Below are 112,076 nucleotides of genomic sequence, written 5' to 3'. Positions count from 1 at the left end.
CCGGGGGGGCCCCGGGGGGGGGGGGGGGGGGGGTGGGGGGGCCCCCCCCCCCCCCCCGGCCACGATGGTGCGCTGCAGCGTTCCCCCGCGGGAGCGCACCATCGGCAACGGCCCGCCCGCGACGTTCCGCGGGCGGGCCGTTGCGCTTTTCCGCCGCTGCCGGCCCCGTGGTCGGGCGGGTAAAGGGTCGGGCGGGCAACGGGTCGGGCGGGCAACGGGTCGGCCGGGCACGGGTGCACCGTGGCCGGCGAACTGGCAGTACGTGGACAAACGATGGATGGATGAACGATGGGTGGACTGGCCATGGGTGAACAATCAACGGGTGAAACATCGACCGGCGACGAGTACGGCACCGCGGGCGCCTACGTGGGCGGCGGCGAATTCACGCGCGACACCAACTACATCCAGGACCGCATCGTGGCGGATCCGGAGGCGGTGCGCGCCGCGGGCGGAGAGACCGGCGGGACCATCGGCACCATCCACGCGGGTGTGGCTCAAGGGGCGGAGCTCTGGCCCGTGGAGGCCGGGCGCTACCGACTGGTGGCGGCGCGCGCCTGCCCGTGGGCGAACCGCGCCATCATCGTCCGCCGGCTGCTGGGCCTGGAGGACGCCATCTCGCTGGGCACCCCGGGTCCGGTGCACGACGTGCGCTCGTGGACCTTCGACCTGGATCCCGGCGGCGTGGACCCGGTGCTGGGCACGGCGCGCATCCAGGAGAACTACTTCAGGCGCTTCGCCGGCTACCCGCGCGGCATCACCGTTCCGGCCATCGTGGATGTGCCAAGCGGCGCCGTCGTCACCAACGACTACCCGCAGATCACCCTGGACTTCTCCACGCAGTGGAAACCATTCCACCGCGCCGGCGCCCCCGACCTGCTGCCGGCGGAAACGGCCGGGGAGATGATGCAGGTCATCAAGCGCATCTTCACCGAGGTCAACAACGGGGTCTACCGCTGCGGCTTCGCCGGCGACCAGGAAGCGTACGACGAGGCCTACGACCGCCTCTGGACCGCCATGGACTGGCTGGAGGAACGCCTTGCTGCCCGGCGTTTCCTGATGGGGGAGTCGATCACGGAGGCCGACGTGCGGCTGTTCACCACGCTGGTGCGTTTCGACGCCGTCTACCACGGCCACTTCAAGGCCAACCGGAACAAGCTGATCGAGATGCCGAACCTCTGGGCCTACGCCCGCGACCTGTTCGCGCTGCCGGGCTTCGGGGACACCGTCGACTTCGAGCAGATCAAGGAGCACTACTACGTGGTGCACACCGACGTGAACCCGACGCGGATCGTGCCCAAGGGGCCGGAGTTGGAGAACTGGCTGGAGCCGCACGGGCGCGAGGCGCTCGGAGGGAACCCCTGGGGGACAGGCACGGCGCCGGGGCCGGTGCGCGATTCCGAGCGCATGGCCGCCGGGCACAACCCGCTCTACCCGATCATCTAGCCGGGCATCTAGCCGCGCATCTGGCCTGTGCCGGGTGCCCGGGGCTAGCGTTGTCCCATGGACAAGCCGCTTCAGGGGAAGACCGCATTGGTTGCCGGGGCCACGCGCGGGGCGGGCCGCGGGATCGCCGTCGGGCTCGGCGAAGCCGGTGCCACGGTGTATTGCACGGGCCGCAGCACCCGGGGCAGGCGCAGCGAGTACGACAGGCCCGAAACCATTGAGGAGACCGCCGAACTTGTCACCGCGGCCGGCGGGCTCGGCATCGCCGTGGCGGTGGACCACCTGGATCCCGACGCCGTCGCGGCGCTGGTGGCCCGCATCGGGGCCGAGTCCGGCCGGCTCGACGTACTGGTCAACGACGTGTGGGGCGGGGAAAAGCTGATCGACTGGGACACGCCGATCTGGCGCCACGACCTGGGGGACGGGCTGCGCATGCTGGAGCTCGGCGTGAAGACGCACCTCATCACGGCGCACCACGCGCTGGGGCTGCTGAGCCGGAACCCCGGCGGGCTGGTGGTGGAGGTGACCGATGGAACCGCCGCCTACAACCGGGGGAACTACCGGGTGTCCACCTTCTACGACCTGGCCAAGAACGCGCCCCTGCGCCTGGCCTTCGACCTGGCCCGCGAGCTGGAACCCCACGGGTGCACGGCGCTGGCGCTGAGCCCGGGCTGGCTGCGCTCGGAGATGACGCTGGAGGCCTTCGGGGTCGACGAGTCGAACTGGCGCACCGCCACCGCGGAGCACGGCCACTTTGCGGCAATCAGCGAATCCCCGCGCTTCGTGGGGCGCGCCGTGGCGGCGCTGGCCGCTGACCCGCACGTGCACTCACGCAACGGCGGTTCGTTCTCCAGCGGCGAACTGGCCCGCGACTACGGGTTCACCGACGTCGACGGATCGGCCCCGGACTGCTGGCGCTACCTGGCGGAGGTGCAGGACGCCGGGCTGCCGGCGGATCCCACGGGCTACCGCTGAGTGCGCAGGGCGGGAGTGCCGGCTAGACGCGTGCGATGACGATCAGTTCGCCGTCGCCCTCGCCCACGGGTTGCCCGGCCCAGCCGCCGAGCACCCGTTCCACGGTGAACCCGGCAGAGGCAAGTTCCCGGCGCAGGGCGGACTCGCTGCGGAATGCCAGCAGTGCGTCCTCGAATTCGCGGTTGCCGTCGGCCAGGAAGCGGTGTTCGGTGATCCCGACCAGGCCCTTCTCGCGTTCGGCGGCGTCGATCCAGAGCTGGAGCGCCGTGCCGTCGGGCAGCGTGTGGTGGCTGCGGGTGTTGGCCGGGGTCCAGCGTTCCCAGGCGCGGGCCTGCGGGTCCCTCGAGTCGAAGACCAGCCGTCCGCCGGGTACCAGGGCGGCCCGGACATCGCGCAGGGTCCGTGCCCAGTCGCGTTCGTCGGCTATCGCCTGGGCCACGTGCGAGCTCATGATGGCGGTGTCGAAGGACGCATCCGGCGGCAGCGCCGCGGAGGTCCCGTCGATCCAGTGCACCGCGTCGGCCCCGGGCTTGGCCCGGGCCGCGGCGAGCGAACCGGGGTGGGGGTCGACGCCCGTCACGGTGTGCCCCGCCCCGGCCAGTGCGACGGTCAACCTGCCGGTGCCGCAGCCCAGGTCCAGCACGCGGCTGGCGGGTTGCTCGTTGGCGAACGCGAGGAAGAAGTCCTCCGCCGCCGTCCAGGCGTTCTCCGCATCGTAGAGGTCTGCGTGCTGCGCGGGGCTCAGGAATGACTGCATGGACAGAGCCTAGACCATGGGCTCCACGCGATCCCCGATCCGACGGCACTGCGAGTCGGGACATGGTGTGCCTCGGCAAATGGGCGGCAACGAAAAGGAGGGGCGCGGGCCAGCCGGGGAGCAGTTCATGCTTCCCGGCTGGCCCGCACCCCTCCCGGGTGCGTGTGTCAGGCCTGCTTGCGGCGGCGCAGCGCCAAGGCGCCGACACCCAGCAACAGCATCCCGGCGCCGGCGCCGGCCAGCAGGATGGTGCCCTCGGCGCCGGTCTCGGCCAGCTGGCCGGAGGGAACCTTGACCGGGGTGAAGACCTCGACAGGTTTGGTCGTCGGGGTCTTCGGCTTGGTGATGTTGGCGACCGGCTCGATGTCGGTTTCCCCGTCGGTTTCCTCGGAGGGTTCATCGGTGCCGCCGTCGGTCTCCTCGGCGGGGTCTTCGTCGCCGGGAACGAGTTCGCCGATGAAGTTGCCGTCCTCGTCGAGCACGCCCTCCTCGATCAGCTGGGCCAGGGCAACCCCGACCATGAACTGTGCCAGGTAAAGGTCATCCGGGTAGGTGGCCTCCAGGTAGGCGAGCAGCTCCTCGGGGGTGCCGTCGATGAGGAACGGGATGATCGAGTCGACGAAGCCCGCGAAGTCTTCGGATTCCATCGCCTCCACGAGCGGCTCGGCCTGTTCTTCCAGCCACTGGCCGCCCTCGTTGCTGAGCATCCACTCGTTCCACTGCTTCTCGGTCCACTCGCTGGAGCCTTCGGGGAACGTGATCGTGCCGGCGCCGGGGAGAGGTGGCGCGGGGGCCTTCTCCTTGGCGGCGCTCTTCTCCGCTGCGGCAGGCTTGGCGGCCGGAGGGGCAACCTGTCCTGCGGGAGCCTCCGTACCGGTCAATGGAGCGGGCTGTCCGGCGGGGAGGACCTCCGAGGCCGGGGCCTCGGCCGGCACCTCGGCGGGTACCTCCGCCGGAATTTCTGCCGGGACCGGGGTGGAGGCATCGGCCGGGGTCTCGTCTCCCGTGCTTCCTTCCGCGGCGGGCAGTTCCTCGGTCGCCGGGGACGTGGCGTCGGCTTCCGCTCCGGCCGGGTCCGTTGCCGGTTCGCCGGCCGGCGCGTCGGTGCCCGGAGTTTCGTCTGCGGGTGCTGCGGGGACCGCCGGGATCGACGGTGCATCGGCCGGAGCCGGAGCCGGGACGCTCTGGTCGGCTTCCGGGGCGGCCTGCTCGATCTGTGCCGTGGCCGCCGAATCGTCGGCCGGCACGGGCTGGGCGTTGGCGGCGGTGCCCGAGAACACCAGGGCGCCGGCCAGCACTGCTGCACCGACGGTGGACCTCATGGGGTGTGGCATCAAATCATCCTGTCTCGCGGTGATGTTGCCCGGGCAGGGATCGATGGTGGTTCGTTGGTTCACGAACGGCCGACCCCCGGCGGGCGAACGGGTGGTAACCCACTGCCATCGAATCTAGGCGACTGGCACCCTGCGGAGCCAGCCGGGACGCGGCGGGGCGGGGGATCGTTACAGGGTCGTTGCCTTCCGCCGTGCGGTTTTTATGGGCGACGCCGGAGCGGGGGACGTGACCCGAAACCCGGGAAAATGCATCCCACATGCCACGATGGATGAATGCACATCAGCACGGAGCGCCTTGTCCTGCGCGAGTACACCTCGGCCGACCACGACGCGGTGCATGCGTTCGCCTCGGACCCCCGTGTGTGCGTCTTCGTCGAGTGGGGCCCGAACACCCCGGATGACACCCGGGACTTCCTGCGCAGCTGCCTCGCGGAACAACGCGCCGTCCCGCGGCGGACCTACACGCTGGCGATCTGCGTGGAAGGACGGGTGCTGGGTTCGATCGCGCTGATGCCCGGAGCCCCCGACACGGCGCCCGGGGAAACGACGGCGGAGATCGGCTACGTGCTGGCCGCCGGTGCGTGGGGAAACGGCTACGCCACCGAGGCCGCCGCGGCAATGCTCGATGCCGCACGCGACCTCGGGGTGCGCCGCGTGGTCGCGACATGCCGGCCGGAGAACGCCGCCTCCATCCGCGTGCTGGAGAAGTGCGGCATGCGCCGGGTTGCATTGCTGCCCGGGCACAAGGTGATCGACGGCGCCGCACGGGATTCGCTGCTTTTCTCCATCGACCTCTGATCCAATGCACTCCTGCCGACGGTCGGCGGGGCCCGGACCTGTGCCGAAGTGAATCCGTCGGCGGGGCCGTGGCAGGATTGAAACCATGACGATCACCGCAGCCGCAGACGGATCAGCCCTCGGAAACCCAGGACCGGCAGGGTGGGCCTGGTACATCGACGACGACCACTGGCGCGCCGGCGGCTGGGCCCACGGCACCAACAACATGGGCGAGCTCATGGCGGTGCTTGACCTCTTCCGCGCCACGGCACACCGCCCGGAGGAGGAACTGCACATCCTCTGCGACTCCCAGTACGTGATCAACTCCGTGACCAAGTGGATGCCGGGCTGGAAGAGGAAGGGCTGGAAGAAGTCCGACGGCAAGCCGGTGCTGAACCTGGAACTGCTCAAGGACCTCGACGCCGCCATCAAGGGCCGGAACTACCGCTTCGAGTGGGTCAAGGGCCATGCCGGGCACGAGCTCAACGAGGCCGCCGACGACCGCGCCCGCGCCGCCGCCACCGCGTACCAGGCCGGCCGGGAACCCGACGCCGGCCCGGGTCTCGAGGGCACCGGAACGGCAGCGGCCGCCGCGCCGCAAGCAGTAACCCCGCACGCGGAGGTCCCCGCGGACCCCGTGCCTGCCGCGCCAGCCCCGGTGGCTCCGGCACCCGCCGCCGCGCCGGCTCCGGCAAGCGCTGATCAGGCCGCGGACCTGCACATGGTCTTCGAGTTGGAAAGCGAACTGCTCTCACCCACCGTGCGCACCGACCTGGGCGAGATGTTGGCCTTCCTGCACCCCGAGTTCCAGGAGATCAGCCGCGACGGCTCGCTGACCGACCGCTCCACGATCATTGCCGCGCTCGGGGCCGGCCAGCAGCTGCCGGCCGGCGGCTCGCTGCAGGTGCTTGCCGCGAACCCGCTGGGGGCGGACCTGGTGCAGCTGGCCTACCGCCTGCTGGCCGGGAACGACATGGTCCTGTGCTCCTCGTTCTGGCACCGCGTCGACGGCCGCTGGCTGCTGCGCTACAGGCAGGAAACACCCTCCGCCTGAGCGGCGTGCCGCACACCAGGCATCGGCCGGGGCAGCGGGTGTGGGTAATGTGGTGCGGGTGAGCACGCAGAACAACACGCATGTCATGGACCAGCGCTTCGCCCCCGTGGCGGAGCTGATGGCCTCCTTCGCCGCCGAGGACCCGGGGTATTCCGGGCAGCTGGCCGTCTACCAGGAGGGCAGGCTGGTGCTGGACATGGCCGTGGGCCCCGACGCCACGCCCGAGTCGCTGACCGGGGTGTTCTCCTGTTCCAAGGGAGCCGGCGCGATCGTGATGGCCCTGCTGGTGCAGCGAGGCCTGCTGGACCTGGAGGCACCGGTGGCCGTGTATTGGCCCGAGTTCGCCGCAGCCGGCAAGGAGCACCTCACCGTGGCCCAGCTGCTGAGCCACCAGGCAGGGCTGCCCGGGGTTCCCGGCGGCTTCACCCAGGAGGAGCTGCACGATTCCCGGCTGGCCGCTGCCATCATCGCCGCCACACCCCCGCTGTGGAGCGCACCGGGCATCCACTGCTACCACGCGCTGACCATGGGCGTGTTCATGGAGGAGCTGGCCCGCCGCTGTGCCGGGGAAACCCTGCAGCACATCTACGACTGGCGCATCCGCGCCCCGCACGGCATCGACTTCCACCTGGGGCTGCCCGAGGAACTTGAACCGCGCTTCCGCCCGGTGCTTGGTTCGGGCCAGGAACGCCCGGCGGTGTTCATCGACCCCTTCTCCCCGCTGGGCCTGGCGGTGAATTCCACCGGCGGCTTCGACGGGCCCAAGGGACGCAGCTTCGAGATCATGGAGGTCCCGAACGCGCGCTCCATCCGCGAAGCCGGGTCCGCCTCGATCGGCGGGGTGGCCAACGCCCGCGGCCTGGCCCGGCTCTATGCGGCGGTGAGCACCGGGTTCGTCGACGAATCCGGCGACGAGCACGCGCCGCTGCTGAGTGCGGAGACCATCGAGCTGGTGGGCCGGGACCGGGTGTTCGGCCTGGACCGCTCGCACAACAACCCCGGGGCCTTCGCCATCGGCTTCATGAAGCCGCACGCCGCAAACGACTTCGGATCGGCCCGGGCCTTCGGCCACGACGGCGCCAACGGGGCGATCGGTTATGCGGACCCCGCCTACGGACTGGCGGTGGGCTACGTCCCGGCACGTGCGGAGGCCAACGGAACCGGCTCGCGCGGCGGGCAGTTGAGCGTACTGGCCCGCCAGGTCCTGCTCGCCGGGTAACCGGCGGCCGGGCCGCGGCAGGTGGCGTGCCGGGTCGTTAGATGACCTCGGAGTGCAGGTCGGAGAGGTACTGGTCGGCACGGATTTCCTCGAGCCAGGGGATCTGCCCGGGCAGGCCCGCCGAACCATGCGTGACGACGAAGTGCACGGGGACGGTGTACCGGCCGGATGCCGGGCCGGGGTCGCCGATGTTTAGCGGGCGGGCGGCGTCGGGGTCGCGGGTCGCGTCGTGTCCGAAAGCCGGGGCGTCGGTGGCTGCGGGAGTGCGGTGCAGGTTGGGTCTCATGGTTCGAGAGTGCGCCGGAATCCTTGGTGGCGGCTGTGCCGGGGACGCATGGATGCCGTGAATTCCGTCGTGTCGCACGCGGCCGTCGCCTCCGCAGCGCGGGGGGCCGCGAGGGATAGTCTGGTGCCGTGGAATTCCCGAAACGATACCTGGCACTTGGCGACTCCTTCACCGAGGGGATGGGCGATGCGGAACCGGCGCGCCCCAACGGGGTGCGCGGGTGGGCGGACCGCGTCGCCGAGCAGCTCTGCGCCGACCCCGAGTGGGGGTACGCGAACCTGGCGATCCGCGGCAAGAAGGTCCGGCAGGTGGTGGCCGAGCAGCTTCCCGCCGCCCTGGCCCTGAAGCCGACGCTGGTCAGCCTGTACATGGGCGGCAACGACATCCTGCGCCCGAGCGTGGACATCGATGCGTTGATGCAGCGCTACGAGGACACCGTGGCAAAGCTCGCCGGCACCGGGGCGCAGCTGCTGCTGTTCACCGGCTTCGACTCCAACGGCTCGGCAATCTTCGAAAAGACCCGCGGGCGCACCGCCATCTTCAACGAGGGCGTACGCGAGATCGCCGACCGGCACGGGGCCGTGATTGCCGACTACTGGCGCTGGCGCGAGTTCCAGGATTGGCGCTACTGGGCCACCGACCGCCTGCACATGGGCACCGCGGGGCACACGCTGATGGCCCGGAAGGTCCTCGGCGTGCTGGGCCGCGAGACGGGGATCGAGGTGCCGGAGCTGCCGCCGATGGTCGTGCGGACCCGCGCCGAAAGAATGCGCTCCGATGCCGCCTGGGCCAAGGAATTCCTGGCCCCGTGGGTCAAGCGCCGGCTGACCGGAACCTCCTCGGGCGACAACCTCGCCGCCCGGTACCCCGGTTTCGTTTCCCTGGGCCCGGATGGCGCCCGGGGCACCGCGCTTCCCGCATAGGGGGAGCCGGGCGGCATCCCGCCGCTGGCCAAGGACCGCGGCGGCGTGGTTGGCTGGGGGCATGACTCAAGAGGCAGTGCAGCATGACCAGGAACCGCACGATGCAGGGGTTGCGGCACGGCTGAACTGGTTGCGCGCCGGGGTGCTCGGGGCCAACGACGGCATCGTGTCCGTGGCGGCCGTGGTCGTCGGCGTGGCCGGGGCCTCCACGGCCACCGGGCCGATCGTCGCTGCCGGTGCGGCCGCGGCTATCGGCGGTGCCATCTCCATGGCACTGGGGGAGTACGTCTCGGTCTCCAGCTCGGCGGATTCCCAGCGGGCGCTGATCGAGAAGGAACGCCGGGAACTCGAGGAGATGCCCGAGGCCGAGCTGGAGGAACTCACCGCGATCTACCGCTCCAAGGGCCTGAGCGAGCACACCGCGGCACAGGTTGCCAAGGAGCTGACGGCCCACGATGCACTATCCGCGCACCTGGAGGCGGAACTTCACCTCGACGAGGACGAAGTGGCCAGCCCGTGGCATGCGGCGTTCGCCTCGGCGATCGCCTTCTCCATCGGGGCGGCGCTGCCCTTCGCGACGGCCGTGTTCCTGCCCGGACCGCTGAAGATCCCCGTCACCTTCATCGCGGTGCTGCTGGCGCTCGCCGTCACCGGGGCGCTGGGCGCCAGGCTCGGCGGCGCGCCGATGCTGCGCCCGACCTTGCGGGTTCTGGTCGGCGGTGCCGCAGCGCTGGGTGTCACGTTCGCGATTGGTTCCTGGCTGGGCGTCTCCGGGGTCGTTTAGCTGGGGCACGCACGAAAAGGTCCGCGGGGCGGATGCCTGGTGGCATCGTTCCCGCGGACCTTTTGTGTTTGGTGCCCTGCTTGGTGCCGGGGCTAGACGGCAACCTTCAGTGAGGTGTTCCAGTTGAAATCGGCCAGCGCCGGGTTGACCTGCATGGCCATCATCAGGAGCTGGAAGCCCTCGAGCTCGCGGGCATGGTGGATGCCGCCGACCTCAAGGGGGCGCATGCCTGCGGCAGTGGCGAACTCGGCTACTGCGGTGCGGGCCGCGTCGTCGCCCGCGATGAACACGTCCTGGGTCGAGGCGTCGGCGTTGCCGGCCGTCAAGGGTCCGGCGAAGTTGGTGTTGAATGCCTTGACGACGCTGGCGGAGGTGAGAGCCGCGATTTCCTCGGCGGCGGAGCTGCCGTCGGCGGTGGTCAGGGTGTCGAAGGTGGAGAAATCGACGGGGTTGGAGATGTCGACGAGGACCTTCCCCTCCAGTGCGGCGCCCTGTGCCACGACGTATTCCTTCGAGGCGTCGAAGGGCAGCGCCAGGATGACGATGCCGCCGGCCGGCGCCTCGGTGGTGTTTCCGGGCACGGTGTCCGCCCCGAGCTCCGCGGCCAGTGCCTCGGCGGCCGCGGTGTTGCGGGCCAGGACCTGAAGGTTCTTGCCTGCGGCGAGTACGCGGGTGGAGAGCGCGCGGGCCATGTTGCCGGTTCCGATGATGGTGATGTCGATTGACATGGTGTCCTTCTTTCCGAAGATCCTGGAGAGGAATTTCTTCACGGTGTCCTCAAATTTGTTTTGCTTGAACTTTCAAGTAAAACACTAGACCCAATTGGTTGAAGCGTCAAGTGTTTGGGGTGAAATATCTGTGTTGCATGTGCGTGTCCATGGAAAACCGCATTCTGACAAGGGTTTGGATGCTCCGTGTTGTTTAGCTCACGCATCGCCGGTAGGATGGATATCGTGCCTCGCAGGGGGCATAGCCACTGACATGCGGCGGGAGAGTCCCGCACAACGTACGTTGGTCGGGCGCCGTAGGAGCAATTCCTCCCCGGGAAACTCTCAGGCCCCCGTACCGCCGCGAAGAGGCAACTCTGGAAAGCAGCAACACCGCCACGGCGGTGCGGCTCACCGAAGGTGCAAGCATTTGTTTCGCCGACAAGCGAAGCGGTGCGGAAACTCTCAGGTCACAGCAACAGGGTCGGGGAGGAACTTGCAGCTCGTTCGGCGTGCGCGCACGCCGATGACCCAATGGAGTTCCCCATGACCGTGACCCCGTCCGCAGAGTTCGTCGCCCGCCACATCGGCCCCCAGGGCAGCGACATCGACACCATGCTTGCCCAGCTTGGTTATTCCTCCCTCGACGAACTCGTCGATACGGCCGTTCCGGCCGACATCCGCCAGAGCGAGCCCCTGAACCTGCCCGACCCGCGCACCGAAGCCGAGGTCCTCGCCGACCTCCGCGTGCTCGCCGGCAAGAACGTCATGAAGACCCAGATGATCGGACAGGGCTTCTCTGACACCTACACCCCGCCGGTGATCCTGCGCAACATCCTGGAGAACCCGGCCTGGTACACGGCCTACACCCCGTACCAGCCGGAGATCTCCCAGGGCCGCCTCGAGGCACTGCTGAACTTCCAGACCATGGTCATGGACCTGACCGGACTGCCGATCGCCAACGCGTCGATGCTCGACGAGGCATCCGCCGTCGCCGAGGCAGTGCTGCTGATGCGCCGCGCCAACAAGGCCAAGGCCACCGCCAAGACCGTGCTCGATGCAAACCTCTTCCCGCAGACCGTTTCCGTGGTCCAGGGCCGCGCGGACGCACTCGGCTTCGAGGTCGAGATCGCCGACCTGACCGCGGGCCTGCCCGAGGGTGAGATTTCCGGCATCGTCCTGCAGCAGCCGGGCAACGACGGCGCCGTCGTCGACCACACCGCCATCATCGCCGCCGCCAAGGAACGCGGCGCCATGGTCACCGTCGCCGCCGACATCCTGGCGCTGACCCTTATTACTTCCCCGGGCGAGCAGGGCGCCGACATCGCCGTCGGCAACACCCAGCGCTTCGGCGTACCGCTGTTCTTCGGCGGCCCGCACGCAGCCTACATGGCAGTGCGCAACGGCCTGGAGCGCGCCCTTCCGGGCCGCCTCGTCGGCGTCTCCAAGGACGATGCGGGAACCCCCGCGTACCGCCTGGCCCTGCAGACCCGCGAGCAGCACATCCGCCGCGAAAAGGCCACCTCCAACATCTGCACCGCCCAGGCGCTGCTGGCGATCACCGCCTCGATGTACGCCGTGTACCACGGCCCGGCAGGCCTCAAGCGCATCGCCCAGCGCACCCACAACCACGCGCGCACCATCGCCACCGTGCTCGCCGGCGCCGGCCTGGAACTCGCCGCGGGCCAGTTCTTCGACACCGTCCAGGTGAAGGTCGCCGACGTCGAGACCATCATCGCCAAGGCCGAGGATGCGGGCATCAACCTGCGCCGCGTCGACGCTGGCACCGTGGGCATCTCCACCGACGAGACCACGACGACCGCACACGTCGCCGCCATCGCCGCCGTCTTCGGCATTGCCGGCGAGGGCTTCAAGGCCGAGGGCTTCGAGCTGGAAACCGGGCTGCTGCGCACCAGCGACTACCTGACCCACCCGATCTTCAACACCATCAAGTCCGAAACCCAGATGCTGCGCTACCTGCGCCGCCTCTCGGACCGCGACCTGGCGCTTGACCGCACCATGATCCCGCTGGGCTCGTGCACCATGAAGCTGAACTCCACCGCCGAGATGGAATCCATCTCCTGGCCGGAATTCGCCTCCATCCACCCGTTCGCCCCGGAGCACCAGACGGAGGGTTGGCGTGAGCTGATCACCGACCTGGAGGGCCGCCTGTCCACCATCACCGGCTACGCCGGCGTCTCCCTGCAGCCGAACGCCGGCTCGCAGGGCGAGTACGCGGGTCTGCTGGCCATCAGCGGCTACCACCGCGCCAACGGCGACGACCAGCGCAACGTCTGCCTGATCCCGGCCTCGGCCCACGGCACCAACGCCGCCTCGGCCGTCCTGGCCGGCATGAAGGTCGTCGTCGTGAAGACCGCGGCCGACGGCTCCATCGACGCCAACGACCTCGACGCGAAGATCGCGGCAAACCAGGACGTCCTGGCAGCCATCATGATCACCTACCCGTCCACCCACGGCGTCTACGACCCGGACGTGCGCGAGGTCTGCGACAAGATCCACGCAGCCGGCGGACAGGTGTACATCGACGGTGCCAACATGAACGCGCTCGTCGGCCTGGCGCAGCCGGGCAAGTTCGGCGGCGACGTCAGCCACCTGAACCTGCACAAGACCTTCTGCATCCCGCACGGCGGCGGCGGACCGGGCGTTGGCCCGGTTGCCGTGGCCGAGCACCTGGTGCCGTTCCTCCCGGGCGATGCCACCGGCACCTACACCGTGCGCGACGGCGTCCCGGTCGTGGCAACGCTCTTCGGTTCGGCCGGCGTGCTGCCGATCTCCTGGGCCTACATTGCGATGATGGGCGGCGAAGGCCTGACCGACGCCACCAAGACCGCGATCCTCTCGGCGAACTACATCGCCAGCCGCCTGAACCAGCACTTCCCGATCCTGTTCACCGGCAACAAGGGCCTCGTCGCACACGAGTGCATCCTTGACCTGCGCGAGCTGACGAACAAGACCGGCGTCACCGCCGAGGACGTTGCCAAGCGCCTGATCGACTTCGGCTTCCACGCCCCGACCCTGTCCTTCCCGGTGGCCGGCACCCTGATGGTGGAGCCGACCGAGTCCGAGGACCTGGGCGAGATCGAGCGCTTCATCGAGGCAATGATCGCGATCCGCGGCGAGATGGAGCAGGTCCTGGCCGGCGACTTCGCCATCGAGGAATCCCCGCTGCGCAACGCACCGCACACCGTGGCTGCCGTCGTGAACACCGCCTGGGACCGCAAGTACACCGTCGAGCAGGCCGCCTTCCCGGTGCACGCCCTGCGCGTGGACAAGTACTTCCCGGCCGTGGGCCGCATCGACGGCGCAGGCGGGGACCGCAACCTGATCTGCTCCTGCCCTGCCCCCGAAGCCTTCGAAAACTAATTCCGCCACTCATTTGTGAGCCCCACGAAAGGTAGCTTGATGAGCGACCCGAAGAAAACCTCCCTGCATGCCCAGCATGCGGAACTAGGCGCATCCTTCACCGACTTCGGCGGCTGGGACATGCCGCTGAAGTACGGTTCGGAATTGGCCGAACACAAGGCAGTGCGCTCCACCGCCGGCCTCTTCGACCTCTCCCACATGGGCGAGGTCTGGGTCGAGGGACCGGACGCGGCAACCTTCCTGAACACCGCACTGGCCGGCAACATGGCCGTGATGAAGGTCGGCAAGGCCAAGTACTCGGTGATCTGCAACGCCGAAGGCGGCATCATCGACGACCTGATCACCTATCGCCGCGGGGACGAAAAGTTCCTGGTCGTGCCGAACGCCGGCAACGCCCCGGTGGTTGCCGCGGCACTGGCCGAGCGCGCAGCGGGCTTCGACGTCACGGTCACCGACGCGTCGGCAGAGACCTCGCTGATCGCCGTGCAGGGCCCGGCCGCCGTGGCCATCCTGCACGAGGTCGTCGAGGAATCCGCCAAGGCCCTTGTCTCCGACATGAGCTACTACGCGGCCGACGAGACAACCGTCGCCGGCATCGACATCCTCCTGGCACGCACCGGCTACACCGGTGAGGACGGCTTCGAGCTGTACGTGCCCAACGCACAGGCCCCGGAACTCTGGGCCGCGTTGATGGCTGCCGGCGAGGGCCACGGGCTGATCCCCGCGGGCCTTGCCTGCCGCGATTCGCTGCGCCTCGAGGCCGGCATGCCGCTGTACGGCAACGAGCTCTCCCTGGAGGGGAACCCGTTCGAGGCCAACCTCGGCCCGATCGTCTCCTTCAAGAAGGAAGAGAACTTCGTGGGCCGCGAGGCACTGGAGGCCATCAAGGCCGAAGGCGCCAAGCGCGTGCTCGTCGGCCTCAAGGGCCTGGGCCGCCGCGCCGGCCGCGGCGGCTACCCGGTGGTGAAGGACGGCGTGCAGGTTGGCACCGTCACCTCCGGCCAGCCGTCCCCGACGCTCGGCTACCCGGTCGCCATGGCCTACGTCGATCCGGCATTCACCGAAATCGGCACCGCGCTGGACATCGACCTGCGCGGCAAGGCCGAGCCGTTCGAAGTCATCGCACTGCCGTTCTACACCCGAGCCAAGTAACGTTGTCGGTGGCGGGGCACGGCACCCGCGCCGGACCCCGCCACCGATCAACCGGCTACCAGCCTTACCCACATTCTTTGAGAGGAAACATCACTATGAGCAAGGTTCTTGCCTCCCTGCGCTACTCGGCCGAGCACGAATGGGTCGACGCCTCGACCCCGACCAAGGTGGGCATCACCCAGGTTGCAGCCGACGCCCTGGGCGACGTGGTCTACGTCGACCTTCCCGAGGTCGGCTCCGAGGTCACCGCCGGTGAAACCTGCGGCGAAGTGGAATCCACCAAGTCGGTTTCGGACCTTTACGCACCGGTTTCCGGCACCATCGTCGAGGTCAACCAGGACGCCATCGACAACCCGGCGATCCTGAACGAGGACCCGTACGGCGCCGGCTGGCTGTTCACCGTCGAGGTCTCCGAAGAGGGCCCGCTGCTCTCGGCGGCTGACTACGCCTCGGCAAACGGCGGCGACGTAGCGTGACCGCAACGTTCGAATCCCTGGCCCCGGCGTCCCTGACCCAGGACATCGGCAGCCTCGATCCGGAGATCGCGGAGCGCATCGACGCCGAGCTGGCCCGCCAGCAGCGCGGCCTGGAAATGATCGCCTCGGAGAACCACACCGCGTTGGCAGTCATGCAGGCGCAGGGCTCGGTGCTCACCAACAAGTACGCCGAGGGCTACCCGGGACGCCGCTACTACGGTGGCTGCGAAGAGGTCGACGTCATCGAGACGCTCGCCCTGGAGCGCGTGAAGGCGCTCTTCGGAGCCGAGTTCGCGAACGTGCAGCCGCACTCCGGCGCACAGGCCAACGCGTCGGTGATGCACGCGCTGATCCGCCCGGGCGACACCATCATGGGCCTGAACCTGGCCCACGGCGGACACCTGACCCACGGCATGAAGATCAACTTCTCCGGCCGCCTCTACAACATCGTCCCGTACGGCGTTGAGGAGGACACCCTGGTGGTGGACATGGACAAGGTCGAGGCCCTGGCCATCGAGCACCAGCCGAAGATGATCGTCGCCGGCTGGTCCGCCTACCCGCGCCAGCTCGACTTCGCCCGCTTCCGCGAGATCGCCGACAAGGTCGGCGCGTACCTGTTCGTCGACATGGCGCACTTCGCCGGCCTGGTGGCCGCCGGGCTGCACCCCTCGCCGGTCCCGCACGCGCACGTCGTCTCCTCCACCACGCACAAGACCCTTGCCGGTCCGCGTGGCGGCATCATCCTGACCAACGACGCGGACATCGCCAAGAAGATCAACTCGGCGGTGTTCCCGGGACAGCAGGGCGGCCCGCTCGAGCACGTCATCGCCGGCAAGGCCGTGGCGTTCAAGATCGCCGGGACCCCGGAGTTCAAGGAGCGCCAGGAGCGCACCCTGGCCGGTGCCCGCATCCTGGCCGAGCGCCTGAACGCCGCGGACGTCGCGGCCAAGGGCATCAGCGTGCTCACCGGCGGCACCGACGTGCACCTGGTCCTGGTGGACCTGCGCAACTCGGAGCTGGACGGACAGCAGGGCGAGGACCTGTTGGCGAAGGTGGAGATCACGGTGAACCGCAACGCGGTGCCGTTCGACCCCCGCCCGCCGATGGTCACCTCCGGCCTGCGCATCGGCACCCCGGCACTGGCAACGCGCGGCTTCTCCGAGGCCGCCTTCGTGGAGGTCGCGGACATCATCGCCGAGACCCTCATCGCCGGTTCCGAAGAGAACAACGAGGCGACGCTTGCGGCCCTGAAGGACCGCGTGCACGCCCTGGCCAATGCACACCCGCTCTACCCGGAGCTGGAAAACCTGGCCTAGCCCCCGGCCGCCAGTTGCATCGCTGCGAGTCCGGGATTCACAAGATCCCGGGCTCGCAGTGTTTGTGCACAGGGTCGTGGCGCGCGTCACATGCGTGCCGATCCACCTCCCACCACACCGTCCCCGCGACGGTACCTCATGAAGGAAGTCATCTCGTGGCCATCAGCGTCTTCGATCTTTTCACCGTCGGCATCGGACCCTCGTCCTCGCACACGGTCGGCCCCATGCGCGCCGCACACGCCTTTTCCGCCAAGCTGGTGCGCGAACAGCTGCTCGCCGGCACCGCGTCGCTGCGCGTGGACGTCTACGGCTCGCTCGCCGCGACGGGCCGCGGCCACGGAACCTTTACGGCCATCATGCTCGGGCTCGAGGGCTTCGAACCCGAGAAGATCCTGCCCTCGGAGGTCGACGACCGCCTGGAGGAGATGGAATCCAGCGGCAAGCTGCAGCTGTGCCAGGCCCTGGGCGAGGGCAAGGAACTCCCCTTCACCGTCGCCGACATGATCCAGCACCCGCTCACGGTGCTGCCCCGCCACACCAACGGCATGAAGCTCGCCGCCCTTGACGCGGCGGGCAACACGCTCTGCGAGGAGACCTACTACTCGGTGGGCGGCGGGTTCATCGTGCGCGAGGGCGCCGAGGAGAAGCTCGCGGCGAACTTCGAGGAAGCCGTCAACAAGCAGCCCTACCCGTTCTCCACCGCCGCCCAGCTGCTCGAGCACTGCGCCACCACCGGCCTGTCCATCGCCGGGGTCATGGCCGCCAACGAGGAGGCCTACCGCTCCAAGGAGGAGATCCGCGCGGGCCTGCTGCACATCTGGCAGGTCATGGAGGACTGCAAGGACGCCTCGCTGACCCGCGAGGGTGTGCTGCCCGGCGGGCTGAAGGTCCGCCGCCGCGCCCCCGAATGGCACAGGCGCCTGGCCAAGGAGGACAAGGACCGCGACCCGGTGTTCTGGCAGGAATGGATCAACCTCGTCGCGCTGGCCGTCAACGAGGAGAACGCATCCGGCGGCCGCGTGGTCACCGCCCCCACCAACGGCGCCGCGGGCATCATCCCGGCCGTCATGTTCTACGCCACGCACTACGCCCCGGGCGCCAAGTACTGGAACCAGGAGGAGCGCGAGGACGTCATCGTCCGCTTCCTGCTCACCGCCGCGGCCATCGGCGTGCTCTACAAGGAGCAGGCCTCGATCTCGGGCGCCGAGGTCGGCTGCCAGGGCGAGGTCGGCTCGGCCTCCTCGATGGCCGCCGGCGGCCTTGCCGAAATCCTCGGCGGCACCGTGGACCAGGTGGAGAACGCCGCGGAGATCGCCATGGAACACAACCTTGGCCTCACCTGCGACCCGATCGGCGGCCTCGTGCAGATCCCGTGCATCGAACGCAACGCGATCGCCGCGTCCAAGGCCATCAACGCCGCGAAAATGGCCCTGATGGGCGACGGGCAGCACCACGTGACCCTCGACGAGGTCATCATCACCATGCGCGAGACCGGCAAGGACATGAGCTCGAAGTACAAGGAAACCGCGATGGGCGGCCTGGCCGTGAACGTCATCGAGTGCTGATGCTCCCGTGGGGATGCCGCCGGCGCCACCATGGCGCGGGCGGCATCGCCGTATCCCGGCCCATCCGCGTGCCGCAGCGCTGGTAGTCTTCAAGGCATGCTCACCCTCAGGCCATTCGAGATCGCGGACCGCGACGAAGCGTTGCTGGCACGCACCGAACTTGACGCCGACGACTTCGAATTCCTGCTGGGCTATTCCGCCCGCCGCGGGTTCGAGGCGTACCTCGACCAGCTCCACGCCCACGAACAAGGCCTCGGGCTCCCCGAGGGGTGGGTGCCCTCGGCGCTGTGGGGGGCCTTCGCCGACGGGGAACTTGTGGGGCGCACCTGCATCCGTTTCGAGCTCAACGAGCACCTGCTGCTGGTCGGCGGCCACATCGGCTACGGCGTTCGCCCGGGCTTCCGGCGCCGCGGCCACGCGACAGGCATCCTGCGGCTGTCCCTGGACCAGCTGGCCGCGCGCGGCATCGACAGGGCGCTGGTGACCTGCGACGAGAGGAACATCGCCTCGGCGCGGACCATCCAGGCGAACGGGGGAGTGCTGGAGGACATCGTGCAGGTCGGCGAGGGGCGCACCATGAGGTTCTGGGTCCCCGCCGGCTGAACGGGTACGGGGCGCCGCGGGTGCGGGCGGCGTGTTCCGCGGCACGTTTGTGGCCACCGGGCGGTTTTTGTGCCTAGGATGGCCCTGGGGATCGAATCCAGCGCGCCGCAGGCTGCCGTTCTTCGATCCGCCCCCGATGAGACCCGGAATGGATGGAGGTGACCCTCGCATGGACGACGGACATAGTCGATCTACCGCACCGCGCGAGCCTCGCCTAGGCCCGCGGGAACCATCGCTCCACCGGGCCTGAGTACGCCCCGGGCCATGCCCGGGCATCCTCCCTGCCGGTGCACGGCCCTCCGCCGCCACGGCGGCGACCCGGGAAGGATATTCCGGGGCCACGGTGTTCCCGCTTTCCCCGGCGACGGGTTCGTGCGGTTGCGGTATTGCATCCACAGCACACCCGTACTTTTGCGCACGCCGCGGCACCGCCGCGCCCTCCAGCGTGCGCCAGGCCGGAGGGAACCGGACCATGATCAAATCTCCCACCATCTCGTTCGACGAAAGCGCCGAACTGCTGGCGAAGGCCCTGGGGGCCAACAGCGTCGCGGACGTTTCGCGGGCGCTCAAGCCCCTTGACGTGACGGAGACGCTCGAGCAGCTCGAACGCCTCAACACCATAGAGCGCGCGCTGGCCTACCGCACGCTGCCCAAGGGCCGGGCCATCGAGGTCTTCGAGCGGCTCGATGCCGCGTTGCAGGCCGACCTCGTGGAGGGCCTGCAGGATTCGGAGGTCGCCGAGGTTTTCGCGGGCCTGAGCCCCGATGACCGTGTAGCCCTGATGGACGAACTGCCGGCCTCGGTGGCCAACCGCCTGATCCTCGGCCTGAGCGACAAGGACCGGGCCCTGACCTCCGCGGTCCTCGGCTACCCGCAGGGTGCCGTCGGGCGCTACATGAGCCCCGAGTTCGTGATCACCCACCCCGAACTCACGGTCGGCGAGACCCTGGCCCGCGTGCGCGCCCGGCTCGATGACGCCGAAAGCGTCTACACCATTCCGGTGACCGACTCCGGGCGCCACCTGGTGGGCGTGGTGTCGCTGCGCGACGTGCTGCGGGCCGATCCCGAGGTGCACGTCTCGGGGATCATGAAGAGCCCGCTGAGCGCCGCCGCGACACAGGACGCGGAGGAGGCCGCCCGCTACTGCGCCGACGCCAAGGTGCTGGTGCTGCCGATCGTCGACGCCGAGGAGCGCCTGGTCGGCATCCTCACCGTCGACGATGCCCTGGGGATCCTCGAGGATGCCGAGAGCGAGGACGCCGCCCGCGCCGGTGGCAGCGAACCGCTGCGCCGGCCCTACCTGGCCACGCCGGTGCGCAGCATCGTGCGGGCCCGGGTGGTCTGGCTGCTGGTGCTGGCCCTCGGTGCCACCCTTACCGTGCAGGTCATCGGGGCTTTCCAGACCACGCTCGAGGAGCAGGTCGTGCTCTCGCTGTTCATCCCGCTGCTGATCGGCACGGGCGGGAACACCGGAAACCAGGCAGCAACCACCATCACCCGCGCGCTGGCGCTGGGGGACGTACGGCCCCGGGACGTCTTAAAGGTCCTGACCCGCGAGGTGCGCGTCGGCGCGCTGATGGGCCTGTTGCTGGGATCCCTGGGCTTTGCCATCGCGGCGATTGCCTATTCGGTGCCGATCGGCCTGGTCATCGGGCTGACGCTGCTGGGGGTGTGCACCATGGCCGCAAGCATCGGCGGGCTGATGCCGCTGCTGGGCAAGGCCGTGAAGGCGGACCCCGCGGTGTTCTCCAACCCGTTCATCTCGACGTTCGTCGACGCGACGGGACTTGTCATCTACTTCCTGGTGGCCAGCTCGATCCTGGGCCTGTAGCGGCGTGCGTGCACGGGCCGGAAGGGTCCGCCCCGGGCCCGTGCGCGGCGCCATCCTACCCAGCGGAAAGCGATTCGAACAGCCCTATCGGCGGGGCGCGCTCCGGTGCTACGGTGGGGCACACGGATCGAATCGGCATGCGGCACAGGCCGCGTGGGAAGGAGTTCCCCCATGGCATCACGCGCAGGTTCCACAGGAATCGACGCTTCGCTTTACCGTCGAGAGGGCCCGTGGTGCACGGCGCTTTTCGATGCATCGCTAGGAACAACCGCCGCGCACGAGGCGGCGGACGAGCTTCCGGAAACCGTCGGCAAGATCCTCGCCTCGCAGCAGGCATCCGAGGCCGACATCGGTGCCATTCGCCAGGCGCTGGTGCCCGCCACCGGCTGCCCCGCACCGGTGGCGCGCTTTGTGGCGGTGAACGGCGGTGAGGTGGTTGTCGACGAACTGATCCACGGCCTCAAGGTCCACGATCCCGACGTCGACTGCGGTCCCTTCCCGAACCTCGTGGCGCTGGCCCGCGCACGCGGGGGCCAGTTCCCGTACCTTGTCGCTGAGGCCAGCCGCGACGGCGGCGAGGTCCGCCTCTACCACTCATCGATCCAGGAGGTCGGGGAGAGCCGCGGGGTAAGCGGCGATCCCGAGGAAGCGCACCATGCACGGAAGGTTCCGGGGCGCTACGACGAACCCAAGAACCAGTCGGCCACCGAGGAAATCTGGCGGCGCAACGCCGACGAGCTGGCGCGGCAGATCGACGAGCTGGCCCGCGAGAACTACGTGAAGCTGATTGTGTTGGCCGGCGACGTGAAGGCCCGCGAGCTGGTGGCCGGGCAGATGGCCACGGCGCACAAGGCCGTCACCACGACCCTTGACCAGCACACCCGGACCGGGGGCGCCGACCAGGCGGCCTTTGCCGCTGCCGTCGCCGAGCACGTGAACGGCGTGATCGACCGCGAGCTGAAGGAACTGTCCGAGAAGGTCGCCAACCGGACCGGCAACGGCCGCTCGGACCTGGCCCTCGGCTTCGACGAGGTTGTCGCGGCCCTGCAGCAGGCCCAGGCAAGCACCGTGCTGGTCAACCAGTTCCAGGACGACGAGTCCCTTGTCGCGCTTTCCTCCGAGCCGTGGCTCGTGGGGGAGGATTCGGCGGACCACGCGGAACTTGTCATCGGGTCGTGGCCGGCACCCGAGGTGCTGCTGCGGGCCACCGCCCTGACCGACGCGGCGATCCGCTACGTGCCCGAGGGCGTGCTGCCCGAGGGCGTGGGCATCGCCGCGCTGCTGCGCTGGCCCACGGGTGAGGCCGCCCCGGCCGGGTGACCCCCCCGAACGTACCGCCGGCGGCGGAGGTCCCAGTGAAGGGACCTCCGCCGCCGGCATGTTCGCGCTAGTTGAGCCCGGCCTCGATGGCACGCAGGTTCCCGGCCATCCAGTCGACGTAGCGGGTGTCTTGCGGAAGCGTCTCCGAGAAGTCGACAACCGGCACATGCTGCCGCACGGCGGCATCGCGGATGCGTTCCGTCTGCGGGCTGGCGGTCTGGGTGTTGTAGGCCAGCATGTCGATGCTTCCGGCCTCCAGCAGGTCGCCCATCTTCTTCAGGGCCTGCGGGGATACCTCGGACCCGCCCTCGATGGCCTCGCTGAACCCCTCGGGGGTCGAGTCCTGCATGCCGAGGTCCACCAGCAGGTGGTACGGCACGGGCTCGGTCATCGCGAAGTGCTTGCCCCGGGCCTCGTCGCGCAGGGCCTTGGCGCTGGATTCCAGCCCTGCCAGCTCGCCGAGGAGCCGGCCCGCGTTGGCTTCGAACACGGCCCGCCCCTCGGGCTTGATCGCCGTGAGGTTTCCGGCGATCTCCGGGACAAGCTGCTGCATCGACTCGAGGTCGTACCAGACGTGCTCGTTGTATCCCGCGTGCTCGTGGCCGGCATGCTCCTCGTCGGCGTGGTCGTGTCCCTCGTGTCCCTCGTGCGCCGCCGGTTCGTCGTCATGTCCGTGGTCATGGTCGTGGCCGTCTTCATGCTCCGCGGTCTCGGCGGGGATCGGGGAGTGGTCGACGGCGTGGAGCACCGACTGTCCCGGCCGGGCGGTCTCCCCGGCCAGGTTCTCGATGAACGGGTCGTAGCCGCCGCCGTTGCCGATGACGAGCTGGGCCTTGGAGACGGCGAGTTTGTCGCGCGCTGTGGCCTCGTAGGAATGCGGGTCCTGCGACGGGGAATCGATGATGGCCGTGCTGTCCACCAGGTCCCCGCCGACCTCGGCGGCGAGGTCGGCGTAGACGCTGGTGCTGCTGAGCACCTGGACGCGGGATGGTTCGGCCGCCGGCTGCGCCTGGGCGCCGTTGCCGCAGGCGGAGAGTGCGAGGATGCCGGCCAGTGCCGTGGTGGCCAGGCCAAGTGTTCGGGTCATGGGGGAGTGGGTCCTTCCGGGACGCGTGGTCGTGTCGAGGACACCACTCTAACTTAAATAAGAATCATTCGCATTAGTGTTGGTGTTGCAGGTCGACATCGTGCGCCCCGCTGTCCCGCGGCCGGTCCTCGGCCGGCGCCGGCGAACCGAGCGAGCGCCTGCCCCGCGGCTTGGCGGGGCCTCCCTGCCCGGTGGCCTTGACGACGAGGACCGCGATGGCCGTGGTGACGGGGATGGCCAGCACCAGGCCGATGGATCCGACGAGGATGCGGATGATTTCCTCGGCCATCTCCCCGGTGGTGAGCGAGTCGAGCAGCGGGCGGTCGTACAGGCTGACCAGGACCAGGATGGGCAGGGCGGCACCCGCGTAGGCGAAGGCTATGGTGTAGACGGTTGAGGCGATGTGGTCGCGGCCGATGCGCATGCCCGAGGTGAAGAGCTGGCGGGCCGTGGAGTGCGGGGCGATCTCGGCCAGCTCCCAGATGGCCGAGGACTGCGTGATGGTGACGTCGTTGAGCACGCCGAGCCCCGCGATGAGCAGGCCGCAGAGCAGGAGCCCGGAGAGGTTGAGGGTGGGGGCCACGGTGTTGAGCGTGAGTGCTGCGTCGTCGGTGGCGCCGGTGAGTGCTGCCGCGTCGGTGGCCCAGATCGCGATGGCGGCGGTGACGCCCAGTCCGAACAGCGTCCCCAGCAGGGCCGTCGAGGTCCGGGCCGAGAAGCCGTGGGCGAAGTACAGGGCGGCGAACATGACGACAGTTGACCCGACAAGCCCCACGAGCAGGGGGCTCTTGCCCTCGAGCAGCGCCGGGATCATGAACCCGACGATGAATACCAGCCCGCCGCCGAGCCCGAGCAGGGCGCGCAGTCCTCGCCAGCGGGCGACGAGGCACACGACCGCAGCGTAGGCCAGCGCCAGAGCAACCAAGGGGACGGTGCGGACGAAGTCGACGAAGACGTAGGGTGCCGAGGACCCGTCGGCGACGGCACTCAGGTCGAGGTATTTGATGCGGTCCCCGGCCTCCAGCGGCCGCGAGCGCGTGGTCTCCGGCGGCACCTCGAGGGCGAATTCCGCGCCGGCGCCGTCGGGTGCCACGTAGGAGATCTCGCATTGCAGTTCCTTGCCGCCCACGTCCGCGAGGCCCATGGAGGAGGGGCAGGTCTCCGTCAGCGTGCGGGTCACGGTTCCGGTGGACATGCTCACGCCGGGGCCGGCGTTGTAGGGGTCCTCGAGGGCGGTCGTGCGCTCGCCCGCGGGCCACAGCAGGATGGTGCCCAGCAGGGCGGCGATTCCCACCGGGGCCAGCAGGATCCAGAGGATCAGGTTGGCGCGCCGGCGCCGTCGTGGATCGACAAGTACGTCGCCGTGGTGGTGTCCGCCCATGGAAGTGAATCATCCCCGTTCGCTTAGCTGCCCGTGCCTACCCCGGGAAGTCTACCGAACGTGGGCTAATGATTCTCATTAAGAACGAAGCATGCCCCGGGCGGGAGGAACGGATCCTCCCGCCCGGGGCATGCCGCCCGGGTGCGGGCTAGCGCTTCCTGAAGACGGTGCTCTGCCAGCCCTTGTGCGCCTCGGTGTCGTGGGAGATGAGCACGTGCTTGATGTTGGTGTACTCCTCGAAGGAGTAGCTGCTCATGTCCTTGCCGAAGCCCGAGTCCTTGTAGCCGCCGTGCGGCATCTCCGAGACGATCGGGATGTGCTCGTTGATCCACACGCAGCCGGCCTGGATCTCCGCGGCGGCACGCATGGCGAGATTGACGTTGTTGGTCCATGCCGAGGCGGCCAGGCCGAACGGGGTGTCGTTGGCCAGGGCGATGGCCTCGTCGTCGGTTTCGAAGGGGAGGGCCACCAGCACGGGGCCGAAGACCTCGTCCTGGACGATCTCGCTGTCCTGTGCCGCGCCGGTGATCAGCGTCGGGCGGTAGAAGGCGCCGGGCAGCTCCGGTGCCACGCCGCCGGCACGCACCGTGGCACCTGCTTCCTTGGCGCGCTCGACCATCTCGGAGACCTTGCCGCGGTGGGCGAAGGAGATCAGCGAACCCATGTCGGTGTCCTCGTCGGTCGGGTCGCCCACGACCATGGCGTCCATGAGCTCGGCGACGCGGTCGGTGAACGCGTCGAAGAGCGAGGAGTGCACGTAGGCGCGGGTGGCCGCGGTGCAGTCCTGGCCGCCGTTGATGGTGGAGCCGGCAACGGCGCCGTGGGCCGCTGCCTCCACGTCGGCGTCCTTGAAGACCACCAGGGGTGCCTTGCCGCCGAGTTCGAGGTGCACGCGCTTGCCGCTCTCGGAGGCCATCTCCATGATCTTGCGGCCCACCGGCGTGGACCCGGTGAAGGAGGTCATGGCGATCTTCGGGTGGCGGACCAGGGCCTCGCCGATCTGGCGGCCCGCGCCGACCACGACGTTGATGACGCCGTCCGGGATGCCGGCGGCGGTGGCGGCCTCCGCGAAGACCAGCGAGGTGCCCGGGGTCATTTCGCTGGGCTTGAGCACGATGGTGTTGCCCGCGGCGATCGCCGGCAGGATCTTCCACGCGGCCATCTGCAGCGGGTAGTTCCACGGGGCGATGGAGCCGATGATGCCGATGGGCTCGCGGCGGATCATCGAGGTGGAGTTCCCCGCGTAGTCGCCGGCGGCCTGGCCCTGCAGGTGGCGCGCGGCACCGGCGAAGAAGTTCACGTTGTCGATGGTGCCGGGCACGTCGAACTCGTTGGACATGCGGGTGGACTTGCCGGTCTGCGCGGTTTCCAGCTCGGCAAGCTCCCTGGCGCGGGTCTTCAGCTCCGCGGCGAAGGCCAGCAGGTGGTCCGAGCGCTCGCCCGGGGTCAGCCGCGACCAGGCGGCGAAGGCGGCCTCCGCCGCGGCGATGGCGTCCTCGAGGTCGGCGATCGAGGCGATGTCCATCGTGGCGTCGACCTGGCCGGTGGCCGGGTTGACGCGCTCGACGGGGGTGCCCGAACCGACGCGGTAGGCGCCGTTGATGTACTGGTGGCCTTGGGTGTTGCTCATGAATTGCTCCCGTGTTCTTCGGTGGGGGTGAAATAGATCTTGCGCAGGGTTTCGGTGACGGTCCAGGTGGTTTCCATGCCGGCGTCCAGCCGCATGACGGTTCCGGGCCGGAGCTCGGCGGTGTGTGCGGGGCGGCCGTCGAACGGGGCGATGACCACGGTGCCGGCTCCCGCCAGCACGACGAAGACCTCCTCGGCCTCCACGTCGTACATCGACCCGACGGACATCTCCCAGATGCCGTACTCGGTGCCGCCCAGCGTGCCGAGGTCCAGTGCGGCGGTGGTGGCCGGGGCGCCCGTCGACTGCTCGGCGGTGACGGGCCCGTGCTCCAGCGGTACGAGCATGGCACGCAGGGCCTCGCCGCCGCGCAGGTGCGGCAACGGTGCGGCGCTCACGAGTCGAAGCCCATGCCGACGGCGTCCATGACCTTCAGGAACGGCCCGCGCTTGCCCTCGTTGCGGTCGGCCTTGACGAGCCCGTTGGTCATCAGCTTCACGCCCAGCCAGGCCACGGGTTCCGGGGGGAAGGGCAGCGGCTTCTTCTTGACCATCTCCAGCTCGGTGAGCTCGGTCTTGGCGCCCGAGAGCAGGTCGAGCATGACGCGGGCGCCGAAGCGGGTGGCGCCGACGCCGAGCCCGGTGAACCCGGCGCAGTAGGCGACGCGGCCGCCGTGCGAGGTGTCGAAGAAGGCGAAGAAGCGGCTGCAGGTGTCGATGGCGCCGCCCCAGGCGTGCGAGAACCTGATGCCCTCCAGCTGCGGGAAGGTGCCGACGAAGTGCGCGGCGAGCTTCCGGTAGGTGGCCTCGTTGTGGTCGTACTGCGGCTTGACCTCGCGGCCGTAGTGGTAGACGGCGTCGTATCCGCCGAAGAGGATGCGCCAGCCGCCGTTCTCGTCGACCGTGGGCCGGGAGTAGTGGAAGCGGTTGTTCATGTCCGCCAGGCCGGTGTTGTTCTGCCAGCCGATGGCCTCGCGCTGGGCCTCGGTGAGCGGTTCGGTCATCAGCGCGTAGTCGTAGACCGGGATGGTGTGCAGGCGGTGGCGCTTGAGCAGCGACGGGAACACGTTGGTGGCCAGCGCGACGCGCTGCGCGGTGATGGTTCCGGCGCCGGTGGTGACGGTGATTGCCGCATCGGTGGAGGTGAGTCCCGTGCCCCGGGTGTGCTCGAAGATCCTGACCCCGAGTTCCAGGCAGACTCGGCGCAGGCCCCAGGCCAGCTTGGCCGGGTGCACCAGCACCGCGGATTCCTTGTCCCAGTTCCCGCCCTCGAAAAGCGGGGAGTTGATGTGGGTCTTGACTTCGTCGGCGTCGAGGAACGGGACGCCGGAGCCGGCCTCGGCCTCCTCCTTGAGCCAGGAAACCTGGTGCTCCTCGGTGGCGACGTTCAGCACGCCGGTTTCCCAGAGGTCGCAGTCGATGCCGTACCTGCGGATGGTCTCGACGAGGCCGGCGAGGTTCTCGGCGCCGAGCTCGGTGAGCCGGGCGTTTTCCTTGGGCAGGTGGGCCTCGCCGTTGGACTCGCCGTGGACCAGCGAGGCCTCGCAGAAGCCGCCATTGCGCCCGGATGCGGCCCAGCCGATGGTCTCGGCATCGATCAGCACGACCTCGCGCGCCGGGTCCGCCTCCTTGGCCTGCAGGGCGGTCCACAACCCGGTGTAGCCGCCGCCGACCACGAGCAGGTCGGTGGCGATGGGGCCCTCGAGGGCCGGAAGGGCGTCGGGGCGGTCGGGATGCTGCAGCCAGTAGGGGGCATGCGCGGTATCGGCCAGCGCGGCGTCGATGACGGCGGCGGGGGTGTTGGCTTCGATCAGGTCGAAGGATACGGGGGTGCCGTTGGCGGCGGGGCTCATGGGATGTCCTTGCATGGATCGGGTGAACGTGGTGTTCGGGTTCAGTCTTGGGTGGGTGCGGATTCGGGGAACCGGTGGTCCTAGACGCCCTGGGGTGCGCGTTCGTAGACGGCGCGCCCGGCGGCGAGGGTGAGTTCCACCCCCACGGCATGCAGGTCGTCGGGCGGGAGGGCGAAGGGGTCCGAATCCAGCAGTACCAGGTCGGCACGGGCGCCGGGGCGGATCCGTCCGCCCTCGTGGTCCCGGTTGATCCAGGCGCTGCCCTGGGTGTAGCCGCGCAGCGCCTCCAACAGGGTGAGCGACTGTTCCGCAACGAGCGGTTCGGCCTCCGGGTAGTCGGGGTGGGTGCGGTTGACCGCCACATGGATGGCTTCCCACGGGTTGGGGGAGGACACCGGCCAGTCCGAGCCCATGACCAGGTTCGCCCCGGACGCGATGAGCGAGCGGTACGGATACTGCCAGCCGAGGCGCTCGGCGCCAAGGATCGGGTTTGTCAGCTCCACCATCTGGTCGTCGTTGCAGGCCCACAGCGCCTGCGCGTTGATGCTCAGCCCCAGGGCGCCGAAGCGCGGCACGTCGTCGGGGTGGATGACCTGCAGGTGCGCCAGGTGGTGGCGCCCGCCGGTGACGCCGTTGGCGGTGCGGGCCGCCTCGAGGGCGTCGAGGGCCATGCGGGCGGCGGCGTCGCCGATGACATGCAGGTGCAGGTCGAACCCTGCCGCATCCAGGGCCACGGCGACAGCGGAGAGCACCTCGCTGTCCAGGTAGCTCAGGCCGGTGTTTTCGGGGGCATCCGGGGCGCAGTCGCAGGAGCGCAGGTAGGGCTCGAGCATTGCGGCGGTCTGGTTCTCGGCGATGCCGTCCACCATGATCTTGGCCGTGGTGGTGCGGAACCCCGTGGCGGCGTTTTCGGCGCGGCGGGCGAGGAAGTCCTCGACAAGCGCAGGGACGCCTTCAATGGCTGTCGAGCGCGGAACCCACAGCGCACCCGCGGCCTGCCCGGTGCACTGCCCGTCGGCGATGAGTTCGCGGTAGGCGGGGGAAACGTCGGAATAGCCGGCGTAGTCGCCCAGGATTGCCTCCTGCCACCCGGTGACGCCGAAGGAGTGCAGGTGGGCCTGCCCCGCAAGCAACCCGGCACGGAGTGCCGCGGCATCGGGTTTCGGGATGAAGGTCGTGACAAGGTCCATGGCACCTTCGTGCAGGGTGCCGGTGGGGTTGCCCGACGCATCGCGTTCGAGGCGGCCATCGGCGGGATCCTTCGTCAGCGCAGTGATGCCGGCCAGTTCCAGGGCGGCGCTGTTGACCCAGGCGCCGTGGTGGTCGCGGTTGAGCAGGTAGGCGGGGCGGTCAGGCACCAGCGAGTCCAGGAGTTCCGCGGTGGGAGTGCCACCGGGGAAGTCGCTCATCGACCATCCGCCTCCGGTGATCCAGCCGTCGTCGGATCCGGCGGCGTACGCACGGATGCGTTCGCACACCTCCGCGAGGTCCTTGGCGCCGGTCAGGTCGCAGGCCAGGGACTCGATGCCGCCCATGATGTTGTGCACGTGGGCGTCCGTGAACCCGGGCGTCAGGCACCTGGTCCCGAGGGCCACGTCGTGGTCCGGATGCGGCAGGGCAGCCCGGACCGCGGACTCGGTGCCGACGGCAAGCACCCGGCCGTCACGCACTGCAACGGCGTTTCCCGCCTCCAGGACCGTGGCGCCATCGAAGATGGTTCCGGAGTGGAATAGCCAGGTGTCGTTCACGAGCGCCCTCTCAAAATGTGCCGCGAGGTAAAGTGTGTTCCAGTTCATAAAATCGCAGTAACGCACTAAAGTCAACACCGTTGACATTTCTGAGTGGCCAAGGAGTCATAACCAACCATGGGGAACAACACGGACGAGGGTTCGAATGCAAAGCCGCGACGCCGTGCACAGGGACTGAACCGCGAGAACATCATCGATGCCTGCCTGCACCTGGCGGCGGACGCAGCGACAGACACGCTTTCCTTCCGCAAGATCGGCAAGGAACTCGGGGCCGACCCCACCGCCCTGTACAGGCACTTCGCCGACAAGGACGAGTTGCTGCTGGCGCTCGCCGACAGGGTCCTGGCCATGGGCATGGAGGGCTACGAGCAGGGCCCCTACTGGCAGGTTTCGCTCGAGGAACTCCTGCTGCGGGCCCGTGCCAGCTTCCTTCGGTACCCGTCGGTGGCGACGCTGGCGGCCCTGCGCGTGACCCGCCAGGAGGGTGAGATGAAGTTTGTGGAGGCCATGCTCGCCGTCCTGAAGCTTGCGGGATTCGAGCATCGGGAAGCGGCGTTGATTCACCGCGCCTGCGCGGACTTCATGTTGGCCTGGACCGGGTTCAGCGCCGGGCTGCTGCTGCTTGGTGAGAAATCCTCTGAGGACGACAAGGCGTGGGTCGCAAGCTATGCGAAGGTTCCCCGCGCGGACTACCCGCTGGCTGTCGCATCAGTGGGGATCATGGCAGAGGTCCAGGACGACGAAAACTACAGGTTTGCACTGGACCTGTTGATCGATGGGATCGCTGCGCGTGTGGGGAATGCCCGGCAGTCCTGAGCTTGGAAGGTCCTTGGGCGGTCGAACGTGCAAGGGCTGACGCGCAACGACCCCGGGACAGGGCCCGAGGTCGTTTGATGTTGCCAGGGTGTGAGCACGCCGTGCGGGATGCGCCCCCGCACGGCGTGGAACTCAGCGCCGTGCCGAAGAAATCCGTCGCTTGATGCGTCCGAGGCCGCCCCGAAGCCGGCGCGCCAGGCGCGGACGGTTGTGCGTAGCCCAAGCCGCTGCGGCCCTGCCTCCGGGAACCGGAATGACAGACCGCAACGTGCACGCGATGTCGCCGGCGTTCTCTTTCACCGTCAGGCGCACTCCCAAGGCGTGCGATGAGGCAGTGCTGCCCGACACGGCGGTGATGTGAAGGTCGTAGGTGCCCGGAGCCGTTCCGGCAACGGAGAGACCCTTGCCAGAGGGGGTGTCGAATCCCGTGAATCCGTAGTCGCCCAGGGGGTCGCTCGCGATCCCTGTGCTGCTACCGCTCGGGGCCGTCGCGAGCGGATAAGAGTCGACGGGTGTGTGCGTGCCCGCCTTCGTGAGGACCAGGTGGTAGCTCATGGTTCCGCGTTGCGGGGTCCGGACACCCGGCAGGACATAGCGTCCCTCCACCTGCACCTTGTTCCCTGTGGCCTTTGCCTTGCCGGGCTTGAAGCGGCTTCCGGGTGCACGCCCGGGCAGGATCGGGCCCTTGTGGATCGCTACGGACTTTCCTGTCGAGTGCAGCCGCACAAGGTGCTTGCCCATTGCCAGAGAAGCCTCAAACGGCTCGGCGGGGACCGAATCGACGGAGACGGAAATGCCGTTGTGTTCAAGCTCCAGATGGACGTCATGGCGCCCGGACTCGAGCCTTGCGAGGTCGATGCCTTCTTGTCGCACGGTGCCGAACTTGCCGTTGGAATAGTTGCAGTACTCGTTTTCGAAGTAGGTGCGGCTCAATTTGTCGTCGGGCATGCTTTTCAGGGTGTAGCGGCGCTTGTGGGAACCTGATGCGAGAACCATTTTCCTGGAGAACTGCTCCGCGCCCTTGGTTTCCTCGCCCTTGATGAAGAGCACGCCCTCGGGGTAGAACCGGCCATCGCGAAGTGCCAGGGACGTCATGTGGCAGACGAGCTCTTCCCGCTCCCGGACTACGTCGAGCGTTGGAGCCGGCAATGAGGAAGTGAAGGTTTCGATCCCGTTCCGCACCCGGCCGTAGCGAGGTGCCGCCCCTTCACCCAAGGCAGCGATGGTGGCCAGCACGAGGGGGATGTTGTAGGGCGCGATGTCACGGTGCCGGGCCACGAGCGGCGATTCGGTCAGGATGTAGTTGAAGTTCTCGTAACGTTCGTAGTCGTCGAGGAACGGGAGGATCTCGGACTTGTATTGCCCGTCGGTCGGGGACGAGAACAAGTAGACGTTGCGGGCGCGGTTGGGGTCGTTGGCCAGCAACGTGGGCAGGATGCCGTCCAGGTCCCGGACGCCGGCATCCGTGTCAGTTCCGATCAATTGTTTCAGGATGTTTGGCCGGAGCTCGCGATTGCCGCTGCCGATGTTCATGCGTGGGGACACCGCAACGACGTTGGGGTAGTCGTATGCCAGCGCATGGTAGAGGGCTCCGGAACCGCCCTTTGAGATGCCCATGAACGTGCAATGGTGCTTCTCAAGGCCGCGTTCAACCCGGATCTTGTCGATGAGCGCCGCCACCGCCTCTGCCACGAGTTCCCCTCGCTTGTGGGTGCGGATGTAGTACGAAAAATCCCCGTCGAAGGTGTCGCGAATCCAGAGTATGTCGGTGCGGATCCCGTCTACCACCGAACCGTTGAGGTCGTAACCTCGCTTGGGGCCGAAGCCTCCGGAAAAGATCACCAGCAAATGCCTGCGGTCCTGCAGCGAACGCCTGTGCTTGTAGATGACGGTGAGCCCTTTGTGGACGAATTTCTGGTCAACCGGGTTCATGGCCATCCTTGGGGTTTCCTGTGAACAAATCCAAGTAATGGTAACAGCGTTGCAAAATCGCCGGGAAAAGCCGGGCTGGCAGGTCCGTGCCCGCCCCGCCGGCCAGGTGTCGTCGGATGTTTTCCGCCTGTGCCGTGGGTTGGGCAATCACTTCGTGCCCAAGGCTTCCACCGGGAAATCAACGAGCTGGACAGCTGGGAGTGTGTGGTGATTTGGCTTTCCGGGACGTATCCTCGATGCGACACAAGCCGATATGGGGGAGGGTCCGGAACGATGCGGGACGAAACAAGAATCGGCTTGCTTGGCGTGGTGGCGACTGCGGCCAGCCTTGTCCTGACGGCAGGCTTCGCTGGAACAGGGCCGACACGTGCCGAAGCCGCGCCGCCGGTGGTTGCCGCCGATGCGCCGGTTTCGGCACCCGGAAGGACCGTGGCGGAGTCAGGCCTGAGGTTCAAGGCAGCCGTGGACACGAAGCTGCGGGCCAAGGCGTCGGCGAAAGCACCCGTTCTGCTGCGAATCCAAAAGGACACGGTGCTGAAGTCCACAGAGGAAGCGAAATCAGGCTGGTACAAGGTCTCGCTCAAGGGCAAGACCGGGTACATCGCCGGGAAGCACCTGAAATTGATCTCCCCGAAGGGCTCTGGTGCACTGAATTCGCCGGCCAGGTACGAGCCGGGTTTCATCGTCAACAAGGACAACAAACTGAGTCCGAGCTACAAACCTGCCTTGAGGAGCATCCCCCGCACCTCGAAGAAATTGACCCCGGACGCGGTCGCCGCCTACGAAAAGATGCGCAAGGCGGCCAAGAAGAACGGTGTCCACCTGACGGCGATATCCGGCTACCGTTCCTACGCGCGGCAGAAAGCGCTCTTCGCCCAATACTCCCGGCAGCTGGGCGTCAAGCAGGCTTCACGCATCTCCGCACGGCCCGGCACCTCGGAGCACCAGACTGGCCTGGCCATTGACATCGGCGCCGCAAGCGGTCGATGCGTGCTCTCAAAATGCTTCGCCAACACCCGGGAAGGCAAGTGGTTGGCCAAGAACGCGCACCGGTACGGCTACATCCTGCGATACCCCAAGGGTGGCGAGAGGGCCACGGGCTACGACTTCGAACCGTGGCACTTCCGCTACGTGGGATCGACGATTGCCAAGGACATGAGGAACAAGAAGGCCAAGACCCTGGAGCAGTACTACTCGAAGTAGCGGGCCGGGCCGCCCGAAGCAGATGCGCGGCGCACACCGATGCTGCAGGCGACGACGAGAACCAGTTCTGCGGCCGCGATGGCAAGCATCGCCCCGGATGCCGCCGTGGCAACTGCCGAAGGCTCGGACCCGGCGTGGTGGTGGCCTCCGAATCCAAGGGCCATGAACGTGTGGAGAACGGCCATGATCGCGGACATGGCCAGGAGCCCCTGAAGGGCCCTCGGGCGTCCCCACGCACGGTGGGCACATTTCAGGCAGAGGGCCACCATGGCGGCAAGCAGCAGGCTCATTGGCCAGCCGTGCGGGAACACCGCCAGGAACCAGATGTGGGCAAGGCCCAGGGCCGCCGCTGCACCGGCGATGGCCCTGGACAGGATGTGCCCGGCCGCGGGGCGGGTGGTTTCCCCAACCGCCGAACCGGAAGAGTGATCCCATGCGGGCGCCGCGGACGCGGCACCCGCATGAATCGTAGTCATGGTGCGAGTGCCTAGCTGTGGCAGGACTTGCCGGCGGACGGAGCCGGGACGTCCAGGACCGGCGAGCGGTCGAAGAAGCCCTCGGGGCGCAGCTTGAACCCGATGGTGTCGACGGGCATGATCGGCCAGTCCTCGGGACGCGGGAAGTGGGTCAGCCCGAAGGTGTGCCACACGACCAGGTCCTTGCCGTCGATCTCACGGTCGGCCTTGACCCATTCGGGCAGGCCGGCACCGCCGGCGTGCTGGTTCACGAAGTCGCCGGTCGGGTAGCGCTCGTCCGCGGCCGCCGGGGTGACCCAGAGCGCCTTGGAGGCGAAGGTCGCGCGGCGGTAGATCGAGGAATCCTCGTCCGCCAGCAGCGTCGGCTGGCCGGCCGGGTGCAGCTTGTAGCCCACCGGGTGGCCCAGGCGGTTGGTGGACTCGGGGTTCGAGATCACCCAGGTGCGGCCCTTGGACGAGTCCGCGTCACGGATCGCCTCGGACTCGCGGGTGAAGGTGGTGCGCTTGCGCGAGAAGGCGTTGCCACGCAGGTTCTCGGGGCCGGTCGGCACGCGCACCACGTCCTCTTCCTCGACGCGGCCCGGGCCGCCGTCGAGGGCGAAGTCCAGACGGGCACCGAAGAGGTGCTGGTGGTAGGGCGCACCGAGCCCCGGTGCCAACTCCGAGGCGTACGCGTAGTCGCCGCCCGGGTGGGCGCTGGTGAACACGACGCCCGTTGCCTTGGCTTCGAACTCGATGGTGCCGTCGAGGTAGAGGTACCAGTAGAAGCCGTAGTCGTAGTTGCCCACGGTGGTGAAGAAGGAGATCACCAGGCGGCGGTTGCGTCGGGTGTAGTTGATGCCGCTCCACAGGTCCGAGTGCTTGGCCAGGATCGACCAGTCCTCCTCGTGCATGCAGATGCCGTTCTTGATGGTGCGGGCCTCGCCGCGGGCGTTGGAGACGACCGGGGAGATGTAGTGGATTTCGCCGAGGCAGTCGCAGCCCAGTTCAAGGGAGTTGGCGAACTGGCCGACCAGGTACTCGCCGGTGTCGAAGTAGTTTTGCCAGCTGCGCACGGGGGAGGGGTCGCCGTAGGGCACAACCATTTCGGCGATCGAGGCGCGGTTGAGGATGCGGCGCGGCTGGCCCTTGTCCTCGAAGGAGATGTTGTTCAGGACCAGGCCCTCGCGCACGTCGAAGCCCACGTCGAGGCTCCACTTTTCCCATTCGACGTGGTTGCCGCCCGTGACGTTGAAGCTGGGGCCCTCGGGCTGGGTGATGGAGATCGGCTTCTGCGTGGTGCGCAGCGGGCCGGTGAGTTCCGGGTCGGTGTAATTGCCGTGTTCGGCCGGGATGTCCACGATGCCCAGGTCGATGACCTGGTCCACCGTGCGGTTGGCCACGTCGACGTACCCGACAAGGCCGTCGACCGGGTGCGCCCAGGCCGAGTCCTCCGGGTGGTCCTGCACGAAGGCCAGCCCGCGCAGGATACGCCGGCCCGATTCCTCCGGGTACTCGAAGACGCCGGCGGAGAGCGGGGCCACGCGGACCTTTTCGACCGGCAGGTTGCGCTTGGCCAGGGCCTCGAGCCAACGGGGGTCCTGGGCCAGCAGCTCTTCGACGACCTCGAATTCCTCTTCCAGCACCGGAAGTTCGCCGCTGGTGGTGGTGTCCAGCTCGACAACGCTTTCCACCACTCGATTCGTCACCGAAACCACGACGTCCTTGGGGCGTTCCCCCGCGACGTTGAGCAGGAAGACGCGGAATCGGCGGTCAAGGGTTTCGACGTCTCGGCGCGGATCCTCCAGGCCCAGGTAGGCGACGCGGGTCGACTCCGTGAAGTGGCCGTTTTCGGAAAGGATGGAGCGTACTGCGTCGATTTCTTCGCTGGTGGCCAGCGTGTAGGCACCGGTGTCGGTGTGCTGGTCGGTGGCGTTGCCGAGGGTCATGAGCTTGCCTTTCGGGAGAGGAAACTACGGGGGTGGGGCTTCTCGAATGGGCGTGACGTGTGCCACGTTTATATTCTCTGGTTGTAGAGAATAGCCATGATCGATGTCGGATACAAGGGGTATTGCTTCGGGGTGTGCAAAGCCCGGCGATTGTGACGTTGGCCCGTAGGATGGACGACATGCCGAAAATTGTTGACCACGATGCGCGTCGTCTCGAATTGGTTGAGGTCACGTGGAGGGTCATTGCCCGCAGGGGCTTCGACGGTGTCACGCTTAGGGACGTTGCCGCGGAGGCGGGCTTTGCCAATGGCGCGCTCAAGCCGTACTTCCCCACGCGCGCCAGCCTGATGCGCGCGACGTTCACCCACGTTTTTGGTCGCACGAATGCCAGGATTGAGAACGCCACCCGCGGGCTGGAGGGGCTGGAGGCCCTGCGCAGTTTTGCCCTTGAGGTGCTTCCCCTGGATGCGGACCGGCTCGACGAGGCCCGCGTGGTCATCCCGTTCTGGCAGATGGCCATCCATGAGAGGGAATTTGCGGAGGTCAACGACGAGGCCATGGCGCAGTGGCGGGGATTGATCCGGCGCTGGGTCCTGGAAGGCTTGGGCAGTGGCGCACTGGACCGGGGGATCGACGTCACCCACGTGAGTGAGTCGTTGCTGACCTTTCTCATGGGTGCCCAGGTGGTGGCTGTCCTGGATGCGAAGTTCAACAGCCCGCAATTGCTCCAGGGGCAGCTGGATGAGCACCTGCGCATGCTGGGGGCCGGCTGATCGGTCCGGGGGTGTTCTAAAACCTCCAGTCAGAGAAAAAACGTGACTTTGCGGGCGTTTCCGCGTACATTTGCATCAATGTGATGCCGCTCACTGCCCTGCCGTCGTTCCGGTGGGGGTCGTGTCCGGAATGGGGAAAGGTTCTTCGCTCGTGTACCAGGTGCAGCATGTTGATTCCTTCGGCGCGTGGAAGGAACTCGTTTCGAGTGCCTTCGTCCCGCTGCTCTCCGAGCCTGTCCGGGCGGGCGCCTTTTCCGGAAGCGTTTCCGGAAGCCAACTCGGAAGCGTCGGCGTCATGGAGGTCGCCGCCACCGCGCACGTGGTCCGCCGCACCGACGAATTGGTGGCTGCCGGGGACGCTCCGCACTTCAAGCTCAACCTGCAACTGAGCGGGCATGGCATGCTTCTGCAGGGAGGCCGGGAGACCGTCCTGCGCCCTGGGGAGCTTGCGATCTATGACACCCAACAGCCCTACACGCTCCTGTTTGAGGAGGATTTCCGGACGCTGGTGCTGATGTTCCCGCACCACCTGTTGGGGCTTCCCGCCGGCGATGTATCCCAGCTGACGGCCGTGGGCATCGGGGCCCGAAACCAGATCGGCTCCGCTGTGGCCCCGTTCCTTGCGCAGATTTCACACATGCTGCCGCACGTGGGCGGTCCAATCGGCCAGCGGCTGGCGGCAAACGCTGTCGACATACTCGGCACCGTGCTGGCCAGCGAGCTCCACGAGCGCAACGAGCTCGTCGACGGAAGCCAGATGCGCCTGATCCGCCAGGTCCAGGCGTACATCGAGGAGCACCTCTCCGATCCGACGCTGGGTCCGGGTGCTGTTGCCGATGCGCATTTCATGTCCCTGCGGAGCCTGCACAAGCTTTTCGCCGAGACCGGACACACGGTTGCCGAGTGGATCCGAACCCGCCGCCTCGAACATTGCCGGCGGGACCTCGAGGACCCTTTGCAGGCGCTGGTTCCCGTGGGTGCCATCGGCGCGCGCTGGGGATTGCCCGACGGTGCCCACTTCAGCAGGGTTTTTCGCGCGTCCTACGGCTGCTCGCCGACCGCGTTCCGCTTGAGTATCTGAAAAATCACCGAATCGACAAGTATTTCGATCAGTTCCCACGAGCGTTCTTCGTCGGGGACGGAGAGGTGCTGCAGGCTGATTCCGTCGATGTTGGCGATGAATGAGCGAGCCACGATGTCCAGGTCGCGGGGATCCTTGATCCCTGAAACCCTTGCCCCTGATTCCAGGATCGAAACCGTTGAATTCACCCAGCCTTGGTACATTGACCGGTTGATCTCGATGGCGCGTTCCATCTCGCCCTCGGCCTTGACCCGGTTGCGGCGAAGCAGCAGCTCAAAGGTCGTGACCTGCTCGTGGGGGGTGGCCAGCATTCTGCGCCAAATCCTCCTGGCGTGCTCCCGCACGCAGTCCTCCAGGGTCAACCCCTCTTGCATGGGCTCGAGCTCGCGGGCGTAGTCCCGGCTCAGGAAGTTGTAGACCTCGTCCAGGAGCTCGTCCTTGCTGCGGAAGCAGTAGTGCAATGCCGCCAGCGGTGCGTCGGCTTCGGCCGCTATCCGGCGGGTCGTGGCGGCCGCGATTCCCTCTTGGGCAATGACCCTGGCTGCAGCCTCAACGAACTGGTGACTTCGATCTTTTATGGAAACGTGTGCCATTTTCGGGGTGCCTTCCTGTGCAACTTGTATCCCATCCTACGGATCCTCCGGGAGGAGCGCGGGAAGAAACTTTTCGAAACTTCTGGTCAACTGACTAAGTCGTACGACATACTCTACTTGGCAAGTTAGCTGGATCACACCAAGGTGAGCTATTTCGACGAAGGGAAACACCAACCATGAGCGGAAACTTCCAGGGCGCGGACGTTGTCGTCGTGAACGGACAAGTTCATGGGACGGGTGCATCCGCCATGGATGCCGCTGCCGTCGCAGTCACCGGCAACCGAATTTCCGCCGTCGGGGGACGTGAAGTCCTGGACCTCATCGGGCCGGGGACCCGGGTCATCGACGCGCACGGCGGGGCGGTGCTCCCCGGTATCAACGACGGCCACCTGCACTTCGTCGAATCGGCGGTTTCCGAGCACGGGACCTTGTCGATCGGAAGCAGCGTGGCAGGCACCTGGGCGGAGGCCGTGCGGATCCTCGAGGACGCCGAACCGGCGAGCGACGGCTGGATTCGCGCGCACGGCTGGGATGAAGCGGTTCTCGGGCCCGGCGGGCCGGAGCATGTTTTCCGGCTGAGGGTCGGTTCCCCCTTGGTGGCCTACGACCAAACCGGCCACCAGCTGCTCCTCAACGAAACGGCCGCCACGCTTGCCGGTCTCGATTCATGGACCGGAGGATATCCCGATGGCGTCGTGGGGCGCTTCGCCGACGGACGCGCAAACGGCCTGTTGGTTGACGCGGCGGTTGAACTCGCGGGGAAGGTCGTTCCGCCCCTGGGCGAGACCGAACTCAAGGAGTGCCTCACCAAGCACCAGCGCCTGTTGCATTCCCTGGGAATCACCTCGCTCACCGAGCCCGGCCTGGGACCCGGCGGCGAAGGGCTATTTGGCGGGTCGAGTTCAACCCGCAGCCTTTCGGTGCTGGCGGACCTCGCGGCAGCCGGCGAACTCAGCCTTCGGATCAACGTGTTGCTGCTTTTCTCATCCACCGGTGGAGCGAACGAAAACGACGTGCGCGCGGGCCTGGCGGGGGACCTCCCCGGAAGCCTTCGGCGCCGCGGCATCAGCGAGGATCTCCTGCGGATCGCCGGGGTCAAGATCTTCGCCGACGGCATCCCGCGTTCCGGCACCGCATGGATGAGCGAACCCTACGAGACCCCGTGCGGCCACCGCCACGGCAGCATGGTCATCGCGGGGGATTCGGATGCCGAGCGGGAACTCGAGCTCCGCAGGCTGGTTGCCCGTGTCCACGACGGAGGGCTCCAGGCCGGGATACACGCGACAGGCGACGCCACGACCGACGCCGCCATCGAAGCGATTCTCCAGGCGCAGTCGGGGAACCCGCGGGATGCGCGCCACTACATCATCCACGGCGCCTTCAGGAACCGCGAAAGCATCGGCAGGTTCCAGCGCCACGGCGTTGGCCTCAGCACCAACCCGACCATCCGCTCGGAGGCGGGTGCCCTGATGAAGAGGATCTTGGGCGCCGAAAGGTTCGACGGCCAGCAGCCGCTGGCCTCGTTGCTGGCGGCGGGCGTGCCGACAAACATTGCCTCCGATGCGCCGGTGACCTCTCCGGACTGGCGGGAGTCCGTCATCGCGGCCGTCACCCGGGACACCACCGCCGGTCCCGGAGCCCCCGGCGACCCAGAGCGCGTCGACTTCAGGCGGGCGCTGGAGATGATGACCATCCACCCCGCCTGGCAAGACCATGCGGAGGACCGGAAGGGGCGCCTGGCCCCCGGATACCTCGCGGACCTGTGCATTCTCGAAAAACCGATTGCCGAGGACATCCACGCACTGCGTGAAAACCCGGCAACCCACACCCTGTCCAACGGCGCCCTCGTGTACTCGGCCTAGCCGGGCGAACCGTTCGCCGGCAACGCCCACCGCGCAACACCACCACCGTGCCGCTTCCATCGCGGCGCCACAACCCAAGGAGTAAACGTGAAACTTTCCCTGCGTTCAATGGCCGTGCTGGCCGTCGGCTCGCTCACCCTGGCCATGGCCGCCTGCGGCGGCGGAACCGAGCAGGGTGGTGCCGCAGGCGGCGGCACCACCCTGAAAGTAGGCACCATCGGACTGACCTCCGACGCCGCCATAGAGCTGGCCAAGGAAAAGGGCTACTTCGCGAACGAGGGCCTCACGGTGGAGACCTCCGTGGTGGCCAACCCACCCGCCGGCGTCGCCGCGGCCCAGAGCGGCCAGCTGGATGTGACCTACAGCCCGTCGATCCCGATGTTCAACGCCCTGTCCCAGGGAGTTCCGCTGAAGATCGTCGCGGCCGCCGACGGCTACAGCGACGAGGCCATGGCCACGGGCAACTTGATGCTGGTGGACGACACGGCGCTGATCGTGGCCAAGGACTCGCCGATCACCTCGCTGGACCAGCTGGAGGGCAAGACCATTTCGGTGCCGGCACGCAAGGCGCAGCTGGAGGTCACCATCTCCAGCGCCGTCCAGCAGGCCGGCGGCGATCCGGGCAAGATCAACTGGATCGTGCTGGATCCCTCCTCGGCGGTGCAGTCCCTGAAACAGGGCCGCATCGACGGTGCGGGACTTGTGGCGCCGTTCACCTCCAAGGCCGTGGCCGAAGGCGGCAAGGTCCTCTCCTCGCCCGGCGTCGAGTTCTTCGAGGCCGGTGCGGTGGGGCTCTACGTCGCCGGGGAATCCACGGTGGAGAAGAAGACGGAACAGATGAAGGCCTTCGCCCGCGCCATCCACAAGGCCAACGCCTACGCGAACGAGCACCACGACGAGGCGATGGAGGTGGCCTCGAAGCTGACCGACACCCCGGTGGAGATCCTGAAGAACTCCGCGGTGACCTACTGGCCGACAGAGGTCCGGCTCAAGGACATGCAGCACGTCGATTCCCGCCTTGCCGCACTCGGGTTCCTTCCGGAAGAGGTGAAGATCGATGACAGCCTCATCCTCAGTGAGAAGTAGCCGCACACCCAACGGCCTGATGGTGCTGCCCGCGCGCGACCCGCACAGCACCCGGACCCTGCTCGGCCTCTTCGGTGCGGTGCTCGTGGTGGCGGCCTGGCAGGTCGTCGCTGCCGCACAGGTCTTCGGCACCGCGGTGCCCACGGTGCCCGCAACGGCAGGGAAACTGGCGGGGCTGCTGGGCTCCGGCGGCTTCTGGAACGAGGCCCTCGTGACCGTCGGCATCGCGTTGGCGGGGCTGCTCTTCAGCGCCGTCCTGGGAATCCTGATGGGCATCCTGGTCGGCACCTCGCCGCTCATCCGCTCGCTGACCCTTGCATTCTTCGAGTTCCTGAAGCCGATCCCGCCGATCGTGGTGCTGCCGCTGGCCGTGATGGTGCTGGGCCCCACCTGGCCCATGGCGTTCGTGCTCGTCGCGTTCGGCTGCACGCTGGCCATCGTCACGCAGACGGCCTCCGGCGTGCAGGACACCGACCCCGTCGCGCTGGCCACGGCACGCTCCTTCGGCATGAAACCGCTGGAGATCAACGCGCGCGTCGTGCTGCCCAGCGCCAGCCCGTTCATCGGCACCGCCATGCGGGTCGCGGCGCCCACCTCGTTGGTCATTGCGGTGGTGGCCGGGCTGCTGGGCGGCGCCCCGGGGCTCGGCCGCTCGATCTACCAGGCCCAGGCCGCCGGAAACTTCGCCACGCTCTATGCCCTGGTCCTGGTGCTGGGCCTGCTGGGCCTCGCCTTCCACGGGGTGAGCTCGTGGGCCGAGGCCAAGGCGCTGCACTGGCACCCGTCCCACCGGGAGGTCGCACTGTGAAAAACGGACTCCTGAACAACAAGAAGCTGCTCGCCGTGGCCGGAACCGCAAGCCCTGTGGCGGCACTGGCCGCCTGGTGGGTGCTCTCCGCGGACTCGGTGAACGCGTTCTTCCCGCCGCTGGCCCTGATCATGGAACGCTTCCGTGAATTGTGGCTCTTCGACCACTTCGCCTCCGACGTGCTTCTGAGCATGGGGAACCTCTTCACCGGCATGCTGGCCGGCATCGCGGCGGGCGTGGTTGTCGGCTTCGTGCTGGCGATGGTCCCCGTCGTGCGCTGGATGTTCGAACCGACCATCCATTTCTTCCGCGGCATCCCGCCGGTGGCGATGATCCCCATCGTCATCACGCTGATTGGTTTCGGCACGGAAATGCGCGTGGCAAACATCGCGCTAGCCGCCTTCTTCCCCACGCTCATTTCCACGATGGACGGGATCCGCGGCATCGACGGTTCGCTCAAGGACGTCTGCTCCGTCTACCGGCTGACCCCCGCGGAACGGATGCTGCGCGTGTACCTGCCCGCGGCGGGCCCGCAGATCTTTTCCGGCATGCAGGTCAGCATGCAGGTCGGCTTCGTCGTCATGATCGCCTCCGAGATGCTCGGGTCCTCCCAGGGCATCGGCGCCCTGACGCTGCTGGCGCAGCAGTCCTTCATGTCCGCGGACATGTGGGCGGGCATCCTGCTGCTCGGGGTGATCGGATTCCTGGTGAACGTCGCGTTCGAGCTCGTCAAGGGCCGGGTGCTGCGCTGGTACATCGGCTCGCGCCGGGTGGAGCGGGCCGCATGAGCACCCTGGACACCAACCGCGGCGCACCCCCGGGCAGCGCACCCGAGAACCACACCCACACTCCCATCCCGCGCCGTGCGGCCCGAACCGGTTCGGAGGAACCCATGGAAACCACAACATCGGCACCGCGTCTCGCGGTGCGTTCCCTGGCCAAGAGCTACGGCTCCGGCCCGGCCGCCGCCCACATCATCGGCGACCTCACCTTCTCCGCGGAGGCCGGCGAGGTTGTGTGCATCGTCGGCCCCTCCGGGGTCGGCAAGACGACCCTGCTCAAATGCCTGGCCGGCCTGCACCCGAGCAGCGGCGGAAGCATCAGCATCGACGGCCGGGAGATCGCCGGACCGCCGCCTGAGATGGCACTTGTCTTCCAGGACTACTCGCGCTCGCTCATGCCGTGGCTGAGCGTGCGAAAGAACCTGGTGCTGCCGCTGCGCCACCTGCGCCTGGACCCGGCCGAACTCAGGGCCCGCTGCGACACGGCGCTGGACGCGGTCGGGTTGGCGGAGGCGGAGAACAAGTATCCGTGGCAGCTGTCCGGAGGCATGCAGCAGCGCGTGGCGATCGCCCGCGCGCTGGCCTACCGTCCGGAGATCCTCGTCATGGACGAGCCGTTCGCCTCGGTCGACGCGCAGACGCGCTTCGAGCTCGAGGACCTGTGCCTGAGGATCCGCGAGGATTTCGGCATGACGATCCTGCTTGTCACGCACGACATCGACGAGGCCGTGTACCTCGCGGACCGGATCGTGGCCATCGGGTCCAAGCCGGCCCGGGTGCTCGAGGTCATCGACGTGGACCTGCCCGCCGAGCGCGAACAGATCGCCACCCGCGCACTGCCGCGCTTCGCAGAGCTGCGTACCCGCACGCTCTCGCTGATCCGCAGGGCCCAGCCGTGAGCGAGGAAGCACGGGGGGCCGCGGGGCGGCCGAACATCGTCTTCATCATCGCCGACCAGTTGCGCGCCGACCACCTGGGGTTCAACGGCAACACCGAGGTGCGCACCCCGAACCTGGACCGCCTCGCCTCGGACGCCGCGGTGTTCGACCGCACCTTCGTGGCGAACCCGACCTGCATGCCCAACCGGGCCAGCCTGCTGACAGGGCGCTGGCCCTCGGTGCACGGCACCCGGTGCAACGGCATCCCGCTGGACCCTGACGCTTCGACGTTCGTGCGCTCGCTGGCGCAGGCCGGATACCGGACCGCGGCGGTGGGCAAGCTGCACCACCAAAGCATGGGGTGGGACTTCGAACCGGAACAGGACACACAGATCCGCGCCACCGACCCCGGGCTCCTGGACGCCGGAACCGAGCGGGCCGTGGGCCGCGCACGGGAGGCCGGCTGGGACCAATGGGAGAACCGGGTGCGCCACGACGGCGGCTTCGTCGAGATGCCCCGAGACTACTACGGCTACCAGGAAGTCGACCTGGTGATAGGGCACGGCGACGCGCCGGGAGGCCACTGGGTGCACTGGGCGCGCGAGCGCGGGGTCGACCCGCGCGTGCTCGGCGGGCCGGAGGCCGCGGCCAAGCCGCCGACCGGCTGGGACCAGGTCTACACCACCTCGATCCCGCTCGACGTCCACCCGAGCACCTACGTGGGGGAGCGGGCCGCCCGCCGGATCACCGAGGGAGCGGACTCCGCGGACCCGTACTTCCTCTTTGTGTCGTTTCCCGACCCGCACCACCCCTTCGCGCCGCCGGAGGACTATGCGGGGCTGTACGACCCCGAGTCGGTGGAGCTGCCCCGGGGGTTCGACCAGGGGCACGGGGACTCGCCGGAGCACATCCGCAGGATGGTCGCCGAGCGGGGCACCCCGAATTCCGACGCCACCATGACGTTCGCGGTCTCCGAGGACCAGTACCGCCGGGCGGCCGCCGCGCAGTACGGGCTGATCGAACTCATGGACGCGCAGGTCGGCCGCATCCTGCAGGCCGTGCAGGACTCGGGCCGAGCCCAGGACACCATCGTCGTGTTCACCTCCGACCACGGGGACATGTTCGGGGACCACGGGCTCATGCTCAAGCACTTCGTTCACTACGAATCCGTGACCCGGGTGCCGCTGGTCATCCGCATCCCTGGGGCAGCCGGCGGCGAGCAGCGCCGCAGCAATGCCCTGGCCTCCACCGCGGACCTGGCCCCGACCCTGCTCGGGCTGGCCGGGGTGCGTGGGTTCCATGGCATCCAAGGGCGCAGCCTGCAGCCGCTGCTGGAGGGTTCCGTCGAGTCCGTGCGCGACGCCGTGCTTATCGAGGAGGACCAGCCCTTCTCCATCGAGGGGTTGCCGGCGCCGGTGCGCATGCGCAGCGTGGTGACCGCGCAGGGGCGTTTGACAAGGTACTTCGGGGCCCCCGGGGTGGAGGTGTACGACCACCGCACCGATGCCGCGGAACTGCACAATGTCGCGGGGAAGCCCGAGGCCGCGCAGCTGCAGCGGGAGCTGGAGATCGCCCTGCTGGAGGAGATGGCTCGGGTGTGCGACACGGCGCCCACGCCGAGCAATGCCGCATAGCCGGGGAGGCACCGCGGAACTCTGCACGGTGAGCCAAGTGCCGCTCACGCAAAGCCAAGCGCTCGGTGCCCCGCACGGCGCACGCTGTAGGTAAAGCGGCTTCAAGGAGGAATCCCCATGTCAACATCAACGGAATCGACGGACACCCGGTCAACGGGCCTGGGCAAACGCACGCTGGGCGTGCCGGCGCTGGTGTTCATGATCATCGCGGCCTCGGCGCCGCTGACGGTGGTCGCCGGCGGCGTCACTTCCGACTTCGCAGTCTCGGGCGTGCTGGGCGTCCCGCTCTCGTTCGTGGTGCTGGGCATCGTCCTGCTGGTGTTCGCCGTGGGCTACACGGCCATGAGCCAGCACGTGCAAAACGCCGGTGCGTTCTACGCCTACGTGGCACGCGGGCTGGGCAAGCCCACCGGCATCGGTGCGGCACTGGTGGCGCTGGTGAGCTACAACGCCATGCAGATCGGGATCTACGGTCTCTTCGGCTTCGCGCTCTCCTCGTTCCTGGGCGTCACGTTCGGGTTGGCTGCCCCCTGGTGGGTGTGCGCCCTGGCAGGCTGGGCGGTCGTGGGTGTCCTCGGCGTGAACCGCGTCGACTTCTCCGCCAAGGTGCTGGGGATCATCGTGGCCTGCGAGTTCCTCGTGGTCATGGTGTACGACGTGCTCTCCCTGCGGGTGGCACCCGAGGGCATCTCGACCGAGTCCCTGCAGCCGGCCAGCCTGTTCACGGCAGGCGTCGGCGCTGCCATGGCGTTCAGCATCGCCGGCTTCATGGGCTTCGAGTCAGGCGCGATCTACAGCGAGGAAGTCAAGGACCCGAAGACCACCCCGCGCCGGGCCACACTGATCGCGATCGGCATCATCGCCGTCTTCTACGCCTTCTCCGGCTGGGCCATGGCCGTGGGTGAGGGACACAGCGCGGTGATCGGCGCCGCCGCGGAATCCGGGCCCGAGTTGGTGTTCGTCTTCCTGGCTGACCACGCACCAGTCTGGTTCGTCGAAGTGGGTCGGCTGCTGTTCATCACCAGCCTGCTCGCCGCACTGATCGCCTTCCACAACGTCGTGGCCCGCTACCTGTTCTCGCTGGGCCGCGAGGGAGTGTTGCCGGTGTCGCTGGCCAAGACCAACTCCCGCTCGCACGCACCGGTTGCCGGGTCGCTGAGCCAGTCGGCACTGGCGCTGGTGGTGCTGCTGGTCTTCGCATTCGTCGGTACGGACCAGGGCGAGATGTTCCCCGTTGTCACGTTGTTCACCTGGCTCACCAACACCGGTGCCTTCGGCCTGGTCATGCTCATGGCACTGACCAGCTTCGCGGTGATCGGCTACTTCCGCAGCGAACCGCACGGGCTGGGCAAGTGGACAACCCTGGTGGCCCCACTCATCGCAGGCATTGCGCTCGTGGTCCTCTTCGGGGCGATCGTGGTGAACTTCGACGTACTGATCGCCCTGGAAAGCGCCAGCGTCCTGAGCTGGCTGCTCCCGGCACTCGTGGTGGTACCGGGTGTCCTGGGCCTGCTTTGGGCGGTCCGCCTGCGCTCGGCGCGGCCGGAGGTCTACGCCCGGGTGGGTCACGGCGAGGAAGCCGGCGGCGGAACCGAGCCAGCCGGCCACTGACCCGGCACGCACGACCTTCAACACGCAAGACTTTCGACAAACACTCGAGACACAAGAAAAGGGACCAACCCATGAGCACCGAAACCAACACCGCTGCCACCTACGCCACCGCAGGGGAACTGCTGGCCGCGATCCAGCCGGCCACCGGGGGACGCGAGATCCTCGACCCGGCCACCGGAGAACTGGTGGGCCGCGCGCCCGAGCACGAGGTGGCCGACCTTGAGGCCGCCATTGCCGCCGCCCGTGCCGCGCAGCCGGGATGGGACGCGCTGGGCCACGATGCACGCCGGGCGCTGATGAACAGGGCCGCCGACGCCATCGAGGCCAACGCCGAGGCACTGGCCAACCTGCTCTCCCGCGAGCAGGGCAAGCCGCTGAACGGCCCGAACGCCCGCTTCGAGGTCGGCGGGGCCGTGGCCTGGCTGCGTGCCGCCGCGGCCTTCGACCTCGAGGCGGAGGTCGTCGTCGACGACGGGACCTCCTACGCCGAGCTGCACTACCGCCCCTTCGGCGTCGTCGGGGCGATCGGCCCGTGGAACTGGCCCATGATGATCAGCGTCTGGCAGCTGGCCCCGTCCCTGCGCATGGGCAACACCGTGGTGATGAAGCCGAGCGAATACACCCCGCTGAGCGTGCTGGCCCTGGTCCACGTGATCAACCAGGTACTGCCCGAGGGCGTACTGCATGTCGTCGCGGGCGGCCGCGACGTGGGGCAGCTGCTGAGCACCCACAAGGACATCGACAAGGTCATGTTCACCGGGTCCACCGCCACCGGCAAGGCCATCATCCGCTCCTCCGCGGACACCGTGAAGCGCCTGACCCTGGAACTGGGCGGCAACGACGCGGGCATCGTGCTGCCGGACGCCGACCCGAAGGCGATCGCCGAGGGCCTGTTCTGGGGCGCGTTCATCAACACCGGCCAGACCTGCGCCGCGCTCAAGCGCCTCTACGTGCACGCCGACATCTACGAGGAGGTCTGCGAGGCGCTGACCGAGGTCGCGAGGAACATGCCGATGGGCGTTGGCCTCGACGAGAACAACGTGCTGGGCCCGCTGCAGAACAAGGCCCAGTACGACATCGTCGATTCGCTGGTCCGCAAGGCCACCGACTCCGGGGCCCGCGTGCTGCTGGGCGCCAACCCGCCGGCGGAACAGCCCGGCTACTTCTACCCGAGCACGCTGATCGCGGACATCGCCACCGACAACCCGCTGGTCGTCGAGGAGCAGTTCGGCCCGGTCCTGCCGATCGTCAAGGTCGATTCGGTGGAGCAGGCCGTGGCGCTGGCCAACGGGCTTGACGTCGGGCTCGGTGCCTCAGTGTGGTCCGCTGACCGCGAGGCAGCACGTGCTGTTGCCGCACGCCTGCAGGCGGGCACGGTGTGGATCAACAACCATGGCGTCGTGGACCCGCGCATCCCGTTCGGCGGCGCCAAGGCATCGGGCTATGGCGTCGAGTTCGGCGTCGACGGGCTCAAGGCTCTGGGCCAGCCGCAGGTCATCAGCGGCTAGCTGCCCCGTCCAGCACCGGCACAGGGTGCCGCCCGTGACATCGTCCCCGGGGATGAGGTTGCGGGCGGCACCCTGTGCTATGAGCGTTCGGCGCGTTGGGCCGCTGCCTGCTCCGCCAGCACCGGCTCGGCGATCGCCTGCTGTTCGGGGGAGAAGGCGTAGAGGACCCCCGCCTCCTGGGACACCCACCACTTTCCGCAGAGGTGGGTGGCCTGGTTTTCCTTGCCGGCGGGCCACCAATCGGCGCTCAGCAACGGCGTTTGGTACTGCGTGGCCACGATGTCCGCTATCGCATCGGACTTGACGCCCGGCTCGGACTCCAGACCGGCCGTGAGCTCCCGGGTTGTCGGTTTCCCGGCGGTGCCGAGCGCGAGGCAGGAGCCGGGCAGCGAGCCGGCGTGCTTCATGCGCAGGATACGTTCCTTGCCCGTGGTCCGCTGGATTTCCTTCAGCTCCGTGGCACCTTCCGGGACCCAGACGGGGACGACCCCTTTTCCCTCGGCCGGGGTGCTGAATTCGTAGCTGGCGGTTTTGTCGTATTTCGATTCGAATCCCAGGGCGGAGCAGCCCGTCAGGGTCAGGGCCGCCAGGGCTGTGGCGGAGACCAGGACGGTCATCCGGGATCGGCTGGAGGTCGTGGCGGAGAGCGGAACTGTTCTTGTCATGCTTCAAGCCTAGAAAAACCGGGGCATCCGCCACATCGGACCGCAGGTTCATGTTCGGGCCGCCGGACTAAGCCCCAGGGTGGAGCCGGTCCGCCCGTTTCCCCCTCCGAAGGTACCGGGGCACAGGACCGGACACTGCGTCCACGGCCTCGACTGCGACGGGATGCTCGCCATGCATCAGGGGAGGCGGACACCATGCGGCGTGATTCCCGGGTTCCTCTCCCGGTGCCGGTGCCAGCGCCGTCCGCCACGGGAGGGTCCCCAGGGCTCGCGTGTATCGCCAAGGTCCCACCCGTTCCCAGGCCGGCGTTGATGGAATCCGGCGGGTGCAGGCTGCCGTATCGGGTCAGCTGAACTCCATGACATGCAGGCTTAACCAGAGCAGCAACGTGTCCTCGGGCTGGTCAAGGTCGATGCCAAAGAGGTCGCGAAGCCGTTTGAGGCGGTACCGCAACGTGTTTTGATGCAAGGACAAAGCGGCTGCCGTTCGCGCCGAATCGCGGGAACAATCCAGGTAGGTCCGCAATGTTTTCCCGTACTCGGTGTGTGACTCGGCATCATGGGTCGCGATTTTCTCCGCGGCTGGTGACCTCAGGTGTGGCATCGTGTTGAAGTGGGCGGCCAGTTGCAAGAGGGTCAGCCGGCTACGGACATCTTGCGCACAGGCATAGGTGCCCGAATCATGCCCGGAGGTGAGCATGAGAAGCACCATGTCGGCTTCGTTTCTCGACCGGCTGATCTCCGAAGCCGTCATGACCGCCGAGCCCGTTGCAACACGCAGGTCAACGGCCAGCGAGACCCTGGATCGTTCGGTGACCCTGCGCGCCAGGACTTCGAGCGGTCCGAAAGGTGAAGGGTCGGTGCTTGCGAAAAGCGCATGGACCGTGGTGCCCACGAGCACGCAGTGGGCGCCCCCGCGGTATGTCTCGCACTCGGTTGTGACAAGGTCCAGCAACCTTGTCAATGCCATTTCCGAGGCCTGTCCCATGACCGGCTGGAAGGCGGCGACAACGAACGGGCCCGAGCGCCGAAGCCCGAGTTGTTCGGCAACCATGGTGGCGTCGGCGCCGCCGTCCATGAGCTTGCGCAGCAAATCGGCGCGTTGCTGGCGGGCCACGTCATACGCGCTTCGGGCCCGCAGCAGGTGCAGTGCGGCAATGTCAGCGGCCCGCACGAGGGCCCTTTCGGCGGCCTGATCCAGATCGCCGGTTGCATCGACCACCCAGATGGACCCCAGCGGTTCCTTCCCCGCCCGTACGGCTATGGCCAGGCGGTCCAAGGCATCGCCCACCCCCTTGATCCGCACGGCTCCCCGGGAGCGGAAGACCGAGGCGTACTGGGCTGCATTTTCCGGAAGGAAGGGAACCTGGCGTCCGAGGATTCCCGTGCGCCGGTCCTCGTCGATTGGCTGGTGCGGAAGCGTTGAATAGCCAAGGATCTGTTCCTGCAGGTTTTCGATGGTCGTCGCGCCGCCCACCATTGCGGCTATGGCGTTGGCCAGGGCAAAGAGGTCGCCGACGCCGAGCGTGGAGAGCGAGCTGTCGGCCTCGGCCGAGGCATTGAGGGCCGAACCAACGAGGGCTTCGAGTTGGAGCCAGCCCATTTCATCATCGACCGTCAGCAGGGCTATGCCGGCCTGGTCCGCCGCGGCGATGATGGCCCCCAATTCCCTGCCGTATTGCTTGAGGACCACAGCGCCGAAGCCTGCCGCTGCCGCGTCGCGGATGATCCCAATGGTCTTTGGCTCGCCGGGATGGAGTCCCAGGCCCAGCAGGATCGAACCCGGGGGTGCTTCGAATGTGGTGTGTGGGTCGTGCAAAGCGGGGGAAACCAGCGAAAGCTTCGGGGGAGTTCCATGGGAACGCAGGGTGATAGCCGGGCTCGCCATGGCTCGCAAGAGGGCGTGGACGGTGATGCTGTCGGGGGCCGCGGCAGTCGAAGTCATGAGCCACAAACTAGTTCATCTTGTGGCCCAGCACAATGTTTTTGTCAAAAGCTCGTGCCGCTCACCGAAGCCAGTGGCTCCGGAATGAATGGAGAGTAGACGCATGTCACTAATTCTTGATGCAGGACCCATCGCATCCCAGGCGGCCAAGGCCGCAGCCGCAGCCGCAGCCAAAGCCGGAGTCACTGTCGTTGACGAACACGACAAGCTCAGGGAGATCGAAGAGCTTCTCATCAGGATCTGGGGCATGTCTCCGCACGGGGCACCGATTCCGTTTGACCTGCTGCGCAGCATTTCACACGCCGGATGCAACGTCACGGCGGCCTACGACAAGGCGGGGGAACTGTGTGGGGCTGCGGTGGCAATCGTTTCACCCGGCGGAGCCGCGTCGTACTCGCTGATCGCCGGCGTGCTCCCGGGCACCGGCGACAAGGGAATCGGCTTTGCCCTGAAGCAACACCAACGCGCCTGGTCCCTGGCCCGCGGGATCGAATCCATGACCTGGACCTTCGACCCACTGGTCAGCCGAAACGCCCGGTTCAACCTCACCAAGCTCGGTGCCGTGGCTTCGGAATACACGCAAAACTTCTACGGCGTCATGGAAGACCAACTCAATGCGAACGACGAAAGCGACCGGCTGGTTGCGCTCTGGCCACTGGCCTCGCAGCGCAGCATCAAGGCCAGCGAAGGGATCGTGGAAGAGGTCCAATTCGACGCAACCGCGCTGGGCGCAGCGCAGGCCCACGGCCCCGATGGGCTGCCGGCCCTCTACGAAACCGATGAAGCAATTTGGTGCCGTGCACCACGGGACATCGTCGAGTTGCGGGCCAGCGACAACAATCAGGCCGCCCAATGGCGGCACCATCTGCGCGGGATCCTGGAACCCGCCCTCGCCACCGGCCATGTTGCCGACGGCGTGACCCGTACCGGCTGGTACCGGCTGAGCAAGACCGATCAGGCATAACCCATCCGAAGGAGCACCACATGCACACCACATTTCGCGCAGCAAAGTCCCTGACGGTTCTGGCCACGGCAGGGCTGGCCCTCACCCTCGGCCTGGCGGGTTGTTCGACGGCCGAAGCACCTGCAGCCAGCGGGCCGGCACTTCCCGAGGTCAAGGCCGACCCGGCCGTTGCTGCCCTGCTTCCCGAACGCTTCAAGAGCGCCGGAGTCATCAAAGTGGCATCCGACATCCCGTACCCGCCCATGGAGATGTTCGACGAGAACCAGCAGCTCACCGGTCTCGACTACGACCTGGCCCAGGCGCTCGGTGCGAAGCTCGGGGTCAAGCTCGAACTGCAGACCCAAGCCTTCGACAGCATCATCCCGTCGCTGCAATCGGGCAAGAACGACATCATCATGTCCGGCATGAACGACACCGTTGAGCGCCAGCAGACGCTGGACTTCGTCGACTATTTCCACGCCGGGTTCTCCATCCTGGTTCCCGAGGGAAACCCGGGAAACATCACCACGGTCCTCGACCTGTGTGACAAGCCGGTGGCGGTGCAGAAATCCACGATCCAGGCCAAGATCCTGCGCGGCTACGACCAGAAGTGCATCGACAGCGGATCCAAGCCGATCCAAGTCTCCGAACTGCCCATCGAAACCGATGTACAGACCGCTGTTCGCTCCGGCAAGGCCGTCGCCGACGTCGTGGATTCCGCCGTTGCAGCCTACGCCGCCCAGACCGCCGGCGACGGGAAGATCTTCGACATCGTCAACGACCCGGCAAACCCTGCCGGCTACGAGCCGGTCCACTCGGGCATCGGCGTGCTGAAGAAGGACTCGGATCTTTCCAAGGCACTGCTTGCCGCGCTGAAGGCCATCATCGCCGACGGCAGCTACGAAACCATCCTGGCCAAGTACGAACTCACGGACTATGCCGTCAAGGAAGCCGGCATCAACCTGGAAGCCGACAAGAAATGAAGCAGGTAACCGCACCAGCGCCGCAGCGCGAGATCCCGTCCGGGCCGGGCACGAACACCGGGGACGTGAACCTCACCGAAGACATCGTCGCAATCCCGTTGCGCCACCCGTGGCGCTGGGTCGTTGCTGCGCTGCTCCTGGCCAGCTTCGTGGTGCTGGCGATCTCGCTGTGGACCAACCCCAACATCGACCACCGAACGATCGCCAACTACATCTTCAACCCGCGGATCATCAACGGTGTGGGCCTGACGATCCTGATGACCGTGGTCGCAATGCTCGTATCAACGGTCCTCGGTGTCTTGCTGGCCATCATGCGACTCTCGCGCAACCCGGTGATGAACGCCTTTGCCTGGTTCTATGTCTGGGTATTCCGCGGCACCCCGCTGCTGATCCAGATCGTTTTCTGGGGTTACCTGGGCCTGCTTTACTCGCAAATTTCGCTGGGCATCCCGTTCACCGACTTCAAGGTGTTTTCCATTGACACAAACACCCTGGTGCCCGCCTTCACCGCCGGCCTGCTGGCCATGACGCTGAACCAGGCGGCATACTCTGCCGAGATCATCCGAGGCGGCATGATCTCCGTGGACACGGGCCAGCACGAGGCCGCTTCGTCCCTCGGCATGTCCCCGACGTTCACGCTGTTCAAGGTGGTGCTCCCGCAGGCCATGCGCGTGATCATCCCGCCCATGGGCAACGAGACGATCTCGATGCTGAAGAACACCTCGCTGCTTTCGGTCATCGCCGTTCTGGAGCTTTACACGGTGGCAACCCAGATCTCATCGCAGAACCTGCGCCAAGTGGAACTGCTGATCGTTGTCAGCTGCTGGTACCTCTTCCTCACCTCGGTGCTTTCGATCCCGCAGTACTACCTGGAACGCCACTACGGCAGGGGCAACGCCCGCCAGCAGGCGCCCACCCCGATCGGCAGGCTCAAGGCAGTCTTCCGCCGGACCCCGACCCACGCAGCCCTGAAAGGAACCAAGCCATGACCGAGGCAATCACCTTCCCCGGGCTTCAGCAGGCCCCCGCACCCGTCGAGCCACTGCTGGTTGCCAGCAACGTCCGCAAGCACTATGCCGGCGTCGAGGTGCTCAAGGGCATCTCGCTGACCGTGAACCCCGGCGAAGTGATGTGCCTGCTGGGCCCGTCGGGATCCGGCAAGTCCACCTTCCTGCGCTGCATCAACCACCTGGAGCGGATCGATGGCGGAAGGATCTCCGTGGGCGGCGATCTTGTTGGCTACGCCCGGCGACAGAACCGCATCTTTGAGATGACCCCGCGGGAAGTAGCCAAGCAGCGCCGCGGCATCGGCATGGTCTTCCAGCGCTTCAACCTCTTCCCGCACATGACTGCCCTGGAAAACATTTGCGTGGCACCCGTGGGGGTCAAGAAGCTGCCCCGGCAGCAGGCCCAGCAGCGCGGCATGGAATTGCTGGACCGCGTGGGGCTGGCCCACCTGGCCAAGGCGTATCCCTCCCAACTCTCCGGTGGCCAGCAGCAGCGCGTGGCGATTGCCCGGGCGCTTGCCATGGACCCGCAGCTGCTGCTCTTTGACGAGCCGACCAGCGCCCTGGACCCGGAACTTGTTGGCGACGTCCTGGATGTCATGCGCAAGCTGGCCGCCGACGGCATGACCATGATCGTGGTGACCCATGAGATCGGCTTTGCCCGCAGCGCCGGGGATTCGGTGGTGTTCATGGACGGCGGGGTCGTCGTTGAATCCGGCGCACCGCAAGACGTTCTGGACAACCCGCAGAACCCGCGGACCATCGCCTTCCTCGAAAGCGTCATGTAGCCACAAGGGTGCGGTGCGCCACCGCACCCTTTCCCCGCCGACGCTGGCCCACCGGCCGCCCGTTAAGAATAGAGAGCCCCATTACATGAAGATTTCCCGTGCCACAGTCACCCTGATCGACGTTCCGCTGATTGAACCATTCGTTGTCTCTTACGGCTCGTATGATTCGATGCCGAGCATTGTCCTGACCCTCGAGACCGACGACGGCCTGGTCGGGTATGGCGAAAGCGTCCCCGACGAGATGATCACCGGGGAAACCCCGACCGGCGTGGTCGAGGCCCTGAAAACCAGGCTGATCCCGGCGATCCTGGGCATGGACCCGCGCGACATCACGGCCGTGCACCAGCAGCTCGATGGCGTGTTGCATGGTTGCGGCGCGGCGAAGGCGGCAATCGACATAGCCTGCTGGGACCTCGCCGGAAAGGCCGCGCAACGGCCCATCTATGCGCTGCTGGGAGGGCGCCGGCCCGAACAGCCGACCATTGCCAAGGTGATGAGCATCCTGGCACCGGAAGTCCTGGCAGAACAGGCCATCCAGGCCCGCAGCCAGGGCTACCGGCACTTGAAGATGAAGCTCGGTGGCAGGGACGGGCTGGACATCGAACGGGTGCGCGCGGTGCGGGCGGCAATCAACGACGACCTGGACATCCGGGTGGATGCCAACCAGGGGTGGGTGGATCCCGCCACCGCCAGGGAAATGATCCGTGCCCTCGAGCCCTACCGGATCGACTGGGTGGAACAGCCGATCCGCGCAGGTGACATCGAGGGTTTCCGGCACTTGCGCCAGCACACCAGCGCCCGTCTGATGGCCGACGAGGCAGTGGTCGACGCCGACGACCTGGTTCGATTCGTTCGCGACCGCTCGGTGGACATGGTCAACCTCAAACTCATGAAGAGCGGCGGGATCACCCCGTGCCACCGCCTGGCCACGCAGGCCGAACTCGGTGGGCTGAAGGTGCAGATCGGATCCATGCTGGAGACCAGCATCGCCTCCGCGGCCGGGTTCCATCTTGCACTCAGCCACCCCAACATCGTTTCCACCGAGCTCTCGGGACCGATGAAGTTCACCAAGGAACCCGGGAACCTCCAGTACATCCTTCCCGAGGTCCAGATCACCGAGGGGGCGGGCCTGGGCATTGAGGTGGACCGGGGCGTCCTTGCGGAACTGACGGTGGATGAATGCGAAATCAGCCGATGACGGGAGAGGACCTCCGGAGCCGCCGGCTCCGCGAAATATGGACCCACCTGCATGAGCATCCCGAGCCCAGCATGCAGGAGTTCGCCACGGCGGACTACCTTGCCGGGTTGTTGGGCGGGGCAGGCATGAGGATCACCAGGTTTGCCTCGATCCCCGGCTTCATTGCGGATGTGGGAGAGGGCGAACCCCTGGTCGGGCTCAGGGCCGATATGGATGCCCTGCAACAGGAAGTGGAGGGGACCGCCAAGGCCGTTCATTCCTGCGGGCACGACGCGAACATGGCAGTGGTGGCCACGGTGATGCTCGAACTGGCCGAGCAGGCGGAGCGGTTGGAAGGTGCGGTGCGCGCGGTTTTCCAACCGGCCGAGGAACTGGGCAACGGGGCCGATCTCGTGGCGAGGACGGGTGTGACCGACGGCTTGGAATACCTCTTCGGCGTCCACCTGCGGCCGCAGCAGGAACTCCCGGCACCCTGCCTGGCCCCGTCCATATCCCACGGAGCCTGCCTCTTTGTCCATGGCACGATCACCGGGGAGGACCACCACGGGGCCAGGCCGCACCTCGGGGCGAATGCGGTGGACATCGCGCTGGAGATCTCCGCCGGGATGCAGCGACTCAAGGTGGATCCGCAGATCCCCAGTTCGGCCAAGATGACAATGCTCCGGGCCGGGGGCGGGAACCTCAACGTCATCCCGGGCAACGGAACTTTCGGTCTGGACCTCAGGGCCCAAACCAACGAGGCCATGTCCGTATTGCGGGACGGCCTGGTCCGGCTCTGCCGTTCGGTGGAGGACACCACGGGGTCGACGATCGAGCTCGACTTCCGCGACGAGGTGCCGGCGGCATCCATCGGAACCAGGGCCGAGGAGATCCTGGCGAAGGCCGTCACCACGACGCTTGGCGGCGGGTACCTGCGCCCGAGGATCGTCACCTCCGGTTCCGACGATTTCCACTTCTACACCCGGTGGACCCCGACCCTGCAGGCCGCGATGCTGGCTGTCGGTGCCGACGTCCGGCCCGGCCTGCACCACCCGCTGATGACCTTCGAGCCCACGGCGTTAGAGCGCGCCACCGGCGTCCTTCGCGAGGCCTGCCAGCTGGCCCTGGCACGTTCAAACACTTCGCCGGTGCCGGCCAGCTGAAACCGTCGATCCGGCGCCCGTCCGATCGTGGCGCGGTCGCGTCCAAGGATCCGGTCCTCTGCCGCGCCAGGCAGGGTTTGCGTCGGCGGCGGCGCATCGTGCGGTAGGGCACTGTCTGCGCAGTGCAGCTTTTCGGGTTCCCCTGTCCGGGCAGCCATCACCTTGGGGGTGCCCGGACAGGTACCCGGAATTGCCCATCCGGCGCTGTTGGCCCGTGACAGCGATGCGTTCGATCAGCGAGCAGGCTTGAGCAGGCCTTGGAGAAGCGGCTGGATCCGGTAGGGGAGGTGTTCCTTCAGGGCCAGCGAGGTCTCGGTACGCATCACGCCGCGGATGCGCAGGATCGAACGCAGGGTGCGGTGCAGGTCCTTGGTGTCCTGGGCGACGACGCGGCACCACACATCGCCGCGTCCCGAGATTTCATGGACTTCCAGCACCCGGTCCAGCGACCGCAGTGCCGTGAGCACCGGATCTAGCTCGCGGTGGGCGACCTCCAAGGTGATGAATCCCAGCACGTCGAACCCGAGGGCGCTCAGGTCCACGTCGCGCCCGCCGGAACGCAGCACATTGCGGGCCTCCAGGCGGCGCATGCGCGAGGACACGGTGTTGCGGGCAACCCCCAGCGAATCGGCGATGTCGCCGATCTGGGTGCGGGGGTCCTCGAGCAGGTGAAGCAGTATCCCGACCTCGATCTCATCCAGTTCGCTCACGCTGCATCCCATTCCGTTCTTCAAGGTACCAAATCTGATCACCGTGATCAGTGGTTGCCCAATAGTTGAAGTATAGGGGTCAACTCCTGCCAGAATCTCTGTGACAGTGCGTTGGGCGATCCTCGGCGTGTGGTGCGCGAGCCAATACTCGAGGAGATGCGCAATGACGGTATTCAGTGAACTTGCCATGCGTCCGCATGCGGACGTTTCCGGCATCCGGGGCTGGAATGCAAGCATTCCCGCACGGTTGGTCCTGACGATCTTTGCCACCTCGCTGCTGCTGGTGGGTGCCAACCTGGCAACCCCGCTCTACCCGCTGCTGCAGGAACGCCTGGGGCTTGGCCCCTTCGCCGTCACACTGACCTTCTCCTCCTACGTGCTGGCCCTGATCCTGGGCCTGGTGCTTTACGGGCACTGGTCCGACCACCTGGGCCGGCGTGCCGCCCTGGTGCTCGCCGTGGTGGTCGGGCTGGGCGGCGAAGTGGTCTTCGCGACGGCCGAGGGCCTGGGCGCCCTGATGGTCGGCCGCTCGCTGCAGGGCGCCGCCGTGGCCATGGCCATCGGCGCCAGCGGGGCCGCACTTCGCGAGTTGCTGCCGCGCCACCCGCGGTGGGCCAGCCGCTTCACGCTCCTGGCCTCCACCGGAGGCGTGGCGCTGGGCCCCATCGTGGGCGGGCTCCTCGCCGCCTACGGCGAGCCGACACGCACCCCCTTCATTGTCCATGCACTGCTCATGGCCGCCACGCTGGTGCCACTGTGCCTGGTCCAGGCCCGCCCGGCCATCGCGCCGACGCCAGGGGAATACGCGGTGCTGAAGCCGCAGAAGCCCCGCCTGAGCGAGACGGTGCGCTCCCAGTTCTGGGTGACCTCCCTGGTCGGGTTCCTCAGCTTCGCGCTCTTCGGCTTCTGCCTGTCCCTGGGCCCCGGGTACTTCGCCCACGCGGCGGGCGTCAGCTCCGTCGTGGGCACCGGAACGCTTGCCGCACTGGTGCTGGTCGGCTCGGCGGGAATCCAGCTGCTGGCTCCGGCCCGCGGATCCTCGTTGCCAGGTGCCCTGGCCATGATGGCTGTGGCATCGGTGCTGATCGTGGTGACAGCGGAATCGGGACAGCTGTGGATGCTCTGCCTGGCCATGCTGGGTGCCGGGATCGCCCAGGGCATCGCGTTCCAGTCCGCGTTCCACCGCTTGTCCGTGAGCCTTCCGCCGCACGAAAGCGCCAGGGTCTTCAGCTCCGTCTACGTGGTGACGTACCTGGGCAGCGCGGCCCCGGTGGTGGGCCTGGGTGCCTTGACCGGCGTCCTGGGCATCAGCGCGGCGGCGACGCTTTTCGTTTCGGCCGTGGCCGTTTGCTGCCTGGTGCTTGCCGTGGTCGCCCTGAGGATCTCGCGGGCGTCGAAGGCCTAGCGCAGTTCCAGCAGGGGTACCGGGCCGTCCGCCGGGCCCGTACCGAAGTCGGGTTCCACAAGTTCGGGTGTGTGGTTCTCGTCCACGAACACCTCGATCCCGCGCACGGGGCGGCCCGTGCCGTCGATGAGGTCGACCTCGGCCCAAGTGCCGTTCCAACTTGTCACATTCACCTCGCTGACCTCGTAGCGGGCCTCGATGTTCGTGCCGAGGTTCCGGCGCGATTCCTCCCACCCGACGGAGGCTGTGACCAAGGCCGCGGTCATCAGGACGGTGCAGGCAATCGCCACGCCGGATTGGATGCGCAGGTCCCTGCGGCGCGCATAGGTCTGCAGGCCCACGGCATCCGCCCGAAACCTCAGCCAGCGCACCACGGCGCCAATGCCCAGCGGGATGGCGAACAGCGCGAGAACCACGGCGGCCGCCACATAGAACATGGGTGTCGCGAAATCGACGGGTAGGTACATCTGCCCATGGTATCCAGATCAATGCCGCTTCCACATGCACCTTTGGGCTTACCGGGCGGTCCGCCGAGCCGGTGGGCAGAGCCGGGCGGAAGCTTAAGCGGGAACCGGCCCGGTGCCCGGGGGATGGTTCCCCGGGCACCGGGCCGGCGCCTTGGTGCGGTGTTGCTTTTGCCCGTCAGGCCTCGACGAAGGCGTCGGCGACCGACAGTGCCTCGTCGAGCATGGCGAGGCCCGCGCGCAGGTCCGCGTCGCTGATGTTCAGCGGCGGAACCACGTGGATGCGGTTGAAGTTCACGAACGGCAACATGCCGGCCTTCTTCAAGGCCCCGGTCACCGCAGCCATGGCCGGCGAGGTGCCGCCGTAGGGGGCGAGCGGTTCGCGGGTCTCGCGGTTCGCCACGAGTTCCACGGCCCAGAAGCAGCCGGTGCCGCGCACGTCGCCCACGGACGGGTGCTTGGCCTTGATCTCGTCCAGGGCTGGGCCGATGATGTCCTCGCCGATGCGGGCGGCGTTCTCCACCATGCCTTCTTCCTTCATGGCGTTGATCGTCGCGACGGCCGCGGCCGAGGCCAGCGGGTGGCCCGAGTAGGTCAGGCCGCCGGGGTAGACGCGCTCGCGGAAGGTCTCGAAGATGGCATCGGAGATGGCCACGCCGCCGAGCGGGACGTAGCCGGAGTTCACGCCCTTGGCGAAGGTGAGCAGGTCCGGTGTCACGTTCCAGTGGTTCACGGCGAACCACTTTCCGGCGCGGCCGAAGCCGGCCATGACCTCGTCGGCGATGAAGACGATCCCGTACTTGGTGGTCAGCTCGCGCACGCCCTCCATGTAGCCGGCCGGCGGCACGTAGATGCCGCAGCTGCCCGGGATCGACTCCAGGATCAGCGCCGCGATGTTGCTGGGGCCTTCCAGGACGATGGTGTCTTCCAGGTGGCGCAGTGCACGCGTCGTTTCCTCGGCCTCCGTGGTGGAGTTGAAGTAGGAGCGGTACGGGTAGGCCGGGAAGAAGTGCACGACTCCGTCGGACGCGTTGTCCGAGGCCACGCGGCGCGGGTCGCCGGTGACGTTCACTGCCAGGTGCGTTCCGCCGTGGTAGCTGCGGTAGGCGGAGAGGACCTTGTGCTTTCCGGTGTGCACGCGGGCCATGCGGATGGCGTGTTCGTTGGCGTCGGCGCCGCCGTTGGTGAAGAAGATGCGGTTCAGGTCGCCGGGGGTGAGCTCGGCGATCAGGCGCGCTGCTTCCGAGCGGGCGTCGTTGACGTACTGCGGGGCAACCGTGCAGATGGCGGCCGCCTGCTCCTGGATCGCCGCGACGACCTTCGGGTGCTGGTGGCCGATGTTGGTGTTGACAAGCTGCGAGGAGAAGTCAAGCAGCTTGTTGCCGGCGCCGTCCCAGATGTACGAACCCTCGGTCTTGAGGATGGTCATCGGGTCGAACGGACCCTGTGCCTGCCAGGAGTGGAAGACGTGCTCGCGGTCCAGCTCGTGGGCGCGGGCGCCGGCGGCAATCTGTTCGGCCGTGACGGCTTCGGTGCTCACATCGATGCTCATGATGTTCATTCCTTCGTGGAGTTCGTCGAACCTAGTCGTTCTGCGGGAAGCCGAGGTTCAGGCCGCCGTGGCTCGGGTCGAGCCAGCGGGAGGTGACGACCTTGCCGCGGGTGAAGAAGTTGACGCCCTCGGCGCCGTAGGCGTGGGTGTCGCCGAAGAGCGAGTTCTTCCAACCGCCGAAGGAGTAGTACGCCATCGGGACGGGGATCGGCACGTTGATGCCGACCATGCCCACGGTGACCTCGTTCTCGAAGCGGCGTGCCGCGCCGCCGTCGTTGGTGAAGATCGCGGTGCCGTTGCCGTACTGGTTGGCGTTGATGGTCTCGATGCCCTCGTCGAAGGACTCGACGCGGACCACGGAGAGGACCGGGCCGAAGATCTCGTCGGTGTAGATGGACATGTCGGTGGTGACGTTGTCGAAGAGGGTCGGGTTCAAGAAGAAGCCCTCGCCGTCGGCATCCGGGGAGACCTGGCGGCCGTCGAGCACCATCGTGGCGCCCGCTGCCTCGCCGGCGTCGATGTAGCCGGCGACCTTGTCGCGGTGGGCGGCGGTGACCAGCGGGCCCATGTCGCAGCCGCGGGTGCCGTCGCCGACGCGCAGGGTGCGGGTGCGCTCGGCGATCTTCGCGACAAGCTCGTCGGCGATCGAGTCGACGGCGACGAGTGCGGAGATGGCCATGCAGCGTTCGCCTGCGGCGCCGAAGCCGGCGTTGACTGCCGCGTCGGCGGCCAGGTCGAGGTCGGCGTCCGGGAGGACGAGCATGTGGTTCTTGGCGCCGCCGAGGGCCTGGACGCGCTTGCCGTGGGCGGTGCCCGTGGAGTAGACGTACTGGGCGATCGGGGTCGAGCCCACGAAGGAGACCGAGGAGACGCGCGGGTCGGTCAGCAGGACGTCGACCGATTCCTTGTCGCCGTGCACGACGTTGAAGACGCCGTCCGGGAGACCGGCTTCCTTCCAGAGTTCGGCCATCCACTGTGCGGCCGTCGGATCCTTTTCGGAGGGCTTCAGGACCACGGTGTTGCCGGCGGCGATGGCGATCGGGAAGAACCACATCGGCACCATGGCCGGGAAGTTGAACGGGGAGATGATGGCGGAAACGCCGAGCGGCTGGCGGATCGAGTGGATGTCGATCTTGGTGGAGGCGTTCTCCGTGTAGCCGCCCTTGACCAGGTGCGGGATGCCGCAGGCGTACTCGACGACTTCGAGGCCGCGGGCGATCTCGCCCATGGCGTCGTCAAGGACCTTGCCGTGCTCGGCAGTAATGATGGCGGCGAGTTCGCCCTTGCGCTTGTTCAGCAGTTCGCGGTAGTTGAACAGGATGTTCGCACGGCGGGTCAGCGAGGTGTCGCGCCATGCCGGGAAGGCGGCGTGGGCTGCGGCGACGACCTCGGCGGTGGTCTCTGCACTGGCCAGTGCCACGCGGGAGCTGACCTCGCCGGTGGCGGGGTTCATGACATCTGCGTAGCGGGAATCGGCCGGGGCTTCGAGGGTGGCGCCGTTGGACCAGTGGGAGAGGGTCTGCACGTGGTTGTCCTTTCAAGACGGGGTGGTGAAACGGTGTTTCACCGTGTTCCTTGTTCCATTGTGTCGCCCGCGTCACGTCCGCAACATTTCCAATGTGTCAGTTCTTTCGCGCGAAGCAATACACTGTGTCGTGTGAACCCTGAACCACGCCTCGAAACCCCGGGAGTCCCGGCCGTCCTGAGCATTGCCCGCATCCTGGAACTGCCCGTGGTGCAGGCCGGGGCACCCGAGGTGCTCAGCGGGTTCGACATGCTGGGCACGGCAGTGCGCTGGGTCCACGTGACGGAGACCCCCGACCTGGCCGAACTGCTGACCGGCGGGGAGCTGGTGCTCACCACCGGCATGGCCTTCGGCGAGGGCGGCACCGGGGTCCGGGACTTCCTGCGCCAGGTCCGCGATGCCGGGGCCGTGGGGATCCTGGTGGAGCTGGTGCCGGGGGTCAGCAGGCACGTGGACCTTGCCATCGGCGCGCTGCGCGAGGCGGCAAGCAGGATCGACTTTCCCGTGGTGTTGCTGCACCGGCGGGTCAGGTTCGTGGAAATCACCGAGGTGGCGCACCGCATGCTGGTCTCCGACCAGCTCGCCGCGCTGGAGCGCTCGCGGACCATCCACGAGGTGTTCACCGCCCTGAGCCTGGAGAACGCGGACGAGGAGGAAATCGTCGCGCGTGCCGCACGGCTGATCGGGGCGCCGGTGGTGCTCGAGGACGTGGGCCACCTGGTGCTGGCCTTCGACGCCTCCGACACCGAGCGCGCCGAACTGCTGGCCCGCTGGGCCGAACGCTCCCGGAGGGTGGGCTACCTGGAATCCACGGGCCGCGGTGCAGGGGAGGAAAGCTGGCTGCAGACCCCCGTGGGCGTGCGCGGCCAGCGCTGGGGCCGGCTCGTGGTGCCCGGGGCGCTGGCCGACGACGACGACGCGGCGATGGTGCTCGAACGCGCGGGCCAGACCCTGTCCATCGCCCGCCTGGCGGGCCGCGACCAGAAGGAGCTGCTGCACCAGGCGCGCGCGGGCCTTTTGCACGAATTGCGCCAGGCCCATGCCCTGGGTGCGGACGAGGTGCTCGTGCGGGCCATGGCGCTGGGGCTGGCCGACGTGGCGCACTACGTGCCGGTCGTGCTGCGCCTCGACACGCGTGCCGGGCAGACACCCACCGGGTTGCAGCTGCGCGAGCGCGAACTGCTCGAGGCCCTGCTGGCCGTACTTGATTCCTCCCGGGCCACGGCGCTGGGGGCCAGCCTGCAATCGGGGCAGATCGGGATGGTGCTGGGTGTCAGCGCCAAGCAGCTCGAGGAACCGCTGCTCGAGCGCATCTTCCGGCAGCTCTCCCGGGAACAGCTGCGGGTGGACTGGTCGGTGGGCGTCGGGCACGGCAGGGGGAGCGTCAAGGAGGCTGCGCGGGGACTGGACGAGGCCGCCCAGGTGGCCGAGATCGTCGCGACCTTCGACACCAAGGCCAGGCCCTTCTACCGCTTCGCCGATGTGCGGCTGCGCGGCCTGCTGGCGCTCATGCAGGGCGATGTCCGCGTCCGCTCCTTCGCCGAGGCCGAGCTCGCGGGGATCATCGACCCGCCGGACCCCGCGGCCCTCGAACTGCTCGAGCTCTACCTCAGGCACGGCGGCAACAAGTCGGCGCTGGCCCGGACCGGCTTCCTGAGCCGGCCCGCCCTGTACGCGCGGCTGGAGAAGCTCGAGGACAAGCTGGGGGTCAGCCTCGAGGATGCCGAGTCGCGCACCTCCCTGCACGTGGCGATGCTCTGGTACCGGCTCGGGGAGAACCAGTAGCCGGCCGAAATCTCCGGCCTGTAGGGTTCAAGCATGACCGATGCGCCACTGATTGCCCTGACCGCACCCCTCCGTTCGGCCTCCTACGACGAGGCCTACGGGGCCGACATCGGCAGGCTTTCCGCCCTGGCGGTGGCGGGCATCGAGGCGGCCGGGGGCCGCGCCCTGCTGCTTGACGCCTCCGGTGCGGACCTCCCGGCCGAGGCCCGGGAACTGGTGGACATCGAATTGGTTGACGCGGTCCTGGTGCTCGGGGGAGGCGACGTCGACCCGGCCCTCTACGGAAGCGCCGGGCACCCGAGCATCAACGGGGTCGATCCGCGGGCGGACGACCTGGAACTGGCGCTCATCCGCGCCGCGCGCACCGCGGACCGCCCGGTCCTGGCGATCTGCCGCGGTACCCAGCTGCTCAACGTCGCCTGCGGAGGCACGCTCGTTGAGGACCTCGGGCCGGAATCCTTCCACAAGGACCACAGCCCGGCCGGGGACATGGTGGAGCACGAGGTGATGCTGGTGGCCGAAACGCGCCTGCGCGGCATCCTCGGATCCGGCCACGCCACCGTCAAGTCCTCCCACCACCAGGCGGTGGGGGAGCTGGGTGCCGGGCTGGTTGTCTCCGCGCTCGCCGAGGACGGCATCATCGAGGCCATCGAGGTTCCGGAGTCGACGGGCGGGGAATGGGTGCTGGGTGTCCAGTGGCATCCCGAGGAACCGGGCACGCCGGCCGGGCAGTTCGAGGCCCTGCTCGGGGCATTCCTGCAGGAGGCCGCCGTGCGGCGCGGACGAAGGGCAGTGGCCCTGCGCTAGCGCCGTGGGCCGCGCGGCGTGCGCATGGACCTGTGGTTCCAGGTCCATGCGGAGCGTCGGTGTCCTTGCCGGGGGAACCTGCCGGCAATGGATGTGCGGGGAACGCCAACGACGTTCCCCGCACGGGTCCGGGCACCTTGGGTGTGCCGCTAGCGGCGGGCCGCTTCCACCGAAGCCGGCCGGGAGGTGCCCCTCCCGGTGCGGATCAGGAACGCATAAACGAGCGCCGCCAACACGGGGGTGAGCAGCGAGCCGACATTGGCTCCCCACGCGGTTCCCGACTGGATCAGGGCGATCCCGACGCCGGCGGATGCCACCCAAGCCACGACGCCGGCCAGGTTGAAGGCGGGGAACGCGGCATCGGGTTCAGAACCGCCCGGCGCGCCGAGGCCTTCGCCCTTTTCGTGCCAGATGTGCACCAGCGCGATGGCAACCCAGCCGGTGACCAGGGCTCCCTGCCAGGAGAGGGCCAACAGCAGGTACTTGACCACGGGAAGCAGCATCAGCAGGTAGATGATGGTGGCACCAATTCCAACCCACGCCAGGGCGGGAAGCCGAAGGTGCAGCGCGCGCTCGCCGAATTCGCGTAGGTTCGAAATGCCCAGGGCGTAGTTGGCGGTGTTGATGCGGGTCTGCGACACGAAGATCACCAGCAGGCCCAACGGGCCCATGAGTTGGACCAGCGCCCCGGCCACTCCGGTTTCGGTAGCCTCCGCCCCGGGGATGGTGAAGGTGAGGTAGATGCCGATCAGCGAGTTCGCGCCGAACGCCAGGGTGTAGAAGAGCCAACCGAAGGTGTAGCGCTGGTGGAACTTCACGTCCTTGGCCCGGCCCAGCGCCGCGAAATCCATGGTGTACATCATCAGGATCCAGACGCCCATGAAGGCCGCACAGGTGGCAAGCCACCCGGGACCGCCGGCGGCGAAGGGAAGCTGGCCCGTCGAGTGGGTCAGCCAGGCGTTGCCGTTGGGATAGGCGATGCCGGCCCAGATGACGGCGGTGGCCAGTCCGCCCCAGTAGACGGGAAGCAGCCAGCCGTTGATCTTGTCCAGCCAGCGTTGGATGCCGCCGGCAATCAGCGGAACCGTGTAGAGCACCACCAGGGCGTACCAGAGCTGGATGGGCCCGCCGAACTGGGCCTGGAAGGCATAGCCCAGGATCGCGCCTTCGAAGACGGCGTAGTAGATGGCCGTGGCGGCGAAGACGAGCGTGGCCAGCACCGCGCCCTTGCGCCCCAGCAGGGTGCGGGAGAACTGCGCGACGGTGAGCCCGTTCTTCATGGCATAACCTGCCAAGACGCGGTTGATTGCACCGTAGAGAACGATGGTGATGGCCAGCCCGATCAGGGTGTCGCGGGTGCCGTAGGCCTGGGCCAGCGAAGCGCCGATGTAGATGAAGAACATGGCGGAGACCAGGCCGTACCAGGCCATGGACAGCGATCCCGCGCTCATCTTGGAATTGGCGGCTTCTTGAACCACCGGTGATTGTGTTGACAAGGTACTTCTCCTCAGAAACAGGCATGGGCCATGGACCCCGGCTACGGTGCCGGGGCATGCCTGATGCCGGATGCGGATGACAAGGAAGGGGCTTGGGGCGGCCGTGGATTGGCCGCAGCCCGGTGAAGCGTGTCGAACGGGTGCCGCCTGCGGGCGGCTTGGGGAAGCACGAATGCCGCCCCGGTTCCCCTCGTGCGGGGAAGGTCGTTGCCCCGTGCCGGGGGTTCGCGGCCGGGGATGCGGATGCCTTCGGGTTGCCCCGGGACATGCACCCCGCATCCCTCCGGCCGCGGTGGTTGGGGCGTGTCAGGCCCAGTGCGAGGATGAACGCCGCGCCATCAGTTGGCGGTACTCGGCCGTGGTGTTGCCGAACAGTTCACCGGTTCCCCAGTCCAGGATCACTCCGTGGCGGCGGATCACATCGAGCATCGGGATGTTGCCGTCGCGGTAACCGGCCGCGACGACCGCCGGGTCCTCGGCGAGCCAGCCGGCGCGGGAGGCGCGGATCTCCTCGCGCAGCAGCAAGGTCGCTTCCTCGTCGATCTCGTAGTCGTCGAGCTCGGCGTCGACTTCCCGGATGACCACGCCATAGTCCTTCGCCGCACGTTCCAGCGAAACGTAGCCGTCGATGACGTCCTCCCGGACTTCCGCCGCGGTGCGCAGCAAGGGGTCGCCGTATCCGCCGCCCCCGGCCGAGGGCCTGGTGAACGAGTCGCCCGACTGCACCGGGACCGAGGAGAAGTTCGAGCCGAGGAAGCGTTCCTCCTCGGTGCCCTTGTTCAGCCAGACCCCGTGGGGGATGGAGGGCAACCCGCCTTCGATGCCCCAGGTGATGGAGCGTGCCCTGTCACAGCAGTAGCTCATCACGGTGTCGAAGGCATCGGTCAGCACGCCGCCCTTTTCGATGCCCAGACCGCCGCGGTACCGGCCCGGCCCGGCCGAGTCGATGGCGATCTCGTGGCGGGTGGTCAGCACGGGGGAGAGGCGTTCCTGGCCCTCGACGGGCTGCACCGCCAGGCCCGGGCCGAAGACCGGTGCGGTGGCGCTGGAGCCGTCCTTGGAGGCGCGTCCACCCCAGCCCCCGGCCATCCAGTCGTACCACATGAAGTACTCGTTGGAGGGGGTGCGGGCGTCCTTGCCCCCGACCAGCAGGTACTCGAGGTTGAACGCGCAGGCCATGGCGCGTTCGGGCATGATCTGGCTCCACAATTCGAAGATGCCGTTCATGATCTTCTCGTAGGGCCCCGAGCAGAATCCCGTGACGGCGAACGGCCAGCCGGCGTTGACCACCGAGCCTTCCTCTCCGATCTCGGCCTGTACCGCGGCGTAGAACCCGGAGTTCAGCGGGACGTCCGGGAAGAAGGTCTTGGTGCCGGCGTAGATCGCAGAGTGGGTGGTCCCGTAGCCGGAGTTCAGGAACGTTGCCACGGCCGGGGCGGATTCGGAGAGGTCGTAGTGGATGCCCGTGCCGTCGAGCTTCAGCTTGATCTTGATGGGCACCAGGCCCTCGCCCTTGCCCGGATCGACGTCCAGGTAGTCGGTCGTTTCCCATTCGCCCTGCGGAAGCGAGAGCAGTTGGCGCAGGACGATGCGTTCGACGTAGTCCTGGGTTTCCTGCATTGCCTCGAGCACCGTCTCCTTGGAGTACTTCTCCACCAGGCGGTGCAGCTCGCGCTCGCAGACGGCTGTTGCCTCGGACTGCGCATGCAGGTCGCCCATGGCCTGGCGCGGGGCACGGGTGTTGGACACCAGGAGCTGGGCGACGTCGTGCAGGAAGACGCCCTTGGACCAGATGCGCACCGGGGTGATGCGCAGGCCCTCGCCGAAGTGTTCCTTGGCGTTCACGTCGAAGGAACCCGGCACGTTCCCGCCGATGTCGGCCCAGTGGCCCTTGTTCTGCGCGAAGGCGATGATCTCCCCGCCGGCGAAGATCGGGCGGATGAAGGAGACGTCGTTGAAGTGGGTTCCGCCGCGGTACGGGTCGTTGATGGCAAAGACGTCGCCCGGGTGGATGTCCGTGCCGAACTCCTCGATCACGGCCTTGCACTGGAAGTGCAGCGTTCCCACGTGCACGGCGATGTCGCCGGAACCCTGCATCACGGTGTTTCCCGCGGCGTCGCACAGGGCGGAGGAGAAGTCGCGGGAGTAGATGACGAAGGAGTAGCAGGTGCGCAGGATCTGCTCGCTCATGAGGTCGACGGAGGTGGCGAATGCGTTTTTCAGCACTTCGAAGGTCACCGGGTCGAGCCTCGAACGGGGAGGAAGCGCCGCCGCGGTTTCTGTGGCCAAAAGTGTGTCGGTCATGGCTAGGACTCCTTGGTGGAGGGAAGGTCGTGGAGGTGGATGCGGATGTTGCCCCAGCCGTCGATCTCGGCGGTGGTGCGCGGCGGGACCACGGTGGTGGAATCCAGCTGGTCGACGATCGCGGGGCCGTCGAAGGTGGCGCCGGCAGGCAGGGTGTCGCGGTCGAAGACGGGCGTGGATACCCAGCCGGTTTCACCGAAGTAGACCTCGCGGACCGAGGCCGGCTCGCCCGGGTCGGAGGTGAGTTCGGTGGCCGGCACGAAGGCCGGCTTCGGGGTCTTGCCGACGGCGCTGAGCAGCAGCTGGTAGATCTCCACCGGCTGGTCGTCCTGGCGGAAGGCGAATTCGCGCTCGTGTTCCTGGTGGAAGGTCTCGACGGCGGCCTCGAGCGCCCCGCGCCCGGAGCCGATCCGGACGGAGAGCGAACGCCACTGCCCGGCATAGCGCATGGAGATCTCGCGTTGCAGGACCGCGTTCTCGTCGCTCACGCCCTCGTGGCGCAACCTGGCAGTTGCCTCCTTTTCCAGGGCGGTGAACTGGGCCTCGACCGCAGCCGGATCGGTGTCCGAGGCGAGCCCGGTGAACATCGCCGAGAGGTCGTGGCGGATATCCACCAGCAGGCAGCCCAACGCGGAGGTGACGCCGGGGTTCGCCGGAACCACGACAGTGGGGATGTTCAGTTCCCGGGCCACCTCGGCGCCGTGGAGGGCCCCGGCACCGCCGAAGGCGATCAACGCGAAGTCGCGGGGATCGTAGCCCCTCCGGATGGAGATCAAGCGGACGGCGTCAGCCATGTTGGCATTGGCCACCTGCAGGATGGCGTGCGCGGCTTCCGCCTCCTCCATGCCCAGCGGGCCGGCGATGACGCGGTTGATGGCTTCGCGGGAGAGCGTGCGGTCCAGGGTCTTGGCCCCGCCGGCCAGGGACGTGCCCAGCCGGTTCAGCGTCACGTTGGCGTCGCAGTTGGTCGGTTGGTCGCCGCCGGTCCCGTAGCAGGCAGGACCCGGGGCGGCGCCCGCCGACTGCGGGCCGTTGCGCAACGAACCGGCGATGTCGATGTGGGCCAGTGAGCCGCCGCCGGCGCCGATGGTCAAGACCTCGATGGAGGGGAAGACGATCGGGTGGCCGTACTCGACTTGCCATTCCTTGGTGATGCGCAGTTCGCCACCGGATACCAGCGCAATGTCGGTGGAGGTGCCGCCCATGTCGAGGCCGACCGCGTTCTCGAAGCCGCACTGCTGGGCCACGTGCTTGGCTGCGATGGCACCGGCCGCGATGCCTGAAGCCGCAAGCCGGACCGGGTAGCGCTTGACCATGCGCGGGGTCATCGAACCGCCGCCGGAATGCAACAGCAGCAGGTCGCCGGTGTAGCCACCGTCCTTGAGCTGTTCCGCCAACCGGTCCACGTAGCCGGTGACCAGGGGCGCCAACACCGCGTTCGAGACGGCGGTGTTGAAACGGTCGTGCTCGAAGATTTCCGGAAGGATCTCTGCGGAGGTCGACACCGTCGCCTCGGGCAGTTCTTCCTCGAGAATATCACGCATGCGGATCTCATGGGCAGGATTGGCGTAGGAGTTGATGAAGCAGACGGCGATCGTGCTCACGCCGCGCTTGCGCAGCAGCGCCGCGAGGCTGCGTGCGGCCTGCTCGTCCAGCGGGGTGACCACCTTGCCGGAGAAGTCCACGCGCTCGGTGACCTCGAAGCGGTCGCGGCGGCGGATGTAGGGCCCGGAAACGTCGTTGTAGGCATCCCAAAGATCGTCCTTCGTGCCGTCCCGGATTTCGATCACGTCACGGAATCCCTTGGTCGTGACCATGGCGGCTGACGGGAACTTGCGCGTGATCAGCGCATTGGTGGCGACGGTGGTTCCGTGGGAAAAGAGTGAAACATCGGCGAGGTCGATCTCGGCGCGGTCGACGCCGCTCATCACGGCGAGCATGGGGTCGTGGGGCGTCGACGGGACCTTGGTTACCCGCATTTTCTGGGTTTCCTCGTCAAAAATGCAGACGTCGGTAAAGGTGCCTCCGACGTCCACGGCGACTCGTACGTTGGCCATCCAGTGCTCCTTGAGGGGTTCGGTGAAGTGTGCTGAGACAACGATGCTTTGTGATGTGGATCTCTGTCACTGGTGGAAGTCAAAGAACGATCGGGCTAGATTGTAATTTCTACAAAAGCCCATGTGGATGGAGCCAGAACGCGGCCCCCGGGCTATCCGGCGATGGAAGGCCCTTGGTGAAAGAACCGCGTGTGTTACGGCTGAGCGACTTGTTGGCACAGAAGGCATTCGGCCTGGAACTGGTCGTCCCGGGTGTCGTCGACCCCGAAGTCTCCGGGGCCCACACTTCCGAAATCCATGAACCGGCTCGCTGGTTCGAACCGGGGAACCTCATGCTGACCACCGGGATGCGCCTTCCGGGCGACGCGCATCCGGTGGCTCCGGCCAGGGAGCTTGTCGAGGGCCTGCGACGGGCCAAGATCGCAGCGTTGCTGTTCGGTGTGGGCGTTTACCACCAGAAGGTCCCGCAGGCTTTGGTTGATGCATGTGCCGAGTCAGGGGTTCCCTTGGTCTCCGTGGCACAGGAAGTTCCGTTCCACCAGATCGAGAACTTCGTCAACAGAAGCGCCCAGGAGCCGGACTCGTACGGGCTCAAGAGGATGATGTGGCTGACCAACGACCTGCTCGACAGCATCTCCACCGAGGAGCCCATGCGGTCGTTGATCGCCCGGCTGGCGACAGCCTGCCGGGGAACGGCCGTGCTGTATGGAACGTCCGGTGAAATCATCGAGTCCACCGGCGAGGGCCCCACCAACCTCATTTTCAGCGCCATCAGTTCCCAGCCCGCACGTTTCGAGCGGGTCTCGATCGGCCGTTGGGAGGTCATGTACCGTTCCATGGTGTTGCGCGGGCGGGGCTACCACCTGGCCATCGCCACCCGGCAAGGCGCCATGCTCGACGATCTGGGCGATGTGCTGCTCGAGACAACGCAGCGCATGCTCGGGGCCATCAACGGGATCAGCCAGCTGGACGTGTCCAGACAGAGGCATGACAACGCACAAATGCTCACCAGCCTGCAGGACGGCATCGCAGTCGCCCGCGAACTGCGCTACTGGGAACTGCTTAAGCCCTTCGGATTCACGGGTTTCGAGCCCGTGAGGGCCGTCGTCGCGACAACCCTCAATGATGCCCCGCTGCTGCCGGCGAGGGTCGATTCACTGATCGATTCGGCGGACCGGCTGGGGCTGCCGATGCTCTTCGCCGAGAACGGGAAGACCCCGGAGGTTCCCGCCGGGTTCCATGCAGTGATGCCCCAGACGCGGGCGACCGAGCAGTGGTTGGCGGCAAACGCCGAGGACCTTGTGGTGGGAATGAGCGAGGCCTCCAGCGCACTCTCATACATCCCCGAACTCTTCATGGACGCCGACCTTGCCGCCGCCATCGCCCGCCGGCGGTTGGTTCCCGGTACCGGGAAGGGACACCTGGTGAAAATGGACGATGCGGATCCCGCCAGTTGGTTGCTGGCACGCCTGAAAAGCCCCACCGACCGCAAGCGATTGAACGTCTTCGTGCAGCCGTTGCGCCACGACAAGGAGCTCGTGGAGACGCTCCAGGCCTACCTGGCCATGGACCAGGATATCGCCCGGGTGGCCGCGTGGCTGTATGTGCATCCCAACACCGTGCGTTACCGGATCAAGAAGGCCGGGGACCTGCTCGGCGGCTCCTTGAACGAAGCCGGCATCGTCAGCAACCTGTACCTGGCCTACCACGATGAAATCGGACGGCTCCGCATCCAGCACGCTCATCCCGAGTAGGGCCTTCGCACCTCCGGTTTCGGTTCGTCGGACCACCCGGCGATCCATTCGCCGGTGCCCTCCGAGGTGTCGATGATCCCGGACTCGAGCCACTCGAAGTCCCCGGCCAGCACCCGCTTGGCAAGTTTCCCGTCGGTCTTGTCGCTGTTGGCCCACAGCTCCTTGAACAGGGCCTCGCAGCGGTGCTCTGCCTGTTCGCAGAAGGCCAGCGCCAGCAGCTCGGCCGAGTCGGCATGGGCCGGATCGGTGGTGCGCAGGAGTCCGACGCGCGAGATGCATGCGGCCATCGCGAATAGCTCGGCACCGAGGTCGACGACCCGGCCCAGGAACGCCTGGTGCGATTCCATGCCGGCCTGCCACGTGGCCATGCCAGCAAAGGTGTGCCGGGCCAGCCGCCGCGACGAGCGTTCGATGAGCCTCAGGTAGGGCGCCAGGCGCCCGTGCTCCGAGTAGGAGTTCGGCAGCAGTCCCGTGCCCACCGCCAGTGTGGGAAGCCACTTGGCGTAGAAGCCGGAGGCGCCCAGCGCCGCCTTCGCCTTGGCCTGAAGGTCCGCGTCCTTGCTGGCGAGGTCGCCCGCGGCCTTCAGGTGGGCATCGACGGCCTCGCGGGCGATCAGCAGGTGCATGATCTCTGTGGATCCCTCGAAGATGCGGTTGATGCGCAGGTCGCGCTGCAGCTGTTCCACGGGGACCGCGCGTTCGCCGCGGGCACGCTGGGAGTCGGCAGTCTCGTAGCCGCGACCGCCGCGGATCTGCACCAGTTCGTCCGCAATCCTGCATGCAACCTCCGAGGAGAACAGCTTGGCCAGTGCTGCCTCGATGCGCACGTCCTTCATTCCGGCATCGGCAAGGCCGGCCGAGAGCTCGAAGACCGATTCGAGGGCGAAGGTGCTGGCGGCGATGTACGCGATCTTCTTGCCCACCGCCTCGTGGCCGCCCACCGGCTTGCCCCACTGGACGCGGGCGTTGGACCACTCGCGGGCGATCTTCAGCGACCACTTGCCGGCCCCCGCGCACATGGCGGGGATCGACAGACGCCCGGTGTTCAGCGTGCTGAGCGCGATCTTCAGGCCCGCGCCCTCCTTGCCCAATCGGTTCCCGGCAGGGACCACCACGTTGCGGAAGCGGGTGACACCGTTTTCAATGCCCCGCAACCCCATGAAGGCGTTACGGTTCTCGACGGTGATGCCGGGGGAGTCCGCCTCCACCACGAAAGCGCTGATGCCGCCGCGGGCCATGGAGCCGTCCGGCATCCTGTGGGCAGGTACGGCGGCCATGACCACGAGCAGTTCAGCAACGACCCCGTTGGTGGTCCAGAGCTTGGCGCCGTTGATGCTGTAGCTCTCCCCGTCCTCGGAGAGCGTCGCGGTGGTTCCCAGTCGGGCCGGGTCCGATCCCACGTCGTTTTCGGTGAGCAGGAACGCGGAAATCGCGCCGGTCGCGCAGCGGGGGAGGAAGGCGTGTTTCTGCTCCTCGGTGCCGAACATCTTGACTGGTTCGGGGACACCGATGGATTGGTGGGCAGAGAGCAGCGCGCCCATGCTCGGGCTGACGGTGCCCACCAACATCAGGGCCCGCCCGTAGTCCAGCAGGCTCAGCCCCAGGCCTCCGTACTTCAGCGGGATCTTCATGCCGAAGGCGCCGATCTCGCGAAGGGTTGCGATGTAGGAGTCGGGGATGCGTGCCTCGCGCTCGATCAGTGCCGCATCGAACCCCTCGAGCGCCGTGCGCAGCTTGGTCAGGAACATCGCGCCGCGTGCCGCCACCTCGGCATCTGGCTGCGGGTGTGGGTGGACCAGCGCCCAGTTGAAGTCCCCCATGTAGAGGCCCTTGGCGAAGCTGGGGCGTTCCCACGCCTGCTCGCGGGCGTCCTCGGCAACCTGGCGGGCCGCCTTCTCGTCGACGGGTTCGGTGGAGAGACGGTCATCGATGCTCATGGCGAGTCCTCTGTCGGATTCGAAGGGCCTGCCACGGTGGGTTGCGCAGACCCGGACGGATACTGGCCAGCCTAGCCGGGGAGCCTTCTTCCCGGTAGGGCGGTGACCTGCGCGGCGGTGAAGCCGCCGGGACCGCGGCCGGCGACGCTCCGTGTCGACGCTTACGGAACGTTGGTTGTTCACGCGCCAGCCAGATGGAGGGTGCGGTTTCTCCGGCCGGCCCCGGACCGGTCCTACTCGGTGGCGCTTTCCGGATCAAGGCGAACACAGCAATTCCCGTCGCGCACCGGTGCCTCAAAGCAAGCCCGGTACGGTGCTCCGGTCCCGTCCACGACGGCAGTGAGCAACTCGAGGTTCATGGAGCACACGGTTTCCCGATAGCTGCTGGAGAGCTGGTGGAAGGGGCAATCAAGCAGGCCAAGTGACCCGTCGTCGCGCACCTCGGGGCGATACCCGTGCTCGGCCAGCGCATGGGCGAGCGAGGGTGCCCCGGCACCGATGACCTGGCCGGCTTCCCGTGCAACTTCGGCCAGGACCTGTGCAACAGGTCGGTTCTCGGAGCTTGCACGCTCGATGGCCTTCGCCATCAGGTTGGCGGCCAGCCCGTATTCGCGATGCGGCACGCTGGCGGAGATTTCCGTATTCCGCGTCGAATAGAGCTTTGACGGACGTCCCGACCCTGGGCCGCCCTTGCCCGTGAGCCGGCGGTACTCCACGGCAAGGAGTCCCTCCTCTGCCAGCCTGTCGAGCTGGAACGCAACGGTGTTGCGGGGCATTTCCAGGGCCGCGGCTGTCTCGTCGCGACCTACGGCGGCATGGCTGGTGCGCACGAATTCATAGACCGCGCTGCGGACCGGATCGGCCAGCACGGAAAGCGCATTGAGTCCTTGACCCTTTGGAAGCAACCTCATGAGCACAGTCTAAATCTAAAACAAGAAACTGTTGACTTAGAGATTTCCTCGATTCTAAAATCAGGTATCACAACTTTAGAAAGAAGGTCAGGATCATGGCTACGAATACCGTGAACGCCGCCACCGGTCAGGGCGCCAAGCTCAACCACCAGGCGTTCATGCTTTTGCGCACGATCTTTACCGTTGCACCGATCGTCTTCGGCCTCGACAAGTTCACCAACCTGCTCACCGACTGGACGCACTATCTGGCGCCGATGGCCACGGACATCATCCCCGTTTCCCCGCAGGTCTTCATGTACGGCGTCGGCGTTGTGGAAATCGCCGCAGGCATCCTCGTAGCGCTCCGCCCGAAGATCGGTTCGCTGGTTGTCGCACTCTGGCTGCTCGGCATCATCGTCAACCTGCTGCTGATCCCGGACTTCTTCGACGTTGCACTTCGCGACTTCGGACTGCTGGTTGGGGCGTTGGCGCTCAATCGACTGGCCTCAGCGCGGGGGCGATAGGCCCACGGCAGGGGGCGGAATCAGTGCGTCCGGCGTATGCTTCCGCAAAAAACAATGGTCTGGACCTCCGCAGTGCTGAAGGTCCAGACCATTTAATGCGTGAACTGGTACTACTTTGAATCCCGTTTTGCTTGCCGCTGGGCGTTGGATGCCTGCGACGAAGCACGATTCTTCTTGGCCCCCGGGGAAACTTGGTGCTCGGCGGTCCGTCCTGGGCCAACGCCGCCGTCTGGGAGGATGTTTGCGTTCTCCGGGCCGGAGGATTTTCCTGCCCCGGCGCGCTCCAGACGTTCGGCCTTCAGGTTTTCGTATGTTTCCTGTGCGACGGCAGCGAGCCGGCTACTGACGCGGGATAGCGCTTCTTCAAAAACCTCCGCACGCTGCGCGGCCTTGCCATGTCGAGGGCGGGCAGTTCCCCGGGCGCCTTCCTCAGCAACACCGGCGGCGGCAAGTCGCCTGTAGTTCTTTGTATGTTTCTTGCGAGCGCGACGTACTCGCTTGTGAAGCGCCAACAGTTCGTCCTCATCAAGCGATCCCATGCGCTCGGCCTCAACCTCGCGGATCAAATCAAGTTCATCGTCCTTAAGGATTCCCGTAAGTGATTCCATGGTTCCATCGTCCATTCCGTGGCGCTGACAGGTCTTATCTTTGCGACCTTATGCGAGAACCTGAATCGGGACAAGGGACGTTGGCAGGGGAACTAAATGGATAGCTGGCCAACTTGCCGTGATTTGGTCGCGTCATCATCTTGGTGTTGGATCGGTCCGCTGACACGATGAATCCGTGGCACGTCCCCAAGCACCGCCCGCCCTAATGCGATGAGGGCTAGATGCATGTTTGGCGGTCACCACCCTACGAGAAAGCCGGATGAATCCATGACGCCCACCCCTGCCGTTGCCACGGTGCAGATCGACAATGAACGTGTTCGGGTCACTGAATGGCGCTTCGCGCCCGGCACGGAAACCGGTTGGCATGTCCACCCGGTCGACTACGTCGTGGTTCCCATGACGACCGGGGAACTGGTCCTGGAAACCCGTGACGGGGCATCGGCCAGCGTCTTGACGGCCGGCGTTTCCTACACCCGGGTTGCCGGCAGCGAACACAACGTCGTCAATGCGGCGGACACCGAGTTCGTGTTCGTGGAAATCGAGCTCAAGTAGCCTGCCGACTCCTGCGCTCCGCGGCTGCCGCGGGCCATCTCTTGCCAAGGATGTTCGCCAAAGGGCCAGCCGACGGGTGACTGTCGGGCTTCGACAACTAGCCGGACCCGCGGAATGACCCATACGGGCCCCTGGACACACCTTCCGACCGCAGCGTTCATGTGGGAACCACGTCGGCCAAGAACCATGCAATTCCAGCCGGGGACGGTGGACCACCCTCGACGAGCAATCCGGGATGGGAAGGATCAGCGTTCCTGGCGCCGGCGAACCAGAAAATACAAGGCCAGGTAGAGAAGGCCGAAGAGGAACGAGGGCAAAGTGATCCATGTGAGCAGGAAGGCCTCGCTGTAGGGGGAGTTGTCGGTGGTTCCCACCGTTGATGCGAAGATGCTGAAGACGGCAAAGGCGAGCGTCAGGACTGCGATGGTGAGCAGGAACAGTCGGAGTTTCCTGCCGGGAAGCCTGCCGGCGGGGTTGGCCGGCATGGTGCCGGGGGAGGCGAAGGGCGTGTCGTCGGCTTCCATGGTGGCGGCTTTCTTCGGGGCCGGTGGCTCTCGTCATTCCCCAGCCAGTTGTCGGAACATCCAACACGATCGGGGAGCGCGAAGCAATGGGTCGTGCCAACCGTCCGCCGGGCCGAACTGCCCTTCCGGGCAACGGAGCTGGTGGCGCTGCAGTTCTGCACCGCCACCAGCTCCGTTGCCCGGAACCTGCCCTTAGAGGTGGTTCTCCGCCTCGGTCAGGACACCGCGGAGGATCGACTCGATCTGGTCGAACTCGGACGGGCCAATGGTCAGCGGCGGCGCGAGCTGGATGACGGGGTCGCCACGGTCGTCGGCGCGGCAGTACAGGCCTGCGTCGTAGAGTGCCGTGGAGAGGAACCCGCGCAACAGGCGCTCGGACTCGTCGTCGTTGAACGTCTCCTTGGTGGCCTTGTCCTTGACCAGCTCGATGCCGTAGAAGTAACCGGCACCGCGCACGTCGCCAACGATCGGCAGGTCCTTGAGCTTCTCCAGCGTGGACTTGAAGACCGGGGCGTTGTCCTTCACCCGCTGGTTCAGTCCCTCGCGCTCGAAGATGTCAAGGTTTGCCATGGCGACGGCAGTGGACACGGGGTGCCCGCCGAAGGTGTAGCCGTGGTAGAACGTCGTGTCGCCGTGCTTGAACGGCTCGAAGAGCTTCTCCGAGGCGATCATGGCGCCCAGCGGCGAGTATCCGCTGGTGATGCCCTTGGCGCAGGTGATGATGTCCGGAACGTAGCCGAAATCGTCGCAGGCGAACATCGAGCCGATGCGGCCGAAGGCGCAGATGACCTCGTCCGAGACCAGGAGGACGTCGTACTCGTCGCAGATTTCGCGCACTCGCTGGAAGTAGCCCGGGGGTGGCGGGAAGCAGCCGCCGGAGTTCTGCACCGGCTCGAGGAACACGGCGGCGACGGACTCGGCACCCTCGAACTCGATGGCTTCGCGGATGCGCTCGGCGGCCCAGAGGCCGAAGTCCTTCTCGTTGTCCGCGAACTGTTCCGGGGCGCGGTAGAAGTTGGTGTTTGGGACACGGAAGGTGCCGGGCACCAACGGCTCGAACGGGGTCTTCATCCCGGGCAGCGAGGTGATGGCCAAGGCGCCCTGCGGGGTGCCATGGTAGGCCAGCGCGCGGGAAATGACCTTGTGCTTGCCCGGCTGGCCCTTGAGCTTGAAGTACTGCTTGGCAAGCTTGAAGGCCGACTCGACGGCCTCGCCGCCGCCGGTGGTGAAGAAGACGCGGTTCAGGTCACCCGGCGCGTAGTGTGCCAGGCGCTCGGCCAGGTCGATCGCCGGTTCGTGGCCGTACGACCAGAGCGGCATGAAGGCCAGCTTCTCTGCCTGTTTCGCAGCGGCCTCGGCCAGTTCGGCGCGGCCATGACCAGCGTTGACCACGAACAGCCCGGCCAGGCCGTCGATGTAGCTCTTTCCTTGGTCGTCCCAAAGGGTGTGGCCTTCGCCGCGGGTGATGATCGGGACGCGGGCGCCGTTCTCCAGCGGAGAATAACGTGCCATGTGCATCCATAGGTGGTCGCGGGCTGCGATCTGGCGATCTGTGCCTCGCGGAGTGGTGTTGACAATGCTCATCGGGTACCCCAGTTGTATTCCTGTTTACGCAACGAGAGGTACATGAACGTTTCGGTGTCACGTACGCCCTCGATGGCTCGAATTTCAGAGATGATACGAAGTAGGTCCTCATCATTGGCGCAAATGACTTCCGCAATGATGTCCGAAGGCCCGGCGACCACTACGCAGTAGTCGACCTCCGGTAGGGCCGAAATCCGGTCCGCCGTGGCGATGATGTCGCCGGTGGACCGAATGCCCAGCATGGCCTGCCGCTTGAAACCAAGCTGGAGTGGATCGGTGACCGCCACTACCTGCATGACCTTGCTGTCGACGAGTTTTTGGACCCGCTGGCGCACCGCCGCTTCGCTGAGGCCGACGGCCTTGCCGACGGACGCGTAGGAGCGGCGCCCGTCTTCCTGCAATTGTTCGATGATCGCCTTGGATGTGGCGTCCATCGTGAAACCGTTGCCGGCGCCGGTGTGCGCGGAGTGGGTCACTGCTTATCGACCTCCTGATCGAGCCCTTTTGATAGCACTGAAATCTCGCAACATGATGGGCATCACGTTGCCTTATTAGAGCGTATCCCGAGGGAATCGGTTGCGGAAGGGGGCGTGTGCAATGGATTTCGTTTGTTAAGAAAGCATTTCGTCCGAAAACTATTGTCAGAAATCGGAATCCCTGACATGATCCATGTCACACGTTGATTGTGGCCCGTGCCACGAGGGCGTGGATAGTCGTGTATGCAGCATCAGCTGAAGGGGAATCCGGCCATGTCAAGTCAAAACCACCGCGAACTGCCCAGCGACCCGGGAGTTCGCGCCCTGATCGCCCAGGCACAACGGATGCAGATGTCCCGCCGCAGGCTGCTGGCGGGGGCCGGCGGCCTGGGTATTGCGGGGCTGTTGGCTGCCTGCGGAACCGGGGGAAGCAAGGGAAGCGGCGCGACAGGCGGTGCCGCCGGGACAGCGCCGGCCGTCACGGACATCTCGGCATCCGACAAGAACGTCTTCTGGGCCAACTGGACGCTCTACCTCGACTACGACGACAAGACCAAGAAGTACCCGACGCTGCAGGAATTCACCAAGCGCACCGGCATCGAGGTGCACTACGTCGAAGACATCGACGGAAACGACACCTACTACGGCAAGGTCCAGGGCCAGCTCTCTGCGGGCCAGGACATTGGGCAAGACATCATCACGCTGACGGACTGGATGGCCGGGCGGGTGATCCGCCAAGGCTTCACCCAGAAGCTCGACCAGGCGAACATCCCGAACATCAAGAACCTGCGCCCCGCCTTGCAAAAGGTCGACTTCGACCCGGGACGCGAGCACTCGCTGACCTGGCAGAGTGGCTACGCGGGAATCGCCTGGAACAAGGCGAAGTACCCCAAGGGACTGCGCAAGGTCTCGGATCTTTGGAACCCGGACCTCAAGGGCCGGATCACCGTGCTCGACGAAATGCGCGACACCATCGGCCTCCTGATGCTCGACGACGGCGTCGACATCGCCGGTTCGTGGGGCGAGGCCGAGTTCACCAAGGCTTCCGACATGCTCGCCAAGCAGATCAGCGACGGGCAGATCCGACAGGTGAAGGGCAACTCCTACAAGGAGGACTTCATCTCCGGGGACGCCATCGCCGGCATCGTCTGGAGCGGGGACATCGTGCAGATGAACTTCGAGAACAACGACCAGTGGGAGTTTGTCATCCCGGAGGCCGGTTGCACCTTGTGGAGCGACAACATGATGGTTCCGGTTGCTTCGCCGCGCAAGACCAACGCCGAGAAGCTCATGGATTTCTACTACGAACCGGAGATCGCGGCCCAGGTCGCCGCCTACGTGAACTTCATTTCACCGGTCGAGGGGGCGAAGGAGGCCATGGAGAAGATCGACCCGAGCCTCGTCACGAACCCGTTGATCTTCCCGTCGGACGACGACCTCGCCAAGGCGCACGTCTTCAGGAGCCTGAGTGCCGATGAGGAAACCACGTTCAACAGCCAGTTCCAAACCGCAATCGGAGCATAATGTCCCGCAGTGAGCACCAGCGCCAATCCCTGCAACGCCTGGGCCGGGGGATCGCCGCTGCCCAGGTATCCCGCAGGGGGGTCTTGGCAGGGGCCGGAGGGCTGGCCCTCGCCGGTTTCCTGGCCGCCTGCGGCACCTCTGGATCCAGCAAGGCGGCCGCACCGAGCGCGGCCGCCGACCTGTCGGCGGAGTCGAAGACCGTCAACTGGGCCAACTGGACGCTCTACCTCGACTACGACGACAAGTCCAAGACGTACCCGACCCTTGAGCGGTTCATGAAGGAATCCGGGATCACGGTGAAGTACTCCGAGGACATCGACTCCAACGACACCTACTACGGCAAGATCCAGGGCCAGCTTTCCGCGGGCCAGGACATCGGCCAGGACATCATCACACCCAGCGACTGGATGTCCGAGCGCCTGATCCGCCAGGGATATGTCCAGGAACTGAACCATGCGAACATTCCCAACATCAAGAACCTTTTGCCGGAACTGGAAAACGTTCGTTTCGACCCGGGACGAAAGAAATCCCTCACCTGGCAGTCCGGTTTCACGGGACTGGCCTGGAACAAGGAGGCCTTCCCCCAGGGGCTGAAGAACGTCTCGGACCTCTGGGACCCCGCACTGAAGGGCCGGGTCACGGTGCTGGACGAAATGCGCGACACCATGCCGATGCTCATGCTCGACGCGGGCATCGACGTTGCAGGCGACTGGGGTCTAGACGAGTACTCCGCCGCTCTGGATGTCCTCGACGAGAACATCAAGAACGGGCAGATCCGGCAGGTCAAGGGCAACTCCTACAAGCAGGACTTCATTTCGGGCGACGCCATTGCCGGCCTCGTCTACTCGGGTGACATCACCCAGCTGAACTTCGAGGAGGGCGACAAGTGGGAGTTCGTCATGCCCGAACGCAAGGGCCTGATTTGGAGCGACAACTTCATGGTCCCGATCGGTTCGCCGCACAAGACGAACGCCGAAAAGCTCATGGACTTCTACTACGACCCGGCGGTCGCCGCCGAGGTGGCGGCATACGTGAACTACGTCTGCCCCGTGGTCGGGGCGCGTGAGGCCATGCGGGAGATCGACCCCGATCTCGTTGACAACCCGTTGATCTTCCCGACCGAGGAGTTCCTGAGCCTGGCGACCGCCGAGCGGGAGATGACGGTTGCGGAAGAAACAGAATTCCAGAACATGTTCCAGCAAGTGATTGGCGCCTAAATTGAGCACTCCAACAACCCTGAAGGATTCGGCGGTGGCCGGATCGTCGTCCGGGGCCGACCTGCACCTCAGCAATGTGACAAAGCGGTTCACCGATTTCACCGCGGTGGATGACCTGACGCTCACCGTCCCCAGCGGGACGTTCTTCGCGCTGCTCGGTCCCTCCGGTTGCGGAAAGACCACCACGCTGCGCATGATCGCTGGGTTGGAGCAGCCCAGCAGCGGCAGCATCAGCATCGGCGGACAGGACGTCACCAAGCTGCCCTCGTTCCAGCGCCAGGTCAACACCGTGTTCCAGTCCTACGCGTTGTTCCCCCACATGAGCGTCCTGGACAACGTCGCGTTCGGGCTCAAGCGCAAGGGCGCGAAGGACCACCTCGCCCGGGCCAAGGCAGCACTGGAAATGGTGGAGCTCGGGCACCTGGCCTCCCGCAAGCCGAGCCAGCTCTCTGGCGGCCAGCAGCAGCGCGTGGCCCTCGCCCGCGCACTGGTCAACCGCCCCGCGGTGCTGCTGCTCGATGAGCCGCTCGGTGCACTGGACATGAAACTGCGCCGCCAGATGCAGGTGGAGCTGAAGTCGATCCAGACGGAGGTCGGCCTGACCTTCATCCACGTGACCCACGACCAGGAAGAGGCCATGACCATGGCCGACACCGTGGCCGTGATGAACAAGGGAAAGATCGAGCAGATGGGCGCCCCGCGCGACCTGTACGAGCTTCCCCAGACCGCATTCGTTGCCAACTTCCTGGGCAAGTCGAACCTGATGCCCGGCACGGTGACCGAGGACCTGGGCGACGCCGTCGCCGTTGATGTCTCCGGCCACCGGCTGGTGATGCCCAAGAACCGTTCGGTGGCCCACAGCGGCGCGGCCATCGTGGGCGTGCGTCCCGAGAAGATGCGCATCCTGAACCTGCCCGACGACTACTCGCACACCGCCAACATGCTCACCGGCACCGTCCTGGACGCTTCTTTCACCGGGGTGAGCACCGAGTACCTCGTCGAGGTGCCCGGGATCGGGACCATCGGCACGTTCTCCCAGAACATGGGGCAGCACCCGGCCCAGCGCGGAGACACCGTGCGCATGACCTGGGAACCGGAGTTCTCGTTCGGCCTGGACGGGGCCGAGAAGACCACAGAGGGGCAGGACGCGGTATGACCACCACCGCCACGCGTCCCCGCGGCAGGAAGCGGGGGGAGCCGGAGGACATCCGAAGCGAGGAAGAAATCGCGGCGGAGAAGCGCAAGGGTCGGGTGGGTCTCTACCTGATCATTCCGGGCATGGCCTTCCTGGCCCTGTTCTTCGCGGCCCCCGTGCTGGTCCTGCTGTCCATGTCGCTGTATGCAAAGCCGGAGGGCGCGGAGATCGGCGAGTTCGTGCCGGCCCTGCAGTTCAGCAACTACACGACCGTCATCACGGCCTACTGGGACGTCTTCCTGCGCTCCTTCTTCTTTGCGTTGATCGCGACGGTTGCCGCCCTGCTGATCGGCTACCCGATGGCGTACCTGGTGGCGGTCCGGCTTCGCGGCCGCCAACTCATGCAGGGAATCCTGCTGGTACTGCTGATCGCCCCGTTCTTCTCCAGCTTCATCCTGCGCACGCAGGCCTGGAAGCAGATCCTTTCGGACGAGGGACCGGTGGTCACTGTGCTCCGGGCCATTGCGATCCTGCCGCCGGACGGGCACCTCACGGCCACCGCCTTCGCGGTCGTCTGTGGCCTGACCTACAACTTCCTGCCGTTCATGATGCTTCCGATCTACGCCAACCTCGACAGGCTGGACACCAACCTGCTCGAGGCCTCCGGGGACCTGTACGCCAACCCCGTCACCACGTTCTTCAAAGTCACGCTTCCGCTGTCCATGCCCGGTGTCTTCGCCGGAACGTTGCTGACCTTCATCCCGGCGGCCGGCGACTACGTGAACGCGGCATTGCTCGGCAACAACAGGGACACGGCGATGATCGGCCAGATCATTGATTCGCGCTTCTTCAAGGTCGTCGACTACCCGGGCGCCTCGGCCTTGAGCTTCATCCTGATGATCCTCATCCTTGCCCTGGTCCTCATCTACATCAAGCGCTTCGGCACCAAGGAACTGTTCTAGGAGGTCATGGCATGAGACAAAAAATTGGACGCTGGTTCATCCCCGTCGTTGGAGGCCTCGCCTTCGTGTACCTTCTGGTGCCCATCGCATACATCTTCGTTTTCTCGTTCAATGACGCGGGCCGGACCAACCTCGAGTGGCGTGGCTTTACCCTCGACAACTGGCAGAACCCCTGCGGCGCCCCGAACGTGTGCGAGTCGCTGGTCAATTCGCTGCAGATCGGCGTTGTCGCGACGCTCTTCGCCACGGTGCTGGGAACCTGCGTGGCCCTCGGGCTGGTCCGCTACAAGTTCAAGTTCCGCAACACCGCGGACCTGTTGATCATCCTGCCGCTGGCAACACCGGAAGTGGTGCTGGGCGCCTCGCTTCTGGCACAGTTCCTGAACCTGGGCTGGGAGCTTGGCTTCTCCACCATTGTGATCTCCCACATCATGTTCTGCATGTCCTTCGTGGTGGTGACGGTGCGGGCCAGGGTTTCGTCGCTGGACCCCCGGCTGGAGGAGGCCGCCTCGGATCTTTACGCCAGCCCGTTCATCACGTTCTGGAAGGTCACGTTCCCGCTGTTGCTCCCGGGCATCATTGCGGCTGCTTTGTTGTCCTTCGCCATGAGTTTCGATGACTTCATCATCACCAACTTCAACTCGGGCAACTTCACGACCTTCCCGAAGTTCATCTACGTATCGGCAACCCGAGGCATCCCTGCACAGGCCAACGTGATCGGCTCGGCGATGTTCATCCTGGCCCTGGTCGTGGTTGTCGCATCGCAGGTCATCGCCTACCGCAGGCGCAAGGCACTCGCAGCCCGGTAGGAAAGCGCCCGCCTGACTCCGGAACCACCCATCGATCCCGGGTTCCCCGAAGGACATCCGTCCCCGGAACTCGGGATCGATGCGTTGTTCGGCAAAAACCCGAAACACGTACGCGGGAAGTACCGATGCGAGCCTATGGAAAGATGGTTGCCATGAGTGAACCGAAGTGGCTGAGCCCCATCGAACGAGAGGCTTGGCTGGCCCTGTTGTCGGTCACGACGCTGTTGCCGGCGGCGCTGGACAGCGAACTGCAGGTGCAAGCCAAGATCACATTGTTCGACTACAACGTGCTCGCAATGCTTTCCGAGACGGAGGACCGCACGCTGCCCATGAGCGAATTGGCCTCGAGGACCAGTGCCTCGTTGTCGAGGCTGTCGCACGTGGTGAAGAAGCTCGAGGCGCGCGGCTGGGTGGAGCGGAGCCGATCGGAATCCGATGCGCGCGTCACGATCGCACGGCTCACAGCCGCAGGCTGGGAGATGATCGAGCACGCCGCTCCCGAACACGTTGCCTCGGTGCGGCAGTTCATCTTCGACGGTTTGGACGGACACGACGTCGAGGAGCTTGCCCGCATCGGACGCAAGCTCACCAGCCAGCTCGATCCGGAGCACTGGATTTTCCGCTGAGACCTCCCGCCGATACGGGAGCGGCGACTGCGGGTGCGGGACGAAGTGAGGCAGATCGCAATTAAAGACACGCATTCACTTGTCTTCGATTTGTCCACTCATGTGTTAATCGCCTAGGATGGTAAGGCGTTAAGTCGTGCATGCCCTCGGGTGTGCACGGTTGCCCGTAAAACCGAATATCGTGACCAACCGAGTAGGGAAAAATACTCACCTGGTCGCGAGGTTCACCGTCTTTCACGCTAATAAAGGCGCTTCGGTTGGTTCTCACCCAGCCTGGTTACCTTCAAAGTGTGCAGTAATATACGGTGTCACAACTGGTGGCGGGACTCTTAACAGCAGATTCAGAGGCAGCAGTTTTCCGCTGTATCTGTAAACGAGTACCGCCAATATTTACTACAACTGAGGAGTGATCATGGCAGCAGTATGCCAGGTGACCGGTGCAGTTCCGAACTTCGGACACAGCATCTCCCACTCGCACCGCCGCAACAAGCGTCGGTTCGACCCGAATATCCAGAAGAAGCGCTACTGGGTTCCGTCCTTGCGCCGCAATGTCACCTTGACCCTGTCGGTCAAGGGCATCAAGCTCATTGACGTCCGCGGCATCGACGCCGTTGTAGCAGGACTCATTGCGAAGGGTGTGAAGCTCTAAGTGGCTAAGGATAAGGACGTACGTCCGATCATCAAGCTCAAGTCGACCGCCGGTACCGGTTTCACTTACGTGACCCGCAAGAACCGCCGCAATGACCCGGACCGCCTCGTACTGAAGAAGTACGACCCGGTAGTCCGCAAGCACGTCGAATTCCGAGAGGAGCGCTAAACATGGCTAAGAAGTCCATGATTGCCAAGAACGAGCAGCGCAAGGTCATCGTTGAGCGCTACGCCGAAAAGCGTGCCGCACTGAAGAAGACCCTGGTTGACCCGAACGCAACCGACGAGGCACGCGAAGAGGCCCGCCTGGGCCTGCAGAAGCTGCCCCGCAACGCATCGCCGATCCGCGTTCGCAACCGCGACGCCATCGATGGCCGCCCGCGCGGTACCTTCCAGAAGTTCGGTATCTCCCGTGTTCGCTTCCGCGACATGGCTCACCGTGGCGAGCTTCCGGGCATCACCAAGTCTTCCTGGTAAATTCCAGAAGCATTCGAAGGCCCCAACCGAATCGGTTGGGGCCTTTGGCCATTTAATGCGGAAACGAGACCAAAGCCGGCGAAGCGCATTCCGCCGGCCGGTGGTACGCGGATCCTTGCTGGAATCGTCAAGGCCTGAAATGCCGGAGCCCGCGGTACGCGAGGCTGCTTCCCGCGCATTGCTGCGCTGCTCGGCTTCGGCTCGCGTCGGGACTTCGGACCCCGTCGGCTCGCGCCGTGGATGCGACGTCCATGGCCCGGCGGCATCAGCGACAACCGTCAGGCCCGAAACGCATCCCAAAAGCTTCTTTATCGCCGGTGCCTACGTGGTCAAGCCCCGTTTGCGTGGTCCCGAGGGCGCCAGGCCGGGGCGTTGCCGGATGGTGGGCTATGTGCCTCCGAACCAACGCTTCCACCACGGTGAACTGGCGGGGGAGTCCACGCTGCCCGTTGCCGGATCCGGAGTCGCCGCTCGATGCGCCCGACGACGTTCCCAGTTGGCAAGCTCGGCATCGACGTCCCGCAATTTCGTGATGACCGGTGGTCCGCCATTGAGCTGCCTGCGGGCATTGATGATTCTCGCATTGAAGTCATCCAGCAGCTCCCTGACCTGGCTCGAGGAGCGAAGCCCGTCCATGGTTTCCACGAGCTCAGCGTCCTCCTTGCGAAGCATCAGAGCGGGAGGGCCGACACCGCTGATCTTCTCTCGCTCCATCATCCCCTTGACCCACCAGTCCGGGTCGGTGTTGTTTCCCAGTCCGGGAATGGGTTTCCCCGCGTAAGCCAGGTTGTCGAAATCGCCTCGGGCAAAGGCTGCGTCGAGGGCGCTGTTGGCGACTTCCCACACCTCCTCGTCGGCATGGAAATGCGGCGCTTCCGAAGGTTCTTCGTTGGAGTCGGCGAATTTTCGACCTGTGGCTTGCACGTATTCGTCAACAGGAATGTCTTCCGACTCGAGTTCCCGCGCCAAGCGGTACCGCGCCGCGTGCAACGAAGCATCACGGTTGTCGTCATGGCTGCCGTGTGTCACGTGAATCGTCCGGCCTCTCTGGTCCTCTTGCCCCAAGCTTAACGACCAGTGCGCACGGGCTGCAATCGGCGCCGGGCGCCGGGCGTGAAGTTTCCGGATGTCCTGACGTAGCGGGGACGAGGGGGTAGCTTTGGTCTCCATGGACACACAGCGCATCGGAACGGGTCAGCACGGGCGGAACAGCGAACAGGCCCATGGGTCTGGCCGGGGACGGGTGGGGGACGCCTCCGGCAAACGCATCCTGGTGACTGGAGCCAACGCCGGCATCGGATTCTGGACCAGCCTTCAGCTTGCCCAACGGGGCGCCGAGGTAATTCTTGCCTGCAGGAACGCCCTGAAAGCCGATGCCGCCGTTCGGGAGATCCGCTCCCGGGTACCGAACGCCAAGGTGTCCTCCGTGCTGTTGGATGTCGCGAGCCTGGGCTCGGTGGCGGCGTCTGTCGAACGCCTCGGCGCGCTGGGAACCCTGGATGTGCTGATTGCCAACGCCGGAATGGTCCATACGCCCAAGGAACGGAAGCTATCCGAGGACGGTCTTGAACTGGTTGCGGCGACAAACTTCTTTGGACACTTCGCGCTGGTCGCGGGCCTGCTTCCTGTCTTGGAACGGACGCCGGGGAGCCGCGTGCTGACCCTGGGGTCGCTTTCCACACTGATGGTCAAAGCGAGGTTGGATGACCTGCAGCTGCGCCGGGGATACTCGGGCTGGCAGGCATATGCCCAGTCGAAAATCATGGTGCAGTCCTTCGGCTTCGAATTGGATCGACGGCTGCAGGCCGCAGGCAGCCCGGTTCGGGCTTTGAGTGCGCACCCCGGCTACTCGATATCCGGACGCACCCCGTCCGTTCCCGGGGTCAACGAACCGACCTCGGGACGGAGGCTGAAGGACGGCCTGCAGGCCCCATTTACGCAGGGCAAGAACATGGGTGCCTTGCCGATTGTCCGCGGAGCACTCGACCCCCAGGCGTTTCGGAACGGCGAACCTGTCTTTTACGGCCCCAAGGGCTGGCTCAAGGGGGCGCCTGTTCGATCCAAACCGGCACGAGCCACCACTGACACACTGGCCGCGGCAGCGATCTGGAAGGAAGCGGAAAACGCGACTGGAACCACCCTGCTTTCGTAGGCATGGAGGCGTCGGTGCAGGGGAGTGGCGGGGCTGAATCGGCTGGGCCGAGGCACCTCGACTTTGCCCCAAGACGACGTCTACGCTGGTGGCCGCCCGGTGTCCGATCGGGGGTCAAAAAAGTGCCCTTTATCTCTCTTTCGGCTTAAAACTGGCCGTTGAACGTGAAAAACCTGCCAAAGTTCAAAAAATTCCCGGGAACTCGCCCCATTTCGGGCGTTTCGCGTCTGAACATTTGGTAAGTTCTCACACAGAAGTCCCCGCGAATGCGAGGCGTCCTGAACCGAAACAGGTCGGGAAGAAAAGTCCAGGAGGACATACTTTGGCTATGAACCGTAGTGAACTTGTTGCAGCCGTCGCCGAGAAGACCGGCAACTCCCAGGTAGCCGTCAACGGCGTTCTGGATGCCGTGTTCGAGGTATTCGTTTCCCAGATTTCGCAGGGCGAAAAGGTTTCGATCCCGGGATGGCTCGCAGTCGAGCGCACCGACCGTGCAGCCCGCACCGGCCGCAACCCGCAGACCGGCGAAGCCATCCAGATCCCGGCCGGCCACTCGGTCAAGCTGACCGCCGGCTCCAAGCTGAAGGCTGCCGTTACCGGCAAGTAGTCTGCACTCCCGCAGAAGCTTTCAAGCAGCTCCGCACGATGGGTCCCCGGACCCGTTGGGCGGGGCCGTTTGGTTTAATGGGCGAGAATGAATTGCCGTTTGAGTTCTACGTTTTGTAGAATCGCGTAGAATGGTCTGCCGGGGCAAAACGGCCCCGCAGAAACCGGTTGGAGGGGCTTGGCATGGAAGATCGCGGCCTGCGCATTGTGCGTGGCTGGATCGGTGCACTGGTGTGCACGTGCCTTGCTGTCGCCTCCCACACCGTCGCCGACGGCATGATGCCGCCCCTGGCCATCGTCGGCCTGGTCCTGGCAGTTTCCGGTGCAGTATGCACGGCTCTGGCTTCGACGAACTTTTCACTGGCCCGCACGACGATTGCAGTCGTTTTGAGCCAAGGCCTCTACCACGGGGTTTTCGGCCTGTTCGGGCACGGTGCAGCAACCGGGCACCTGCAGGCGACCGGGGCGACGCCGGGACACGGCGACCACGTCACGGCCCTGAGCGTCGAACAAGTGCTGCCGGCCAATGCCGGTGCTGAATCGCCTCTTGCTTCCCTGATGCTGCTGTCCCACCTGTTGGCCGCGCTGTTGACCATCGCTGCCCTTCGCAAGGGGGAACTGGCCATCCGTTCCCTCGTCGACAGCATCCTGCTGTATGTGCCACGACGTATCCTGCTGGCCCGCAGCTGGCGGCCGGCGGTTGCCCCGCCTTCGACAGTGGTTCTCTCACCCCTTCCCTTGGCTCGTCTTGACGTGCTGCTTCCGGCGCTGCGGCGCCGTGGTCCTCCTGTAGGTCCTGCATTCGCCTAGCGCCAATCGCAGTACCACCACTACAGGAACCCCGCCGAGAACGGCGGGAATCAAAGGACAAAACACATGAATGCTTCAACCCGGATTTCGGGCTCCAAGGCGCGCTTTGCGGCGCTGCTTGCCGTCGCACTGCTCAGCCTCATGACAATCTTCGGTGTCGGCAGTGCCCAGGCCCACGATGAGCTCGTGGCAACCTCGCCCGAAAGCGGCGCGGTGCTCAAGACCTCCCCGGACAAGGTCGTCATGACCTTCAGCGGTGAACTGAAGAAGATCGGCACCATCGTCGAGCTGAAGGACGAGAAGGGTGAAAGCTTCGATACCGGCTTCGAGATTGCCGGTCGCGAACTCACCGTCACCCCCACTGCCGCACTGCCCAACGGCGACTACACGCTGGTGACCCGCGTCGTCTCCTCCGACGGCCACCCCATCGACAAGAAGCTCGCTTTCACGGTCAAGGACCCGCAGGCAGCCGAATCCGCATCCCCGAGCGCGTCTGCAACGCCTGCGGCTTCCGCCACCCCGAGTGCCGCGGCGACGCAGGCGCCCGCGACGGCTCCGGCCACCGAGCAGCAGGACCCGGCAAAGCCGTTGGCGGGGCTTCCCGCCGCCGTTGTCTGGATCATCGCCGGGGTCGTCGTGCTCGGCTCGGTGCTGATGATCCTGTTGAAGGTCCGCGGCCCCCGCAAGTAAGCCGGCCGCGGGCCGTTGCCGTGCCATGCCGCGGCAACGCCACACCCTTTGCGTCCGGGCGGAAAACATCCGCCGGATGCGCCCACACATCCCTGGCACCTCACGCGTGTCCGCTTTCCTTGCCGCCGCACACCCTGGTGCGGCCGAGCACCGGGAAACCGTGAGCGCGGGATGCCGCGCGGAATCCGCAGCCCGCCCGAAGAGGCAGCGCCCGGATCTCGCACCAATACCTTGGAGATTTCCCATGTCTATGAACACCGCCATCCTCAACTCCCGTACCTCCCGACTCGTGGGCGCGGGCGTCGCCGCAGCCCTTGCCGCGGCACTGCTCAGCGGCTGCGCCGGCACCCCGGCGACCGGCACCACCCCCGACGCTGCGAACCACGGCACGCACTCGGCAACCCCGCAGAAGGCAGTCGCCGTCAGCGAAGCCTGGATCAAGGCGGCACCGAAGGGCATGACCGGCGGCTTCGCCCGCCTGCAGAACACCACGGACCAGGAAAAGGCCCTCGTCTCGGTGTCCTCCCCGGTGGCCGAGACCGTTGAACTCCACGACATGAAGGGCACCGGCACCGCCATGACCATGGAAAAGCTTGACGGCCCGCTGGTCATCCCGGCGAACTCGACAGTTGCCCTGGAGCCCGGGGGCAAGCACGTGATTTTCATGGGGCTGAAGGAGGAACTGAAGGCGGGCTCCACGGCCACCGTCGTCTTCACCTACGCCGACCAAAGCACCGACGAGGTCTCCTTCGAGATCAAGGAGTTCGGCGGCGCCAAGGAATCCTACGCGCCGGAATCCGAGCACTCCGAACACGGGGACCACTGATCACCGTGGCAACGCAACCACCCATTGCGCCCTCGCGGCGCGCCCTGCTCTTCGGCGGGGCGGCCACCGTCGCGGGTGCCGCGGCGGGGTTCGCCGCCGGGTCCGGGTTCGGGGCCGCCCAGGCCGCGGAACCGCAACCCGGCGAGCAGCTGCACGGGCAGGAGACCGTCCCCTTCCACGGGGAACGGCAGCCGGGGATCCAGACCCCGGCACCGGCCTTCGTGTCCTTCCTGGGGCTGGACCTGGTCCTGCCCGGTGGCTCAAGCGCCACCGAGCAGCGCGAGATCCTGCGCCGGGCGCTGCGGCTCGTCAGCGACGACGCGGCGCGGCTCATGGCCGGGCGGGGGATCCTCGCCGACACGGAGCCGGAGCTCGCGGCCAACCCGGCCCGGTTGACGGTCACCCTCGGGCTGGGTCCGCGCGCCGTCAGGGCCATGAACCCGGCGCTGCTGCCGGCCTGGCTCAAGGAGCTCGAGTCCTTCCCCGAGGACAAGCTGGATCCCGCATGGGGCCAAAGCGACATGGTCCTGCAAGTCTGCGGGGATGACAGGATGTCGCTGGCCCACGCCTCACGGGCGATCCTCAAGGACCTGCGCCCGCTGGCCAAGGTCCGCTGGGTTCAGGACGGATTCCGCCATTCGCGCGGCTCCCAGGACGAGGCAGCCACCATGCGCAACCTTTTCGGGCAGCTGGACGGCACCGGGAACCCGCAGGGGGAGATGCTCGAGCGTGCGCTCTGGGGCGGTGAGAACCTGGAACCCTGGGTTCCCGGGGGCACCTCGCTGGTGCTGCGCCGCATCGAGATGGACCTCGACACCTGGGACGAGGTCGACAGGCCCGGGCGCGACTTCTCCCTGGGCCGGCGGCAGGACACCGGCGCGCCGCTGACCGGGACCGACGAGTTCGACTCGCCGGACCTGCGCGCCGAGGACGAGCTGGGGCTGCCGGTCATCTCCCCGGATTCGCACGTGGCCCGCGCCCAACCGCGCGAGGCCGACGAGGTCATCCTGCGCCGCGGCTACAACTACCTGGAGCCGCAGGGTGCCGGGCTGCTGTTTGCCTCCTACCAGTGCGACGTGGATCGGCAGTTCCTGCCGATCCAGAGGCGGCTGGCCACGGCAGACATGCTCAACGAATGGACGACGGCCATCGGCTCGGCGGTCTACGCGGTCCTGCCGGGGTGCGCGGAGGGCTCGTACCTGGGCCGGGAGCTGTTCGCCGGCTGAGCACGTACCCGCCGGGGTGCCGGGGTGGCCCACGCCACCCCGGCACCTCGGCGGGTGCCGAACGGTGCGAGAATGAACAAGCGTGGAAGTTGAAAGGACAATGTGAACAAGTCACAGAACACCGGACTCCGGGATGAAGCGAAAACCTCCGGGGGTTCCGGCGGCAGGCTCTGGCCGGTCCTGACCCTTCCCGCGGTGTTGCTGGGCCTGCTCACCCTGGTGGTGGCCAGCATCTTTGCCGGCACCTCCGCGGCCAGCCAGCTCGGCGATCCGGGTGCCTTCGTGCGCTGGGCGCTGCCCGTCGCAAAGGCCACGCACCACACGGCAATGTCCATCACCATCGCCGCGCTGGTGTTCGCCGCGGCGATCCTCCCGCGTTCCACCAAGCCCCGCCGCCCGGCGCAGGGCGAACACGACACCGATGGCGGCAAAGCCCACCCGGCGTTCGTGCGTGCCATGAACCTGGCCGCCGCCTCGGGCATGGTCTGGACCCTGTCGGCCGCCGCGGTGCTGGTCTTCAGCTTCTGGGACCTCGTCGGCAAGCCGATGAGCCTGGACCCGACCTACACCACCGCCATGCTGGACTTCGTCCTGCAGATCTCCGTCGGACGTGCCTGGGCCTGGATGATCGTCATCGCGGCTATCACCTCCTCGCTGGCCTTCGGCGTGCGCTCCCCGGCATGGGTCGGCGCCACCGCTGCGTTCTCGCTCACCGGCGTGCTGCCGATGTCGTTGATCGGCCACGCGGCCGGTGGCGACGACCACTGGGGAGCCGTCAACGCGATAGGCCTGCACCTGGTGGGCGTGTCCCTCTGGTTCGGCGGCATCGCGGTGCTGGCCGTGCTTGCCCCGCTGCTGCAGGGCAAGGCGCCGGGACGCCACGGCGCAACAACCCCCGTGCTGGCCGGCACCGTGCTGCACCGCTTCTCCGCGCTGGCCACCCTCTCCATCTTCCTTGTCGCCGGCTCCGGCGTCGTCAGCGCGTCGATCCGCGTCACCAGCTGGGACCAGCTCAACAGCCCCTACGGCTGGCTGGTCATCGCCAAGGCCGTGGCAACCCTCGGCCTGGGCGCGCTCGGCCTGGCCCACCGCCGCTACGTCATCCCGCGCCTTGAGGCGGGCCGCTTCGGCGTCCTGAACGCCGCCTGGCGCGTTGTCGGCGTCGAGGCGCTGATCATGGCCGTGGCCATGGCACTGGGCACGGTGCTGGCCCGGACCGCGCCGCCGACCCCGGATTCCCCGCCCGAAACCCCGACGCCCGCCCGCCTGCTCAGCGGCTACGAGCTGCCGCCGGAACTCACCGGCGAAAGCTGGCTCACGGTCTGGCGCTTCGACTGGCTGTGGGTCGCCATCATCCTCATCCTCGCGGCCCTCTACGTGAACGCGATGGTCAAGCTGCACCGCCGCGGAGACAAGTGGCCGATCCTGCGCCTTGCCGCCTGGCTCGTCGGGCTCGTTGCTCTGTTCTACATCACCTCCGGCGCCCCGGCCGTCTACGGCATGGTGCTCTTCTCCATGCACATGGTCGACCACATGGCGCTGACCATGGTCGCCCCGATGTTCCTGGTCATGGGCGCGCCGGTGACGCTGGCGCTGAAGGCGCTTGCCCCGCGCTCCGACGGCACCCGTGGCCCGCGGGAGTGGATCCTGGTGATAGTGCACTCGAAGTATTCGGCGCTCATCACGCACCCGCTCTTCGCCGCCGCCAACTTCGCCGGGTCGATCATCATCTTCTACAACACGGACATCTTCGGCTTTGCGCTGCGCCAGCACGTGGGCCACGAGCTGATGAACGTGCACTTCCTGCTCACCGGCTACCTCTTTGCGCTGAGCATGATCGGAACCGACCCGGTGCCCAAGCGCGCGCCCTACCCGCTGCGCCTGGTGATCCTGCTGGCCACCATGAGCTTCCACGCGTTCTACGGGGTGTCCCTGATGGGTTCGACCTCGCTGATCCAGGCCGATTGGTTCGGCAACCTGGGGCGCCCGTGGGGCGAGTCGGCGCTCGAGGACCAGAAGCTGGGCGCCGCAGCGATGTGGGGCATCGGCGAGGTGCCCACGCTGCTGTTGGCGCTGGGCGTGATGGTCGCCTGGAGCCGGGACGACGCGCGCGAGACCAAGCGCGCGGACCGCAAGGCGGACCGCGACAACGACGCGGAACTCCGTGCCTACAACCAGATGTTTGCCCAGCTGAAGCAACAAGACCAGGAGATTGAAAGACGTGGCCGCTAAGACCAAGAGGGGTGCCCTGCGCGCCCTCGCCCTGACCGCGTCCCTGGCCCTGGTGCTCTCCGGCTGCGCGGGCCGGGAGCAGGCACCGGAGCTGCCCGAAGGCCACGCGCCGCTGCCTTCGTCGGCCGCCTCCGCCGCGCCGAGCGCTTCGCCGGAGCAGATGACCACGGCTCAGCTGGCCGTCGCCTCCGGCATTTCCATGGCGGCCCGGCTCGGGTTCGACCAGGCCCGCGTGATCTCCGGCCAGGAGCTGGAGTCGCTCAAGACGGCCCCGCAGGACTCGCTCAACGGCGTCGTCGTCATCCCCTCCCAGTGCTCCGAGGTCATCGAGTCGCTGAACTGGTCCCCCGTGCAGATGGGGGAGGAGGGCGCGCGGACCGACTTCCTCACGGAGAAGATCGCCGCCACGGGTTCGGTGGAGGTCGCCCGGATCACCGACAAGCCGGCGCTGGAGGAACACTACGCCACGGTGCTGCGCATGCTGACCGACTGCAACAAGGTTTCCCTTCACGTCAACTCCGAGACCGTCCCGTTCACCACGCAGAAGCCGGTGGTGGCCCAGGACCAGGCGGACTCGTCCATCCTGTGGACCCGGGCGAAGCCGGGGCACGCGATGCGCCAGCAGGCGCTGGTGCTGGTCAAGGCCAGCGGCGACTACGTCGGCATGGTCTCCTTCATCGCCACCGACGGGCTGGACTCCCCGGAATTCGCGAAGATGGCCGGGGAGATCCTCAACGCGGCGCTGACCCAGGTCCGGTAGCGGGCAGCACCCCGCGCGGCCCCGGCGCACGCCCCGGGGAAAGGTCCGGATGTAGCATCGGGTCATGTTGTCGCCGAGGGGTGGCGGGAGGCTGGATAATGGGGTGCAGCAAACGTCAGCCGACAAGCCCAGGAGCACCACCATGACAGCCCCCTCACACACCGGAACCGAATCGGTCCGCACCTCCTACAAGGTCCGCGCCTCAGAGCTGGTCGGCCGGAACTGGTTGAACACCGGTGGCAGGCAGCTCTCCCTCGAGGACCTGCGCGGCAAGATCACCATCCTGGACTTCTGGACCTTCTGCTGCATCAACTGCCTGCACGTCCTGGACGAGCTGCGCCCGCTGGAGGCGAAGTACTCGGACGTGCTGGTCACCGTCGGCGTCCATTCCCCGAAGTTCGAGTACGAGGCGGACCCGGTGGCGCTGGCCGCCGCCGTCGAACGCTACGAGATCCACCACCCGGTGCTCGACGACCCGGAACTTGTCACCTGGCAGGCCTACGCGGCCCGCGCCTGGCCGACCCTGGTGGTCGTCGACCCCGAGGGCTACATCGTCGCCCACCTTTCCGGCGAGGGCCACGCCAGCGGCCTGGAGTCGCTCGTCGAGGAACTCATCGCCGAGCACGAGGCCAAGGGCACGCTGCACCGCGGCGACGGGCCCTACGTGGCACCCCCGGCACGCGAGGGCGACTTGCGCTTCCCGGGCAAGGCGGTCGCGCTGGAGAACGGGAACTTCCTGGTCGGCGATTCCGGCCACCACCGCATCGTGGAACTGGGCAACGACCTCACCACGGTGGTGCGCACCTTCGGGTCCGGCACCAAGGGCTTTGCCGACGGCGGCGCGCAGGACGCGCAGTTCAACGAACCCCAGGGCCTGACCCTGCTGCCGGCCGGGCTTGCCGCAACCCTCGGCTACCACGCGGTCGTCGCCGACACGGTCAACCACCGCCTGCGCTCGCTGAACCTGGAGACCGGCGCCGTGGGCACGCTGGCCGGCAACGGGGTCCAGCGCCTGCTGGACGCCGAGCAGGCCCGCTCCGCGGAGGCCGCTGGCGACGCCGATGCCTGGATCAGCGACCTGGGCAACGACCCGCTGAACACCTCGCTGTCCTCGCCGTGGGACGTGCTGTGGAGCGAGAAGGCCAACGCCGTCGTCATCGCGATGGCCGGAACGCACCAGATCTTCTCCTTCGACCCCTCGACCCTGGCGCTGCGCGTCTTCGCCGGAACCGGGCTCGAGGGCCTGGCCGACGGCAAACCCTCGGAGAGCTGGTTCGCCCAGTCCTCCGGCCTGGCCTCCGACGCCCAGGGCAACATCTGGGTCGCCGACTCGGAGACCTCCGCCCTGCGCCGCCTGGTGCTGGCCGAGGACGGTTCGGTCCAGGCCGTGGAGTCGGCCATCGGCGCCGGGCTCTTCGATTTCGGTTTCCGCGACGGCGCCGGCGACCAGGCGCGCCTGCAGCACCCGCTGGGCGTCACGGTGCTGCCCGATGGCTCGGTGGCCATCGCCGACACCTACAACGGTGCGGTGCGCCGCTACGACCCGTCCACCGCCACGGTCAGCACGCTGGCCCGCGGCCTGAAGGAACCCGCCGACGTGCAGCTCGACGATTCGGTGGACGGCGAGCCGGTGCTGCTGGTCGTTGAGACAAACAACCACCAGTTGGTGCGCCTGCCGCTGCCGGCCGAGGCCCTGGTCGTCGACGAGGGTGCGGCACAGACCCAGCGCCCGAAGACGAAGGTCGCCGCCGGCGCACACGAGCTGACCGTGCGGTTCTCCGCACCCAAGGGCCAGAAGCTCGATGACCGCTGGGGGGACCCCACGCAGCTGAAGATCTCCTCCTCCCCGGAGGAGCTGCTGCTCGGCGGCGGAGGGACCTCCACGGGCCTGAAGCGCACCCTGGAACTGAACCCGGAGATCGCCGAGGGCGTGCTGCACATCACCGCCCGCGCGGCGGCCTGCGACGGCGAGCCGGGCGGGGAGATCCCGGACCACGCGGCCTGCCACCTGTACCAGCAGGACTGGGGCATCCCGGTGGTGCTGGATGCCGCCGGCGAGACCGAGCTGGTCCTTGACCTGCGCGGCATGGACTGAGTAAGGCCGGCCCTCGGGCCGAGGCCCCCTGGGTGCGCTCCGGATTTTCCGGCCCGCACCCGGGGGGCCTTTCCCGTCCCCGGCGACGTGCCGCTGCGGTGACCGGCGTCATGGCGGGAATATTCCGGGCATCGTATTGTTAGCAATGCTAAAGAACTAATCGAGGTCGAAACCCAGGGGCCAGCACGAGGGGCCCGCCGAAGGAGGATCCGTGTCCACCCCGGATCAAGCGAACGAAACCGAAAACGAACCGAAACCCGAAACCACCACGACAACCACCACCACAACCGGGGACCTGGCCGCCGAGCTGCGCGTGGCCGTCATGAAAACGTCCCGGCGGCTGCGCACCGAATCCAGCTCCGAAATGCTGACCCCCGCCCAGTACTCGGTGCTTGCCGCCTTGAAGACAGAGGGGCACACCATCGGCGAGCTCGCCCAGCGCGAACGGGTCGCCGCCCCGTCCATGACACGCATCGTGAAGTCGCTTGTCGAATCCGGCTGGGTGACCCGCACCGCCGGCGCCCGGGACGCCCGCCAAGTGGTGATCGACATCAGCGAGGAGGGCATGCGCACCTTCATCGGTGCCCGCAGCCAGCGGACCGCCTGGCTGGCCCGGCGGATCGAGCAGCTGGGGGAGGAGGACCGGCGGATCCTGGTGCGGGCCGCGGCCCTGCTGCGCGAAATGAGCGCCCAATGAGCCAGATGTTCCGCGCCCTGGGGATCCCCAACTACCGGCTCTGGACCGCCGGCGCCCTCGTCTCGAACATCGGCACCTGGATGCAGCGCGTGGCCCAGGACTGGTTGGTGCTCACGGTGCTCACCGACCACGACGGCGCCGCGGCCGGGGTGACCACCGGCCTGCAGTTCCTCCCCATCCTTTTCCTGGGACCCTTCGCCGGGGTGCTCGCGGACCGGATGAACAAGCGCAAACTGCTGGTCATCACCCAGACGGCCATGGGGTTCTTCGCCCTGTGCCTCGGGCTGCTGGTGGCCACCGGCAGCGCCCAGCTCTGGCACGTGTACCTCCTGGCGCTGGGCCTGGGCATCGCGAGCGCATTCGACGCACCGGCGCGCCAGGCGTTCGTCTCCGAGCTGGTACCCGCCGGCGACCTGCCCAACGCCGTGGCGCTGAACAGCGCCTCCTTCAACCTCGCCCGGCTCGCGGGCCCCGGCGTGGCGGGCCTTGTCATCGCCGGGCTGGGTACCGCCCCGGCCTTCCTGGTCAACGCCGCAAGCTTCGGCGCCGTGATCTTCTCCCTGGTGAGGATGCGTGCCGGGCAGTTCCAGCCGAGCACCCCGGTGGCCCGGGAGAAGGGACAGATCCGCGAGGGCATCGCCTACGTGCGCCGGCGCCCCGACCTGCTGCTGATCTTCGGGCTGGCGTTCGTGGTCTCGACCTTCGGGTTGAACTTCCAGCTGACCAACGCCATGATGGCCACCGACGTGTTCGGGGTCGGCGCCGGGCAGTTCGGGCTGCTGGGAACCGTCATGGCCGTCGGGACCCTGGCCGGGGCCCTGCTGGCGGCCCGCCGCGCCAGGCCGCGCATGCGCTACCTGCTTGGCGGTGCCGTGGGGTTCGGCGTGGCAGCGCTCGCGGCAAGCGCCATGCCCACGTTCTTCTGGTACGCGCTCATGATGGTCCCGGTGGGGCTGGCGTCGCTGACCTTCCTGAACAGCTCCAACACCACCATCCAGCTCTCCGTCGACCCTGCCTACCGCGGCCGCGTCATAGCTCTCTACGTCGTGGTGGTGCAGGGCGGGACGCCCTTCGGGGCGCCCCTGGTGGGCTGGCTGGGGACCGAGTTCGGGGCCCGCTGGTCGGTGGCCGGCGGGGCCCTCGTCTCGCTGGCGGCCGGACTGGCCGCCGTGGCAATAGTGTTGCACCGGAGGCACCTTGCCGCCCGGACCCCGGCGGAATGGCGCCGCCGCGGGTACCGCCTGGTCCCGGCCATGGGCCACTAGGGACGGCTACTCGCTGGCCACCGGGACGACGCGGGCCTTGGTGGTGCCGGCCTCGAGCTGCGCGGTGAATCCGAAACCGGCGTCGATCGAGCGTTCGGCGTAGGCGCCGGTCCGCAGGTCCTGCTCGGTGAGCTTGAGCCGGGTCTTGACCGTCAACGGGCGCAGGGCCCACTGGCCGTTGTAGGCAACGATCTCCGCCTTCGGGTAGTCCATGATGCTCCAGTGGATCGAATCCGAGCGGACCCGGGCCGAGGTGGTGTGGCTCATCGGGCAGCTGGCCGGCATCAGGACCTGCTGGCCGGCGCATTCGTCGAGGTACTTCTTGATCTGGCCGTTGACCTCTTCCACCAGGGCCTTGGTGGGCTCGGTGCGCAGCTTCAGCGCTGTTCCCTGCGCGTTCGGGTCGGTGACGGCAATGCCGCGGGAATCGGCGGCGAAGTTTGGCGTCTCGAAACCGGCCGTGACAACCGCGGGGGCGATCACCGGGACGGAGGTCCTGCCGTGGTCCAGGGGTGCGGGCAGCCCGTTGACGTCCACCGCATTGGTGATGCTTGCGGAGATGTCAACGGTGGGAAGGATCGAGGGGACGAAGTCCCAGTGGTCGAAGAACAGCCAGTCGCGCCCGAGCGACTGCAGGCTGTAGTTGGTCTGCTGCTGCGTGCCGTGCACGGTGTAGCTCGCCGTCACCTGCACCACGTTCCCGCTTCCGGGGACGGGTTCGGGCTTGCCCACCGTGAAGTCCTTGACCTCCGCGCTCGCGGCACGCAGGCCGTCGCCGTCCAGCAGCAGGCCGTTGCCTTCGGGAACCGTCGCATTGAGCAGGCCCAGGGCCGCGGCGCCCTCGCCGGCCGCCAGGTGCGTCTGGAGGTCCTTGACCTTCTGGCCCGGGCCGAAGACGGTGTGGTTCACCAGGACGATGACGGATACGGCTGCAACGGCCAGCAGCACCAGGGCCGCCGCCCAGATGCCTGCGACCCTGGTGGGGGAAAGTCGTTCGCTCATGATCCTCTAGGCTACCGGGAATCCGCGGCCGCCATGACCGGCCCGCCCCTAGCGGCGGCGGCGCTTCTTGGTTCCGAACATGCCGCGCAGCAGTTCGTTGCCTATCGCGTTGGCCGCCTCCAGCGCCATGTCCAGCAGTGGGTTACCGCCCGGTGCAGGCCGGGCTTCGGGAGCCTGGCGCGTGCGGGGCGTCGACTTCCGAGAAGGGCTCCGGGTCCCGGCATCGGGCTCCGGCAGGGAGTAGTCGCTGGCGCCCGGGCCCGGGGCCGAGCCGGGCAACGAGGAGGGCCGTCCGAGGATCGACTCCTCGATCCTGCGCGCCTCGGCGTCGATGTCTGCCTGCGACTGGCCGGGCCCAGGAACCCGCCCGCCCACGGAACCGCCCGTGGGCACCGGGGCGCTGACCCCGGGCAGCCCGGTGCGCGGGGCATCCGGGGCCGGGCTGGCCGCGGGGGCGGTGAGTTTCTCGAAGGCCGATTCCCGGTCCACCGAGGTGCCGTAGACCTTCATCAGCGCCGAAGCCTCGATGATTCCCGCGACAGTCGCGGGGTTGGAGGGCCCCATCGTCGACTCGGGGCTCCACATGCGCGTCCAGGCGACGGGGGTCGGCGCGCCCTTCTCGTTCATGACCGTCACCACGGCCTCGCCCGTGCCGGCCTGGGTGAGCGCCTCCTCCAGGTCGTAGTTGCTGGTGGGGAACGTCGAGATCGTGGCCTTCAGCGCCTTGGCGTCGTCAGGGGTGAAGGCGCGCAGTGCATGCTGCACGCGGTTGGCCAGCTGGCCGAGCACGTCGGAGGGGACGTCCTTGGGGGTCTGTGTCACGAAGAAGACCCCGACGCCCTTGGAACGGATGAGCCGCACCGTGGTGGTGATGGAGGTCAGGAACGCCTTGGAGGCACCGCGGAAGAGCAGGTGGGCCTCGTCGAGGAAGAACACCAGCTTGGGCTTTTCCGCGTCGCCGACCTCCGGCAGCTCGGCGAACAGGTCCGCGAGCAGCCAGATCATGAACGTGGAGAACAGCACCGGCTTCTCCATCAGGGTGGGCAGCTCGAGGCAGCTGACGACGCCGCGGCCGTCCGGGGCCAGACGCAGCAGCTCGGAGGTCTCGAACTCCGGTTCGCCGAAGAAGCTGTCCATGCCCTGGGCCTCGAGGGTCACGAGTTCGCGCAGGATGACGCCCGCGGTGGCCTTGGAGACCCCGCCGAGGTTTTCCAGTTCCGGCTTGCCCTCGTCGCTTGTCAGGTACTGGATGACGGCGCGCAGGTCCTTGAGGTCGTGCAGCTCCAGGCCCTTGGTGTCCGCGTAGTGGAAGATCAGCTGCAGGCAGGATTCCTGGGTTTCGTTCAGCTCCATGATGCGCGAGAGCAGCAGCGGGCCGAACGAGGACACGGTGGCGCGGATGGGGACGCCGGCCCCGTCGCCGCCCAGGGAGAAGTACTCGACGGGGAAGGACTTGGCCTCCCAGCCCATGCCGACCGAGGCCGTGCGTGCCAGCAGCTTCTCGCTCGGCTGGCCGGGGGTGGAGAGCCCCGTGAGGTCGCCCTTGATGTCGGCGAGGAAGACGGGCACCCCGTGGCCGGAGAGCTGTTCGGCCATCAGCTGCAGGGTGATGGTCTTGCCCGTTCCGGTGGCTCCGGCCACCAGCCCGTGCCGGTTCATCATGCGCACCGGCAGCCGGACCTGCGCCTCGGGGTGGACCTCTCCACCGACCAGGGCCGCGCCCAGGGTGACGGCAAGCCCCTCGAAGGAGTAGCCGGCGGCGATGGATTCTGCATGCTGGGCTGGTGTCATCTTGGCCATGTGCATAGCCTACGGTCTGGATGCGGCGCGGCGCGGTTGGCACGCCAGGCGGTCTCCCCGGTGACGGTACCCTCAGGCGCCGGCGAGTTCCTTGGTGAAGGGGAGGTGGCCGATGTCCTCCGGGTCCGCCGCAAGGTCGAAATGCGGGGTGTACCCGGCCTTGAGGTACAGCCGCACGGCCTCGGGCTGGCGGGGGCCCGTGGTCAGGTACACGCTGGCGTACCCGAGGTCGCGTGCCTCCGCCTCCAGGGCGCCGAGGACCTTCCCCGCCAGCCCGCGGCGGCGGTGGTCCTCATGGGTCCAGATCCGCTTGAACTCGGCGACCGATTCCGCGTACCGCCGGAAGGCACCCCCGGCAACGGTCCGGCCGTCCTCCAGCAGGAGCAGCAGGCTGCCCGAGGGGGCGGCGAACTCGGCGGCGGGGTAGCGCTTCATCTCCTCGTCGGTGCCGCCAAAGAGGTTTCCGTAGCGTTGCGTGTATTCGTGGGTGAGGCCCGCGATCAGGGGTTCGGCGCGCGGGTCGTCAAGGGAGGCGCGGACGACCACCAGGTCGCGGCTGGACTGCGGGGAGGTTGTGCTCATGGTCTTTACCCTACGTAGCGGTGGACGGAATCGATGCATGCGGCAAGGGCCGTTGCGGACATGGCCGCGGTTTCGGGAGCGGGCCCCGGGACGGCTGCCAGCAGCTGGCGGGCCAGGGCGTCGGTGTCCCGGAACGGGGCGGCGTTGGAGTGCGGGCGGGCAAATGCCCCCGCGCTCCACCCCGAGACCCCGGCCCCCACGGCGCGGAGCCAGTTGCTGGCCGAGCCGCCGGCGTCGAGGCACCGTTGGTCGCCATCGACCAGCAGTTTCCCGGTGCCGCTGGATTCCTGGGTGACAAGGCCGCGGGCAACGAGCGCACGCAGCAGCGGGTTGCCGGTGGTTTCCAGCGCTGAGCCCGGAAGGCGCGCCTCGACGAAGGCCTGCGCGCCGGTCACGACCCCGTCGAGGGTCCCGCGGGCGATGAAGCGGCCGCCCTCCGGATCGATGTCGAAGGTCGTCCGGGGCCCGAGGAACCGCACGAGCCCCGCCCGTTCGAGGGCCAGCAGTTCCCGCAGCCGGCTCGCCGGGGGACCGGAGTCCACGTAGCTGAAGAACCCGTGCCACCAGCCGGCGACGTCGCGCCGGCTCGAATCGCGGAGGTCCTCCAGCGAGACGAGGCGGCCCAGCTCCATGTAGCAGCCAAGCAGGCCCAGGAACAGCCCCAGGGTCTCGGAGTGTTCCCCGCCGTCGCGCAGGGCAAGGTCGGTGGACACCGCCTCGCGCACCGCCGCCTGGACCTGTTCCGCGCTGGCGAACTCGCGCCCCGCCAGGGGATGGTCGAGAGCCTCGAAGTCGAGCCTGTCCCGCGGATCCGGGACCGCCCGTTCAACCAGTGCTTCCCGCTCGGCGGAGTACCAGTCAAGGGGCGCGAACCTGTCTGCGAACTCCGCCCAGGGAAGGCGCGCGCGTCCGGGGGAAGCGGTGAGCAGCTCGCGGTAGTAGCCGTAGGCGGCATCCTTGGCCACCAACGGCCACAGGTGGGCCCGGAAGTCCAAGAGCCCGTGCCGCTGCCGCAACCCGTCGACGGCCGGCTGGGTCAGGAAGCGCAGCCCCGTGCCCGCCTCGCCGCGCAGCCCGCCGCGGATCTTCGAAAGGTACGGGACACCGCGCCGGGACCCGACCAGCAGGCGCGGTTCCCGGCCCGAGGGCCTGTAGGCCAGCAGGCCGTCGGGACCCGTGGCGAAGCTGCCGCCCCGGCCCTGCATCAGCAGCACGAAGAGGTCCACGAAGGCCAGCCCCATGCCCGAAACCAGCACATCGCTGCCGGCCTGCAGCCCGGAGAGGTCGACGTCGTTGGTGTAGGCCGGCGGTATGTAGGTGAGTCGTTCGGGGTCCTGCGCGGCGAAGCCGGCGAAACGCCTGGCCGAGGCATCCGGGAGCCCGTCGGTGTGGCCCTGGGCGAGCAGCACCTGGTCCGCCTCCAGGACCGCGCCGGAGCCCAGCTCGGCCCGATGCCGCAGCCCCGGCGCACCGGGAACGATGTCCACCACGGTGTCCGCGTGGAAGGAAACCTCGACGCCTTCCGGAAGGCCGGCCACGGTGCGGGCCAGGAACCACTCCAGGTAGCGGCTGTTGAGCCGCCGCGTGGGGAAGGAATCGGCGCCGAGCGACGCGAGCTCCCCGGCCAGCGCGCTGCCGGGCGGGAACGCGGCGGGGTCTATCCCCGGGCAGGTGCCGGTGCGCACCTGGCACGCCCACTCCCACAGGGAAGGCCCCGGCGCGGCAGGACCCTGGCAGGCCACCGACTCGTCGGTAAACATGCTCACGTCCATGGCCATGGAGTTGAGCTTCAGCAGCGGGGACTGGTCATCGCGCCAGATGCGCCCGGCCCCGGGAGGGAACGGATCGACAACGTCGATGTGCAGCGGGGCGGAGCCGGGCCCGCCGTGGTTGGCGGCCACGCGCTCCAACAACATGGCGGCGCGCGGACCGCCGCCGACGACCAGCAGGCGGGCCGCCGGGGCGCCCGGGGCGTGGCGCCCTGCCTCGTTCCGTGGTGCCCGTGGTGGCAGTCCCATGTGTGCTCCCTTGGTCTCTGGCCCCCGGTCGCGCCTGGCTGCGCGCCGTGAAGTGAGTGCCAGCCTAGGCAACGCACCGGGCGCGGCCAACGCGCTACTTCACCTGCCGTGATGCGCCGCAACGCGGGGTGACGAAGCGTCACAATCCGACTTGCGGAACCCCGGCGGAATCACGCCGGGGAGCGAGTGTTGCGCATCGTTTCCCGAGGTTTCCCGCCATGGACCCGCTCCTTGTGGGCGACTGTTTCCGGCTCCTAGCGTGGGTGGCAGGACGAGGCATCCACCTCGACCCGGGAAACCACATCACCCCAACACCGCCAGCCGGTGTACCGCGAAGGAGGTGGCACATGGGTGCCGCAACACGAACCACGGAAGTCGACGGCGAAGCTGCGGCAACGGCCGCCGCCGGGACGCCTGCCGCAGCCGGGCGGGCAACGCCGGCTCCACCCGCAAGAACGGGTCCGGCCGGCGGACCCGAACAAGATGACGCCGACTACCACGCCCGGGGCATCGTGCCGGCCCGGCACCCCGGACGCTGGGTCGGGACAGTATTCGTTGCCTTGGCGCTCGCCGGGATCCTCTACTCGCTGACCACCAACCCCCGCTGGGAATGGAACGTGGTGGCCCAGTGGTTCACCGCCGAGTCGGTGCTCCGCGGCCTGGGGGAGACGCTGAAGCTGACAGTCATCTGCGGTGCGCTCGGATTCGCCCTCGGATTCGTGCTGGCCCTGATGCGGCTCTCCAGCTCGCCGCTCTTCTCCTCCGTCTCCTGGACCTTCTCCTGGATCTTCCGCTCCACCCCGCTGCTGGTCCAGATGCTGCTTTGGTACAACCTCGGCTACCTGTACGAGAAAATCTCGCTGGGCATCCCGTTCACCGGGATCACCTTCTTCGAGGTCTCCACCACCACGTTGATCAGCCAGTTCGGTGCGGCGGTCCTGGGACTCACGCTGAACCAGGCGGCCTATTCGGCCGAGATCATCCGCGGCGGCATCCTCTCGGTGGACCACGGCCAGCTGGAGGCGGCAGCGGCCCTCGGCATCCCGCCCTGGCGCCGGTCCACCCACATCGTCCTGCCCCAGGCCATGCGCGCGATCCTGCCCACCGCCTTCAACGAGGTCATCGGGCTGGTCAAGGGCACCTCGATCGTCTACGTGCTGGCCTACGGGGAGCTCTTCTACACGGTGCAGGTCATCTACTCCCGGACCCAGCAGGTGCTGCCGCTGCTGTTGGTCGCCACCTGCTGGTACATCGTGATTACCTCGGTGCTTTCGATCGCCCAGTACTACATCGAACGCCACTACTCCAAGGGGGCGGTGCGCACGCTGCCCGAGACCCCGTTGCAGAAGCTGCGCAGCTTCTTCACCATCCGCACCCGGAACCCGATTGGAAACCGATGACCACCACCGCCACAGTGCAGGCCACCCGCGGGCTTGTCGAGATCCGCAACGTCCACAAGTCCTTCGGCCACCAGGAAGTGCTCAAGGGCATCGACCTGACCATCGAGCCCGGCGAGGTCGTGGCGATCCTGGGCCCTTCGGGCTCCGGGAAGTCCACGCTGCTGCGCACCATCAACCACCTGGAAAGACTCGACGGGGGAACCATCCGGGTGGATGGCGAACTCATGGGCTACAGGGTGCGCGGCCGCCGGCTGCACGAGCTGCGGGAACACGAGGTGCTGCGCCAGCGCACCCACGTGGGAATGGTCTTCCAGAACTTCAACCTCTTCCCGCACCTGAGCGTGCTGGACAACATCACCGAGGCACCCATCCACGCCCAGGGCCGCAACCGCGCAGAAGTTACCGACAGTGCCCTGGGGCTGCTGCGCCGGGTTGGCCTTGCCGAGAAGGCCAATGCCTACCCCCGACAGCTCTCGGGCGGGCAGCAGCAGCGCGTCGCCATCGCACGGGCCCTGGCCCTGAACCCCAAGGTCGTGCTCTTCGACGAACCAACCTCCGCGCTGGACCCGGAACTGGTCGGCGAGGTGCTCGACGTGATCCGCGGACTCGCGCAGGACGGAACCACCCTGGTCATCGTCACCCACGAAATGGGCTTCGCCCGCGATGTTGCCGACCGCGTGGTCTTCATGGACGGCGGACACATCGTGGAGCAGGGAACCCCCGCCGAAATCTTCGGTTCCCCGCAACACCCGCGCACCAAGGAATTCCTGTCCAAGGTCATCGAACCGGCCTTCCACCTCTGACCGCCCGCCTCACCCGAGGCCCCACCCGACAAGGACCGAGCACACATGAAAAACACCACCCACCGAAACACCCGCCGCACAGCCCTCGCCCTGGGCCTGGGTACGGTGCTGGCCCTGGGACTTGCCGGCTGCGCCGACCCCACCGCCAGCGCCGACACGGACAAGGGGACGCCCAGCCAGGGCGACGCGAACCAGGGCACGGCCTCCGGCCCGACGTACAACACCTCGCCCGAGCAGGACCGGGTGCGCAGCACGAAGGACGCGAAACTCGCGGCAACCGTTCCGGGGGAGCTGGCCCGGGACGGGAAACTCACCGTCGCCACCAGCGCCGGGTCGGTGCCGCTGACCTTCCACGCCAGCGACAACACCACACTCATCGGCACCGAAACCGACATCGCCCAGCTCGTCGCGGACAAGCTCGGCCTGGAACTGGACCTGCAGCTCACCAGCTGGGAGAACTGGCCCCTTCAAACGGACTCGGGGGCCGTCGAGGCTGTCTTCTCCAACGTGGGCATCAATGCCGAACGCATCAAGAAATACGACTTCGCCCCCTACCGAGCCGCCTACATGGGGTTCGAGGCGAAAACAGGTTTCGAGGGTTCCGTCCAGGGGGCTTCGGACGTCTCGGGCCTGAAGGTTTCCGTCGGTGCCGGGACCAACCAGGAAAAGATCCTGCTGGCCTGGAACAAGGAACTGGAGGCACAAGGCAAGGCACCGGCGGACCTGCAGTACTACTCCTCGGACGCCGACACCATCCTGGCCCTCACCTCGGGCCGCGTGGACGTGAACCTTGCCCCGTACCCCACCACCGTCTACCGCGAAAACACACGCGACGACACCAAGGTGGTCGGCAAGATCAATGCCGGCTGGCCCTCCGAAACCCTCGTGGCGGCAACCACCAAACGCGGCAACGGACTCGCCGAACCCATCGCTGCGGCCATCAACGAGCTCATCGCCGACGGCAGCTACGCCAAGGTGCTCCAGCGCTGGGGACTCGAGGAAGAAGCGGTGAAGTCCTCACAGGCCGTGACCGCCGAAAACTACACCGGCAAGTAGCCGGAACCAACAGCCACCCATTTCCGAAACGCACTTCCAAGGAGACCGCAATGACAGCAACACACCACGCCCACGCAATCCTGATCCTGGAGGTCGACGGAGCCGGGGCACACCCCGCAGCCTGGCGGCGGGGCCACCACGCACCGGATGCTGTGCTCGACGCCAAGCACACCGCACGGACCGTGCTGTCCGCGGAATCGGCGGGGTTCCACGCCGTGAGCTTCGAGGACGGCCGCCTGGCCCCGACCCGGGGCCCCGGTGCCCGGCTGGACGCCATCCAGCGCGCAGCCTACGTGGGCCCGCTGACGCACAGCATCGGTCTGATCCCCGTCGCCGATTCGATCTACACCGAACCGTTCCATCTCTCCACGCAGCTGGCCGCACTCGACGCGGTGTCCTCCGGCCGCGCCGGCTGGATCGTCTCGGCCACTGGCACCGCTGACGAAGGGGCCGCCGTCGGCAGGGAAGGCCTTGAACCCGGGGAATTGGCCGGCGAGGTCGCCGACGTGCTTGAGGCAAGTCGCAGGCTCTGGGACAGCTGGGAGGACGGGGCCGTCATCAGGGACGCCGCAACGGGCCGCTACCTCGACCGGTCCAAGGTGCACTACGCAGACTTCACCGGGAAGCGGTTCTCCGTCAAGGGCCCCTCCATCAGCCCGCGCCCCGTCCAGGGACAGATCCCGGTCTTCGCCTCCGCACCCCTGGATGCCGACAGCGACGCAACCCTTTTCGGCGCCGGGGACCTCGATGGCCTGCTGGCCGCAGCACCGGTCGGGGACCCGCACGGGATCCGGATCGCAGAACTCGAGGTGGTCCTCGACCATGCGGGCGAACCCGCCGCGGAAAGGCTTGCGGCGCTGGAGGAGCAGGCGCCCTGGCACTCGCCGCGGGCCCGGTTCACCGGGACGGCAGCGGACCTCGCCGACTACCTGGTCGAGCTGCTGGGCCGGGCCGACGGCGTCCGCCTGCACCCCGCCGAGCTCCACCGCGACACCCCGGAACTGGCGGCCTCCGTGCTGCCGGTCCTGCGCCGCGCCGGGGTGCTGCGCCCGATCCGCACCGGGAACACCCTGCGCGAGACCCTGGGCCTGCCCGCCGCGGCCAACCGGTACGCAGCCGGCTGACGGCACCCCGCCCTTCGACCACCGCCCTCGACCAACACCCCCGACCACCGCCACCCATTGGAGCCACCACCATGAGCACCGAGAACAAGCCAAAGAACCAACTGCGCCTGGGCGTCTTCTTCCAGGGCGTGAACTCCAGCACCGTCTGGAAAACGCCCGAAGCGGGATCGCAAACCGACTTCGAGTCCTTCCGCCGGCTCGCCCAGACCGCCGAACGGGGGATCTTTTCCGCCTTCTTCCTGGGCGAGGGACTGCGCCTGCGCGAACACCTGGGCCGGATCCACGACCTCGACGTTGCCGGACGCCCCGACGCACAGACCCTGCTGGCGGCCCTGGCCGCCGTGACAACCCGGATCGGCCTCGTGGCCACGCAGAACACCACCTACAACGACCCGGCCGACCTTGCCCACCGACTCGCTTCCCTTGACCTTGTCTCCGGGGGGCGGGCCGCCTGGAACATCGTCACCACGGACAACGCCTGGACCGGCGCGAACTTCCGCCGCGGTGGGTACCTGGACCACGCGGACCGGTACACGCACGCCGAGGCGTTCGTGGCCACCGCCAAGCGGATCTGGGATTCCTGGGGCCGGGAGGACATCGCGGCCGACGGTACCGCCGAAGCGTGGTTCGCCGGCGGGGCCCCCAAACCGGTGGGGCACGCCGGCAAGCACTACGAGATCAGCTACGCCTCGCGCCTGCCGCGCAGCCCGCAGGTCCGCCCGGTCCTCTTCCAGGCCGGCGACTCGGCCGAGGGCCGCGACTTCGCCGCCCGCCAGGCGGATGTCATCTTTTCCGCGCACGGTGGGCTGGAGGCGGCAACGGCCTTCCGCGCCGACATCACGGCCCGCACCCTCAAGGCAGGCCGCCCCGCCTCGGCGGTGAAGATCATGCCCGGCAGCGAGTTCATCCTTGCCGCAACGGAAGCCGAGGCCCAGGAGAAGCTCCGCTGGGTCCGCGAGCAGCAGATCGGGCCGCAGCAGGCCCTGGCCTACCTGGAGCAGTTCTGGGGCGAGTCCCTGGACGGCCTCGACCCGGAGGGGCCGCTTCCGGACTTCGACCCCCGCATCGGCGAATCCGACGTGACCCGCGGCAGCGGCTTCCAGGGCGCCAAGGCCGTGGAGACGACCCGCGCCTGGCGCGCCGCCGCCGCCGAACAGGGACTGAACATCCTTCAGTTCGTGCGCTCCAGGTCCGGGCGGGTCGGCGGGTCCTTCGTGGGGTCCTACGACGGGGTCGCCGAAACGCTGGAACGCTACGCGGACGCCGGCGCCGTGGACGGCTTCAACATCACCCCGTGGCTGGTGCCCTCGGGGCTCGACGACATCGTCAACCACCTG

Annotated in this window: 98 protein-coding genes and 1 riboswitch (1 of these 99 running past the window's edge); of the genes, 64 read left to right on the top strand and 34 right to left on the bottom strand. The window is 67.2% G+C overall.

All coding sequences use genetic code 11. The features are described 5' to 3' along the window. The first annotated feature begins 303 nt into the window (after positions 1-303). Both ACSYDW_RS13670 and ACSYDW_RS13665 read left to right on the top strand, forming a co-directional pair. Positions 304-1,443, top strand: coding sequence for a glutathione S-transferase family protein (locus tag ACSYDW_RS13670; RefSeq protein ID WP_438339277.1), 1,140 nt, complete (start codon positions 304-306; stop codon positions 1,441-1,443). 57 nt (positions 1,444-1,500) lie between these two features. Continuing rightward, positions 1,501-2,418: an SDR family oxidoreductase gene (locus ACSYDW_RS13665; RefSeq protein WP_438339276.1), complete on the top strand. Its 918-nt coding sequence runs from the start codon at positions 1,501-1,503 to the stop codon at positions 2,416-2,418. 22 nt (positions 2,419-2,440) lie between these two features. Here ACSYDW_RS13665 and ACSYDW_RS13660 read toward each other — a convergent pair whose 3' ends face one another. Next, positions 2,441-3,175 (bottom strand): class I SAM-dependent methyltransferase, encoded by a 735-nt coding sequence (locus ACSYDW_RS13660; protein WP_438339275.1) that lies wholly within the window; start codon positions 3,173-3,175, stop codon positions 2,441-2,443. Between the two features lie 167 nt (positions 3,176-3,342). Further along, complete coding sequence (locus ACSYDW_RS13655) at positions 3,343-4,509, bottom strand: LPXTG cell wall anchor domain-containing protein (RefSeq protein ID WP_438339274.1); 1,167 nt, start codon at positions 4,507-4,509, stop codon at positions 3,343-3,345. Between the two features lie 273 nt (positions 4,510-4,782). Here ACSYDW_RS13655 and ACSYDW_RS13650 point away from each other — a divergent pair, with 273 nt between their 5' ends. From ACSYDW_RS13650 to ACSYDW_RS13640, 3 genes are all read left to right on the top strand, one after another. Then, the gene (locus ACSYDW_RS13650) at positions 4,783-5,307 is read left to right on the top strand and encodes a GNAT family N-acetyltransferase (protein ID WP_438339273.1); all 525 of its coding nucleotides are present in this window, start codon (positions 4,783-4,785) and stop codon (positions 5,305-5,307) included. Positions 5,308-5,392: 85 nt separating this feature from the next. Beyond that, complete coding sequence (locus ACSYDW_RS13645; RefSeq protein WP_438339272.1) at positions 5,393-6,340, top strand: RNase H family protein; 948 nt, start codon at positions 5,393-5,395, stop codon at positions 6,338-6,340. Positions 6,341-6,398: 58 nt separating this feature from the next. Continuing rightward, positions 6,399-7,559: a serine hydrolase domain-containing protein gene (locus tag ACSYDW_RS13640; RefSeq protein WP_438339271.1), complete on the top strand. Its 1,161-nt coding sequence runs from the start codon at positions 6,399-6,401 to the stop codon at positions 7,557-7,559. A gap of 37 nt (positions 7,560-7,596) precedes the next feature. Here ACSYDW_RS13640 and ACSYDW_RS13635 read toward each other — a convergent pair whose 3' ends face one another. Continuing rightward, the gene (locus ACSYDW_RS13635) at positions 7,597-7,845 is read right to left on the bottom strand and encodes a hypothetical protein (RefSeq protein ID WP_438339270.1); all 249 of its coding nucleotides are present in this window, start codon (positions 7,843-7,845) and stop codon (positions 7,597-7,599) included. Positions 7,846-7,973: 128 nt separating this feature from the next. Here ACSYDW_RS13635 and ACSYDW_RS13630 point away from each other — a divergent pair, with 128 nt between their 5' ends. Next, a complete protein-coding gene (locus tag ACSYDW_RS13630; protein ID WP_438339269.1) occupies positions 7,974-8,768 on the top strand; it encodes an SGNH/GDSL hydrolase family protein in 795 nt (264 codons plus the stop codon). Positions 8,769-8,829: 61 nt separating this feature from the next. Then, positions 8,830-9,552 (top strand): VIT1/CCC1 transporter family protein, encoded by a 723-nt coding sequence (locus ACSYDW_RS13625; protein WP_438339268.1) that lies wholly within the window; start codon positions 8,830-8,832, stop codon positions 9,550-9,552. A gap of 92 nt (positions 9,553-9,644) precedes the next feature. On the opposite strand, the gene ACSYDW_RS13620 is transcribed toward ACSYDW_RS13625, so the two are convergent. Continuing rightward, entirely contained in the window at positions 9,645-10,280 is a 636-nt protein-coding gene (locus ACSYDW_RS13620) for an NADPH-dependent F420 reductase (RefSeq protein ID WP_438339267.1), read from the bottom strand. Between the two features lie 249 nt (positions 10,281-10,529). Continuing rightward, positions 10,530-10,630, top strand: a riboswitch (glycine riboswitch). 175 nt (positions 10,631-10,805) lie between these two features. On the opposite strand from ACSYDW_RS13620, the gene gcvP reads away from it, so the two are divergent. The 8 genes from gcvP (at position 10,806) to ACSYDW_RS13580 (ending at position 21,906) form a co-directional block, all read left to right on the top strand. Next, positions 10,806-13,643 carry an aminomethyl-transferring glycine dehydrogenase gene (gene gcvP, locus ACSYDW_RS13615; protein WP_438339266.1) on the top strand — a complete coding sequence of 946 codons (2,838 nt, stop codon included), beginning with the start codon at positions 10,806-10,808 and terminating at the stop codon, positions 13,641-13,643. 39 nt (positions 13,644-13,682) lie between these two features. After that, entirely contained in the window at positions 13,683-14,795 is a 1,113-nt protein-coding gene (gene gcvT, locus ACSYDW_RS13610) for a glycine cleavage system aminomethyltransferase GcvT (protein WP_438339265.1), read from the top strand. A 95-nt stretch (positions 14,796-14,890) separates the two neighbouring features. After that, positions 14,891-15,271, top strand: a complete 381-nt coding sequence (gene gcvH, locus ACSYDW_RS13605; RefSeq protein WP_438339264.1) for a glycine cleavage system protein GcvH — start codon at positions 14,891-14,893, stop codon at positions 15,269-15,271. Then, positions 15,268-16,587: a serine hydroxymethyltransferase gene (gene glyA / locus ACSYDW_RS13600; RefSeq protein ID WP_438339263.1), complete on the top strand. Its 1,320-nt coding sequence runs from the start codon at positions 15,268-15,270 to the stop codon at positions 16,585-16,587. Before gcvH ends, glyA begins: the two co-directional genes overlap by 4 nt. A 155-nt stretch (positions 16,588-16,742) precedes the next feature. Beyond that, on the top strand, positions 16,743-18,152 hold the full coding sequence (locus tag ACSYDW_RS13595) for an L-serine ammonia-lyase (protein ID WP_438339262.1): 1,410 nt from the start codon (positions 16,743-16,745) through the stop codon (positions 18,150-18,152). Between the two features lie 96 nt (positions 18,153-18,248). Further along, complete coding sequence (locus tag ACSYDW_RS13590; RefSeq protein WP_438339261.1) at positions 18,249-18,755, top strand: GNAT family N-acetyltransferase; 507 nt, start codon at positions 18,249-18,251, stop codon at positions 18,753-18,755. A gap of 472 nt (positions 18,756-19,227) precedes the next feature. Next, positions 19,228-20,586, top strand: coding sequence for a magnesium transporter (gene mgtE / locus ACSYDW_RS13585; RefSeq protein ID WP_438339260.1), 1,359 nt, complete (start codon positions 19,228-19,230; stop codon positions 20,584-20,586). A 171-nt stretch (positions 20,587-20,757) separates the two neighbouring features. Further along, positions 20,758-21,906: a baeRF2 domain-containing protein gene (locus ACSYDW_RS13580; protein ID WP_438339259.1), complete on the top strand. Its 1,149-nt coding sequence runs from the start codon at positions 20,758-20,760 to the stop codon at positions 21,904-21,906. 67 nt (positions 21,907-21,973) lie between these two features. Here the strand turns inward: ACSYDW_RS13580 and ACSYDW_RS13575 are convergent, their stop codons facing one another. The 6 genes from ACSYDW_RS13575 to ACSYDW_RS13550 form a co-directional block, all read right to left on the bottom strand. Further along, positions 21,974-22,993: a metal ABC transporter solute-binding protein, Zn/Mn family gene (locus tag ACSYDW_RS13575; protein ID WP_438339258.1), complete on the bottom strand. Its 1,020-nt coding sequence runs from the start codon at positions 22,991-22,993 to the stop codon at positions 21,974-21,976. 73 nt (positions 22,994-23,066) lie between these two features. Next, positions 23,067-24,374: a YibE/F family protein gene (locus tag ACSYDW_RS13570; RefSeq protein WP_438339257.1), complete on the bottom strand. Its 1,308-nt coding sequence runs from the start codon at positions 24,372-24,374 to the stop codon at positions 23,067-23,069. 148 nt (positions 24,375-24,522) lie between these two features. Next, the gene (locus ACSYDW_RS13565) at positions 24,523-26,004 is read right to left on the bottom strand and encodes a gamma-aminobutyraldehyde dehydrogenase (protein WP_438339256.1); all 1,482 of its coding nucleotides are present in this window, start codon (positions 26,002-26,004) and stop codon (positions 24,523-24,525) included. Then, positions 26,001-26,399 carry a cupin domain-containing protein gene (locus tag ACSYDW_RS13560; RefSeq protein WP_438339255.1) on the bottom strand — a complete coding sequence of 133 codons (399 nt, stop codon included), beginning with the start codon at positions 26,397-26,399 and terminating at the stop codon, positions 26,001-26,003. Before ACSYDW_RS13560 ends, ACSYDW_RS13565 begins: the two co-directional genes overlap by 4 nt. Beyond that, positions 26,396-27,853 (bottom strand): NAD(P)/FAD-dependent oxidoreductase, encoded by a 1,458-nt coding sequence (locus ACSYDW_RS13555; protein WP_438339254.1) that lies wholly within the window; start codon positions 27,851-27,853, stop codon positions 26,396-26,398. Before ACSYDW_RS13555 ends, ACSYDW_RS13560 begins: the two co-directional genes overlap by 4 nt. Before the next feature lie 80 nt (positions 27,854-27,933). Beyond that, positions 27,934-29,601: an amidohydrolase gene (locus tag ACSYDW_RS13550; RefSeq protein ID WP_438339253.1), complete on the bottom strand. Its 1,668-nt coding sequence runs from the start codon at positions 29,599-29,601 to the stop codon at positions 27,934-27,936. A 117-nt stretch (positions 29,602-29,718) separates the two neighbouring features. On the opposite strand from ACSYDW_RS13550, the gene ACSYDW_RS13545 reads away from it, so the two are divergent. Further along, complete coding sequence (locus ACSYDW_RS13545) at positions 29,719-30,417, top strand: TetR/AcrR family transcriptional regulator (protein ID WP_438339252.1); 699 nt, start codon at positions 29,719-29,721, stop codon at positions 30,415-30,417. Between the two features lie 132 nt (positions 30,418-30,549). Here the strand turns inward: ACSYDW_RS13545 and ACSYDW_RS13540 are convergent, their stop codons facing one another. After that, the gene (locus tag ACSYDW_RS13540) at positions 30,550-32,349 is read right to left on the bottom strand and encodes a hypothetical protein (protein ID WP_438339251.1); all 1,800 of its coding nucleotides are present in this window, start codon (positions 32,347-32,349) and stop codon (positions 30,550-30,552) included. Positions 32,350-32,622: 273 nt separating this feature from the next. Here ACSYDW_RS13540 and ACSYDW_RS13535 point away from each other — a divergent pair, with 273 nt between their 5' ends. Beyond that, a complete protein-coding gene (locus ACSYDW_RS13535; RefSeq protein WP_438339250.1) occupies positions 32,623-33,552 on the top strand; it encodes a D-alanyl-D-alanine carboxypeptidase family protein in 930 nt (309 codons plus the stop codon). Here ACSYDW_RS13535 and ACSYDW_RS13530 read toward each other — a convergent pair. Both ACSYDW_RS13530 and ACSYDW_RS13525 read right to left on the bottom strand, forming a co-directional pair. Beyond that, positions 33,540-34,028 carry a hypothetical protein gene (locus tag ACSYDW_RS13530; protein ID WP_438339249.1) on the bottom strand — a complete coding sequence of 163 codons (489 nt, stop codon included), beginning with the start codon at positions 34,026-34,028 and terminating at the stop codon, positions 33,540-33,542. The genes ACSYDW_RS13535 and ACSYDW_RS13530 overlap by 13 nt on opposite strands. A gap of 11 nt (positions 34,029-34,039) precedes the next feature. Beyond that, the gene (locus ACSYDW_RS13525; RefSeq protein ID WP_438339248.1) at positions 34,040-35,956 is read right to left on the bottom strand and encodes a primary-amine oxidase; all 1,917 of its coding nucleotides are present in this window, start codon (positions 35,954-35,956) and stop codon (positions 34,040-34,042) included. 179 nt (positions 35,957-36,135) lie between these two features. Between ACSYDW_RS13525 and ACSYDW_RS13520 the strand changes: the two genes are divergently transcribed. Next, a complete protein-coding gene (locus tag ACSYDW_RS13520) occupies positions 36,136-36,729 on the top strand; it encodes a TetR/AcrR family transcriptional regulator (protein ID WP_438339247.1) in 594 nt (197 codons plus the stop codon). A 151-nt stretch (positions 36,730-36,880) separates the two neighbouring features. Continuing rightward, positions 36,881-37,810 carry an AraC-like ligand-binding domain-containing protein gene (locus ACSYDW_RS13515; RefSeq protein ID WP_438339246.1) on the top strand — a complete coding sequence of 310 codons (930 nt, stop codon included), beginning with the start codon at positions 36,881-36,883 and terminating at the stop codon, positions 37,808-37,810. Here the strand turns inward: ACSYDW_RS13515 and ACSYDW_RS13510 are convergent. Continuing rightward, positions 37,771-38,403: a TetR family transcriptional regulator gene (locus ACSYDW_RS13510; protein WP_438339245.1), complete on the bottom strand. Its 633-nt coding sequence runs from the start codon at positions 38,401-38,403 to the stop codon at positions 37,771-37,773. The two genes, ACSYDW_RS13515 and ACSYDW_RS13510, sit on opposite strands and share 40 nt — an antisense overlap. A 176-nt stretch (positions 38,404-38,579) precedes the next feature. Between ACSYDW_RS13510 and ACSYDW_RS13505 the strand changes: the two genes are divergently transcribed. The 8 genes from ACSYDW_RS13505 (at position 38,580) to ACSYDW_RS13470 (ending at position 48,572) form a co-directional block, all read left to right on the top strand. Then, on the top strand, positions 38,580-40,265 hold the full coding sequence (locus ACSYDW_RS13505; RefSeq protein WP_438339244.1) for an amidohydrolase: 1,686 nt from the start codon (positions 38,580-38,582) through the stop codon (positions 40,263-40,265). An 87-nt stretch (positions 40,266-40,352) separates the two neighbouring features. Beyond that, on the top strand, positions 40,353-41,351 hold the full coding sequence (locus ACSYDW_RS13500; protein ID WP_438339243.1) for an ABC transporter substrate-binding protein: 999 nt from the start codon (positions 40,353-40,355) through the stop codon (positions 41,349-41,351). Continuing rightward, positions 41,341-42,159, top strand: a complete 819-nt coding sequence (locus ACSYDW_RS13495; protein WP_438339242.1) for an ABC transporter permease — start codon at positions 41,341-41,343, stop codon at positions 42,157-42,159. The genes ACSYDW_RS13500 and ACSYDW_RS13495 overlap by 11 nt, the downstream gene beginning before the upstream one ends. Then, complete coding sequence (locus ACSYDW_RS13490; protein WP_438339241.1) at positions 42,156-42,947, top strand: ABC transporter permease; 792 nt, start codon at positions 42,156-42,158, stop codon at positions 42,945-42,947. The genes ACSYDW_RS13495 and ACSYDW_RS13490 overlap by 4 nt, the downstream gene beginning before the upstream one ends. Positions 42,948-43,051: 104 nt before the next feature. Further along, positions 43,052-43,840: an ABC transporter ATP-binding protein gene (locus ACSYDW_RS13485; protein WP_438339285.1), complete on the top strand. Its 789-nt coding sequence runs from the start codon at positions 43,052-43,054 to the stop codon at positions 43,838-43,840. Beyond that, the gene (locus ACSYDW_RS13480) at positions 43,837-45,453 is read left to right on the top strand and encodes a sulfatase family protein (protein ID WP_438339240.1); all 1,617 of its coding nucleotides are present in this window, start codon (positions 43,837-43,839) and stop codon (positions 45,451-45,453) included. Before ACSYDW_RS13485 ends, ACSYDW_RS13480 begins: the two co-directional genes overlap by 4 nt. Before the next feature lie 117 nt (positions 45,454-45,570). Then, entirely contained in the window at positions 45,571-47,064 is a 1,494-nt protein-coding gene (locus ACSYDW_RS13475) for an APC family permease (RefSeq protein ID WP_438339239.1), read from the top strand. Positions 47,065-47,135: 71 nt separating this feature from the next. Beyond that, on the top strand, positions 47,136-48,572 hold the full coding sequence (locus ACSYDW_RS13470) for an aldehyde dehydrogenase family protein (protein ID WP_438339238.1): 1,437 nt from the start codon (positions 47,136-47,138) through the stop codon (positions 48,570-48,572). 77 nt (positions 48,573-48,649) lie between these two features. Here the strand turns inward: ACSYDW_RS13470 and ACSYDW_RS13465 are convergent, their stop codons facing one another. After that, a complete protein-coding gene (locus tag ACSYDW_RS13465) occupies positions 48,650-49,237 on the bottom strand; it encodes a hypothetical protein (protein WP_438339237.1) in 588 nt (195 codons plus the stop codon). Between the two features lie 346 nt (positions 49,238-49,583). Next, entirely contained in the window at positions 49,584-51,182 is a 1,599-nt protein-coding gene (locus tag ACSYDW_RS13460; RefSeq protein WP_438339236.1) for a PucR family transcriptional regulator, read from the bottom strand. 103 nt (positions 51,183-51,285) lie between these two features. Here ACSYDW_RS13460 and ACSYDW_RS13455 point away from each other — a divergent pair, with 103 nt between their 5' ends. From ACSYDW_RS13455 to ACSYDW_RS13430, 6 genes are all read left to right on the top strand, one after another. Further along, positions 51,286-52,146 (top strand): hypothetical protein, encoded by an 861-nt coding sequence (locus ACSYDW_RS13455; protein ID WP_438339235.1) that lies wholly within the window; start codon positions 51,286-51,288, stop codon positions 52,144-52,146. Between the two features lie 20 nt (positions 52,147-52,166). After that, the gene (locus ACSYDW_RS13450; protein ID WP_438339234.1) at positions 52,167-53,108 is read left to right on the top strand and encodes an ABC transporter substrate-binding protein; all 942 of its coding nucleotides are present in this window, start codon (positions 52,167-52,169) and stop codon (positions 53,106-53,108) included. Then, entirely contained in the window at positions 53,105-54,097 is a 993-nt protein-coding gene (locus ACSYDW_RS13445) for an amino acid ABC transporter permease (protein WP_438339233.1), read from the top strand. The genes ACSYDW_RS13450 and ACSYDW_RS13445 overlap by 4 nt, the downstream gene beginning before the upstream one ends. Continuing rightward, entirely contained in the window at positions 54,094-54,903 is an 810-nt protein-coding gene (locus ACSYDW_RS13440; RefSeq protein ID WP_438339232.1) for an amino acid ABC transporter ATP-binding protein, read from the top strand. Before ACSYDW_RS13445 ends, ACSYDW_RS13440 begins: the two co-directional genes overlap by 4 nt. Positions 54,904-54,988: 85 nt before the next feature. Beyond that, positions 54,989-56,101 carry a mandelate racemase/muconate lactonizing enzyme family protein gene (locus ACSYDW_RS13435; RefSeq protein WP_438339231.1) on the top strand — a complete coding sequence of 371 codons (1,113 nt, stop codon included), beginning with the start codon at positions 54,989-54,991 and terminating at the stop codon, positions 56,099-56,101. Then, positions 56,083-57,243 (top strand): amidohydrolase, encoded by a 1,161-nt coding sequence (locus ACSYDW_RS13430; RefSeq protein WP_438339230.1) that lies wholly within the window; start codon positions 56,083-56,085, stop codon positions 57,241-57,243. The genes ACSYDW_RS13435 and ACSYDW_RS13430 overlap by 19 nt, the downstream gene beginning before the upstream one ends. A 233-nt stretch (positions 57,244-57,476) precedes the next feature. Here ACSYDW_RS13430 and ACSYDW_RS13425 read toward each other — a convergent pair whose 3' ends face one another. Continuing rightward, positions 57,477-57,953, bottom strand: coding sequence for an Lrp/AsnC family transcriptional regulator (locus ACSYDW_RS13425; protein WP_438339229.1), 477 nt, complete (start codon positions 57,951-57,953; stop codon positions 57,477-57,479). Positions 57,954-58,116: 163 nt separating this feature from the next. Here ACSYDW_RS13425 and ACSYDW_RS13420 point away from each other — a divergent pair, with 163 nt between their 5' ends. Beyond that, on the top strand, positions 58,117-59,358 hold the full coding sequence (locus ACSYDW_RS13420; RefSeq protein ID WP_438339228.1) for an MFS transporter: 1,242 nt from the start codon (positions 58,117-58,119) through the stop codon (positions 59,356-59,358). Here ACSYDW_RS13420 and ACSYDW_RS13415 read toward each other — a convergent pair. From ACSYDW_RS13415 to ACSYDW_RS13405, 3 genes are all read right to left on the bottom strand, one after another. After that, positions 59,355-59,825 carry a hypothetical protein gene (locus ACSYDW_RS13415; RefSeq protein ID WP_438339227.1) on the bottom strand — a complete coding sequence of 157 codons (471 nt, stop codon included), beginning with the start codon at positions 59,823-59,825 and terminating at the stop codon, positions 59,355-59,357. The two genes, ACSYDW_RS13420 and ACSYDW_RS13415, sit on opposite strands and share 4 nt — an antisense overlap. Positions 59,826-60,000: 175 nt before the next feature. Then, positions 60,001-61,374 carry an aspartate aminotransferase family protein gene (locus tag ACSYDW_RS13410; protein ID WP_438339226.1) on the bottom strand — a complete coding sequence of 458 codons (1,374 nt, stop codon included), beginning with the start codon at positions 61,372-61,374 and terminating at the stop codon, positions 60,001-60,003. A 31-nt stretch (positions 61,375-61,405) separates the two neighbouring features. Next, on the bottom strand, positions 61,406-62,899 hold the full coding sequence (locus ACSYDW_RS13405; protein ID WP_438339225.1) for a CoA-acylating methylmalonate-semialdehyde dehydrogenase: 1,494 nt from the start codon (positions 62,897-62,899) through the stop codon (positions 61,406-61,408). Between the two features lie 132 nt (positions 62,900-63,031). On the opposite strand from ACSYDW_RS13405, the gene ACSYDW_RS13400 reads away from it, so the two are divergent. Further along, positions 63,032-64,684: a PucR family transcriptional regulator gene (locus tag ACSYDW_RS13400; RefSeq protein ID WP_438339224.1), complete on the top strand. Its 1,653-nt coding sequence runs from the start codon at positions 63,032-63,034 to the stop codon at positions 64,682-64,684. Between the two features lie 33 nt (positions 64,685-64,717). After that, positions 64,718-65,491 (top strand): gamma-glutamyl-gamma-aminobutyrate hydrolase family protein, encoded by a 774-nt coding sequence (locus tag ACSYDW_RS13395; RefSeq protein ID WP_438339223.1) that lies wholly within the window; start codon positions 64,718-64,720, stop codon positions 65,489-65,491. 149 nt (positions 65,492-65,640) lie between these two features. On the opposite strand, the gene ACSYDW_RS13390 is transcribed toward ACSYDW_RS13395, so the two are convergent. From ACSYDW_RS13390 to ACSYDW_RS13380, 3 genes are all read right to left on the bottom strand, one after another. Continuing rightward, positions 65,641-66,987, bottom strand: a complete 1,347-nt coding sequence (locus ACSYDW_RS13390; RefSeq protein ID WP_438339222.1) for a purine-cytosine permease family protein — start codon at positions 66,985-66,987, stop codon at positions 65,641-65,643. A gap of 306 nt (positions 66,988-67,293) precedes the next feature. Continuing rightward, on the bottom strand, positions 67,294-69,291 hold the full coding sequence (locus ACSYDW_RS13385) for a hydantoinase B/oxoprolinase family protein (protein ID WP_438339221.1): 1,998 nt from the start codon (positions 69,289-69,291) through the stop codon (positions 67,294-67,296). A 2-nt stretch (positions 69,292-69,293) separates the two neighbouring features. Next, complete coding sequence (locus tag ACSYDW_RS13380) at positions 69,294-71,348, bottom strand: hydantoinase/oxoprolinase family protein (RefSeq protein ID WP_438339220.1); 2,055 nt, start codon at positions 71,346-71,348, stop codon at positions 69,294-69,296. A gap of 176 nt (positions 71,349-71,524) precedes the next feature. Here ACSYDW_RS13380 and ACSYDW_RS13375 point away from each other — a divergent pair, with 176 nt between their 5' ends. Then, the gene (locus ACSYDW_RS13375; protein WP_438339219.1) at positions 71,525-73,102 is read left to right on the top strand and encodes a PucR family transcriptional regulator; all 1,578 of its coding nucleotides are present in this window, start codon (positions 71,525-71,527) and stop codon (positions 73,100-73,102) included. Here the strand turns inward: ACSYDW_RS13375 and ACSYDW_RS13370 are convergent. Both ACSYDW_RS13370 and ACSYDW_RS13365 read right to left on the bottom strand, forming a co-directional pair. Next, the gene (locus tag ACSYDW_RS13370; protein WP_438339218.1) at positions 73,090-75,039 is read right to left on the bottom strand and encodes an acyl-CoA dehydrogenase family protein; all 1,950 of its coding nucleotides are present in this window, start codon (positions 75,037-75,039) and stop codon (positions 73,090-73,092) included. The genes ACSYDW_RS13375 and ACSYDW_RS13370 overlap by 13 nt on opposite strands. A gap of 233 nt (positions 75,040-75,272) precedes the next feature. Beyond that, positions 75,273-75,950 (bottom strand): helix-turn-helix transcriptional regulator, encoded by a 678-nt coding sequence (locus ACSYDW_RS13365; protein ID WP_438339217.1) that lies wholly within the window; start codon positions 75,948-75,950, stop codon positions 75,273-75,275. Positions 75,951-76,045: 95 nt separating this feature from the next. On the opposite strand from ACSYDW_RS13365, the gene ACSYDW_RS13360 reads away from it, so the two are divergent. Then, positions 76,046-76,453: a hypothetical protein gene (locus ACSYDW_RS13360; RefSeq protein WP_438339216.1), complete on the top strand. Its 408-nt coding sequence runs from the start codon at positions 76,046-76,048 to the stop codon at positions 76,451-76,453. A gap of 110 nt (positions 76,454-76,563) precedes the next feature. Here ACSYDW_RS13360 and ACSYDW_RS13355 read toward each other — a convergent pair whose 3' ends face one another. After that, positions 76,564-77,061: a hypothetical protein gene (locus ACSYDW_RS13355; RefSeq protein WP_438339215.1), complete on the bottom strand. Its 498-nt coding sequence runs from the start codon at positions 77,059-77,061 to the stop codon at positions 76,564-76,566. A 267-nt stretch (positions 77,062-77,328) separates the two neighbouring features. On the opposite strand from ACSYDW_RS13355, the gene ACSYDW_RS13350 reads away from it, so the two are divergent. Next, positions 77,329-77,613 (top strand): cupin domain-containing protein, encoded by a 285-nt coding sequence (locus tag ACSYDW_RS13350; RefSeq protein ID WP_438339214.1) that lies wholly within the window; start codon positions 77,329-77,331, stop codon positions 77,611-77,613. Between the two features lie 245 nt (positions 77,614-77,858). On the opposite strand, the gene ACSYDW_RS13345 is transcribed toward ACSYDW_RS13350, so the two are convergent. The 3 genes from ACSYDW_RS13345 to ACSYDW_RS13335 form a co-directional block, all read right to left on the bottom strand. Next, positions 77,859-78,137 carry a hypothetical protein gene (locus tag ACSYDW_RS13345; RefSeq protein ID WP_438339213.1) on the bottom strand — a complete coding sequence of 93 codons (279 nt, stop codon included), beginning with the start codon at positions 78,135-78,137 and terminating at the stop codon, positions 77,859-77,861. A 192-nt stretch (positions 78,138-78,329) separates the two neighbouring features. Then, on the bottom strand, positions 78,330-79,721 hold the full coding sequence (locus ACSYDW_RS13340) for an aspartate aminotransferase family protein (RefSeq protein ID WP_438339212.1): 1,392 nt from the start codon (positions 79,719-79,721) through the stop codon (positions 78,330-78,332). Next, positions 79,718-80,155 (bottom strand): Lrp/AsnC family transcriptional regulator, encoded by a 438-nt coding sequence (locus tag ACSYDW_RS13335; protein ID WP_438339284.1) that lies wholly within the window; start codon positions 80,153-80,155, stop codon positions 79,718-79,720. Before ACSYDW_RS13335 ends, ACSYDW_RS13340 begins: the two co-directional genes overlap by 4 nt. 315 nt (positions 80,156-80,470) lie before the next feature. Between ACSYDW_RS13335 and ACSYDW_RS13330 the strand changes: the two genes are divergently transcribed. From ACSYDW_RS13330 to rpsN, 9 genes are all read left to right on the top strand, one after another. Then, positions 80,471-81,721, top strand: coding sequence for an ABC transporter substrate-binding protein (locus ACSYDW_RS13330; RefSeq protein WP_438339211.1), 1,251 nt, complete (start codon positions 80,471-80,473; stop codon positions 81,719-81,721). Further along, a complete protein-coding gene (locus ACSYDW_RS13325) occupies positions 81,721-82,938 on the top strand; it encodes an ABC transporter substrate-binding protein (RefSeq protein WP_438339210.1) in 1,218 nt (405 codons plus the stop codon). The genes ACSYDW_RS13330 and ACSYDW_RS13325 overlap by 1 nt, the downstream gene beginning before the upstream one ends. A gap of 1 nt (position 82,939) precedes the next feature. Continuing rightward, entirely contained in the window at positions 82,940-84,094 is a 1,155-nt protein-coding gene (locus ACSYDW_RS13320; protein ID WP_438339209.1) for an ABC transporter ATP-binding protein, read from the top strand. Next, positions 84,091-85,035: an ABC transporter permease gene (locus tag ACSYDW_RS13315; RefSeq protein WP_438339208.1), complete on the top strand. Its 945-nt coding sequence runs from the start codon at positions 84,091-84,093 to the stop codon at positions 85,033-85,035. The genes ACSYDW_RS13320 and ACSYDW_RS13315 overlap by 4 nt, the downstream gene beginning before the upstream one ends. 11 nt (positions 85,036-85,046) lie before the next feature. Continuing rightward, positions 85,047-85,844 carry an ABC transporter permease gene (locus ACSYDW_RS13310; protein ID WP_438339207.1) on the top strand — a complete coding sequence of 266 codons (798 nt, stop codon included), beginning with the start codon at positions 85,047-85,049 and terminating at the stop codon, positions 85,842-85,844. A 152-nt stretch (positions 85,845-85,996) separates the two neighbouring features. After that, positions 85,997-86,470 (top strand): MarR family winged helix-turn-helix transcriptional regulator, encoded by a 474-nt coding sequence (locus tag ACSYDW_RS13305; protein ID WP_438339206.1) that lies wholly within the window; start codon positions 85,997-85,999, stop codon positions 86,468-86,470. Positions 86,471-86,882: 412 nt separating this feature from the next. After that, positions 86,883-87,119 carry a 50S ribosomal protein L28 gene (gene rpmB / locus ACSYDW_RS13300; RefSeq protein ID WP_209999416.1) on the top strand — a complete coding sequence of 79 codons (237 nt, stop codon included), beginning with the start codon at positions 86,883-86,885 and terminating at the stop codon, positions 87,117-87,119. Further along, the gene (gene rpmG, locus ACSYDW_RS13295; RefSeq protein ID WP_068733060.1) at positions 87,120-87,287 is read left to right on the top strand and encodes a 50S ribosomal protein L33; all 168 of its coding nucleotides are present in this window, start codon (positions 87,120-87,122) and stop codon (positions 87,285-87,287) included. A gap of 2 nt (positions 87,288-87,289) precedes the next feature. Then, positions 87,290-87,595 carry a 30S ribosomal protein S14 gene (gene rpsN / locus ACSYDW_RS13290; RefSeq protein ID WP_209999415.1) on the top strand — a complete coding sequence of 102 codons (306 nt, stop codon included), beginning with the start codon at positions 87,290-87,292 and terminating at the stop codon, positions 87,593-87,595. 387 nt (positions 87,596-87,982) lie between these two features. On the opposite strand, the gene ACSYDW_RS13285 is transcribed toward rpsN, so the two are convergent. Further along, positions 87,983-88,624, bottom strand: coding sequence for a DnaJ family domain-containing protein (locus ACSYDW_RS13285; protein ID WP_438339205.1), 642 nt, complete (start codon positions 88,622-88,624; stop codon positions 87,983-87,985). A 139-nt stretch (positions 88,625-88,763) separates the two neighbouring features. Between ACSYDW_RS13285 and ACSYDW_RS13280 the strand changes: the two genes are divergently transcribed. The 11 genes from ACSYDW_RS13280 to ACSYDW_RS13230 all read left to right on the top strand — a co-directional run bounded on the left by ACSYDW_RS13280 (position 88,764) and on the right by ACSYDW_RS13230 (position 100,954). Then, the gene (locus tag ACSYDW_RS13280) at positions 88,764-89,747 is read left to right on the top strand and encodes an SDR family NAD(P)-dependent oxidoreductase (protein ID WP_438339204.1); all 984 of its coding nucleotides are present in this window, start codon (positions 88,764-88,766) and stop codon (positions 89,745-89,747) included. Positions 89,748-90,069: 322 nt separating this feature from the next. After that, positions 90,070-90,354 carry an HU family DNA-binding protein gene (locus ACSYDW_RS13275; protein WP_068733068.1) on the top strand — a complete coding sequence of 95 codons (285 nt, stop codon included), beginning with the start codon at positions 90,070-90,072 and terminating at the stop codon, positions 90,352-90,354. Between the two features lie 182 nt (positions 90,355-90,536). Further along, positions 90,537-91,163 (top strand): hypothetical protein, encoded by a 627-nt coding sequence (locus ACSYDW_RS13270; protein ID WP_438339203.1) that lies wholly within the window; start codon positions 90,537-90,539, stop codon positions 91,161-91,163. A gap of 66 nt (positions 91,164-91,229) precedes the next feature. After that, positions 91,230-91,853: a copper resistance CopC family protein gene (locus tag ACSYDW_RS13265; RefSeq protein ID WP_438339202.1), complete on the top strand. Its 624-nt coding sequence runs from the start codon at positions 91,230-91,232 to the stop codon at positions 91,851-91,853. Between the two features lie 244 nt (positions 91,854-92,097). Beyond that, positions 92,098-92,679: a copper chaperone PCu(A)C gene (locus ACSYDW_RS13260; RefSeq protein ID WP_438339201.1), complete on the top strand. Its 582-nt coding sequence runs from the start codon at positions 92,098-92,100 to the stop codon at positions 92,677-92,679. A gap of 5 nt (positions 92,680-92,684) precedes the next feature. Next, positions 92,685-93,905 carry a Dyp-type peroxidase gene (locus ACSYDW_RS13255; RefSeq protein WP_438339200.1) on the top strand — a complete coding sequence of 407 codons (1,221 nt, stop codon included), beginning with the start codon at positions 92,685-92,687 and terminating at the stop codon, positions 93,903-93,905. Between the two features lie 102 nt (positions 93,906-94,007). After that, positions 94,008-96,137, top strand: a complete 2,130-nt coding sequence (locus ACSYDW_RS13250; RefSeq protein ID WP_438339199.1) for a bifunctional copper resistance protein CopD/cytochrome c oxidase assembly protein — start codon at positions 94,008-94,010, stop codon at positions 96,135-96,137. Next, positions 96,127-96,897, top strand: a complete 771-nt coding sequence (locus tag ACSYDW_RS13245; RefSeq protein ID WP_438339198.1) for a hypothetical protein — start codon at positions 96,127-96,129, stop codon at positions 96,895-96,897. The genes ACSYDW_RS13250 and ACSYDW_RS13245 overlap by 11 nt, the downstream gene beginning before the upstream one ends. A gap of 142 nt (positions 96,898-97,039) precedes the next feature. Beyond that, positions 97,040-98,992, top strand: a complete 1,953-nt coding sequence (locus ACSYDW_RS13240; protein WP_438339197.1) for an NHL domain-containing thioredoxin family protein — start codon at positions 97,040-97,042, stop codon at positions 98,990-98,992. A gap of 211 nt (positions 98,993-99,203) precedes the next feature. Continuing rightward, positions 99,204-99,689, top strand: coding sequence for a MarR family winged helix-turn-helix transcriptional regulator (locus ACSYDW_RS13235; RefSeq protein WP_438339196.1), 486 nt, complete (start codon positions 99,204-99,206; stop codon positions 99,687-99,689). After that, on the top strand, positions 99,686-100,954 hold the full coding sequence (locus ACSYDW_RS13230; protein WP_438339195.1) for an MFS transporter: 1,269 nt from the start codon (positions 99,686-99,688) through the stop codon (positions 100,952-100,954). Before ACSYDW_RS13235 ends, ACSYDW_RS13230 begins: the two co-directional genes overlap by 4 nt. A 6-nt stretch (positions 100,955-100,960) precedes the next feature. On the opposite strand, the gene ACSYDW_RS13225 is transcribed toward ACSYDW_RS13230, so the two are convergent. The 4 genes from ACSYDW_RS13225 to ACSYDW_RS13210 all read right to left on the bottom strand — a co-directional run bounded on the left by ACSYDW_RS13225 (position 100,961) and on the right by ACSYDW_RS13210 (position 106,356). After that, on the bottom strand, positions 100,961-101,956 hold the full coding sequence (locus ACSYDW_RS13225; protein ID WP_438339194.1) for a hypothetical protein: 996 nt from the start codon (positions 101,954-101,956) through the stop codon (positions 100,961-100,963). A 48-nt stretch (positions 101,957-102,004) separates the two neighbouring features. Then, complete coding sequence (locus ACSYDW_RS13220) at positions 102,005-103,756, bottom strand: helicase HerA-like domain-containing protein (protein ID WP_438339193.1); 1,752 nt, start codon at positions 103,754-103,756, stop codon at positions 102,005-102,007. 72 nt (positions 103,757-103,828) lie between these two features. After that, the gene (locus tag ACSYDW_RS13215) at positions 103,829-104,338 is read right to left on the bottom strand and encodes a GNAT family N-acetyltransferase (RefSeq protein WP_438339192.1); all 510 of its coding nucleotides are present in this window, start codon (positions 104,336-104,338) and stop codon (positions 103,829-103,831) included. Positions 104,339-104,343: 5 nt separating this feature from the next. Beyond that, on the bottom strand, positions 104,344-106,356 hold the full coding sequence (locus ACSYDW_RS13210; RefSeq protein ID WP_438339191.1) for an FAD/NAD(P)-binding protein: 2,013 nt from the start codon (positions 106,354-106,356) through the stop codon (positions 104,344-104,346). A gap of 347 nt (positions 106,357-106,703) precedes the next feature. On the opposite strand from ACSYDW_RS13210, the gene ACSYDW_RS13205 reads away from it, so the two are divergent. The 5 genes from ACSYDW_RS13205 to ACSYDW_RS13185 form a co-directional block, all read left to right on the top strand. Continuing rightward, on the top strand, positions 106,704-107,756 hold the full coding sequence (locus ACSYDW_RS13205; RefSeq protein ID WP_438339190.1) for an amino acid ABC transporter permease: 1,053 nt from the start codon (positions 106,704-106,706) through the stop codon (positions 107,754-107,756). Beyond that, positions 107,753-108,559, top strand: a complete 807-nt coding sequence (locus ACSYDW_RS13200; protein WP_438339189.1) for an amino acid ABC transporter ATP-binding protein — start codon at positions 107,753-107,755, stop codon at positions 108,557-108,559. The genes ACSYDW_RS13205 and ACSYDW_RS13200 overlap by 4 nt, the downstream gene beginning before the upstream one ends. A 45-nt stretch (positions 108,560-108,604) precedes the next feature. Further along, complete coding sequence (locus tag ACSYDW_RS13195) at positions 108,605-109,615, top strand: transporter substrate-binding domain-containing protein (RefSeq protein WP_438339188.1); 1,011 nt, start codon at positions 108,605-108,607, stop codon at positions 109,613-109,615. A gap of 50 nt (positions 109,616-109,665) precedes the next feature. Beyond that, on the top strand, positions 109,666-110,739 hold the full coding sequence (locus ACSYDW_RS13190; RefSeq protein WP_438339187.1) for an LLM class flavin-dependent oxidoreductase: 1,074 nt from the start codon (positions 109,666-109,668) through the stop codon (positions 110,737-110,739). A 71-nt stretch (positions 110,740-110,810) separates the two neighbouring features. Then, on the top strand, positions 110,811-112,076 hold the 5' portion of the coding sequence (locus ACSYDW_RS13185; RefSeq protein ID WP_438339186.1) for an NtaA/DmoA family FMN-dependent monooxygenase. It continues 144 nt past the right edge of the window; only the first 1,266 of its 1,410 coding nucleotides appear in the window; its start codon is at positions 110,811-110,813; its stop codon lies beyond the right edge, outside the window.

It is taken from the genome of Paeniglutamicibacter selenitireducens, assembly GCF_051550675.1.
GTDB lineage: Bacteria > Actinomycetota > Actinomycetes > Actinomycetales > Micrococcaceae > Paeniglutamicibacter.
The sequence above is the reverse complement of the archived record's forward strand: the minus strand, read 5'-3'. Positions and strand labels throughout refer to the sequence as shown.

Bases quoted from the DNA above. Each gene is read 5' to 3' on its own strand.
- ACSYDW_RS13575 (WP_438339258.1), bottom strand. From the start codon at position 22,993: ATGACCCGAACACTTGGCCTGGCCACCACGGCACTGGCCGGCATCCTC.
- gcvT (WP_438339265.1), top strand. From the start codon at position 13,683: ATGAGCGACCCGAAGAAAACCTCCCTGCATGCCCAGCATGCGGAACTA.
- gcvP (WP_438339266.1), top strand. From the start codon at position 10,806: ATGACCGTGACCCCGTCCGCAGAGTTCGTCGCCCGCCACATCGGCCCC.
- ACSYDW_RS13270 (WP_438339203.1), top strand. From the start codon at position 90,537: ATGGAAGATCGCGGCCTGCGCATTGTGCGTGGCTGGATCGGTGCACTG.
- ACSYDW_RS13260 (WP_438339201.1), top strand. From the start codon at position 92,098: ATGTCTATGAACACCGCCATCCTCAACTCCCGTACCTCCCGACTCGTG.
- ACSYDW_RS13240 (WP_438339197.1), top strand. From the start codon at position 97,040: ATGACAGCCCCCTCACACACCGGAACCGAATCGGTCCGCACCTCCTAC.
- ACSYDW_RS13635 (WP_438339270.1), bottom strand. From the start codon at position 7,845: ATGAGACCCAACCTGCACCGCACTCCCGCAGCCACCGACGCCCCGGCT.
- mgtE (WP_438339260.1), top strand. From the start codon at position 19,228: ATGATCAAATCTCCCACCATCTCGTTCGACGAAAGCGCCGAACTGCTG.
- ACSYDW_RS13410 (WP_438339226.1), bottom strand. From the start codon at position 61,374: ATGAGCATCGATGTGAGCACCGAAGCCGTCACGGCCGAACAGATTGCC.
- ACSYDW_RS13670 (WP_438339277.1), top strand. From the start codon at position 304: ATGGGTGAACAATCAACGGGTGAAACATCGACCGGCGACGAGTACGGC.
- ACSYDW_RS13660 (WP_438339275.1), bottom strand. From the start codon at position 3,175: ATGCAGTCATTCCTGAGCCCCGCGCAGCACGCAGACCTCTACGATGCG.
- ACSYDW_RS13650 (WP_438339273.1), top strand. From the start codon at position 4,783: ATGCACATCAGCACGGAGCGCCTTGTCCTGCGCGAGTACACCTCGGCC.
- ACSYDW_RS13520 (WP_438339247.1), top strand. From the start codon at position 36,136: ATGCCGAAAATTGTTGACCACGATGCGCGTCGTCTCGAATTGGTTGAG.
- ACSYDW_RS13370 (WP_438339218.1), bottom strand. From the start codon at position 75,039: ATGAGCATCGATGACCGTCTCTCCACCGAACCCGTCGACGAGAAGGCG.
- ACSYDW_RS13220 (WP_438339193.1), bottom strand. From the start codon at position 103,756: ATGGCCAAGATGACACCAGCCCAGCATGCAGAATCCATCGCCGCCGGC.
- ACSYDW_RS13530 (WP_438339249.1), bottom strand. From the start codon at position 34,028: ATGACTACGATTCATGCGGGTGCCGCGTCCGCGGCGCCCGCATGGGAT.
- ACSYDW_RS13655 (WP_438339274.1), bottom strand. From the start codon at position 4,509: ATGCCACACCCCATGAGGTCCACCGTCGGTGCAGCAGTGCTGGCCGGC.
- ACSYDW_RS13335 (WP_438339284.1), bottom strand. From the start codon at position 80,155: ATGGACGCCACATCCAAGGCGATCATCGAACAATTGCAGGAAGACGGG.
- ACSYDW_RS13305 (WP_438339206.1), top strand. From the start codon at position 85,997: ATGAGTGAACCGAAGTGGCTGAGCCCCATCGAACGAGAGGCTTGGCTG.
- ACSYDW_RS13545 (WP_438339252.1), top strand. From the start codon at position 29,719: ATGGGGAACAACACGGACGAGGGTTCGAATGCAAAGCCGCGACGCCGT.
- rpsN (WP_209999415.1), top strand. From the start codon at position 87,290: ATGGCTAAGAAGTCCATGATTGCCAAGAACGAGCAGCGCAAGGTCATC.
- ACSYDW_RS13355 (WP_438339215.1), bottom strand. From the start codon at position 77,061: ATGGAATCACTTACGGGAATCCTTAAGGACGATGAACTTGATTTGATC.
- ACSYDW_RS13565 (WP_438339256.1), bottom strand. From the start codon at position 26,004: ATGAGCAACACCCAAGGCCACCAGTACATCAACGGCGCCTACCGCGTC.
- ACSYDW_RS13590 (WP_438339261.1), top strand. From the start codon at position 18,249: ATGCTCACCCTCAGGCCATTCGAGATCGCGGACCGCGACGAAGCGTTG.
- ACSYDW_RS13280 (WP_438339204.1), top strand. From the start codon at position 88,764: ATGGACACACAGCGCATCGGAACGGGTCAGCACGGGCGGAACAGCGAA.
- ACSYDW_RS13525 (WP_438339248.1), bottom strand. From the start codon at position 35,956: ATGACCCTCGGCAACGCCACCGACCAGCACACCGACACCGGTGCCTAC.
- ACSYDW_RS13200 (WP_438339189.1), top strand. From the start codon at position 107,753: ATGACCACCACCGCCACAGTGCAGGCCACCCGCGGGCTTGTCGAGATC.
- ACSYDW_RS13430 (WP_438339230.1), top strand. From the start codon at position 56,083: ATGCGAAATCAGCCGATGACGGGAGAGGACCTCCGGAGCCGCCGGCTC.
- ACSYDW_RS13395 (WP_438339223.1), top strand. From the start codon at position 64,718: ATGACCGATGCGCCACTGATTGCCCTGACCGCACCCCTCCGTTCGGCC.
- ACSYDW_RS13195 (WP_438339188.1), top strand. From the start codon at position 108,605: ATGAAAAACACCACCCACCGAAACACCCGCCGCACAGCCCTCGCCCTG.
- gcvH (WP_438339264.1), top strand. From the start codon at position 14,891: ATGAGCAAGGTTCTTGCCTCCCTGCGCTACTCGGCCGAGCACGAATGG.
- ACSYDW_RS13325 (WP_438339210.1), top strand. From the start codon at position 81,721: ATGTCCCGCAGTGAGCACCAGCGCCAATCCCTGCAACGCCTGGGCCGG.
- ACSYDW_RS13345 (WP_438339213.1), bottom strand. From the start codon at position 78,137: ATGGAAGCCGACGACACGCCCTTCGCCTCCCCCGGCACCATGCCGGCC.
- ACSYDW_RS13505 (WP_438339244.1), top strand. From the start codon at position 38,580: ATGAGCGGAAACTTCCAGGGCGCGGACGTTGTCGTCGTGAACGGACAA.
- ACSYDW_RS13340 (WP_438339212.1), bottom strand. From the start codon at position 79,721: ATGAGCATTGTCAACACCACTCCGCGAGGCACAGATCGCCAGATCGCA.
- ACSYDW_RS13455 (WP_438339235.1), top strand. From the start codon at position 51,286: ATGTCACTAATTCTTGATGCAGGACCCATCGCATCCCAGGCGGCCAAG.
- ACSYDW_RS13535 (WP_438339250.1), top strand. From the start codon at position 32,623: ATGCGGGACGAAACAAGAATCGGCTTGCTTGGCGTGGTGGCGACTGCG.
- ACSYDW_RS13465 (WP_438339237.1), bottom strand. From the start codon at position 49,237: ATGACAAGAACAGTTCCGCTCTCCGCCACGACCTCCAGCCGATCCCGG.
- ACSYDW_RS13310 (WP_438339207.1), top strand. From the start codon at position 85,047: ATGAGACAAAAAATTGGACGCTGGTTCATCCCCGTCGTTGGAGGCCTC.
- ACSYDW_RS13540 (WP_438339251.1), bottom strand. From the start codon at position 32,349: ATGAACCCGGTTGACCAGAAATTCGTCCACAAAGGGCTCACCGTCATC.
- ACSYDW_RS13665 (WP_438339276.1), top strand. From the start codon at position 1,501: ATGGACAAGCCGCTTCAGGGGAAGACCGCATTGGTTGCCGGGGCCACG.
- ACSYDW_RS13420 (WP_438339228.1), top strand. From the start codon at position 58,117: ATGACGGTATTCAGTGAACTTGCCATGCGTCCGCATGCGGACGTTTCC.
- ACSYDW_RS13385 (WP_438339221.1), bottom strand. From the start codon at position 69,291: ATGACCGACACACTTTTGGCCACAGAAACCGCGGCGGCGCTTCCTCCC.
- ACSYDW_RS13380 (WP_438339220.1), bottom strand. From the start codon at position 71,348: ATGGCCAACGTACGAGTCGCCGTGGACGTCGGAGGCACCTTTACCGAC.
- ACSYDW_RS13450 (WP_438339234.1), top strand. From the start codon at position 52,167: ATGCACACCACATTTCGCGCAGCAAAGTCCCTGACGGTTCTGGCCACG.
- ACSYDW_RS13460 (WP_438339236.1), bottom strand. From the start codon at position 51,182: ATGACTTCGACTGCCGCGGCCCCCGACAGCATCACCGTCCACGCCCTC.
- ACSYDW_RS13580 (WP_438339259.1), top strand. From the start codon at position 20,758: ATGGCATCACGCGCAGGTTCCACAGGAATCGACGCTTCGCTTTACCGT.
- ACSYDW_RS13470 (WP_438339238.1), top strand. From the start codon at position 47,136: ATGAGCACCGAAACCAACACCGCTGCCACCTACGCCACCGCAGGGGAA.
- ACSYDW_RS13475 (WP_438339239.1), top strand. From the start codon at position 45,571: ATGTCAACATCAACGGAATCGACGGACACCCGGTCAACGGGCCTGGGC.
- ACSYDW_RS13265 (WP_438339202.1), top strand. From the start codon at position 91,230: ATGAATGCTTCAACCCGGATTTCGGGCTCCAAGGCGCGCTTTGCGGCG.
- ACSYDW_RS13510 (WP_438339245.1), bottom strand. From the start codon at position 38,403: ATGGCACACGTTTCCATAAAAGATCGAAGTCACCAGTTCGTTGAGGCT.
- ACSYDW_RS13215 (WP_438339192.1), bottom strand. From the start codon at position 104,338: ATGAGCACAACCTCCCCGCAGTCCAGCCGCGACCTGGTGGTCGTCCGC.
- ACSYDW_RS13445 (WP_438339233.1), top strand. From the start codon at position 53,105: ATGAAGCAGGTAACCGCACCAGCGCCGCAGCGCGAGATCCCGTCCGGG.
- ACSYDW_RS13415 (WP_438339227.1), bottom strand. From the start codon at position 59,825: ATGTACCTACCCGTCGATTTCGCGACACCCATGTTCTATGTGGCGGCC.
- ACSYDW_RS13625 (WP_438339268.1), top strand. From the start codon at position 8,830: ATGACTCAAGAGGCAGTGCAGCATGACCAGGAACCGCACGATGCAGGG.
- ACSYDW_RS13205 (WP_438339190.1), top strand. From the start codon at position 106,704: ATGGGTGCCGCAACACGAACCACGGAAGTCGACGGCGAAGCTGCGGCA.
- ACSYDW_RS13225 (WP_438339194.1), bottom strand. From the start codon at position 101,956: ATGAGCGAACGACTTTCCCCCACCAGGGTCGCAGGCATCTGGGCGGCG.
- ACSYDW_RS13350 (WP_438339214.1), top strand. From the start codon at position 77,329: ATGACGCCCACCCCTGCCGTTGCCACGGTGCAGATCGACAATGAACGT.
- ACSYDW_RS13435 (WP_438339231.1), top strand. From the start codon at position 54,989: ATGAAGATTTCCCGTGCCACAGTCACCCTGATCGACGTTCCGCTGATT.
- ACSYDW_RS13230 (WP_438339195.1), top strand. From the start codon at position 99,686: ATGAGCCAGATGTTCCGCGCCCTGGGGATCCCCAACTACCGGCTCTGG.
- ACSYDW_RS13360 (WP_438339216.1), top strand. From the start codon at position 76,046: ATGGCTACGAATACCGTGAACGCCGCCACCGGTCAGGGCGCCAAGCTC.
- ACSYDW_RS13555 (WP_438339254.1), bottom strand. From the start codon at position 27,853: ATGAGCCCCGCCGCCAACGGCACCCCCGTATCCTTCGACCTGATCGAA.
- ACSYDW_RS13440 (WP_438339232.1), top strand. From the start codon at position 54,094: ATGACCGAGGCAATCACCTTCCCCGGGCTTCAGCAGGCCCCCGCACCC.
- ACSYDW_RS13365 (WP_438339217.1), bottom strand. From the start codon at position 75,950: ATGAGGTTGCTTCCAAAGGGTCAAGGACTCAATGCGCTTTCCGTGCTG.
- ACSYDW_RS13570 (WP_438339257.1), bottom strand. From the start codon at position 24,374: ATGGGCGGACACCACCACGGCGACGTACTTGTCGATCCACGACGGCGC.
- ACSYDW_RS13315 (WP_438339208.1), top strand. From the start codon at position 84,091: ATGACCACCACCGCCACGCGTCCCCGCGGCAGGAAGCGGGGGGAGCCG.
- ACSYDW_RS13620 (WP_438339267.1), bottom strand. From the start codon at position 10,280: ATGTCAATCGACATCACCATCATCGGAACCGGCAACATGGCCCGCGCG.
- ACSYDW_RS13330 (WP_438339211.1), top strand. From the start codon at position 80,471: ATGTCAAGTCAAAACCACCGCGAACTGCCCAGCGACCCGGGAGTTCGC.
- ACSYDW_RS13190 (WP_438339187.1), top strand. From the start codon at position 109,666: ATGACAGCAACACACCACGCCCACGCAATCCTGATCCTGGAGGTCGAC.
- ACSYDW_RS13645 (WP_438339272.1), top strand. From the start codon at position 5,393: ATGACGATCACCGCAGCCGCAGACGGATCAGCCCTCGGAAACCCAGGA.
- ACSYDW_RS13485 (WP_438339285.1), top strand. From the start codon at position 43,052: ATGGAAACCACAACATCGGCACCGCGTCTCGCGGTGCGTTCCCTGGCC.
- rpmB (WP_209999416.1), top strand. From the start codon at position 86,883: ATGGCAGCAGTATGCCAGGTGACCGGTGCAGTTCCGAACTTCGGACAC.
- ACSYDW_RS13210 (WP_438339191.1), bottom strand. From the start codon at position 106,356: ATGGGACTGCCACCACGGGCACCACGGAACGAGGCAGGGCGCCACGCC.